At 36.6% G+C, this 115,343-nt stretch carries 102 protein-coding genes and 4 tRNA genes (2 of these 106 cut by a window edge); 52 read left to right on the top strand and 54 right to left on the bottom strand.

Annotation, left to right across the window (positions count from 1 at the left end; translation table 11 throughout):
- From N0B16_RS00800 to N0B16_RS00770, 7 genes are all read right to left on the bottom strand, one after another.
- Positions 1–9,070 carry the 5' portion of an RHS repeat-associated core domain-containing protein gene (locus tag N0B16_RS00800; protein WP_262988819.1) on the bottom strand. It extends 1,409 nt beyond the left edge of the window, so the window shows 9,070 of its 10,479 coding nt (coding positions 1–9,070); the start codon lies at positions 9,068–9,070; its stop codon lies beyond the left edge, outside the window.
- Positions 9,071–9,090: 20 nt separating this feature from the next.
- Entirely contained in the window at positions 9,091–10,953 is a 1,863-nt protein-coding gene (locus tag N0B16_RS00795) for a DUF8202 domain-containing protein (protein WP_262988818.1), read from the bottom strand.
- A gap of 761 nt (positions 10,954–11,714) precedes the next feature.
- Complete coding sequence (locus N0B16_RS00790; protein WP_262988817.1) at positions 11,715–12,410, bottom strand: hypothetical protein; 696 nt, start codon at positions 12,408–12,410, stop codon at positions 11,715–11,717.
- Positions 12,411–12,651: 241 nt separating this feature from the next.
- On the bottom strand, positions 12,652–14,094 hold the full coding sequence (locus tag N0B16_RS00785; protein ID WP_262988816.1) for a TolC family protein: 1,443 nt from the start codon (positions 14,092–14,094) through the stop codon (positions 12,652–12,654).
- The gene (locus N0B16_RS00780; RefSeq protein ID WP_262988815.1) at positions 14,081–17,272 is read right to left on the bottom strand and encodes an efflux RND transporter permease subunit; all 3,192 of its coding nucleotides are present in this window, start codon (positions 17,270–17,272) and stop codon (positions 14,081–14,083) included. Before N0B16_RS00780 ends, N0B16_RS00785 begins: the two co-directional genes overlap by 14 nt.
- Before the next feature lie 21 nt (positions 17,273–17,293).
- The gene (locus N0B16_RS00775) at positions 17,294–18,376 is read right to left on the bottom strand and encodes an efflux RND transporter periplasmic adaptor subunit (protein ID WP_262989951.1); all 1,083 of its coding nucleotides are present in this window, start codon (positions 18,374–18,376) and stop codon (positions 17,294–17,296) included.
- Between the two features lie 127 nt (positions 18,377–18,503).
- Positions 18,504–18,893 carry a hypothetical protein gene (locus tag N0B16_RS00770; RefSeq protein WP_262988814.1) on the bottom strand — a complete coding sequence of 130 codons (390 nt, stop codon included), beginning with the start codon at positions 18,891–18,893 and terminating at the stop codon, positions 18,504–18,506.
- Between the two features lie 269 nt (positions 18,894–19,162).
- Between N0B16_RS00770 and N0B16_RS00765 the strand changes: the two genes are divergently transcribed.
- Positions 19,163–19,537, top strand: a complete 375-nt coding sequence (locus tag N0B16_RS00765) for a hypothetical protein (protein ID WP_262988813.1) — start codon at positions 19,163–19,165, stop codon at positions 19,535–19,537.
- Between the two features lie 15 nt (positions 19,538–19,552).
- On the opposite strand, the gene N0B16_RS00760 is transcribed toward N0B16_RS00765, so the two are convergent.
- The 8 genes from N0B16_RS00760 to N0B16_RS00725 form a co-directional block, all read right to left on the bottom strand.
- Positions 19,553–20,605, bottom strand: a complete 1,053-nt coding sequence (locus tag N0B16_RS00760) for an NAD(P)/FAD-dependent oxidoreductase (protein ID WP_262988812.1) — start codon at positions 20,603–20,605, stop codon at positions 19,553–19,555.
- 123 nt (positions 20,606–20,728) lie between these two features.
- Complete coding sequence (gene porN / locus N0B16_RS00755) at positions 20,729–21,667, bottom strand: type IX secretion system ring subunit PorN/GldN (protein ID WP_262988811.1); 939 nt, start codon at positions 21,665–21,667, stop codon at positions 20,729–20,731.
- Positions 21,668–21,689: 22 nt separating this feature from the next.
- Positions 21,690–23,285 carry a type IX secretion system motor protein PorM/GldM gene (porM, locus tag N0B16_RS00750; RefSeq protein ID WP_262988810.1) on the bottom strand — a complete coding sequence of 532 codons (1,596 nt, stop codon included), beginning with the start codon at positions 23,283–23,285 and terminating at the stop codon, positions 21,690–21,692.
- A 52-nt stretch (positions 23,286–23,337) separates the two neighbouring features.
- Positions 23,338–24,027: a type IX secretion system motor protein PorL/GldL gene (gene porL, locus N0B16_RS00745; protein ID WP_262988809.1), complete on the bottom strand. Its 690-nt coding sequence runs from the start codon at positions 24,025–24,027 to the stop codon at positions 23,338–23,340.
- 57 nt (positions 24,028–24,084) lie between these two features.
- Positions 24,085–25,494 (bottom strand): T9SS ring complex lipoprotein PorK/GldK, encoded by a 1,410-nt coding sequence (gene porK / locus N0B16_RS00740; RefSeq protein ID WP_262988808.1) that lies wholly within the window; start codon positions 25,492–25,494, stop codon positions 24,085–24,087.
- Between the two features lie 107 nt (positions 25,495–25,601).
- A complete protein-coding gene (glmS, locus tag N0B16_RS00735; protein WP_262988807.1) occupies positions 25,602–27,455 on the bottom strand; it encodes a glutamine--fructose-6-phosphate transaminase (isomerizing) in 1,854 nt (617 codons plus the stop codon).
- 24 nt (positions 27,456–27,479) lie between these two features.
- Entirely contained in the window at positions 27,480–29,045 is a 1,566-nt protein-coding gene (locus N0B16_RS00730; protein ID WP_262988806.1) for a DUF4270 family protein, read from the bottom strand.
- A gap of 11 nt (positions 29,046–29,056) precedes the next feature.
- Positions 29,057–29,827, bottom strand: a complete 771-nt coding sequence (locus tag N0B16_RS00725) for a glycogen/starch synthase (RefSeq protein WP_262988805.1) — start codon at positions 29,825–29,827, stop codon at positions 29,057–29,059.
- Positions 29,828–29,996: 169 nt separating this feature from the next.
- Between N0B16_RS00725 and panC the strand changes: the two genes are divergently transcribed.
- Positions 29,997–30,845 (top strand): pantoate--beta-alanine ligase, encoded by an 849-nt coding sequence (gene panC, locus N0B16_RS00720; protein ID WP_262988804.1) that lies wholly within the window; start codon positions 29,997–29,999, stop codon positions 30,843–30,845.
- Between the two features lie 100 nt (positions 30,846–30,945).
- Here panC and N0B16_RS00715 read toward each other — a convergent pair.
- The 3 genes from N0B16_RS00715 to N0B16_RS00705 all read right to left on the bottom strand — a co-directional run bounded on the left by N0B16_RS00715 (position 30,946) and on the right by N0B16_RS00705 (position 31,286).
- A tRNA-Lys gene (locus N0B16_RS00715) sits at positions 30,946–31,018 on the bottom strand.
- Positions 31,019–31,098: 80 nt separating this feature from the next.
- Positions 31,099–31,181, bottom strand: a tRNA-Leu gene (locus N0B16_RS00710).
- Positions 31,182–31,213: 32 nt separating this feature from the next.
- Positions 31,214–31,286: transfer RNA gene (locus N0B16_RS00705), tRNA-Lys, on the bottom strand.
- A gap of 115 nt (positions 31,287–31,401) precedes the next feature.
- On the opposite strand from N0B16_RS00705, the gene N0B16_RS00700 reads away from it, so the two are divergent.
- A complete protein-coding gene (locus N0B16_RS00700; protein WP_262988803.1) occupies positions 31,402–31,917 on the top strand; it encodes a shikimate kinase in 516 nt (171 codons plus the stop codon).
- A gap of 1 nt (position 31,918) precedes the next feature.
- Here N0B16_RS00700 and N0B16_RS00695 read toward each other — a convergent pair whose 3' ends face one another.
- Positions 31,919–32,350: an RNA-binding S4 domain-containing protein gene (locus tag N0B16_RS00695; RefSeq protein WP_262988802.1), complete on the bottom strand. Its 432-nt coding sequence runs from the start codon at positions 32,348–32,350 to the stop codon at positions 31,919–31,921.
- Between the two features lie 55 nt (positions 32,351–32,405).
- On the opposite strand from N0B16_RS00695, the gene N0B16_RS00690 reads away from it, so the two are divergent.
- On the top strand, positions 32,406–33,149 hold the full coding sequence (locus tag N0B16_RS00690; protein ID WP_262988801.1) for a hypothetical protein: 744 nt from the start codon (positions 32,406–32,408) through the stop codon (positions 33,147–33,149).
- Positions 33,150–33,251: 102 nt separating this feature from the next.
- Here the strand turns inward: N0B16_RS00690 and mtaB are convergent, their stop codons facing one another.
- Complete coding sequence (gene mtaB, locus N0B16_RS00685) at positions 33,252–34,607, bottom strand: tRNA (N(6)-L-threonylcarbamoyladenosine(37)-C(2))-methylthiotransferase MtaB (RefSeq protein WP_262988800.1); 1,356 nt, start codon at positions 34,605–34,607, stop codon at positions 33,252–33,254.
- Between the two features lie 249 nt (positions 34,608–34,856).
- Here mtaB and N0B16_RS00680 point away from each other — a divergent pair, with 249 nt between their 5' ends.
- Positions 34,857–35,216 carry a nuclear transport factor 2 family protein gene (locus N0B16_RS00680; protein WP_262988799.1) on the top strand — a complete coding sequence of 120 codons (360 nt, stop codon included), beginning with the start codon at positions 34,857–34,859 and terminating at the stop codon, positions 35,214–35,216.
- A 1-nt stretch (position 35,217) separates the two neighbouring features.
- On the opposite strand, the gene N0B16_RS00675 is transcribed toward N0B16_RS00680, so the two are convergent.
- Complete coding sequence (locus tag N0B16_RS00675) at positions 35,218–36,015, bottom strand: hypothetical protein (protein WP_262988798.1); 798 nt, start codon at positions 36,013–36,015, stop codon at positions 35,218–35,220.
- 150 nt (positions 36,016–36,165) lie between these two features.
- Here N0B16_RS00675 and glgP point away from each other — a divergent pair, with 150 nt between their 5' ends.
- Positions 36,166–37,827, top strand: a complete 1,662-nt coding sequence (gene glgP, locus N0B16_RS00670; RefSeq protein ID WP_262988797.1) for an alpha-glucan family phosphorylase — start codon at positions 36,166–36,168, stop codon at positions 37,825–37,827.
- A gap of 40 nt (positions 37,828–37,867) precedes the next feature.
- On the opposite strand, the gene N0B16_RS00665 is transcribed toward glgP, so the two are convergent.
- Positions 37,868–38,059 carry a DUF6496 domain-containing protein gene (locus N0B16_RS00665; RefSeq protein WP_262988796.1) on the bottom strand — a complete coding sequence of 64 codons (192 nt, stop codon included), beginning with the start codon at positions 38,057–38,059 and terminating at the stop codon, positions 37,868–37,870.
- A gap of 11 nt (positions 38,060–38,070) precedes the next feature.
- The gene (locus tag N0B16_RS00660) at positions 38,071–38,544 is read right to left on the bottom strand and encodes a hypothetical protein (protein WP_262988795.1); all 474 of its coding nucleotides are present in this window, start codon (positions 38,542–38,544) and stop codon (positions 38,071–38,073) included.
- Positions 38,545–38,659: 115 nt separating this feature from the next.
- On the opposite strand from N0B16_RS00660, the gene N0B16_RS00655 reads away from it, so the two are divergent.
- The 6 genes from N0B16_RS00655 to recG all read left to right on the top strand — a co-directional run bounded on the left by N0B16_RS00655 (position 38,660) and on the right by recG (position 48,809).
- Positions 38,660–40,789, top strand: coding sequence for a S9 family peptidase (locus tag N0B16_RS00655; RefSeq protein ID WP_262988794.1), 2,130 nt, complete (start codon positions 38,660–38,662; stop codon positions 40,787–40,789).
- Positions 40,790–40,920: 131 nt separating this feature from the next.
- Positions 40,921–42,576: a peptide MFS transporter gene (locus tag N0B16_RS00650; protein ID WP_262988793.1), complete on the top strand. Its 1,656-nt coding sequence runs from the start codon at positions 40,921–40,923 to the stop codon at positions 42,574–42,576.
- 135 nt (positions 42,577–42,711) lie between these two features.
- Positions 42,712–44,430: a peptide MFS transporter gene (locus tag N0B16_RS00645; protein ID WP_262988792.1), complete on the top strand. Its 1,719-nt coding sequence runs from the start codon at positions 42,712–42,714 to the stop codon at positions 44,428–44,430.
- Between the two features lie 144 nt (positions 44,431–44,574).
- A complete protein-coding gene (locus N0B16_RS00640) occupies positions 44,575–46,086 on the top strand; it encodes a peptide MFS transporter (protein ID WP_262988791.1) in 1,512 nt (503 codons plus the stop codon).
- Positions 46,087–46,120: 34 nt separating this feature from the next.
- Positions 46,121–46,654: a thioredoxin family protein gene (locus N0B16_RS00635; protein WP_262988790.1), complete on the top strand. Its 534-nt coding sequence runs from the start codon at positions 46,121–46,123 to the stop codon at positions 46,652–46,654.
- Positions 46,655–46,724: 70 nt separating this feature from the next.
- Positions 46,725–48,809: an ATP-dependent DNA helicase RecG gene (recG, locus tag N0B16_RS00630; RefSeq protein ID WP_262988789.1), complete on the top strand. Its 2,085-nt coding sequence runs from the start codon at positions 46,725–46,727 to the stop codon at positions 48,807–48,809.
- 69 nt (positions 48,810–48,878) lie between these two features.
- Here the strand turns inward: recG and N0B16_RS00625 are convergent, their stop codons facing one another.
- Complete coding sequence (locus tag N0B16_RS00625) at positions 48,879–49,376, bottom strand: GNAT family N-acetyltransferase (RefSeq protein WP_262988788.1); 498 nt, start codon at positions 49,374–49,376, stop codon at positions 48,879–48,881.
- Positions 49,377–49,655: 279 nt separating this feature from the next.
- Positions 49,656–50,528, bottom strand: a complete 873-nt coding sequence (gene dapA, locus N0B16_RS00620) for a 4-hydroxy-tetrahydrodipicolinate synthase (protein ID WP_262988787.1) — start codon at positions 50,526–50,528, stop codon at positions 49,656–49,658.
- Positions 50,529–50,634: 106 nt separating this feature from the next.
- On the opposite strand from dapA, the gene N0B16_RS00615 reads away from it, so the two are divergent.
- The 4 genes from N0B16_RS00615 to recO are packed head-to-tail and all read left to right on the top strand — an operon-like array spanning position 50,635 to position 55,298.
- On the top strand, positions 50,635–51,390 hold the full coding sequence (locus N0B16_RS00615) for a 5'-nucleotidase C-terminal domain-containing protein (protein WP_262989950.1): 756 nt from the start codon (positions 50,635–50,637) through the stop codon (positions 51,388–51,390).
- Positions 51,390–52,340, top strand: a complete 951-nt coding sequence (locus tag N0B16_RS00610; protein WP_262989948.1) for a bifunctional metallophosphatase/5'-nucleotidase — start codon at positions 51,390–51,392, stop codon at positions 52,338–52,340. The genes N0B16_RS00615 and N0B16_RS00610 overlap by 1 nt, the downstream gene beginning before the upstream one ends.
- Before the next feature lies 1 nt (position 52,341).
- Positions 52,342–54,612 (top strand): type IX secretion system anionic LPS delivery protein PorZ, encoded by a 2,271-nt coding sequence (gene porZ, locus N0B16_RS00605; protein WP_262988786.1) that lies wholly within the window; start codon positions 52,342–52,344, stop codon positions 54,610–54,612.
- Positions 54,612–55,298 (top strand): DNA repair protein RecO, encoded by a 687-nt coding sequence (gene recO, locus N0B16_RS00600; RefSeq protein WP_262988785.1) that lies wholly within the window; start codon positions 54,612–54,614, stop codon positions 55,296–55,298. The genes porZ and recO overlap by 1 nt, the downstream gene beginning before the upstream one ends.
- Before the next feature lies 1 nt (position 55,299).
- Here the strand turns inward: recO and N0B16_RS00595 are convergent, their stop codons facing one another.
- From N0B16_RS00595 to N0B16_RS00565, 7 genes are all read right to left on the bottom strand, one after another.
- A complete protein-coding gene (locus N0B16_RS00595) occupies positions 55,300–57,960 on the bottom strand; it encodes an MGH1-like glycoside hydrolase domain-containing protein (protein ID WP_262988784.1) in 2,661 nt (886 codons plus the stop codon).
- A 146-nt stretch (positions 57,961–58,106) separates the two neighbouring features.
- Positions 58,107–58,916 (bottom strand): glucose 1-dehydrogenase, encoded by an 810-nt coding sequence (locus N0B16_RS00590; RefSeq protein ID WP_262988783.1) that lies wholly within the window; start codon positions 58,914–58,916, stop codon positions 58,107–58,109.
- 71 nt (positions 58,917–58,987) lie between these two features.
- Positions 58,988–59,470, bottom strand: a complete 483-nt coding sequence (locus N0B16_RS00585) for a GNAT family N-acetyltransferase (protein WP_262988782.1) — start codon at positions 59,468–59,470, stop codon at positions 58,988–58,990.
- 3 nt (positions 59,471–59,473) lie between these two features.
- Positions 59,474–60,100 carry a DUF1684 domain-containing protein gene (locus N0B16_RS00580; RefSeq protein WP_262988781.1) on the bottom strand — a complete coding sequence of 209 codons (627 nt, stop codon included), beginning with the start codon at positions 60,098–60,100 and terminating at the stop codon, positions 59,474–59,476.
- Positions 60,100–60,498, bottom strand: coding sequence for a hypothetical protein (locus N0B16_RS00575; protein ID WP_262988780.1), 399 nt, complete (start codon positions 60,496–60,498; stop codon positions 60,100–60,102). Before N0B16_RS00575 ends, N0B16_RS00580 begins: the two co-directional genes overlap by 1 nt.
- A 60-nt stretch (positions 60,499–60,558) precedes the next feature.
- Positions 60,559–62,064 carry a malate dehydrogenase (quinone) gene (mqo, locus tag N0B16_RS00570; RefSeq protein ID WP_262988779.1) on the bottom strand — a complete coding sequence of 502 codons (1,506 nt, stop codon included), beginning with the start codon at positions 62,062–62,064 and terminating at the stop codon, positions 60,559–60,561.
- A 221-nt stretch (positions 62,065–62,285) separates the two neighbouring features.
- A complete protein-coding gene (locus tag N0B16_RS00565) occupies positions 62,286–63,326 on the bottom strand; it encodes an NAD(P)H-dependent glycerol-3-phosphate dehydrogenase (RefSeq protein WP_262988778.1) in 1,041 nt (346 codons plus the stop codon).
- Between the two features lie 212 nt (positions 63,327–63,538).
- On the opposite strand from N0B16_RS00565, the gene N0B16_RS00560 reads away from it, so the two are divergent.
- Complete coding sequence (locus tag N0B16_RS00560) at positions 63,539–64,561, top strand: M23 family metallopeptidase (protein WP_262988777.1); 1,023 nt, start codon at positions 63,539–63,541, stop codon at positions 64,559–64,561.
- 64 nt (positions 64,562–64,625) lie between these two features.
- On the opposite strand, the gene N0B16_RS00555 is transcribed toward N0B16_RS00560, so the two are convergent.
- The 3 genes from N0B16_RS00555 to bamJ all read right to left on the bottom strand — a co-directional run bounded on the left by N0B16_RS00555 (position 64,626) and on the right by bamJ (position 66,283).
- On the bottom strand, positions 64,626–65,276 hold the full coding sequence (locus N0B16_RS00555) for an NAD(P)-dependent oxidoreductase (protein WP_262988776.1): 651 nt from the start codon (positions 65,274–65,276) through the stop codon (positions 64,626–64,628).
- Between the two features lie 58 nt (positions 65,277–65,334).
- Positions 65,335–65,745, bottom strand: a complete 411-nt coding sequence (locus N0B16_RS00550; RefSeq protein WP_262988775.1) for an Rrf2 family transcriptional regulator — start codon at positions 65,743–65,745, stop codon at positions 65,335–65,337.
- Between the two features lie 103 nt (positions 65,746–65,848).
- Positions 65,849–66,283, bottom strand: a complete 435-nt coding sequence (gene bamJ, locus N0B16_RS00545; RefSeq protein ID WP_303647411.1) for a BamJ family beta-barrel-assembly machinery protein — start codon at positions 66,281–66,283, stop codon at positions 65,849–65,851.
- Between the two features lie 145 nt (positions 66,284–66,428).
- Here bamJ and N0B16_RS00540 point away from each other — a divergent pair, with 145 nt between their 5' ends.
- Positions 66,429–67,430 (top strand): catalase family protein, encoded by a 1,002-nt coding sequence (locus N0B16_RS00540; protein ID WP_262988774.1) that lies wholly within the window; start codon positions 66,429–66,431, stop codon positions 67,428–67,430.
- A 68-nt stretch (positions 67,431–67,498) separates the two neighbouring features.
- Here the strand turns inward: N0B16_RS00540 and N0B16_RS00535 are convergent, their stop codons facing one another.
- From N0B16_RS00535 to N0B16_RS00500, 8 genes are all read right to left on the bottom strand, one after another.
- Positions 67,499–68,539 (bottom strand): TerC/Alx family metal homeostasis membrane protein, encoded by a 1,041-nt coding sequence (locus tag N0B16_RS00535; protein ID WP_262988773.1) that lies wholly within the window; start codon positions 68,537–68,539, stop codon positions 67,499–67,501.
- A 78-nt stretch (positions 68,540–68,617) separates the two neighbouring features.
- Entirely contained in the window at positions 68,618–69,229 is a 612-nt protein-coding gene (locus N0B16_RS00530; protein WP_262988772.1) for a TerD family protein, read from the bottom strand.
- Positions 69,230–69,251: 22 nt separating this feature from the next.
- Positions 69,252–70,172 (bottom strand): hypothetical protein, encoded by a 921-nt coding sequence (locus tag N0B16_RS00525; protein WP_262988771.1) that lies wholly within the window; start codon positions 70,170–70,172, stop codon positions 69,252–69,254.
- A 34-nt stretch (positions 70,173–70,206) separates the two neighbouring features.
- Complete coding sequence (locus N0B16_RS00520) at positions 70,207–71,367, bottom strand: toxic anion resistance protein (protein WP_262988770.1); 1,161 nt, start codon at positions 71,365–71,367, stop codon at positions 70,207–70,209.
- A 5-nt stretch (positions 71,368–71,372) separates the two neighbouring features.
- Positions 71,373–71,927: a TerD family protein gene (locus N0B16_RS00515; RefSeq protein WP_262988769.1), complete on the bottom strand. Its 555-nt coding sequence runs from the start codon at positions 71,925–71,927 to the stop codon at positions 71,373–71,375.
- The gene (locus N0B16_RS00510; protein WP_262988768.1) at positions 71,917–72,741 is read right to left on the bottom strand and encodes a phosphoribosyltransferase family protein; all 825 of its coding nucleotides are present in this window, start codon (positions 72,739–72,741) and stop codon (positions 71,917–71,919) included. The genes N0B16_RS00515 and N0B16_RS00510 overlap by 11 nt, the downstream gene beginning before the upstream one ends.
- Position 72,742: 1 nt before the next feature.
- Positions 72,743–73,417: an HAD family hydrolase gene (locus tag N0B16_RS00505; protein ID WP_262988767.1), complete on the bottom strand. Its 675-nt coding sequence runs from the start codon at positions 73,415–73,417 to the stop codon at positions 72,743–72,745.
- A 195-nt stretch (positions 73,418–73,612) separates the two neighbouring features.
- Entirely contained in the window at positions 73,613–75,157 is a 1,545-nt protein-coding gene (locus tag N0B16_RS00500) for a SulP family inorganic anion transporter (protein ID WP_262988766.1), read from the bottom strand.
- A gap of 336 nt (positions 75,158–75,493) precedes the next feature.
- Here N0B16_RS00500 and N0B16_RS00495 point away from each other — a divergent pair, with 336 nt between their 5' ends.
- From N0B16_RS00495 to deoD, 3 genes are all read left to right on the top strand, one after another.
- Positions 75,494–75,919, top strand: coding sequence for a transposase (locus tag N0B16_RS00495; protein WP_262988765.1), 426 nt, complete (start codon positions 75,494–75,496; stop codon positions 75,917–75,919).
- 11 nt (positions 75,920–75,930) lie between these two features.
- Entirely contained in the window at positions 75,931–76,257 is a 327-nt protein-coding gene (locus N0B16_RS00490) for a helix-turn-helix domain-containing protein (RefSeq protein WP_262988764.1), read from the top strand.
- A gap of 118 nt (positions 76,258–76,375) precedes the next feature.
- A complete protein-coding gene (deoD, locus tag N0B16_RS00485; protein WP_262988763.1) occupies positions 76,376–77,083 on the top strand; it encodes a purine-nucleoside phosphorylase in 708 nt (235 codons plus the stop codon).
- A 239-nt stretch (positions 77,084–77,322) separates the two neighbouring features.
- On the opposite strand, the gene N0B16_RS00480 is transcribed toward deoD, so the two are convergent.
- The gene (locus tag N0B16_RS00480) at positions 77,323–77,706 is read right to left on the bottom strand and encodes a winged helix-turn-helix transcriptional regulator (RefSeq protein WP_262988762.1); all 384 of its coding nucleotides are present in this window, start codon (positions 77,704–77,706) and stop codon (positions 77,323–77,325) included.
- Positions 77,707–77,834: 128 nt separating this feature from the next.
- On the opposite strand from N0B16_RS00480, the gene N0B16_RS00475 reads away from it, so the two are divergent.
- From N0B16_RS00475 to N0B16_RS14130, 4 genes are all read left to right on the top strand, one after another.
- Entirely contained in the window at positions 77,835–78,629 is a 795-nt protein-coding gene (locus tag N0B16_RS00475; RefSeq protein WP_262988761.1) for an SDR family oxidoreductase, read from the top strand.
- A gap of 17 nt (positions 78,630–78,646) precedes the next feature.
- The gene (locus N0B16_RS00470) at positions 78,647–78,970 is read left to right on the top strand and encodes a nuclear transport factor 2 family protein (protein WP_262988760.1); all 324 of its coding nucleotides are present in this window, start codon (positions 78,647–78,649) and stop codon (positions 78,968–78,970) included.
- Between the two features lie 581 nt (positions 78,971–79,551).
- Positions 79,552–79,866: a hypothetical protein gene (locus N0B16_RS00465; RefSeq protein ID WP_262988759.1), complete on the top strand. Its 315-nt coding sequence runs from the start codon at positions 79,552–79,554 to the stop codon at positions 79,864–79,866.
- 68 nt (positions 79,867–79,934) lie between these two features.
- The gene (locus N0B16_RS14130) at positions 79,935–80,420 is read left to right on the top strand and encodes an N-acetylmuramidase family protein (RefSeq protein ID WP_368407545.1); all 486 of its coding nucleotides are present in this window, start codon (positions 79,935–79,937) and stop codon (positions 80,418–80,420) included.
- A 12-nt stretch (positions 80,421–80,432) separates the two neighbouring features.
- Here the strand turns inward: N0B16_RS14130 and N0B16_RS00460 are convergent, their stop codons facing one another.
- On the bottom strand, positions 80,433–81,419 hold the full coding sequence (locus tag N0B16_RS00460) for a hypothetical protein (protein WP_262988758.1): 987 nt from the start codon (positions 81,417–81,419) through the stop codon (positions 80,433–80,435).
- 220 nt (positions 81,420–81,639) lie between these two features.
- On the opposite strand from N0B16_RS00460, the gene N0B16_RS00455 reads away from it, so the two are divergent.
- A complete protein-coding gene (locus N0B16_RS00455; protein ID WP_262988757.1) occupies positions 81,640–81,858 on the top strand; it encodes a hypothetical protein in 219 nt (72 codons plus the stop codon).
- Between the two features lie 621 nt (positions 81,859–82,479).
- Here N0B16_RS00455 and N0B16_RS00450 read toward each other — a convergent pair.
- Both N0B16_RS00450 and mce read right to left on the bottom strand, forming a co-directional pair.
- Positions 82,480–82,553: transfer RNA gene (locus N0B16_RS00450), tRNA-Ile, on the bottom strand.
- A 62-nt stretch (positions 82,554–82,615) separates the two neighbouring features.
- On the bottom strand, positions 82,616–83,014 hold the full coding sequence (mce, locus tag N0B16_RS00445; protein WP_262988756.1) for a methylmalonyl-CoA epimerase: 399 nt from the start codon (positions 83,012–83,014) through the stop codon (positions 82,616–82,618).
- An 88-nt stretch (positions 83,015–83,102) separates the two neighbouring features.
- Between mce and rbfA the strand changes: the two genes are divergently transcribed.
- From rbfA to N0B16_RS00410, 7 genes are all read left to right on the top strand, one after another.
- Positions 83,103–83,462, top strand: coding sequence for a 30S ribosome-binding factor RbfA (gene rbfA / locus N0B16_RS00440; RefSeq protein ID WP_262988755.1), 360 nt, complete (start codon positions 83,103–83,105; stop codon positions 83,460–83,462).
- A gap of 6 nt (positions 83,463–83,468) precedes the next feature.
- Positions 83,469–84,674, top strand: a complete 1,206-nt coding sequence (locus N0B16_RS00435) for an ABC transporter permease (protein WP_262988754.1) — start codon at positions 83,469–83,471, stop codon at positions 84,672–84,674.
- Between the two features lie 50 nt (positions 84,675–84,724).
- Positions 84,725–86,506 (top strand): endonuclease, encoded by a 1,782-nt coding sequence (locus N0B16_RS00430; protein WP_262988753.1) that lies wholly within the window; start codon positions 84,725–84,727, stop codon positions 86,504–86,506.
- A gap of 59 nt (positions 86,507–86,565) precedes the next feature.
- A complete protein-coding gene (locus N0B16_RS00425; RefSeq protein WP_262988752.1) occupies positions 86,566–87,303 on the top strand; it encodes a shikimate dehydrogenase family protein in 738 nt (245 codons plus the stop codon).
- 73 nt (positions 87,304–87,376) lie between these two features.
- On the top strand, positions 87,377–89,191 hold the full coding sequence (locus N0B16_RS00420; RefSeq protein ID WP_262988751.1) for a DUF349 domain-containing protein: 1,815 nt from the start codon (positions 87,377–87,379) through the stop codon (positions 89,189–89,191).
- Positions 89,192–89,248: 57 nt separating this feature from the next.
- The gene (gene ribD, locus N0B16_RS00415) at positions 89,249–90,274 is read left to right on the top strand and encodes a bifunctional diaminohydroxyphosphoribosylaminopyrimidine deaminase/5-amino-6-(5-phosphoribosylamino)uracil reductase RibD (RefSeq protein WP_262988750.1); all 1,026 of its coding nucleotides are present in this window, start codon (positions 89,249–89,251) and stop codon (positions 90,272–90,274) included.
- 11 nt (positions 90,275–90,285) lie between these two features.
- A complete protein-coding gene (locus N0B16_RS00410) occupies positions 90,286–90,888 on the top strand; it encodes an IMPACT family protein (RefSeq protein ID WP_262988749.1) in 603 nt (200 codons plus the stop codon).
- A gap of 2 nt (positions 90,889–90,890) precedes the next feature.
- Here the strand turns inward: N0B16_RS00410 and N0B16_RS00405 are convergent, their stop codons facing one another.
- Together N0B16_RS00405 and N0B16_RS00400 are read right to left on the bottom strand one after the other, a co-directional pair.
- Positions 90,891–91,958, bottom strand: coding sequence for a hypothetical protein (locus N0B16_RS00405; protein WP_262988748.1), 1,068 nt, complete (start codon positions 91,956–91,958; stop codon positions 90,891–90,893).
- A gap of 166 nt (positions 91,959–92,124) precedes the next feature.
- Entirely contained in the window at positions 92,125–92,832 is a 708-nt protein-coding gene (locus N0B16_RS00400) for a zinc metallopeptidase (protein WP_262989946.1), read from the bottom strand.
- Between the two features lie 107 nt (positions 92,833–92,939).
- On the opposite strand from N0B16_RS00400, the gene N0B16_RS00395 reads away from it, so the two are divergent.
- The 18 genes from N0B16_RS00395 (at position 92,940) to N0B16_RS00310 (ending at position 111,035) form a co-directional block, all read left to right on the top strand.
- Positions 92,940–94,064: a GTP cyclohydrolase gene (locus N0B16_RS00395; protein ID WP_262988747.1), complete on the top strand. Its 1,125-nt coding sequence runs from the start codon at positions 92,940–92,942 to the stop codon at positions 94,062–94,064.
- A 1-nt stretch (position 94,065) separates the two neighbouring features.
- On the top strand, positions 94,066–94,242 hold the full coding sequence (locus N0B16_RS00390) for a hypothetical protein (RefSeq protein ID WP_262988746.1): 177 nt from the start codon (positions 94,066–94,068) through the stop codon (positions 94,240–94,242).
- 121 nt (positions 94,243–94,363) lie between these two features.
- Positions 94,364–94,735: an NADH-quinone oxidoreductase subunit A gene (locus N0B16_RS00385; RefSeq protein ID WP_262988745.1), complete on the top strand. Its 372-nt coding sequence runs from the start codon at positions 94,364–94,366 to the stop codon at positions 94,733–94,735.
- A 103-nt stretch (positions 94,736–94,838) separates the two neighbouring features.
- Positions 94,839–95,399: an NADH-quinone oxidoreductase subunit B gene (locus N0B16_RS00380; RefSeq protein WP_262988744.1), complete on the top strand. Its 561-nt coding sequence runs from the start codon at positions 94,839–94,841 to the stop codon at positions 95,397–95,399.
- Between the two features lie 5 nt (positions 95,400–95,404).
- Positions 95,405–95,899, top strand: coding sequence for an NADH-quinone oxidoreductase subunit C (locus tag N0B16_RS00375; RefSeq protein ID WP_262988743.1), 495 nt, complete (start codon positions 95,405–95,407; stop codon positions 95,897–95,899).
- A gap of 60 nt (positions 95,900–95,959) precedes the next feature.
- Positions 95,960–97,183, top strand: coding sequence for an NADH dehydrogenase (quinone) subunit D (gene nuoD / locus N0B16_RS00370; RefSeq protein ID WP_262988742.1), 1,224 nt, complete (start codon positions 95,960–95,962; stop codon positions 97,181–97,183).
- Between the two features lie 104 nt (positions 97,184–97,287).
- On the top strand, positions 97,288–97,797 hold the full coding sequence (locus N0B16_RS00365) for an NADH-quinone oxidoreductase subunit NuoE family protein (RefSeq protein ID WP_262988741.1): 510 nt from the start codon (positions 97,288–97,290) through the stop codon (positions 97,795–97,797).
- A gap of 76 nt (positions 97,798–97,873) precedes the next feature.
- Positions 97,874–99,232, top strand: coding sequence for an NADH-quinone oxidoreductase subunit NuoF (nuoF, locus tag N0B16_RS00360; RefSeq protein ID WP_262988740.1), 1,359 nt, complete (start codon positions 97,874–97,876; stop codon positions 99,230–99,232).
- Position 99,233: 1 nt separating this feature from the next.
- Positions 99,234–100,112: a hypothetical protein gene (locus N0B16_RS00355; protein ID WP_262988739.1), complete on the top strand. Its 879-nt coding sequence runs from the start codon at positions 99,234–99,236 to the stop codon at positions 100,110–100,112.
- A 41-nt stretch (positions 100,113–100,153) separates the two neighbouring features.
- Positions 100,154–101,152, top strand: coding sequence for an NADH-quinone oxidoreductase subunit G (locus tag N0B16_RS00350; protein ID WP_262988738.1), 999 nt, complete (start codon positions 100,154–100,156; stop codon positions 101,150–101,152).
- Between the two features lie 88 nt (positions 101,153–101,240).
- On the top strand, positions 101,241–102,302 hold the full coding sequence (gene nuoH / locus N0B16_RS00345) for an NADH-quinone oxidoreductase subunit NuoH (RefSeq protein WP_262988737.1): 1,062 nt from the start codon (positions 101,241–101,243) through the stop codon (positions 102,300–102,302).
- Between the two features lie 63 nt (positions 102,303–102,365).
- A complete protein-coding gene (locus N0B16_RS00340) occupies positions 102,366–102,923 on the top strand; it encodes a NuoI/complex I 23 kDa subunit family protein (protein WP_144283610.1) in 558 nt (185 codons plus the stop codon).
- Entirely contained in the window at positions 102,923–103,420 is a 498-nt protein-coding gene (locus tag N0B16_RS00335; protein ID WP_262988736.1) for an NADH-quinone oxidoreductase subunit J family protein, read from the top strand. Before N0B16_RS00340 ends, N0B16_RS00335 begins: the two co-directional genes overlap by 1 nt.
- A 3-nt stretch (positions 103,421–103,423) precedes the next feature.
- Complete coding sequence (nuoK, locus tag N0B16_RS00330; protein ID WP_262988735.1) at positions 103,424–103,753, top strand: NADH-quinone oxidoreductase subunit NuoK; 330 nt, start codon at positions 103,424–103,426, stop codon at positions 103,751–103,753.
- A 3-nt stretch (positions 103,754–103,756) separates the two neighbouring features.
- The gene (gene nuoL / locus N0B16_RS00325) at positions 103,757–105,670 is read left to right on the top strand and encodes an NADH-quinone oxidoreductase subunit L (protein ID WP_262988734.1); all 1,914 of its coding nucleotides are present in this window, start codon (positions 103,757–103,759) and stop codon (positions 105,668–105,670) included.
- 8 nt (positions 105,671–105,678) lie between these two features.
- Positions 105,679–107,163, top strand: a complete 1,485-nt coding sequence (locus N0B16_RS00320; protein WP_438265263.1) for a complex I subunit 4 family protein — start codon at positions 105,679–105,681, stop codon at positions 107,161–107,163.
- A 106-nt stretch (positions 107,164–107,269) separates the two neighbouring features.
- The gene (locus N0B16_RS00315; protein ID WP_262988732.1) at positions 107,270–108,655 is read left to right on the top strand and encodes an NADH-quinone oxidoreductase subunit N; all 1,386 of its coding nucleotides are present in this window, start codon (positions 107,270–107,272) and stop codon (positions 108,653–108,655) included.
- A gap of 76 nt (positions 108,656–108,731) precedes the next feature.
- Positions 108,732–111,035 (top strand): GAF domain-containing protein, encoded by a 2,304-nt coding sequence (locus N0B16_RS00310; protein ID WP_262988731.1) that lies wholly within the window; start codon positions 108,732–108,734, stop codon positions 111,033–111,035.
- A gap of 60 nt (positions 111,036–111,095) precedes the next feature.
- On the opposite strand, the gene N0B16_RS00305 is transcribed toward N0B16_RS00310, so the two are convergent.
- From N0B16_RS00305 to N0B16_RS00290, 4 genes are all read right to left on the bottom strand, one after another.
- Positions 111,096–111,548, bottom strand: coding sequence for a hypothetical protein (locus tag N0B16_RS00305; protein WP_262988730.1), 453 nt, complete (start codon positions 111,546–111,548; stop codon positions 111,096–111,098).
- Between the two features lie 267 nt (positions 111,549–111,815).
- Positions 111,816–112,508 carry a hypothetical protein gene (locus N0B16_RS00300; protein ID WP_262988729.1) on the bottom strand — a complete coding sequence of 231 codons (693 nt, stop codon included), beginning with the start codon at positions 112,506–112,508 and terminating at the stop codon, positions 111,816–111,818.
- Positions 112,508–113,089 (bottom strand): DUF6705 family protein, encoded by a 582-nt coding sequence (locus tag N0B16_RS00295; RefSeq protein WP_262988728.1) that lies wholly within the window; start codon positions 113,087–113,089, stop codon positions 112,508–112,510. Before N0B16_RS00295 ends, N0B16_RS00300 begins: the two co-directional genes overlap by 1 nt.
- Before the next feature lie 10 nt (positions 113,090–113,099).
- Positions 113,100–114,632: a hypothetical protein gene (locus N0B16_RS00290; RefSeq protein WP_262988727.1), complete on the bottom strand. Its 1,533-nt coding sequence runs from the start codon at positions 114,630–114,632 to the stop codon at positions 113,100–113,102.
- A gap of 117 nt (positions 114,633–114,749) precedes the next feature.
- On the opposite strand from N0B16_RS00290, the gene N0B16_RS14125 reads away from it, so the two are divergent.
- Positions 114,750–115,076, top strand: coding sequence for a helix-turn-helix domain-containing protein (locus N0B16_RS14125; protein WP_368407536.1), 327 nt, complete (start codon positions 114,750–114,752; stop codon positions 115,074–115,076).
- On the opposite strand, the gene N0B16_RS00285 is transcribed toward N0B16_RS14125, so the two are convergent.
- Positions 114,975–115,343 carry the end of a Pycsar system effector family protein gene (locus N0B16_RS00285; RefSeq protein ID WP_262988726.1) on the bottom strand. It continues 807 nt past the right edge of the window, so the window shows 369 of its 1,176 coding nt (coding positions 808–1,176); its start codon lies beyond the right edge, outside the window; it ends in the stop codon at positions 114,975–114,977. The genes N0B16_RS14125 and N0B16_RS00285 overlap by 102 nt on opposite strands.

Below are 115,343 nucleotides of genomic sequence, written 5' to 3'. Positions count from 1 at the left end.
AATCTTCGTTCTGTACCCAGACTGCCGGAGGAAGGGCTGCTTCATCTATAATCTGCGTTATTTCGTCTCCCAATGAAGCGGCAAGGTCATCATATTCTCCATTAAGGTTTATTTTAAACCGATGGCTTGGCACGTTTGATACACGGGTTGCAATTTTCTGGCTTCCCATGTAATAATGCTTACTCATGGTTTTGTCATTCAGTACCAGATAGCCGTTGGGATAATAGATGAAAGATCCCATCTGGGTCGCTTCATTAGGGTCGTTCCCATTGACATACAGTTTTTTAGAAACTGCATCATTCTTCAGGATTCGTTCTCCTGCTGCATCATATACGTAATAATTCAGATTCTGCTTTTGGGTAACCACCGCTTTTAATCGGTTCTGATGGTCCCAGAAGAGGTCTCTGTATCCTATTAAGCTGTTATTGTCAACTTCCAGTATAGAGATCAGGTTTCCGTTGAGGTCATATTTAAATTGTTCACCAGCGGTAACTACCGGAACCGTTGGAGCCTGTCCGCAATCCAAAGGAGCACTGAAGTTTTCGAATTTCGTATAATTGATCGCGGTTACTGCATTGGGATGAACAGCACTGTTATATTCATATACGCCTACATCACCCTCATTTTCAGGATACTGACAGACGCCATTATTCATATATGTTTTGAGCTTAGCGTCCTTTACGCTCATATTTCCTACCGCATTATAATTCATATTCAAATTATAATACTTCGTCATTTTCTTACTCGTGGCAGTAATCTGGGCAGAACCCAGCCTTCCGAAAGGATCGTAGCTGAACTGTTTTTCGGTTTTTATGGCCAGATCCGATGACGGATAATTTCCCGTCATGGGTGTAGTTCCTTTTATGTGATTTACATTCCCGTTCCCATCAAAAGTGTACAGGTTTTTGTGAATGCTGTTATTTCCGTTGGTATATAACAAAGAAAGCTCATTGACTTTTCCCCAAGGATCATAATTGTATTGTGTTTTCGTATTGTTCCCTGCAAGATAAGAAGTCATCTGATCCCTACTGTTATAGGTCATTGCGTAGGCAATGTTATTTGGCTTGCTATTTCCCGGAAGTTTACTCATGATCTTATCCAGGAGACCACTCATATTATACTCATACGTGACTTCTTCTGTATCCGGATAAAATATTTTGTTGATCCTGCCATACACATCATGTATAAAAGAAGTTTTAAACATCTTCGGAACATTGTTCGGTGCCACTACGATACGCATATTTTCTCTTACATTTCCTAACAGGTCATATTTGAAAGTTTGTGTACCGGTTCGATCGGTCTGTTTGATCAGTCTTCCCCTCTCTTCAGGTATTCCTGCTTGCTGACCGTACTCAAAATTGACATGGTGATCAGGATATATTACTTCTTTCAACTGATCATAATTGTATAAATACTTGTCAACTTCTGTAATCGCTTTCAAATTTGCATTGTAGGAGGTGACCAGCTTACCGGACATATCATATTCAAAACCAGATTCTCCCGCATCCGGTTCTGTTTTCTTGATATTTCTTCCGAACTTATCATAAAAATACTGCGTCGTATTATTCCCGGCATCCTGCATGGCAGTAAGCTCATTAAGACGGTTATAGCGGTAGCTTACCCATATATTATCATTCCCGTTAATTTGCCTGCTTGATGTTATTCTTCCATATTCATCCGTATAGGTAATACCGGTATTCCCTAACGGGGTTACAGACCGTGTTGCAAACTGCGTAATTCCGTATCTGTCTTCTCCATATTCATAGAACATGTTTGTCGTAAGATTCTGCAGCCCATTGTTGGTACTGACATTATGTTGTGTAGTTGTCACCGGACGGTCTAACTCATCATACGTCGTGGTGGCATAAATCTGTGCTGCCTGATCTTCAGGCGTAGTATAGTCATCAAATATTTTGAGCGATGCCATGATATCACTTCCTGTAGTCACCTTATCTCTCAGAATTGTTTTTACTGGTCTTCCCAACCGGTCTTTAATCTGATAGATGTTATTGGAAAAATAATAGGTCTGATTTTCCTGTTTAAACAGCTTTTTCGACATCAACCCTTGTCCCCACGCATCGGAGAACAAGCTGCTGAAATAGTTGGGCAATACCGTGTTGTCATATTGAGTAGCTTTTCTTTCCGTAATCGCCACCGGAACGGTTTGTGAAGGATAATAATACATTTTGATTGTCCAATCCGTATCAGACGGCGCAAGATATTGGGTAACCCTTCCAAAAGAATCGTAGCTGTACTGAGCGGTTGTCCCATTAATATTCGTAATGGAAACAGGAACTCCGAACAGATAATCATTGTCATATTGCGTAGAGCTTGTAAAACCATACGAATCGGTAACCGATGTTAAATAGGTATGATAATCAAAGTCGTAAGTGTAATCATAAAACATGCGCTGTCCGTTAACGGATGCAGGCTGAGTGACTTTGGTCATGTTTCCGTACGTATCATACTCCATATCAAAATCCGCGGTTCCGGAAGATCCATTACTTCCAGTCCCAAGAATATCTTTTTTAATCTGTTTGATATTTTGGGCTGCATCCAGAATTGTGGTGCTTTTTCTTACCGTTTCATTGTTGAGAGCCGTTATCACAATCTGTTCTGAAGGGACGCCTACGATATTCCTAGCTCCCGGAGCATGATACGATAGTTGGGTTTTTACATCATCCGAAATGTCGGTTAATGAAGTCCCCCTGTCTGTAGAACGGGTAACATTTCCATATTTATCATAAGCGTCGATGGTGTTAATGGTCGTTTTGCTGTGGCTGTTTGGCCCGACAAATTCCGTAAAGGTTGATTCTGTTTTATATAAAAGCGGGATAATTCTGCTCATATCTTTATACTGCGGCTCAGATTGAGATTCTGTAAGCGAATATTCCGAAGAAGCAGGCTGGTCAAAGTATCGATAGGTATATTTTGTTTCGCTACGCTTTCTACCCTGGTTGTCGAGCATGTAAGAAGAACGCACCAGTCCTTTTTTATAAAAATACTGTCTTACCCGTGTGTCATTAAAATTTACAAAAAAGTTGTTTTCATTGCCGGTATAATCTGTCTCATACTGCGTCACATAGGTCTGATGCAAGGTCAGATCATCATAAACTTTGGTTTTAACAATTCCAAAGCCGAGAAATTCTCTTTCTCTTCTATCCTGTATGCCTTTTTCATACTCAAAATGAAAATTTTGGACAGGCTTTACTCTTTGAGGGTCAAGCACTCCATTCGTATAGGGAAGTGTGGTATCAATAGGCTTGAAGTTCCATACTGCAGTCCCTGTAAGCACGAGTTTAGAAAATGGCATTTGATAGGTTCCGCCTACAAGCGTTTCAAAATTAAGTTTTTCATTGACATTATCGTATTCCATCTGTATCAATCCCTGCAGAGGGTTTTCAATGCTTAAGAGTAAATTGGCACGTGGAAAATTATTACGATAATAAGCCAATTCGGTAGCATTCTCAGATATTAAAAGATCCGGGTAACCGTCTCCATCAAAATCCCTCAAGTCCACTTCCTGCTTCGTCACGGACTTATCTGTTCCACCACCCACTGACAAACACACTTTCACTCCGTAACATAGACATCCAGTGCCATATAAGTTGAACCCTGAAGAGTTCTGTTTATTATCTAGGCTAAAGTTTTTTGTGAAATTATCGGGACCTATGAAAGAAGTCCCATTATTGATCAGGAAATCATAGGCGTTTCCATTTTTGATGATTTTATCTGCAAGCCCATCTCCGTTGATATCAATAAGCCCTGTTTTTGCAGTAGATTTCGATTTTGAGAGACCTACACCTCCGGCCCAGCTTCCGTTGGCCCAGCTAAATCCTCCACCACCGGAAACCGCAAAAGAATCCCCTTTTGACACTTCAGAAACATCCCATCCATAGGGATCTGTGGTAAAACCATGACCCGTATTAATATTGGTAATGCCCTCTGAAATATAATCTGTAAGTCCGTCACCGTTAATATCAGCCCATACACCGTTACCCTGAGCCCATGCTTTTCCAATAGTAATGTTTAACCCAATTCCCAATGCGAAAGAGGAAGCCCCGGTGTGCGTATCTCTTTCACCGGCTTCCGCAAAGGATGTATTTGCAGTATTGCTAAATTTTGCCACAGAAGCGGAAGCTGACAATCCTGCTCCGAGTATAGTACCTCTATTTTTAATTTCTTTCGCCGTAATCGTAGAAACTGCGTCTAATTGTCCCAAAACATTTGTTTTCTGGTAATATCTTCCGGAGATAATATCCGGATAGTGATCTCCGTTAAAATCCTGGAAATAATCAGAGGTTTTTTCCATTGAAATCCCTGCATGTCCACTGATGCCAAGCCAAGGAAGTATTGATCCTGCCGCATACGCATGGAATGAGTCAGATTTAGAACGCAAAATAATTCCTCTAGGGTTGGGTACCGCAAAAACAGGTGTCGTCACGATCGTACTGCTACTGGAAGAAACGCCCAATATATAGGGTTTCAAATCGGTTCCGGATAACATCACCGGTTCTAAAGGAGAAATATAGGTATCTGTTTCTGCATCTAACTGCAAAGGAGTAAAATATCGGTTGTTATTCTGCTGCATGATAAAATTGGTCATGCAGGTGAAATAATCAGGGGCCGAAGGATTACAAGGAGACGCTCCACCAGGAAGCGGAACATTTGCGAACGGATTGGTTGTAAATTCATTTTCCCTTATCGGTTCATTAAGATACTTAGAACCATTATAACTAAAACCACCCCAACCCTGATATACCAATCCCGTATTCATATTATAATGGGTATTCGAAGATCGGAAGGCAAAATAATCAGCTTTAAGACCGGTATTAGCAAGAAGAGGATCTCCTATAAAAGCAGAATTAATAATATCCGGATTTACGGATGCCAGCTTTTTGGTTACGGTATAATCTGCCGAATTGATCTCGAAATAAAACGGAAGCATACAAAGCTCTTCATACGGAATAGGAATCGTCGCAAAAAAAGCGCATATGTCTATTTTAGGAATCGGCATGATATTATTAACGACGTCGACCGTATTTTTTGCCGTATATACCTTTCCATTGTTATCTTTTATTTTTAGAGAAAAAGTAACTTTTGTATTGTATTGTTGATTTAAATTAATGGTATAATCATTCAGAGTACTGTCACCATTAAAATCGGGAAAGACATAATAGTTATTTGCCAACCTGCAGCGTGGGCATTCTATTTTATCATCACAAAAATGATAGTCCCGGTATTTTTCAAAATCCTTCGGAAGCATATTAGTAAGCCTTTCGGAGTAAGGGTTATATTGTACCAAAGCTTTTATTGCGGTAGTATCCGTATCCGACATTACGGTAAGAGTAGGCTTCCACTTGATTTTCTCCCATGATACATTAGTATCCGCTGAAACATCAAACTGCAGCAATGTCATAACAGAATCTGAAGGATTCTGATTCAATAACAGATTGGAAATATCAGATCCAACAATCTCATTACTTGTAGCAGTAACAGAACTTAAATTACTGTCTTTAGGTAATTTAAGTTTATATATAAGAGTTGTAACCGGTGGTGGTATGGTTCCTGTACTATTCGATATTGACTGTATGGTTTTATAAATTTTAAATTCAACATCATCGGTAAAGATTTCATTATTAAGCTGATTCCAGGAAATGCTAACTTTACTTTTATCACCCACCACATTAGTTTTCTGGCTGGAAGGCAGATAATGGCTTCCTGCATTAAATTTAAAATAGTAATTATCGTTGGCATCTTTCTTATCTAAATCTGCCCCTCCGTAAACAGAATTGTATCTGATGTCTGTATTTACCTTAAGATGATCTCCGTCCTGATTAGCCTTTGAAGAAGCAATAATAAATATTCGTTGCCCTTTCTCAACATGTGTAGTTGCATTAAGTGCCTGGAATTGTCCCTGACTATTTAAAGTTACTACAGAAGAAATTGTCGATGAATTGGCAGGAGTATATCCTGAAATATCTTCGTTTATTTTGGTCATTTCTCCTTTCTCCATCCAGACATCTACTCCGTCCTGTGAGTTTTGTGGCAATGTTATTTCGTTACTTATATTGATATCACCTGAAACAGGAGCTTCCCACATCCTTACGATATGCGCTAAAGAAGAGGAAAACTGAGTAGTGGTGATGGTATCCTGAACAGCAGCATTTCCTGCCAGAATAGCATTTGGCGTTTCTTCTGTGACGTTGATGTTCCCAGTTACCGGCTGAGCAACAAACTGGGGTACCCCATTTCTGATCCTGTTAAAGAAAACGTCACCGTAATTAATCATATCCAACAATCCATCCCCGTTTACATCTGAAAAATAGATAGGAGAATTGCTGTTACCAAAAGAATAATTAGCCCCTACAACTCCTCTGGCAAACGAATATTCTAGACCGACAGTAGTATTATAACTATTATGCGTATAAATAGGATTTCCCCCCGGAAGACCGACTGAAGAATAAACATTGCTAAAGCCCGTTTTTGTATTCTTTCTAAATTTGATGGTACCGTCTGATGCATAGAAAGCTTTATCCAGCAATCCATCTCCATCCATATCTAAAAGTTGATTTTTCCCATATGCTTCATTATCGTCATAACTTCCAGTGATACCAAGGGTTCCTTTTTTATCGATTCCAAAAAATAAACAGAACCCTCCGCCAAAACTTACTGCTCCTCGGATATTTTTGTTTTTACTGTACGTCCCTGCAATAAAACTGGTATTTCCCCCTGAAAAGGATCCCACATTTGGGACATCCCGTGGAGTATTATATATTCTAACAGGCGTTTTGTCAAATATTTCGACATTTGGATCATATCCGAAAATATGCTTATTAAACAGTGTCCCGTTTCCATCCTTCTGAATGATTTCCTTTAAAAGTCTTTTTGCAAAAACTCCTACAGTACTATTAAGCAATTCATATTCACGAATTTTTACATTCGCCCTTTTTATGGTAATCTTACTTAATACTTTCGCATCTGTCAATTTAACCCCCAATTTATAATTGAAGGTCATATCTCCTCTTACTCCTGCTTCATTCTCAAATTCAATAACGGTATTATTACTATAAGAGATTCTTGCCAGATATTTGTTTTTCCCTCCTCCTTCAAATGAATCTGCATAGGTATACGTAATTATATTCCCGAAACGATCTGTTACTTTAGATAAATACCATTTTACTACATTTCCTGAAGTATTGCCGTAAGGCGCATCTGTTAATATATCCAGATATTCTTTTTTTGTACCGTTACCGTCTAATGTTTCCCAGGTATACCCTGAAGGGGAAGATCCTTTTCTGACAATGGTATAGCCTTCTTTGATTCCATTACGATAATAAAATTGTCTGTTGGCTATTCTTGTTTCAGAATAAGGGAGTTTATTGGGTAAATAGTCATCCTTAAAGACCAGCTGTTCACCGGCAATTAAGTAAATCTCACTTTCGTCACTAGAAAATGACGGAACACCCCATCTTGTATCAATATCAATCGTTTCTATCGGAATATCCCAGCCAGTTCCCGCCCATCCGAATTTATTATCACTGTTATAAATCAGAGCAACATTGGGTTGAAAACCTGCAACTCCTGCAGGGATCTCAATAGGATATTTTACGTTGGCCGTTCCTTGTTGATTGGGTGTCGGCGGAGCAATAAGGTTAATTTTTGATCCCGGATTAGCAACTGGTGCATCATTAAATGATGTTTGGGCATCCGCTCCCGTTTCCGGGCTTTCAGGTTGTTTGATTGTGCCTACCATAAAATCGGCACTCCTTAACGAAGAATGAAGCACCACATATTTTTTAACAGTATTTACGCTATCAATTTTAACTGGAGACCATTCTTTTTTTATAAAGTCAAAAGTAAATGCGGTAATATCGTTTTCCTGATATCCTTTCGGAATTTTATTTTTATCGTAAGGTAAATGGAATATTACATCTTTTGAAAAAGTATTATAAAGACGAAAGCCGGAATAGTTATCACTTGTATTAACTATTGAAAGGTCTACCGGAGGGATGTCGATTGTTCTTAATCCCAGGATGATTTGTGATGCATCCTGATAAACAATCTGATGCCCTTTATTTTCATAAGATGCTATTTCTGTAAAAGAAGAGTTTTTAATCGTTTTTTCGAGAATCATTTCCGGGATATCCCGCATACCCAAAAATTTAACACCAATGGAATTATTTCCTAAATTATCGTAGGAAACGTATTCAAATTCGTCTCCTATTAATTCTACTTTTTTACCTTGTATTTCAAGAGACTTGATTCCAGATTTAGAACTGACAAAACCACGTATGTACGCGATTTTATCATTATATGTTTTAGAGATTATAGTATATGGTGCAGAATTATTTTGCTGCTCGGTAATCCGCACATTTTTAACAGTATAATATTCTCCTGTATGTAAGGCATTGAATAGTATCTTATTATCTCCCTGTTTTAATAGTTTGGGATCAATGATTTCAGACACTGCAGTCCAACCTGCTTTTTTATGCTTGATGTATCCTCCCATTGCAAAACTTCCATTAACACTTCGTGTTACTGAATTGATATCTGAATAGCCATCAACTTCATAATTAAGAACATACGTCTTATCGGGATTTATCTTAGAAAGCTCAATACTAAATATATTATCAGAAGCATTTGCATCTCCCCTTTGGGGATCCTTATTTCCTATTTCTCCAATATATCCAGAGTTTACCAAACCTGAACTATAACCGGAAAGTGATGCAGTTGTATTTAATCTTGCATTATATAAATTCGTAAATGTTTCGCTATTCGAAATTAAGTGATGTGCTAAAGCAGAGTCTTCCAAATAACTTTTGGATTGAATCATTGGGACATCTACCGGTTCTTTATCAATATTTTTATCTTTTTTAAAAGGCTTTAGAAAGTCACAATTAATTTTAGAAGGATTAAAATACTGATGTGAATGATTTGCTGTTGGTATTACATCAAGATCTTTACGGATTACTTTGTATAAGGTCCAACTGCTTAAAGATAGAATAATAGGAACAAAAACAGGTAATAATTCGAAGTTTTTTCTGCTGAAAAATGAGCTGATTTTCATATATTGGGATTCGTGTTTTATTAGTTAATAAGGAAGTTTACTCCTTTTCCTTCTTCGGGAATAAATATTTTTATATTGTAATACCCTACAACAGCCGGGATACTCATTGGAATGGTAAAGTCAGTAGCCTGATTATACTGCCCCTGCTTAATAAGCACACCGAGATTGTTAAATATCTTTACAGTTAGTGGTTTGGCAGCCACCAACTCTACTTTTATTGTAAGATTTCCATCATGAGAAGGATTAGGAGATACGGTGATATTTTTAAATAAAGAGTTACTCTGGAGCGCATCATAGTCAGATTGGCTTAATACGGAAAGTGTTTTAGACACTTCACATCCCAGTTTATTTTTAATATTTAACTGATAGCTTCCTTGGCCAGTCAGCAGATAGGGACTAGCATGGGTAGATACACCAGAAGGAGAAATAAGCGTATATTGATAAGATGCGGTATTCAGATCCAGTTCTATCGGCGTACCATTCCATACATATTGCTGGTCAATATTCTGATTGATAATTCCTTCAAGGTCAAATGTTCTTATAATATCAGGCTGCCCTTGTTTATGGATACTAAGCTCATAATTATCAGGAGCCAGGTTGTTAAATAAAATAGGATTTGAACTTCCGGAAGTTGTATTTATCACCATTTGATTTGTGGTTATACTTTTTAAAGAATAAGTAAATGGGAAAATATTTTCCGGAACGGATATTTTAACAATGCCATTGCCCAATTCGGTACATGTGCTGGTTAGTTGTACAAAAATATTGCTTTGTGGATCTTGAAGATTGAAGGTGAAATAGTCAACTCCATCGTGATCAACATCCCATAAAGCATCCTTAAAAACATATAGTGAGTCATTCAGCTTTTCTCCTAAAATATCAGTAGAAACATCACTTTGGTAATTACTTTCATTACTGAATATTCGTAGCCTCATTTCATCACTTGATGCCAATCCGGTTATGATAAAATAAACATGAGTTTTGATGGGAAGAGATCCTGTATTTTTTACTTGTGCCTTCCACATTCTCTTCATATCTCTTTTAGGATGTGAAGAGATAAGATCTACATCCTTAAAGGTTAAGGCTTGATTATTATCTCCCCATAGGAGAAAACTTTCCTGACTAAGAGCGGCTAGGTTTTGATTGTTGGTTGGCTTTACCTGTCCTAAAGAAAATACAATATGATCATCTTCAGAATTTACTGACTGTTTTTGATATAATCCAAATGCATCGTCCCTACCTATTCCGGTAATTCGGAAGTTATAATTCTTATTTTTTTTAGAATCCCAAATAATATCGTTTCCTGACGAAATATAATTTTTTTCAGAAATATCATTAATGGTAATTCCATATTTAACGGAAAGATAAGTCTCCACTTTTTGTTTTTCAATTGTAGATAAATTGTTGTTAAAAATCAGAATTTCCGGAATTAATAAGGATAAATCAGTTCTTTTATTAAGAAAAACTATAGGATTAATCTTGTGATTGGTATCGTTCTTTGTGAATGCCAATATTTTGGAACTAGCCTGAGTTGTATTAATTTTTAAAGAATCATTAAAGTCATATATCCCAATACTGCTGATTATCGTACTGCCTATTTTACCATATATTTTCTTATCAGTACCTCCAAACTTATTGCTCACGATAAATAAAGAAGGTTGGTTTAAGCCTGTATCTAATTTTTTAAAAAAAGCACCTGGAACTGGATTATGAATTAAATGAAAATTCATGAGCTTATTGGTAAGAGTATCTGTAGGCAGAATAGTATCTTTTACATTATTTTTCCTGAAGACAAGACCCGGAATTCCACCGAAGATGGCGGTTTGAGAAAATAGGAATGTACAAGTGAAAAATATAAATATAATGGGATATAATTTTTTCATATTGTGTTAAATTATTGTGTTTTTCTTATGATAAATTTTTAATATTGATTCGTTAACAACTATTTCAATAGATGTTCATTATTTATTAAATCTTACAAAAATATAAATAAATTAATACAAACGGATAAATAAGTATTTAAATATATTTATTTTTTGATAATTCATTAAATTATTTTAATATTTATAAATATACATTGAGATTGATTTTTGCAAAAACTAACTGCTACCGCATTTTTACAACAGCTAACCTCTCTGCTCGCTCATTTGATCATTACATGACATCTTTATATTATATCAACGTAAAACTCTTTACAGACGAACAGAATAGATGTGTTTGAAATCTTATATTTGATTAGGTCAACTGAAAACTAAGGAATTAGCTATTTGAAAACGGAAGAATCTTATCCCAGTTCTGCGCCTTAAGAACAGAATAAATCGGGCACAACAAAAGTTTTGATTCATCAATGACCCAAAGCAGTTCACCTTTATTGACTATCACCAGCTTTTTACTGTGCAGATTAACTTCTAACCAGGTTTATTCCTCTTTGCATATTAAAACCGCCTGAAAATCAGGCGGTTTTGCATTGTCCGAATGAACCGAACGGAACTATAATAAAGTAAGTATGAAATAGCTGGTTATTGTCTATTTTGTAAAAATGTTTTCACTCTAGCCCCGATCGCAGCGGCATCCTTTTTCGGATTGGCATAAGCGCGGCGAAAAAGATAGAGCGGAGAGCGGGAAAAAGCTCCTCTAAAACTTTTCAATTACAAACTGTAAGAAAGCTGTGATCTTGCATATGAATTTTAACAAGGGCTTTAGATTTGAGCTCACTGTAAATACCCTGATCGAAAGCTTCGACAGATTTCAGTTTCTGATCAATAAAATCTGCAATCCGTACGACCGAAAAATGAAAATTTCTATACAACGTAATGTCTACTGTACTTCCTAAAAGAGGCAAATACGCTTTCAGAAAAGGTATAGTCTGCTGATGAAGGTCAAAATCAAGACAATATCCTGTTTTTTGGTTTGACATGATGACTTCATAATTATTAATATAATCTAAAATGCTTTCATTCTCCTTTAGGGTTGTATGATTCCTGTGAAAATGATCATTTATTTTGTCTAAAATATGCTGAGCATACTCCATCATGGTAATGGTTTTCCATTCCGAAACATTGCTCATTTTGGTTGTTGCGTTTTTGGAGCTTTCGTCAATATTAAAAGAAATTCCGAAATTTTCCACATAAGGAAAGAAGCAGTTTTTTACTTTTATAGCCGCATCGGCCTGAAGCTGATCTTCATTACAACTGTAGCTTAAATAAGGCTTATACATTTCTGCCATATTTTTTAAAAAATCAATCTCATTGGTATTGTTATATTTTTCAAACCATTTTTCAAGATTATTGTAATAGTTCTTTTCGAATTCTCTGAAGCTTATGTAAAACGGTAATTCCATATCCTTAATATTTTAGTACAACAAAGCTATTGCTGTAATGCGACAAAACTTGACGTGTTTTATGATGTTTTAAAAATTATTTTATCATAATTATCATTTTAGTAATCAAAATGAAAGCCATTTTTTTACAATTTCTTAATTTTTAACATTTTACAGGGTTTTTACCTATGTTTTATATACGAAGAGACCGGTTTAAAACCGGTCTCTTCGTATATAAAACGTTATTAATGCTTAGCATCTTTTATTTCCAGCCACCTCCTAAGCTTTTATAAATGTCTACAACCGTACTTAATTGTTTTTCTTTGGCTTCTACCAATTCCATTTTAGCATCCAACGCATCTCTTTGGTTTAATAAAACCTCCAGATAATCTGCTCTTGAATTTTTAAACAGTTGGTTGGCAATATCAATAGATTGATCTAAAGCATGCGTTTCCTGAGATTTTAACTGATAATACTGGTCTATATTTTTGACTTTTGACATCAGATTCGCAATATCCAGATAGGCGTTCAGAATCGTTTTGTCATATTCATACAAAGCCTGGATTTGTTTTGCATCCGCAGTCTGGAAATTAGCTTTAATCGCACTTTTATTAATAAGCGGCCCTGCTAATTCTCCTACCAGACTTGTCGCAATAGATTCAGGTAATTTCACCAAGTAAGATGGCTTAAATGCTTCCAGGCCTAACGTTGCTGAGATTTCCAATGAAGGATAAAATTCTTTTCTGGCCGCCTCCACATCCAGTTTTGCTGATTTTAATTCCAATTCAGCCTGTTTGATATCGGGACGGTTTGCCAGTAATTGTGAAGGAATCCCTGTATAAACAGTCTGCGGAATGGTGGTCATAAAACTTTCCTTGGTTCTTGTAATCGGCTGCGGATATCTTCCTAAAAGGGCATTGATCTGATTCTCCTTCTCCGTAATTTCCTGGCGGATGGTAAATTCTGAAGCCTTGGATTTTGCCAGTTCTGCCTCAAATTTTTTCACCGCCAGTTCTGTCGCCGCTGCAGCCTGCTTTTGAATTTTTGAAATTTCCAGCGCTCTTTCCTGCAGTTTGGTATACTGCTGAATGATATCCAGCTGATTATCTAATGCAAGCAATTCATAATAATTATCTGCTACTTCTTCAATCAAACTGGAAAGGACAAAGTTTTTTCCTTCAATGGTTGAAAGATAATGGGCAACGGAAGCATCTTTTTCGTTTCTGAGCTTTTTCCAGATATCAATTTCCCAGTTAGCCATTACTCCGCCTTCAAAATTTCCCAGCGGGTCCGGTATTTCTCTTCCTTCTTCAATCTCTGTCGTCGCATCACCCGCACCTTCACTTGTATAACGCCCGGCTTTGCTTACTCCCGCGCCGATTCCGGCAGAAACCGTGGGCGTCAATCTCCCTTTTTTAGCAATCACACCACTCTTTGCAATCTCGATTTCCTGCAAAGTGATCATGAGTTCCTGATTATTTTTTAAAGCCGTTTCAATTAAAACTACTAAATTCGGATCCGTAAAAAACTGTCTCCATGGCGTTGTTCCGCTGTTGTTCGTAGCATCCTGCTGCTCTTCCTGATTAAAATTCTGAGGAATATTTTCTTTTACCTCGTCTTTTATGACCGTTGCCATCGGTGCCCTGCAACTTGCTAAAACCAATAATAAAGCAATAGCGGCAATATATTTATTATAAATCTTCATGTTTCCCATCGTGTTTGTAAGGTTCTGTTTGTTCTGTTAAAGGATTTTCTTCTTCGTATTTTGACAATCTGGATTTCTCTGCGATCCGTCCGAAAATGTAATACAATCCCGGAATAATCATCAGTCCGAAAATAGTTCCGATCAGCATTCCTCCGGCGGCGGCTGTACCGATGGTACGGTTTCCAACAGCTCCCGGTCCTGAAGCCATCACCAAAGGAATTAATCCCGCAATGAACGCAAATGAAGTCATCAAAATAGGACGGAAACGAATAACGGCTCCTTCAATTGCCGCTTTGGTGAGCGGTACACCTTCTGCTTTCCGCTGTACTGCAAATTCAATAATCAACACCGCATTTTTTCCTAATAAACCGATGAGCATGACCATTGCAACCTGTGCATAAATGTTATTTTCCAGCCCCAAAAGCTTTAAGCATAAGAAGGCTCCAAAAATACCTGTCGGAAGCGATAAAATGACGGGTAAAGGAAGAATGAAGCTTTCATACTGTGCAGAAAGAATCAAATACACAAATCCCAGACAGACCAGAAATATATACACCGCTTCGTTTCCACGGCTTACTTCGTCTTTGGAAATCCCGGCCCAATCAATTCCGAAACCTCTTGGAAGTGTTTTATCGGCAACTTCCTGAATGGCTTTAAGGGTTTGTCCGCTACTGTATCCCGGAGCCGGAGTTCCGCTTACTTCCGCAGCATTGTACATATTATGCCGTGTGATTTCAGACAGTCCGTATACTTTTTCCAATTTCATGAAATCTGAATAAGGAACCATCTGATCTTTATCATTTTTTACATATAATTTTAATAAATCACTCGGCAACGCACGATATTGCGGACCTGCCTGAACAATCACCTTATACGGCCTGTCAAAACGGATGAAGCTGGTTTCATAATTAGAACCGATCAAAGTAGATAAATTATCCATCGCGTTTTCGATATTCACTCCTTTTTGCTCTGCAAGATCATTATCTATTCTTAGCATATATTGCGGGAAACTCGCCGAGTAAAAGGTGAAGGCAGATCCCAATTCCGGACGTTTCTGGAGTTCTTTTACAAAATCATTGCTCACTTTCTCCATTTTCTGATAGTCTCCGCTTCCTGCTTTATCCAATAAACGGAGTTCAAAACCTCCTGCAGCTCCGTAGCCCGGAATAGATGGCGGTTGGAAGAATTCTATATTGGCACCCGGAATATCTTTAGCTTTGGCTTCGAGCTGCTCTATGACTTCAGCGGCCGATTCTTTACGATCAGCCCAATCTTTCAGATTAATCAGACAGGTTCCTGAATTGGATCCCGTTCCTTCGGTCAGAATTTCATAGCCCGCAAGCGAAGAAACAGACTGCACCCCATCAATGTCTTCCGATGCTTTCTGCAGCTGCAAGGCAATTTTATTGGTTCTTTCTAACGTAGATCCTGGAGGAGTCTGGATAATGGCATAAATCATACCCTGATCTTCACTTGGGATAAATCCTGATGGAAGACTGTTGCTTATGAAAAAAGTTCCTAAACAGAATAACAGCAGCAACGGAAGGGTAATGAATTTCTTCGTTACCGTTTTATTCAGCATTTTCTCATATCTCCCGGCTCCTCTGGTAAACATATTATTAAACTGATCTAAAAATCTGTTGACCGGAGTTTTCTTTTTGGCTTTTCCGTGATTGTTTTTTAAAATCAAAGCACACAAAGCGGGAGTCAACGTTAATGCAACCACTCCTGAAAGGATAATGGAAGACACCATCGTGATTGAAAACTGACGGTAAAAAACACCAACCGGACCCGACATGAATGCAACCGGAATAAATACGGCTGCCATGACCAATGTAATCGCGATAATCGCACCGCTGATTTCGTGCATGGCTTCTTCCGTTGCCTTCAGTGGGGATAGATTTTTCTCTTCCATTTTGGCGTGAACGGCCTCGATGACGACAATAGCATCATCGACGACAATTCCGATTGCCATCACCAAAGCAAATAGCGAAATCATATTCAGGGTAATTCCGAAAGCAGACATGATGGCGAAAGTTCCTATCAAAGAAACCGGCACAGCCATAGTAGGGATTAGTGTAGAACGCCAATCCCCAAGGAACAGAAACACCACAATGGCAACCAATACAAAGGCTTCAAACAAGGTGTGAACCACCTTTTCTATCGATGCGTCCAAAAACCTGGAAACGTCATAACTAATGTCATAATGCATTCCTTTCGGTAAATTATTTTTTTCAAGATCAGACATCAAAGCTTTTACATTTTTGATTACGTCACTTGCGTTGGAACCATACGACTGTTTTATGGTAATTGCCGCAGAAGGTTTACCGTTCAATGTAGAATAGATATCGTACATGGAGCTTCCGAACTCGATATCTGCAACATCTTTCAAACGAACAAATTCGCCACCCGGTTTTGCTTTAAGAATGATATTTCCGTAATCTTTTTCATTGCTGTAGCGTCCCGGGTATTTTAAAATATATTCAAAAGACTGGGAACGTTTTCCGGAGCTCTCCCCTGTTTTTCCGGGAGAGGCTTCTAAGCTCTGCTGGTTAAGCGCTTCCATCACTTCGTCTGCCGAAATATTGTAAGATGTTAATCTATCAGGTTTCAGCCAGATTCTCATTGCATATTCACGGGTTCCCAGAATATCTGCTTCACCTACTCCTTTGATTCTTTTCAGCTCGGAAAGAATGTTAATATCTGCATAATTAAACAGGAATTTCTGATTGGCTTTTTTATCATCACTGTACAAATTAATGTACATTAACATATTGGGTTCTTCCCGGGTAATTTTCACCCCTTCCCGAACAACAATCGGCGGTAGTTTATTAACTGCTGAAGAAACGTGGTTCTGAACATTGACGGCTGCAACGTTGGGATCTGTGCCCAAATCAAAAACAACCTGAATAGAGGCTTCCCCATCGTTACCGGCATCAGAAGCCATATATTTCATCCCGGGAACACCGTTGAGTGATCTTTCCAGAGGGATGACAACAGATTTAATCAATAATTCGTTGTTGGCTCCGGGATATTCTGCCGTAATATTTACTTTAGGCGGAGAAATTGAAGGGAACTGTGTTACGGGAAGTTTTACCAGTGACAAGATCCCTAAAAATACGATAATCAATGAGATTACGATAGACAGAACAGGTCTGCGAATGAATTTCTTAAACATACTGTTTCGTTTTCGAGCAGACTACTCTGCTTTTATTTTTAAGGACTGTAGAACTTTTTTAGGATCCTGGAATTTCACTTTGACTTTCTGGTCGTCTTTCACTTTCTGGACTCCTTCCAAGAGGAAACGGTCTTTTTCTGAAAGTCCAGAAGCAATGACATACACATCCGGAAGTTCATACGCCACTTTGATGTTTTCGGATCGTACGACTCCATTTTTACCCACCACAAAAACATATTTCTGATCCTGGATTTCGTACGTTGCTTTCTGTGGAATAATAAGTGCGTTTTTGAGTGGAATTGTCATCCGTACTTTCCCTGTTTCTCCGTTTCGAAGCAATTTATCCGGATTTGGAAATTTAGCTCTGAAAGCAATGTTTCCCGTTTCATTGTCAAACTCCCCTTCAATGGTCTGGATTTCTCCGTTTTGAGGGAAAGACTCTCCGTTTGCCATTACCAGATTTACCTGCTGGTTTCCTCTGTCTGCCACATGAGTCTGATAGCTTAAATATTCCGGCTCGGAAACATTAAAATAGCTGTACATATTGGTATTGTCTGACAATGAAGTCAACAGATCGCCTTCATCAATTAAACTTCCTAACTTTAGAGGAATTCTATTGATCATTCCTGAAAAAGGTGCTTTAATATCTGTAAATGACAAATGGATCTGGGCGAGCTTCATTTCTGCATTCGCCGCATCCAGTTTGGCTTTTGCCATTGCCCTTTCATTAGAAGAAACGATATTATTGCTTGCCAAAGTACTTGCATTTCTCAGCTCTATAGATGCCTGTTCTACTTCTGCTTTCGCTTTCATCAATTCTGCCTGATACAGTTGTGGCATAATTCTGAATAAGGTTTGACCTGCATGAACGTACTGACCTTCGTCTACATAGATTTTTTCCAGAAAACCTTTTTCCTGAGCACGGATTTCTATATTTTTTACAGACTGAACCTGCGCAACGTAATCTTTATTGATAATAGTATCCATTTTTACCGGGGATGTAACCGGGTACGTTGCTTCTTCTTCTTTTTCCTCTTTTTTGCCGTTACAGCTTAAAAATAATAAGAGGGTGCATAACGTAATGCCTGAGACTACTCTTTTCATCATGATTTTAAGTGATGTATTAATTCGTTAAATGTTTAAATAGATAAGGTAGAGTGCAGCATTATCTCATAAGACAATGCAACAGCGATATTCCGGAAAGGAACATATAAACTTTAGAAAAAGAATTTTATATTCTGATAGAGCGGATAAGAATGAATTTCTTTACCGATAAGAAATATGATAAAATACCATGAAGCGTACACTTCAGTCTTTCTTTATATGAAAAAACAAAAATATAGATCAGCCCAAAGACACTTGCGAAAACCATCACTGCTTCGAAAGTATCCGAAAGCTGAAAATTATCCTCACTGAGTTCTAATGAGAAATTATCAATATCACTTGTGGTCTGCTGAACAGAGAACTTTGCAGATGACTGATCTGACGGGTTGGTTTTTTTTTGAATTTGGTGAGAAACTTGCGTCGAAAAATCAGTTGGTACTGTTTTAGCATTAAACCTGCTTTCTACTAAAAAGAGCAGAAATAAGGTGGTTAAAAAGTAAATAACAGAGTTTCTCATATTGCTGCAGCAAAGTTAAGCCTACATTTAATAAGTCGAAACAGCATTAACAAAATTTAACGCTTCTTTAATTAACCTGAAAGCCTGTATTAACAATCAAAATTGACTTTACTATAAATAATTTAAATTATAATAAATATAAATTTAATCATAAATTAGATCATCATTTTATTTAAATTATTAAAAATTAACAGATTTTAATAAAAAAAAGCGTACTTTTGCATTACCACCAACAAAATAATATGAATTTTTAAAAATCACTAATCACAATGAAATTAAAATTATTTGGATTAATCATAATCCTAATTCTCACAGGATGTAAACATGCATCTAAAGACCCAGATTTGGCGATGCTTACTGCGCCATCAGAAAAAGAAGATGTTGTAAAAGACGTTATCACAGACCGCCACGGCGAGCAAATGGAAGTTGTTACCAATACGACAAAAAATAGAATTACCATACATCTGAACGGGACAACTTACGAGCTGATAAAAAATAAAACGATGCCCGGCTTCTCTACGGCAGATAATGAATACCAATTTACCGAAGCCAACAATGAAGTCACGTTTCTGAAAAAAGATGCAGATATGGTTTTATTCCACAGTAAAAAGAATCAGTCATCTTCAAAAATGGCATCTCAATAATAAAAAAAGACGTTTCTAATAAACGTCTTTTTTTGTATCAAATCTGTCAATATTTATTTCTTCAGGCAACGGAATTTTTTTCTCTATAAGATTAAACAGATTTTTTGAAAAGAAACAGCCATTTAAAATTCCGCGGGCGCCCAAACCGTTAAAAACATATAAATTTTCGTGTTTAGAATGCCTTCCAACGATAGGTCTTCTGTCTTTTACGGTAGGTCTGAACCCAAAATTTGATTCTATAATTGCAAAATTTTTGGGATAAATTTCCTTTAAACCGTTTTCTAATTGTTCCACTGCCGAGGCATCAATTTGATAATCCAACTGATCTCTGTCATAGGTTCCGCCATAAAAATAGAGTCCGTTTTCTAAAGAAAATAGAAAGTGCTTCTTTTTAATTGTAATGTCATCTGCAATTTCTTGGGATAATTTTACTTTAATATGATGCCCTTTATTAGGTATGACCGGAATGTGTGAAAAATAAGGATTATTCTTTACGGCCATTCCTTCGCAGAAAATAATGTTTTTAAAAGATAAATCTTTATATATTGAATCGGAAACATTAAGCTCTTCGTACTGAAATTTCTCTCTAACCAAATGAGAATGCGTTTCAAAATATGTGAGTAAATCAGTAAAAAAATGATAAACATCCAATCGGGCAGACTGATTTACTTTTCCGGTCCCGAAATGGTTATTCACCTCCTGTAAATGATAAAATTCTTTATGTAAGAAGCCTGAAAGTTCTTCCGAATGAGCTTTTTTAAGCCATAACTTTTGTTCATTTTCATCATGAAAAATACGATGGATCGGCGCATTAATAAAATAGTTTCTTCCGGTATAGGATTCTATTTCAGCTAAAGTTAAAGTAAGAAAATCCAACTGTTTCTGGGCCATCCAAAAGGTGGTAAATTTTTTCAGCACGACAGGATTAATAATGCCCGCAGAAACCTGCGAAGCACTTTTATAGCCTTCTGAAAAGATGACAAATGATTTATTATGCTTTATCAACTGATGCGCAAAAAAAAGTGAGGCATACCCGTCACCTACAATAATATAATCTACATTTTTCATGAGTGTATTTCTATAATTTATAAATTACAGTCAGTACAAGTCTGGAGACTTTTAAAAATTTAATTTATAATAAAAAAACCTGAGTAAAAATACTCAGGTTTTTTATAAATATCAAGTTGGAAATTAATAATTCCACAAATCATTTTCCATTTGAAGAATCTGATCTTTGATTCTGTCGCTTTCTTCTAACTGCTCATCAGCATTTCTAGGAATATAGTCCTTAATAACTCCATCTCCTAAACCTGTTGAAGATTTATAGATAATAGAAGAGAATCTTCTTGCATTAATAATATCATCAAAAGATAAATCTGCAGCAGAATTTTTCTTATTGAAAACGTAATTGTTTGCCAAAATCTCTCTTGCTTTCGGATAATACACCCAGAATAAATCTACCGGATCATTCGCTCCTTCCATAGGTTTTCCTTCAGCATCTAATCTTCCGATTGAAGTTGGATCCGGGCCCATTGCAGCAATACCTAGAGGTCTGTATTTCATCTGACCATCTCTCTTATCTACAAACCACATCCCCATAATCTTCAAAAGCTTAACTTTCTCAGTGGTTGTTCTGATACGGTCTGTCAATCTTAACTTTTCTTCGTCAGTTAAAGCTCTTCCAGAGTTCAAAATCTCGATAGCTTCATCATCTAATCTTACACTTTCCAATTTCTTCTGAATACCTTCAGGAGTTAATTTGGTGGTAAAATTTTCATCGTCGTAAACTTCTTCAATTTTACTGCTCATGGCAGCATCTAAAAGTATCTGATATAAAGATCTTGTATTTTTAGAAAGCAAACCGTCTGCATTATCATAATAGAATGGCTGATTAATTTTATCATTCAGATCTATAATTTCCCATACAAACATGCTTTTCAGGATGTCTTTATCATCAACGAAACCGTATTCAAGCGGAGTTACCTTATTGCTTATAACAGTATCTCCCACTTTTCTCATGTTTTCAGATCTCATTTGTCTGAATTCTTCTGGAGAAGAAGCATTTAGAATAGTCTGCGAAAAAGCAAATCCGGAAACTAATACTAAAAGACTGCTAATATATTTTTTCATAATATGAATTTACAAATTAATCTTATTGAACGTTAATAGTTACAGGTGAAATTTCTTTCAGTCTTTGATTACCTAAACCAGTAGCTGTTGCCTGAATATCATAAATCTGTACAACATCTCCAGGTCTAAGGTTTCTAAGCAATCCTTCTGCTGCAGAAAGTGAGCTTCCTTGAATCATACTTCCCGCTCTTCCTGGTAATTTGAGTATAAAGCTGTTTACTGTAAATGATACAGGGAAATCAAAATCAGGTAACGTAGCGACAACAATCTGGTTAGGGATAGAAGTTGCAGGCATAAAGTTTACCGCTTTACCTCTAATTTGTCCTTGTGGTCTTGGAATACCTTTGATTCTATATTCAAATACCTGAGATACAGTTCTACCGCTTGGTTCTCTACCCGATAATGTTAGCTGAACAACATTTCCAGATTGAGGAATTACATTCCATTTTCCGGAACCTGTACTTTTTACAACAGCACCACCAGAAGCAGACAATGATAATTTTGCGTTATCTGCACCTAAGATAGATCCTGAAACAGGATTTTCTAATCCTCTATACATTACATTCATTTTATCAGCAGAAAGTAAAAGTCCTTTTTCTAACTTAACTTCTTGCGGACCAGCAATAACATTATACGTATGCGTGAACGGGAATGTCTGAGCTTTACCTGACGCGTCAGTTAAAGTAATAACACCACCAATTTTATGCTCACCAAGACCTCCAGTGTTTAATGGAAGATATCCTTTACCATTTTCCTGTCTGCTTACTCCGCTAATATTAATTTTGCTGCTGTTAGAATAGGTTCCTAACATTACAATTGCTTCTGCTTTTTTACCAGACTGAATATCTGTAGGAGCTGATACAATTGCTTCATAGCTATTAAATTTGATGCTTGCATCTACTTTTTCCTGAAGCAATAATGCCAATGCATCAGACTGTACGTTTCTTGCGTCATTCTGAATAATTTCCAGATTCGACATTGCAGCAATTAATGGCTGATGATAAAATTTATTCTGAAACCATGTTTTACCGTTTGGTGACTGACCTTGCGGATATTCAGCAATAATAGATTTATTAGCTCTTGCTACCAAATCCTGAAGCTGAGGGTTATTCCCAAAAGTAGCTACAATATATTTTCTTACATCATCCATTTTTGCTTTCAGGTCTAAAGCTCCTTTTGAAGGTGTATTTTCATCACCGTCTTTGAAGAAGTAATCCATTGTAGCTTCATTATTATTAAGCGCTGCAAAGTTTTCACTTACATCAAGATCTTTTCCTGTTTTAGCATCCTTATCATGAAAATCGGATTTTGTTTTCAAAGTAGTTTTAACATCCTGAGCCGACTTCACAAGAGCATCAACCTTAATCTTCAATACTTTGTACTGCTCCCAAGGTGTAGCATAAGTATCGGGTACCTGTTGTGCTTTCGCCTCCAGAGTTTTTTCGAAAATCTTTTCGTTTTTTCTTTCAGTTAAAGTTCTTGTTTCATTAAGAGCCTTTGTAGAATCATAATATGATCTGATGATTTCTGCATCAATATTTAGGGCCATCATCGCGATGAACACCAAATACATCAGGTTGATCATCTTCTGACGTGGAGTCTGTTTTCCTTTTGCCATTCTCTTTTTCTTTAGTTTTGATTAAATGATTAAATGTAAAATGGTTTAGGAATTATGATTTCATTGCGGTTAACATTCCACCATAAACTCTGTTTAAGCTGTTTAGGTTAGATGTTAAACCTTGTAATTCTTGGTTAAATTTCTCAGAATGTTCTGCAGATCTCTGCATATCTTCAACATATTTTTTTGCGAAATCTGACTGTCTCTGACCACTTTCCAACTGCATTGCATATAGAGCATTCATGCTTTCCATATGCTGCGCCGCTTTGTTTAACTGGTCATTATATTTGTGGGTAGAAGCAGAAACGTCAACAGTTTGGTTGATCTGATCTACTGAATTTGAAAATTTATCAATTCCTGTTCTCAATCTGTCAAATAACTGAACGTCTAGCTTCGCATCCTGAAGCATTTTATCAAGTTTAGTTGAAAGTGAGTTTTCTAATTCTGCAAACTGTGCATTTGCATTTTTAGAAATATTTGAATGTAATGGGTTAGGACTTGCATGCTTATCCAATAATTCCGGATAAACATTTTCCCAATGATAAGATTCTTCGGCTGCTGGAGGATCAAAAGCGAAAATGATGAAAATAATTGCTTCTGTAATAAGCCCAACCGTAAGAGCGATATTACCATTAATTGGCCCTAATGTAATGTGAGTAATTTTAAGCCAAGCTCCAAGAATTACAATTGCAGCACCGAATGAATAGAAGAAATTCATCCAAGCATCTTTAGTCTTAAACATATAAATGAGTTTTTTTTAGTTAAATAAAAATTGTTGTGAATAAATGATTCAGATAGATTATCTGCTGACTCTTTTCGCTTTTACAGCTGCTTCAGGAATATCTTGTACGGTTCTGAAACCGATATAACTTCTCGCCGAGTCTTTTCTTTCCCAATCTCTTGCACCTGTCATCAACATATATCCTACATCTTTCCAAGATCCGCCTCTAACTGATTTTTTAGTATCTGTTTTATCTTTAGTGGAAGGATTTAAAGTAGAAGAGAATTCATAAGAAGAATTATTATATCCGGAATCAGTCCACTCAGCAACATTTCCTGCCATGTCAAACAATCCGTATCCATTTTTCTTGAATTTTTTCACAGGAGCTGTATAAGTATAGGTACCTTTTACATCATCTTCCATATAATTCCCTCTTTTCGGTTTGAAGTTTGCCAAATAGCATCCTCTGTCATCCATTAAATAAGGACCTCCCCAAGGATAAGTAGCATTTTGCATTCCTCCTCTTGCAGCATATTCCCATTCCAATTCAGTTGGAAGACGGAATCTCAAAGGTCTTTGTTTTCTTCTTTTTAAGCTTTCGTTGTAATCCGTCTTTAATTTAGATCTGAAATTACAATATGCTCTTGCCTGATCCCAGGTAACTCCTACAACAGGATAATCTTTGTAAGCCTTGTGCCAGAAATATTGCTCGAACAATGGCTCGTTATAGGCATAATGGAAATCATTTACCCAAACTGTTGTATCCGGATAGATGGCAATACTTTCACTTTTAAGGTAATTGATCCCTCTTTCGTTATCAGCAATTGCAGCATCCATATCACCCCACTGATAGTTATATTTTAATTTACTAACGTCCAAGATTCTTTCATTACCAACTCTTGAAGAAGCCGGTAAATACATTGATTCAAGAACTTCAGCATATTCTACATCAGGATATTTTGATGTATTCCAGTTCAAAGGAATTTTCCAGTCTAATCTTTTATTTTCATCATAACCTTCTCTTCCTCCCTGACCTTCAAGATATTCCTGATACGGTGTTAAATTTTCCTCTTTTTTTGCAAGATATGCATAATCTCCTATACTCGCTCCCTTTCCACCGCCTTCACCGCCTTCACCGGCAGCTTCAGCAAGCATCGTTCTAGCGATAGAATCTCTTACATAATTGATAAATACTCTGTACTCTGCATTTGTAGTTTCTGCCTCATCCATAAAGAAAGAAGACACAGTAACTGTTTTCAGATTTGCTTTTTCAGGAGTATTGGTAGGATCGTAATCCGCCAAACCCGCTACAAAAGATCCTGCAGGAATGGCAACCATACCGTAAGGTCTTTCCGCAACAAATGATTTTGTTTTTTCTCTTGGTATCAATTCTCCTTTTGTTCCAGGCTTCCCTGCTGAAGATCCACCACCTGAACAAGATACCGACGCTACCGACGCAGACAATAATAAAAGAAATATCCTTTTCATGTTAATTTTTATAATTAAGCCGTAAATATATAATTTTTTTAAGAAACTTTTAAGATTTTTTTTAGAATAACGAAAAAAATCTAAATTTATTTTATTCGCAAGTATTTTTACTCTACCGTTACCGATTTCGCAAGGTTTCTGGGCTGATCTACATTTGCCCCTCTATACACTGCGATATAATATGCCAATAGCTGTAAAGGGACAGATGCTACAATAGGTGAGAAACATTCTGAGGTTTCAGGAATCTCAATTACATAGTCTGCCATTGCGCTTACCTGCTTATCGCCTTTATTCACCACCGCTATTACTTTTCCCTTTCTTGCTTTAATTTCCTGTACATTGCTCACGATTTTATCATAATGGCCTTTTTTAGGGGCAATAATCACGATAGGCATATTTTCATCAATTAATGCAATCGGCCCGTGCTTCATTTCTGCTGCAGGATATCCTTCAGCATGAATGTAAGAAATCTCCTTCAGTTTTAATGCTCCTTCTAAGGCTGCAGGATAATTATAACCCCTTCCTAAATATAAGAAATTGGTGGCGTTGATAAAATCTTTAGCAATATTTTGAGTAAGTTCATGAGTAGCTTCCAAAACTTCTTCAATTTTTTTGGGAATTGCATTTAATTCTGCGATCAGCCTCATGAAATCTGCATTCCCCAAATTCCCGTTGTGCTTGCCTAATTTTAAAGCAATTAAAGAAAGAATGGTAAGCTGTGCTGTAAACGCTTTCGTAGAAGCCACTCCGATTTCCGGACCTGCATGAGTGTAAGAACCTGCATCTGTGATCCTTGCAATCGAAGAATCTACTACATTACATATTCCGTAAATAAACGCGCCTTTTTCTTTAGCAAGCTTCAAAGCAGCCATCGTATCGGCCGTTTCTCCCGATTGCGAAATGGCGATAACAACATCTTTATCGGTAATAATAGGATTTCTGTATCTGAATTCCGAAGCATATTCTACTTCTACAGGTACTCTGGCAAATTCTTCAATAAGATATTCACCGATAAGACCTGCATGCCACGAAGTTCCGCAGGCAATGATAATAATTCTGTTGGCATTCTTGAATCTTTCTACATGATCCCAGATGCCTGCCATTTTTATAACCCCTTCATCTACAAGAAGTCTCCCTCTCATCGTATCGTGAATAGATTTTGGCTGTTCGAAGATTTCTTTTAACATGAAATGCTCATAACCTCCTTTTTCGATCTGCTCAAGACTTAGCTTCAACTGTTGAATTTCAGGTATAATCTTAGAGTTATCAGTAATGGTTCTGATGTCTACTCCATTTTCTAAAGATAGCGTTGCCATGTGACCTTCTTCAAGATAAATAGCTTCTTTTGTAAATTCTACAAACGGTGACGCATCAGATGCAATGAAATATTCTTTCTCTCCAATCCCGATGGCCAATGGCGAACCTAATCTTCCTACCACAAGCACTCCCGGATAGTCTTCATGCATCACTGTTACAGCATATGCACCATATACTTCGTTAAGGGCATATCGTACAGCAGTAGGAAAGTCTGTTTCAGAATTCAAATCCATAAAATACTGAATAAGATTGACCAGTATTTCAGTATCTGTCTCTGACTTGAATGTAAAACCTTTATCAGTAAGCATGATTTTAATGGTATCATAATTTTCTATAATACCGTTATGAACAATGGCTATTTTTCCGTCATTGGATAAATGCGGATGTGAATTTCTGTCACTGGGAACACCATGTGTCGCCCAACGCGTGTGACCCATCCCAATTTTTGCAGTACCTTTTAAACTGCTTGAAATGTTAACGAGATCATCGACTTTGCCTTTTGTTTTTTCAACTTCAAAAACATTGTTTTCGCTTTCCAAAACAATTCCGGCACTATCATAGCCTCTATATTCTAGACGTCTCAAACCATTTATTACAATGTCGTAAGCGTCCTGAAAACCTGTATAACCAACTATTCCGCACATAAACTTAATAAGTGTTTTTGTTTTTTATTTTGTACCGTAGGTAACTTTTAATTGAATTCTATTAGCATTGTTAGGATCAGACCCTACAAATACAGCCCTCGTTGTCGAAAATGGCCGGGATGTATACTGATAGCCCGCCAAAGCACCTGTTCCGGATCCGGATGGGATAAAGGATGCCATATCCAATTTGAAATATTTATTCTGATAATCCTTTCCGGATTCTACAATATCTTTTAAAGATTGTGTTACTGTAAAATCGTAATAGGCAGGATTCTTATCCAGATCATAAACCCTCATATAAGCAAATGTAGGAATTCCTCCTAATTTTAGAAGATCTTCTGTAAAATTGGTCGTTGCTTTACCATCTACGATATCTTTCTGCAAAATGGTAATGTCGTCTTTCTGAGGTTTTTTATACTTATTATTCCATGCAACAGGATCTGTATACATTCGGATTTTAGCACTGATGATGGCAGCTTTGTTATTCTGATACAATGTTTTAAGCTGATTGATGGTTGCTGCTGGGAATTTGATTCCTATTGAATTCCCTCCCATTCCCTGAGCAAAAAGTTTTAAATCTCCTGTTGCCGTATTTCCTATAGAAGCCGCCTGTAAAGCAGATCCCGCCCTGTCGTATTTGTAATAACTGATGTGGGCATTGCCGTTTCCGACAGAGAAAGCATATTTCTTTTGAGTGGCTGTTGTAGAACCGGTATCCACAGATTTATAATACATGACAAGTTCAACTGTAGATGGAGAAAATTGAAATAAATATCCGTCGTTTTCATTATCATCAACTGAAATTCTCAACCCTCTGAAATACCTGATAAAATTGGATACGTCTTTTAGTTCAAGCTGTCCTTTCTTATCAATAATTTTGGTTTTGAAAAAAGTGGAGGATAGTGGTATTCTTAAACCGACTGCAGAAGAGGTATAAAGAGAACTGTTATCAGAATCTTTCGTAATGGCAACAGAATTCACATATCCGTTAAATGCCTTAGAACCCAGTTCGGTTCCGATACTATAATTTTTATTAGAATAAGCGATATCGCTATATCCGTTTAAAAATTCTGTCACCTCATGTACTCTGATGGTATATGAAGGTAAAGCACCATTGATTTTATATTTACCATATTTAACAACAGGATAATTGCTGACAACTTTTTTAGCAGCAATATTTCCGTCAGGATAGACATAGTTTTCATCCGTAGTAGTGGTTAAAGTATCTGAAGCATAAGTAGGCTTAATCACTAACACTACTGAATCTACAGCAGCACTGGTCCCGAAATCCGGATCATAAGCGGGTAATCTAAGCTGCGTAAAATAAGAAGCTTTCTGCAAACCGAACTGGCCTTCGTTAAAGGCTCCCAGAGTAGCCGCTCCCAATTTGCTAGCATCGGTTCTGACACTGTCATTATTACTGATATTGTATGCTGTAAGGTCATAAGACACCTCGTTTCCGTTTGCTGCACCATCCAAAAACAACTGTTCTCCTAAAGAATCCGGTTCCGGCTCGCAATTATGAAATAATACACCTCCCAAAATTATCATCGATAAAATGGTGAAGGTTTTTTTAATAGTATAAATCATCAAAAATGTATTTAATATAGTTTATTAATAGAATCCAGGTCTAAATATTCTGATTTAGACGTTGTCGTATCGTTAAAAGCCTGGTCAAGATCACCATCCAAGAATTCATCTCCTTTTACCACTTCATCCACATATTTCATGCTTTCGATCACAAAACTCTGAAAACTAGGATTAGTTAACGCATCTAAATCTGAAATATTGTCAAATTTTAATTTTTCATTGATACTTTTATCCAGCGGTGCATTTTTTTCATTATATAATGAAAGAACAATTTTTGCATCTTTGAAATAAGTATCAGATTTGTAATACGTCTTAAGATATACCGGGATAAATGACGCCATCCAGCCATTCAGGTGAATCACATCAGGAACCCAGTTTAGTTTTTTTATTGTTTCTATAACGCCACGCGCGAAGAAAATTGCTCTCTCATCATTGTCTCCAAAAGCGTTTCCTTCATCATCAAAGTAGTATTGTTTTCTTTTGAAATATTCTTCGTTATCAATAAAGTAAACCTGAAGCCTTTCTCCCGGGAGCGAAGCGACCTTAATAATAAGAGGCTGATCAAGATCATTGATAATAATATTCATTCCGGATAGCCGGATCACCTCATGAAGCTGAAATTTTCTTTCACTAATCTGTCCAAATCTTGGCATAAAAACTCTTACATCATTGCCTTCATTGTGCATTTTAAGTGCCATTTTATTTACCACCGAAGCTAAGTTTGTATCTTCCTGATACGGGTACATCTCTGTGGTAATGTACAGGATTTTCTGATTGGGCATATAATTTTATATAAATTTTTGAAAAATGCTTTAAAGTGCAAAATTACAAAAAAACATCCAACATTAATCCAATTAACATTTTTTTACAATAATTACTCCTTTCAGAATAGCAAATCTGAAAAATTATTATGAGATAATTAGTATTTTTGAATTGTTATTAAAATACACTATGGAAGTTTTAAAAAATAGAAAAACCCTTCAGGATTTTATAGAAAGGCAAAAAGAAATGGGCAAAAAAATCGGCTTTGCTCCTACAATGGGGGCTTTACATGACGGCCACCTCTCTTTATACAAAGCTGCAAGGGAAGAAAATGACCTTGTGATTTCTTCCATTTTTGTAAACCCTACACAATTTAATAATCCGGAAGACCTTAGAAAATATCCAAGAGACCTCAACAGAGATATTTTGATATTGGAAGAATCCGGCTTGGTAGATGCTGTTTATATTCCTGAAGTTCAAGATATTTATCCTGAAAAAACAGAAAGTTCACATTACGACTATGATGGATTGGAAAATGAAATGGAAGGAAAATCCAGACCGGGACATTTTGACGGAGTAGGAACTGTTGTGGAAGAGCTTTTCAGACAGGTAAAACCCGATAATGCGTATTTCGGAGAAAAAGATTATCAGCAGCTGGCCATTATTAAAAAAATGACTGAAAAAAAACAGCTACATATACAAATAAAAGGGGTGCCTATTTACAGGGCCAAAAACGGTTTGGCTTTAAGTTCCAGAAATCAGAGACTCAGAGAAGAGCGGAGAGAAACTTCAAAAATTATTTATAAAACCTTAATGAAAGTCAATGACTGGTTCAGAGTGCTTACTGTTTCCGAGATCAAAAAAAGAGTTCAGGATGTATTTGATGATCAGCAAGGTATGCAGCTGGAATATTTTCTTATAGCTGATGAAAAAACGTTGAAAGAAACAGACTTTTTTTATAAAGACAGAGCATACAGAGCTTTTATTGTGGTAATGGTGGATGGAGTGAGATTAATTGACAACATGCATTTGGATTAGGCTTCAATGTCCTAAAAAATCAAAGGCCTCCTGAAGGAAGCCTTTGAACACCAAATCACAAAATATTAATATGAAAAAAATTTACTTTTCAGTAAATCTGTGACCCGGCTGGGATTCGAACCCAGGACCCATACATTAAAAGTGTATTGCTCTACCAGCTGAGCTACCGAGTCGGTCACGATTTCAAGCGATAAATATAAAATTAATTTTTAATTATCACTCGTATTTTTTTTAATTATTTTTTTTTTTGCAGTGCCTGCGACTGGACTCGAACCAGCACATCCTTAGGAAACCACCCCCTCAAGATGGCGTGTCTACCAATTTCACCACGCAGGCAAAAAACATAATCGCTTATGAAATCTTGCTTGTGACCCGGCTGGGATTCGAACCCAGGACCCATACATTAAAAGTGTATTGCTCTACCAGCTGAGCTACCGAGTCGGTCACTTGCTACCCCGATTAACATTAGCTTAATGTCTTTCGTTTTAAGTGGTGCAAAGATAGCGCTTTTTTTAATTTCTCAAAACTTTTTCGCAAATTTGTTCAAAATATTATCATGATAATTTCAATGATTGGATACATGGGAAGTGGCAAATCACACATTTCCAAAATTTTAAGCGAGAAATTACATTTCAGGCTCATCGATCTTGATAAGGAAATCTCTAAAAGAAATAAATTAACCATCCCCGAAATCTTTGAAAAAAAAGGTGAAATTTACTTTAGAAAAGCGGAAAGAGAGATTTTAGAGGAAATTCTCGCCACCCATAAAAATACCGTTCTGAGTTTGGGAGGAGGTACTCCCGCTTATTACAACAATATGGAAATTATCAATCATCACTCTAAAAGTGTTTTTCTACGTGCTTCCATCACAACACTTTCAGAAAGAATATTGAAACAGAAGGAAAAAAGGCCTCTGATTGCCAATATTTCTGATGAAAATCTCCCGGAATTCATCGCTAAACACCTTTTTGAAAGAAATGCGTTTTACAGTAAGGCTCAATTTAGCATTACTACCGACTCCAAAACCCCGGACGAAATCACTGATAAAATTATCGAGAAATTATATTTATAAATTAATCTTCCTTATTATCTTCACCTTCACCGAAAAAGTCATCCCAATCTGTAAAATCTGCATCAATGTCGTTTCCCGCATAATCGTCAATATCTCTCCTGTCTTTTTTAGTAGGTCTGCCTTCACCCCGGTCACGATAATAACTTTGAGACATTTTACGTAGCTTCAGAAGCTCGTACTGTTCCTTATCGGTCACATCTTTGATATGGAGAGAAACCAATTTGGCCCCAATCCTGCTTTTAGGAATTTGAATTACCTTAATTTTATAATCAATCTGATTTTTACGGACTTTAATGACATCCCCTTCTTTTACCTCTTTTGATGACTTGACAACAGATTCTCCTATGGCTACCCTGTTCTTTTTAATCTCATCGGCTGCAATACTTCTTGTCTTGTAAAAGCGAATACTCCATAAAAATTTATCTATTCTCATATTTTTTTATACTTTTGCCGTTATATTATTTGTAAAGTAATTAAAGTTTTTTGAAATGAAAAAAATATTTTTATATATCCTTGCCGGATCGCTATGTTTTTCTGCCTGCAAGAAAGATGATGAAGTGGAAACATATGTGGAACCGGAAGATGTATCAGTACAAAATACCTACGATGATCAGGCTATTCAAAAATTCATGACTGATCATTATCTGGATACACAGGGAAATATAAAAGCATTCAGCAGCACCATTACAACAGATGATAATGAAACTAAGCTGAGTGATTTAAATCCGCAAAAGCTTAATTCCGGGGTTATTTATATTGCAAGAAATAATGCTCAGCCTACTCCGGGAACGACCATTGGTGCTACAGACATCACAAGAATTTTGATGCGAGCAACTACCTATCTTGCAGGAAATAGCGATGGAAATGTTTCGTTCATCTCTTCTCAACAGATGGTCAATTACAGTCCGCTGGATGCTTCCGGCTCAGGAGCCCCTATTGTAGATCCTAAATTTTATTACATTTCTCCGACTGACCCCCTAATTACTGCTGCAACAACGGATGCTGCAAAGCAAAAAAGCTATTATGAAATAGAAGGATTCAGTGAAGCTTTGCAGAAATTTAAAGCTTTTAATATGGGAGACGGAGAAAATTATAATCTTCAGGGAGTGATCATTGTACCATCAAGAGCCGCCTTCGGAAGAGATGCGCATTACAATTACAGCGGATATTCTTTCAGAAACAGAACATTTATTTTCAATTTTCAGGTCTATAAATCAACACCGAGAAATTAATAAATTTTACCATAAAACAAAATGCCGTATTATATTTGATACGGTATTTTTGTGTAGACTGATGAAATCATATTTACAATTACAACGGTAAATCGGAAAATGTTATAATTTCTCTAAAAATTTTTCGAAAGAATATGAGGAATGATGTATAGAAACCGTACCGTCAGATTCTATTTTTTCTAATTTTAACAATTCAATCTGATTCACAGAAGAAGGATCGTAATCTTTCTGCACTCTCACATAATTTTCTGTGAAGCCAAACATTTTACCGTCTTTATTTTCGTGCTCCCAAAGAACAGGAAGGGTTTTTCCGATTTGGGTCTGATAAAATGCCATTTTCTTTTTTTCGGAAAGAATCCGCAGCATTTTATTTCGTTTTTTTCTTTCAGGAATCGGTACAATACCTTCCATTCCTGCAGCTTCCGTATTTTCCCGTTCAGAATAGGTAAAAACATGTAAGTAGCTGATCGGAAGATCATTCAGGAAATGATAGGTTTCCATGAATTTTTCTTCAGTTTCTCCCGGGAAACCTACGATAACATCTACACCAATCGCCGCATCGGGCATTACCTCACGGATTTTATGAACTCTGTCGTAGTATAATTTGGTTAAATAACGGCGTTTCATTTTTTTCAACAAATCGTTACTCCCCGACTGCAGCGGAATATGAAAATGGGGAACAAAATTTTTGCTTTTAGAAACCAGTTCGATGCTTTCGTCTTTTAACAGATTCGGCTCGATAGAAGAAATACGGATTCTTTCGATCCCTTCCACCTGATCAAGCTTTGAAATAAGGTCTAAAAAAGTATGCTCGTGTTTTTTATTTCCGAATTCCCCTTTTCCGTAATCACCGATGTTTACGCCTGTAAGAACAATTTCTTTAATATCTCTTCCGGCTATTTCTCTGGCATTTTTAATCACGTTTTCAATGGTATCAGAGCGGGAAATCCCTCTTGCCAAAGGTATGGTGCAATAGGTACATTTATAATCGCACCCGTCCTGAACTTTGAGAAAAGCCCGGGTTCTGTCCCCTATAGAGTAGCTTCCGATAAAGAAATCAGTCTCTTCGATTTCACAAGAATGGATAATACCTTCACGGTCAGACTTTTCCAGATCATCCAGATAACTCAATATATTGAATTTTTCTTTGGCGCCTAAAACCAAATCTACACCGGTAATCTGCGAAATTTCTTCGGGTTTCAGCTGTGCATAACATCCTACAATCACAACCAAACCTTCAGGATTGGCTTTCATGGCTCTTTTTACGTGAAGTTTACATTCGCGGTCGGCATTTTCTGTTACCGAACAGGTATTAATTACATAAATACTTGCCTTCTCGTCAAAACTTACTTTTTCATAACCTGCGTCTGCCAACTGCCTTGCAATGGTAGATGTTTCTGCAAAATTTAATTTGCAGCCAAGGGTATGAAATGCGGCAGTTCTTCGAAATTGAGACATTGATTATTCCTGAAATTATTTGGGTGCAAAGATAATAATTTTAATATGAATACTAATTGATTCAGTCTATCACAGATAATACTTTACGGTAACTCTATTAATTTCACTATCTTTCCCAAGACATAATTGTTTTCAACCATTTTTTTAAAGTGAAAATAATGCCCGTACAATTGAAGTTTTCTTTCCTGTTTAAGTTTTTCTAAAAATCCGGATAAGTCCTTTTTGCGTATATATATAATAAATCCGATAATGAATTGTAAGATTAGCCATTTTATGCAGGACTTGAATTCTCTTAATATTGAAAAGCTTGAAAAATGGTTTACCGATGAAAGTGTAATCTGGATCCCGCCTTCTAAGCAAATTTCCGGTAAAAATAGAATTTTAGCTTTATTCCGTGCTATTTTCAGACGGTATGAAAATATCGAATGGCAGATTGCCGAAATTTTCCCGTTAGGAAATAATAAATACTTTTACCAGACCTCTTCATCAGGAAATATGCCGGGAAAAGGAGTATATACCAACGACATCTGTACCATCGTACATTTTTCGGATAACGGAACGATTCTTTATCTTTCAGATTATTTTAAAGATACCAAAGTATTTAATTAAATCATTTGATATTGGTTAAACCGCCACACAGGTTTTCCAGATGAAATATTTTATGAAAAGGGCTTTTCACAGCGCTCAAGTGCTCTTTGTCCTGAATAAAAGTATATCTTGACGCCAGAGAATTCATATCTGACACGATAACCAGCCAACATTCGTCTACGGAACGGTCATAATACGGGAATTTTTCGTTCTTCTTTTCGATCAGCTCTACGATTTTTGCAGAACACAGCTCATCAAACAGGCTCATATTATACTCATGAGTAATAAAAACATTTCTTCGGTGATGAGATTTTCTGAGGCTTTTTACGCAACCTGAAGGTTTATTTTTGCGGATGCTTTTATAAATGCTGAGAATATTTTCCTGCTGCTCTTCCAGATTTTCAAAGTTAAAATGTGAATGAAATTCCACAAAATAAATTCCCCGGTATTTACCTTTATCTTCCTGTTCCAGCAATATTTCTGCCTGGCGGAAAATTTTGTTTAACGTACTTTCCGCTTTTTTCATTTCCAGATGATTGATCACTTCCGTAAGCTCAATGCCAATTTTCTTATTGTTGAATGTTGCAATAAAATCGGGGCTCTCACAGGTAAGATTTTCAAAAGTGATCTCCGGAAAATGATGCATAAAAGAATTGAGCAGTAAGATCTCTGATTTTTTTTTGTATTTATCCCGGTCATGAAGCATCGACGCATCTATTGTACGGTGATATTTCTCGATCGGCTTCTTTTTCAGATGCCGGTTAAGATAATACAAGCTCAGATTTTTGATTAAATCTTCATCAGAAAAAAGCTTTTTCATACGCAGAAGTTTTTGAATATCAAAAATTTACATTTAAAGGTACTTAAAAAAACTATTCGGCGGATGGTTTTAGTTCGTAATTATCATTTAATTAATGTTCAGTTTATTTTCATTATCAATATCTTTGTGTAATACTGTAACATTCAATGTATGGATTTTAAAAATTTTAAAATGCCTTTCGGCATCGACCCTCAATATTCTAAAAAAGTTGCTTATTTTTCGATGGAATTTGCTCTAGAGCAGGTTCTGAAAATATATTCCGGCGGACTCGGTTTTTTAGCAGGCTCTCATATGAGAAGCGCCTATAATCTGAAGCAGGATTTAATCGGAATCGGTATTCTCTGGAAGTTCGGGTATTATGATCAGGCGAGAAACCATGACCAAACCCTACAGCCGACCTGGACCAAGAAAATGTACAGTTTTCTTGAAGATACGGGCATAAAATTTCAGATCGAAATTCACAGCGCACCGGTTTGGGTAAAAGTATGGTACCTTGATCCTGAAATATTTAATACCGCACCGATGTTTTTCCTTTCAACAGATGTTCCGGAGAATGATCACGTTTCAAAAACAATTTCACATAAGCTCTATGATGCCAACGAAGCGACAAAAGTTGCCCAATATATTTTACTTGGAAAGGGCGGGGCAAAATTGTTGGATGAATTGAATATCGAACGGGATATCTACCATCTGAATGAGGCGCATGGTCTTCCTGCAGCATTTCATCTGCTGAAAAAATACAACGGAAATCTCCATAAAGTAAAAGAAAAACTGGTTTTTACCACTCATACTCCTGAAGAAGCAGGCAATGAAAAGCACAACCTGAAACTTTGTTATGATATGTCCTATTTTTCAGGATTAACCATGGAGGATGTCAAGAAAATAGAAGGTGCAGATGATGACAAATTCAATCATTCTCTCTGTGCTTTAAAAATGGCAAGAATTGCAAACGGAGTTTCAAAGCTTCACGGTGATGTATCCAGAACAATGTGGAGTAAATATAAAGGAGTTTGTGAAATAATTTCTATTACCAATGCACAGGAATTCAAATACTGGTCAGACAAGCCACTTTATAAAGCAAAAGAAGAAAATGACGAGGCGGCTTTTGATGAGCGTAAAAAAACGTTAAAGAAAAGACTTTTCGAGATCGTGGCAGACCAGACCGGGAATTTATTTGACCCGAATGTCTTCACGATGGTTTGGGCGAGAAGATTTGCGGGATATAAGCGCGCCGATCTTTTGCTTCATGATAAAGAAAGATTTAAAAAATTATTAAACAATCCGAAATATCCTGTACAGATGATCTGGGCAGGAAAACCATATCCTATGGATTATTCTTCGATTTCGACTTTTAACAGTCTTGTGGAAGAGAGTAAAAATTACAAGAATATGGCTGTTCTTACAGGCTATGAATTATCATTAAGCAAATCTTTAAAACAGGGCTCTGATGTATGGCTGAATAATCCCAGAGTTCCGAGAGAAGCATCAGGAACTTCAGGGATGACCGCGTCGATGAACGGTACGGTAAATCTTTCTACAGATGACGGATGGATTCCTGAATTTGCGAAACACGGCGAGAATTCTTTCGTGGTCCCGAAATGCGATTACGAAAATATGAGTATTTATGAAGAAGATAATTACGACCTGAATGCTTTATATGAAATTCTTGAAAATGAAATTCTTCCAGCCTATTATGATCATCCGGAAAAATGGCGTAAAATACAGCACAACGCAATGAATGATGTGAAAGACCAGTTCAACAGCGACCAAATGGCAGATGAATATTATCAGATTCTGTATAACAGATCATAAAATAGCCCGTGAATAAACATTCACGGGCTTTTTCTTTACATTAATCTTTTTTCGTTTTCTTTTTGGGTACTTTAAGCCCTTTTTCTTTGGCTTCAGATATTCCGATGGCAACTGCCTGCTTTTTATCTGTTACTTTCTTTCCTGCAGAAGATTTCAGTTTTCCTTCTTTGAATTCCTTCATCACCTTTCCTACTTTCTCCTGAGCTTTGTCTGAATATTTTTTCTCGCTCATGATACTATATTTTAAGATTTTGGTACAGAAACCGCTATTTCATATACATTGGCATTTTTAAGATATTTGGAACGCTCCCTTGAGGTAACCGATTCAAGCTCGCCGTTTTTAAGAACAATAATGGGATCTTCTGCGTTTTCCAGTTCAAAGTTGGCAAGATATCTTTCATCCGGTGCATCGCCTCTCAGCTTAGCTTTTATTTTCTGAAGCTCATCTGCATAGTCTCTGAATCCCGGATCAGATGAATGTATAAATTTATATTCTTCTCCAGCTTTTACGACATAATGCAGTTTTTTCTCAATCAAACCCGCTTCATCGGTAATAAAAGGATTATCGTTTCCATCCTTAAAAGCAACTTCCACCAAATTGCCGTTTTTGCTCTGCGCGCATTCTTCGGCATCTGTAAAACTCGAAAACCCGGTATAAATTACCTGATCTTCAAATTCATAGGTGTTGATTTTTTGATTTTCTGCATTTGTTTCCATAATGATTATATTTAATGTAAAGAATATATTCAATTTTTCTGCCAAATTACTCTTTTAAAGCTTTTTTATATCATTTGATAAATTTGTTATCTTTGGATTTCTTACTTTTTAAAAAATGAAAAAATTATTATTGACGCTTGCGCTGTTTGCTGTTACTCAAAGTATGACGGCACAGGAAATTACTTTAGACAAAATTTATTCAGGGTATTACCGCGGAAAAGGCATTGCCGGAATCACTTCTATGAAAAACGGTGAAAATTATCTGGTCATCGAACAGGGCGGTATCGCAAAATATTCATACAAAACTTCACAGAAGGACGGAAATTTAGTAGATGGCCAGTTCGAAAGCTATGATTTTTCGGATGATGAATCAAAAATAATACTGCTGAAAGAAAGTGAGCCTATTTACAGACATTCATTTTTAGGAAAATTTGATATTAAAGATTTAAAATCAGGGAAAGTAATCAGCCTAAACGACGGAAAACCTGTACAGGAACCCAGATTTTCTCCAGACGCTTCAAAAATTGCCTTTGTCTCTGAAAACAATCTGTTCTATCAGGATTTAACTACCGGAAAAATCACTCAAATTACCAAAAACGGTGCTAAAAACAATATTCTGAACGGTCTTGCAGATTGGGTGTACGAAGAAGAATTTGGTCACGCAAGATTATATGAATGGACCAAAAATTCAGATGCAATTGTATTTGTAAAACTGATAGAAACTGAAGTTCCGGAAATATACATCCCGATTTATGGAAAATCGCTGTATCCTACCGAATTACGTTATAAATACCCTAAAGCCGGAGAAAAAAATGCGGTGGCTTCTGCCCATATTTACCGTCTAGAAGGTGCTAAAACAATGGATATCAATTTGGATCATGTTAAAAATTATTATATCCCGAATGTAATTCAGACTTCCAGTGCAGATGAAATGGTACTGATTACTTCTCAAAGAACACAAAACGCGTCTGATATTCTTAAAATTAATACTAAAACCGGGGCTGCCCAAAAACTTTTTACAGAAACAGACCCACAATGGGTTGATACCGATAATGTAACTTTAGAATTTTTAGAAGACAACAGTTTTCTATGGGGTTCTGAAAGAGACGGAAACCGACATCTGTATTGGTATGACAAAGACGGTAAGCTGAAAAAGCAGGTGACCAAAGGAAACTGGGAAGTGACTGATTATTACGGATATAACCCAAAATCAAAAGAAATATACGTTCAGACTACCGAAAAAGGAAGCATTAATAAAGTGGTTTCTAAAATCAATATCGAAAACGGAAAATCTCAGTTGATATCGAATACCGAAGGAAGTAATTCTGCCAGTTTCAGTAAAAATTATAATTATTTCATCGAAACCTCTTCTACCGCTGCAAAACCTTATACGTTTGTTTTAAAAGACGGCAACGGGAAAACAGTAAAGGAACTACAGAACAACAACGATCAGCTTCAAAAATTAAAAGCCGATCAATTCGTTGAGAAAGAATTTATCACCATTTCCAACGAAGCCGGAGATCAGATGAACGCATGGGTCATGAAGCCTAAAAATTTCGATAAAAATAAAAAATATCCTGTTTTCATGTACCAATATTCCGGTCCAGGATCACAGCAGGTTTCCAATTCTTGGGATAACGGAAATGCGATTTGGTTTAATCACCTGGTTCAGAAAGGATATATCGTCGCTTGTGTTGACGGACGCGGAACAGGCTATAAAGGGGCAAAATTCAAAAAGATTACCTACATGAATTTAGGGAAATATGAAATTGAAGATCAGATTGCCGCCGCAAAATGGTTAGGAAACCAATCGTATGTCGATAAAACAAGAATCGGGATTTTCGGATGGAGTTTCGGAGGGTACATGACGAGTCTGGCCATGACCAAAGGAGCCGATGTTTTCAAAGCAGGAATTGCAGTGGCGCCCGTTACCAACTGGAGATATTACGATTCTGTGTATACGGAAAGATTTATGAGAACACCGCAGGAAAATGCTGACGGATATGATAAAAATTCACCAACCACCTATGCTAATTTGCTGAAAGGTAAATTTTTACTGATTCACGGAACGGCGGATGATAACGTACATTTCCAAAATTCTATGGAATTTTCGGAAGCTCTGATTCAAAATAAAAAACAGTTTGAATTTATGGCATATCCCGACAAAAACCACGGTATTTACGGCGGACAGACAAGACCGCAATTATATCAGAAAATGACCGATTTTATTCTGAAGAATTTATAAATTTCCTTTCATATGATTTAAACCTTTCAATTATTGAGAGGTTTTTTTATGAAGTACCTTCATGCTTTAGAAAATATTTCTTATAACAATTAAAATTAAAAACCTATTTTTGAGAAATTTGAAATTTGAATATGAAGACTAAACATCCTAAAGGGCTGCCTTTCCTGTTCTTTACTGAAATGTGGGAACGTTTCGGATACTATTTAATTCTCGGAATTTTCGTTCTTTATGTGATTGAACCTACCGGAATGAAAGGCGGTCTCGGACTTCCCGATAAAACCGCAGATGATATTTTCGGAACCTATATCGCATTGACCTATCTTACTCCATTCATCGGGGGATTTTTGGCAGACCGGGTTTTGGGATATATAAGATCTATTTATTTAGGCGGGTTTCTAATGGCTGCAGGCTACATCGGAATGGGCGTTTTTAAAGAATTACCTTTATTTTACGGATCTCTAGCCTTAATTATTATCGGAAACGGTTTTTTCAAGCCTACCATTTCTACTCTCTTGGGAAATTTATATTCAGAAGAACCTTACAAAGCTAACAAAGACTCAGGGTATAATATTTTCTACATGGGAATCAATATCGGAGCATTTATCTGCAATATTATTGCAGCTTTTATGCGGAATAAATTTGGCTGGGGTGAAGCGTTCATTACAGCAGGAGTAGGAATGCTGATCGGGATGGTTATTTTTACCATCGGTAGAAAACATTACATTCATGCAGCACAGATGAAACCCGTTCAGGAAGGAGATACAAAGCTTTCTGAAATTATGCTTAAAGTATTCTTACCTGCTATTGTTGCGGGGATTATCGGTTGGTTTATTCCCAATAATATTTTTGGAAGCGACAGTACCGATGCGTTTATTTTTGCCTGTATACCTGTGATTTATTTTTACGCTTCTCTTTATTTTAAAGCCAAGCCAGAGGAAAAACCTTCCATTGGAGCCTTACTTTCCGTTTTTCTGATCAGCATGTTTTTCTGGGCGGTTTTTAAGCAAAACGGAACAGCTTTAACAAGATGGGCCAATTATTATACCGACAGAAGTGTTCCCGCATCACTTGAAAAACCTTTGGAAGATATCTATATGGTTGACGGAAAAAGCTATAAAGACAAAGAAGTTCCTGTATATGACAATCAGTACCAATCTCAGAAAGACAAAGACGGAAAATCAATTAAAGAAACGGGAAAAGACATTTATTTTAAAAATATCCCTGCGGAACAAAGGGCAGATTTAGAAAAAAATCCTGAAAAGCAGGTCTTTTTATATAATACAGAACTGTTTCAATCCATCAATCCGTTTTGGGTAATTGCACTTACTCCGGTGGTCGTAGCATTTTGGGCTTTATTAAGAAGAAAAGGCAAAGAACCTTTAACACCTACAAAAATTGTTTTGGGATTGTTTATCTCCGCATTATCCTGTCTGGTGATGGTTTTAGCAGTTTGGGCGGGAGATAACGGAGCCGTAAAAGTTTCACCGTGGTGGCTCATTGCAGGTTATGGAGTGATTACCGTAGGAGAATTATGCCTTTCGCCAATGGGGTTATCCTTCGTTTCCAAACTTTCGCCGGCAAGAATTACGGCTTTAATGATGGGCGGCTTTTTCCTCGCCAATTCCGTAGGAAATAAACTTTCAGGAATTTTGGCAAGCACATGGTACAGCTACGAGAATAAAATGAATTACTTCCTGGTCAACTTTGCACTGTTGATTTTTGCTACTCTTTTAGGACTCACCATGCTGAAAAGATTAAATAGAATCATGAAAGAAAAAGGACATTAAACTTTATCTTCATTCATAAACAAAAGCTGTAGACTTAATCTGCAGTTTTTTTATTTGAAATGTAAAATTAAATATTGCAAAAAACTCAAAAAAAACTATATTTGCTAGTCTTAACAAAAATTTAACAATCAATATATGGATACAGCGGTTCAGCCAAAGACTAAACACCCTAAAGGATTATGGGTTCTATTCGGAACAGAAATGTGGGAGCGTTTCAACTTCTACGGAATGAGAGCATTGCTTACCTTATTTATGGTAAATTCACTTCTTATCAAAGAAGCTGATGCAGCAATTATTTACGGGGGATTTTTAGCATTGTGTTATTTAACACCGCTTTTAGGAGGTTTTATTGCAGATAAATACATCGGAAACCGGAATGCAATTTTAGTAGGCGGTACCTTGATGGCGATCGGACAATTGCTGTTGTTTTTCAGTGCTTCTACATTTTCTTCCAATTTGGGAGGTGCAAAAACATTGATGTGGCTCGCATTATTTATTATCATCTTCGGAAACGGTTTCTTCAAACCAAACATTTCTTCCATGGTGGGAAGTTTATATCCAAAACAGGAAAAATCAAAGCTGGATTCTGCGTTTACCATTTTTTATATGGGGATCAATATCGGTGCATTTTTAGGCCAGTTTATTTGCCCGTATCTGGGAGATGTTAAAACTGACGCAGGAGTTAGAGATATTTTTGCTTTCAAATGGGGATTCTTGGCTGCATCTATTGCCATGCTTGTAGGGACTGTAACATTCTTTATTCTTAAAAATAAATATGTAGTTACCCCGGAAGGAAGACCCATTGGTGGCTTACCAAAACATAATACAAGTGAAGATTTTGAAGAAGGTGAAACTCAGACAGCAAAATTTTCAGGAAAAAATATGGGAATCGCAGTAGGATTATTTGTTGCGCTTTTCTTTGTATTCAGATATATTTTAGTAGGAGAATTCGGATTCAACTCCGTAGGAATGGGACAATTGATTAAAGGCTTGATTTACCCTTTTATCTATGCTGCAGGAATTTCACTGGCATTTTTAATTATGAGTTCTGCTGAAAATAAAGTGGAGAGACAGAGAATCTGGGTGATCTATATTGTGTCATTCTTCATTATTTTCTTTTGGGCTGCATTTGAACAGGCGGGTTCATCATTAACTTTTATTGCTGATAATCAGACTGACAGAAATATCTTAGGCTGGAATATGCCTCCATCCATGGTGCAGATTTTTAACGGTCTTTTTGTGGTCGCTTTAGCTTTGCCTTTCAGTTTGCTTTGGGATAAATTGAGAGCAAAAGGAAAAGAGCCGGTTTCACCAATGAAACAGGCGATAGGTCTTGCGTTAATCGCTTTGTCATACTTTATCATTGCATATAATGTAAAAGATCTGGGAAACACAGGATTACTAGCGATCAAATGGTTAATGTTGCTGTATCTTATCCAGACCATGGGTGAGCTTTGCTTATCCCCTATCGGATTATCATTAGTAGGTAAACTGGCTCCTAAAAGATTTGCCTCTTTACTGTACGGTGTATTCTTTATTTCTAATGCTGCAGGATACGCTTTAGCGGGTTCTTTAGGGGCGATTATTCCTGCGACAGGAGATAAATTTGTTAAAGCAGAAAAATTAGGCATTAATCTTCAGGATGTCTTAGATAAAAAAGTAACATTGACTCCACAGCAGGTTGCCTTATTTGAAAAAGAGCAGTTGCCGGTTGCCAATACAACATTTGCTGGTGTAGAAATTCATAACTTATTTGAGTTCTTTATGGTATTTGTGGTACTGTGTGGTATTGCAGCCATCATTTTAGCTCTTTTGGCACCACGATTAAAGAAAATGATGAATGGTGTAGGATAAATAGCCATTCTAAAAATAATATTTTAAACCTCTGATTTGTCGGAGGTTTTTTCTATTTTCGTAAGATGTTTATTTTACATTCCACGTTATACATGGATTACAAAGTAAAATTTCAACATACTTTTAAAAATTAATGATGTACCTATGAATTTAACGCTCGCCGAAATACAAAACTTTAAAGGAAAATACCCAAAACAGATCTGGAGCCTCTTCTTTTCCGAAATGTGGGAGCGCTTCTGCTTTTACGGAATGCGCGGAATGCTGGTTTTCTTTATGATTTCACAGCTGAATTTCCATGAAAAAGAAGCCAACCTGCAATATGGTGCAACACAGGCATTTGTATATGCGTTTACTTTTATAGGCGGGCTTTTTGCAGATAAAATTTTAGGATTTAGAAAATCACTTTTCTGGGGTGGATTATTGATGATTGTCGGAAGTTTGATTTTAGCTGCAGATCCTCACAAATTTTTTTTCCTTGGAATTGCATTTACTGTGGTGGGAACCGGATTTTTCAAACCTAACATCTCTTCCATGGTTGGTCAGCTGTACAAGCCAAACGATTCCAGAGCAGATGCGGGGTTTTCTCTTTTTTATGCCGGTATCAATCTCGGAGCTTTATTGGGAGGATATTTATGTATCGCCATTGGTAAAGGAGAACTTTTAAGAAGCGTTATTTCAGAAAGTATGAGATGGAACGTTGCTTTTGGTTTAGCCGCAGTCGTTATGGTTATCAGTTTAGTTAATTTTATATTTACCCAAAGAAGCTTAGGAACGATAGGGCTTCAGCCAGGACATCCGTTACAGGAAGTAAAATCTGCTCCCATGCCGAAATGGAAAGAATATGGAGTGTATGTTTTATCCTTAATTTTCATTCCGATTATTATGAAAATGGTCTCAGTTCCGGAATATACCGATTATTTTATGTGGACTGTAGGACCTTTAACATTGATCTATCTATTTTATGAAATGTCTAAAGTAACCTCTGCCGAACGTAAAAAACTCTGGGCAGCATTGGTTTTTATTCTGTTTTCTATTCTATTTTGGGGAATTTATGAGCAAAGCGGCGGTTCACTAAGTATTTTTGCGGCTAAAAATTTAAATAAAGACCTTTTGGGGTTAGATCCGAATGGTATCAACAATTCCGGAGGCGCATTTTTTATTATTTTCCTGGCTCCCCTTATCGGATTATTGTGGATTTGGCTCAGCAAAAGAAAAATAGAACCCAATACAATTATTAAATTCGGATTAGGATTTATTTTTCTAGGATTAGGATATTATGTTCTTTTTGCCACCAGACTTTTCGCTAATATTCAGGGTATTACGTCATTAAACTTCTTTACGATTGCTTTATTAGTGATCACTTTAGGAGAACTTTGCCTCTCCCCGATCGGCTTATCGATCATGACCAAGCTGTCTACCAAAAACCTGCAGGGAATGATGATGGGAATGTGGTTTCTGGCGTCTGCTTACGGACAGTATGTTGCCGGAATTATAGGAGCAGGCTTAGTCTCTGCGAAAGAAAACGCATCCAATTATGATGCATTGATAACCTATACAGAAGGATACAAACAATTGGGGCTGTATGCGGTAATTGCAGGAGTGGTCCTGATTTTGATCTCTCCTTTTGTAAAAAAGTTAATGCAGGAAGTAAAATAAAATATTCTACGATCCTCTTATTTAAAATCAACATATGAAAAAAATAATCAGCATCTTATTTTTATTATGGATAAGCGTAAGCTTTGCACAGGTAAAATGGATGACCATCGAAGAAGCATTAAAAGCTCAAAAAGAAAATCCTAAAAAAATACTGATTGATTTTTATGCAGACTGGTGCGGCCCGTGCAAAATAATGGATAAAAAAACGTACGGGCATCCGATAATTGCTGATTTCCTGAATCAGAACTATTATCCCGTAAAATTTAATGCGGAAGAGCAAAAACAGGTTGAAATATTCGGAAGAACCTTCTCAAACGATAACACTTCAAAGAAAAAAGGAAGAAATTCACTCCACGAATTCACCCAGTTTATGAATGTGGGAGCAGTTCCAAGCACCGTATTTTTAGATGAAAGCGGTGGTCCCATTACCATTCTGCAGGGAGAATTATCCGCAAAAGAACTGGAACCTTATCTCTCGTTAATTTCCAATGATTTGTATAAAAAAATCAAAACCCGTGAAGAATGGGAAGAATACCAGAAAAAATTCAAATCGAATATAAAAGAGTAATCACAAGCTTTCAGATTTGAAAGCTTTTTTTATTTCCAAATTTTCCCGAAATTCGTGCCTTTCTTATTGATTGACTTTAGAAACTTCCATAGAATACGTCAAAGGAATCGGTCCTGAAAGAGCCAAACTCATTAAAAATGTGTTGGGGATTTCTACTGTGGAAGATCTTCTGCACTTCTACCCGATCCGGTATATTGATAAAAATAAGATATACAAAATAGGAAACCTTCAGGAGAGCAATATCGAAATTCAGCTAAGAGGCAAAATTACCCAGGTTCAGGAAATCCACAACGGAAAAATAAAAAGACTTACCGCCAAATTCAATGATGATACAGGAAGTATGGATCTGGTCTGGTTTCAGTATTCAAAATGGCTCAAAGAGCAGCTTCCGGTCAACCGGGAAGTGTTTATTTTCGGGAAAATCAATGTCTTCAACAACCAGTTTTCCATGCCTCACCCGGAAATTGAGATTGACGAAAATAGGGAAAAAGACAATCGTTTAAAACCGATCTATCCCGGTTCAGAGAAACTGACCAAAAGAGGTTTGAACCAAAAATTTTTTCAGGTTATCTTAAGGAACATCTGCAAAGAAATACCGACTCTCATTCACGAAAACCTGCCGGATTATCTGATACAATCAATGAAATTTTTATCCAGACAGGATACTTATTTAAACATTCATTTTCCGGAAAATAATGAATTTCTTACTAAAGCCAATCAGAGATTAAAATTTGAAGAATCATTCTTTTTCCAGTTGGGTTTTGGCTTAAAAAAAGCACATCATAAGACAAAATCACAGGGAAATCCATTTCCGATAGTAGGAGATTATTTTACCGATTTTTATGAAAAACATCTTCCTTTTGAACTGACCAATGCGCAAAAAAGAGTTTTAAAGGAAATCAGGCTCGATATGAAAAAACCGATTCAGATGAATCGCCTTTTGCAGGGAGACGTAGGTTCCGGAAAAACGATGGTCGCATTATTAACGATGCTGATTGCCTTAGACAATGGTTTCCAGAGCTGTATCATGGCTCCCACAGAGATTCTTGCACAGCAACATTACAACGGGATCAAGGATTTATTGAAAGAAACTTCTATTAAAGTTAGTTTACTGACCGGTTCCGTAAAAGCTTCGGCGAGAAAAATCATCCATGAAGAGCTTGAAAACGGTGAGCTTGCGATTCTGGTAGGAACTCATGCCGTTTTAGAAGATAAAGTAAGATTTAAAAACCTGGGATTAGCCATTATTGATGAACAGCATCGGTTTGGAGTGGCTCAAAGAGCCAAACTTTGGGCAAAAAATAAAATTCCGCCTCATATTTTAGTAATGACCGCAACGCCGATTCCCAGAACTTTGGCGATGAGCTTTTATTCTGACCTGGATGTTTCCGTGATCGATGAAATGCCGGTCGGAAGAAAGCCCATCATCACTGCGCACAGAAGAGAAAAAGACCGGACTTTTGTCTATAATTTCTGCCGTGACGAGATCAGAAAAGGGCGACAGATTTATTTTGTCTATCCGCTGATTGAAGAATCTGAAACGCTGGATTACAAAAATCTAATGGAAGGTTTAGAGTATGTGATGCAGTCTTTTTCAGAGTATAATGTTGCCATGCTTCACGGAAGAATGAAACCGGATGAAAAAGATACGGCCATGAATTATTTTGCTTCCGGAAAAGCAGAAATTATGGTTGCAACGACCGTTATTGAAGTGGGCGTTAATGTTCCCAATGCCTCGGTAATGGTCATTGAAAGTGCGGAAAGATTCGGATTGTCACAGCTTCATCAGTTGCGCGGCCGTGTCGGAAGAGGAGCCGAACAGAGCTACTGTATTCTGATGACTTCTGATAAACTGTCCACAGAAAGCAGAACCAGGATAAAAACCATGACGGAAACCAATGACGGCTTTAAAATTTCCGAAGTTGATATGCAGCTTCGCGGACCGGGAGATATTCTGGGAACGCAGCAAAGTGGTGTAGTCGACTTTAAAAAGCTGGATCTGGTAAACGATGCTGTTATTATTAAGAATACCAAAAAGATTGTTGAAAAAATTCTGGAGGCCGATCCTTTGCTCTCAAGACCGGATCATCAGATTATTAAAAATTACTACCTTCAATTTTATAAAGGGAAAAATAAATGGAGTAAGATTTCATAGATTAAATTTGGCTAAAGCCCATGGAATTTTATAAGTTTTTAAACGGGCTAAAGCCCGTTCCCATTAATTCTATAGAATTATTTTCATTAAATAATCATCCATTACATATCCGTTTCCGATATCAAAAACGCCTTCATCATAGATCTTATATCCCTGTGATTCGTAAAAGCTTCTTGCTGAATTGTATTTATTGACATTTAAAATAATTCTTTGATCACCGCTTTCTTTTACTTTTTCATTCAGAAATTCCAACGTTTTTTTACCTAAACCCTTGCCTTTGCTTTCCGGAACCAGATAAATCCGATGAAGTTTCGTGGTTTTTTCTTTATAATGATGTTCATAGCCGATAAATCCGTCAAAAATATTTAAAATCTCATCAAAAACAAGATAATAATGATAATGAGGATTTTTTAAATGTTCTGCAATTTCAGTATGAGAATACATGGTTTCAAGCATATACTTCATCTGTTCTTGTGAAAGTATTTCTGCATAGGCTTTTTCCCAGGATCTTTTTGCCAAGTCTTGAATTAAGGGAATATCTTTTTCTGTTGCTTTGATGAATCTCATATTATATTAAATATCGGAAATTTGAACACCTTAGAACATATAAGTTTTTAGTTTAAATAATTTAAAAGTATTCAGAACACATAGAAAAATCAAATTTTCAAATACCAATGGGTTCTTCTGCACAATCGAATCAATCACTTCATATAACTTATGTTTTAAATAAAATGCAGTTAATTTTTTAGTTTTAAAAAAGTGAAAAGCATAATGCCTTTCACTTTTATATTATTATTTATCAATTTAAAATCATCTTTACTTGCAAAGCAAAATTGACAATTGTACTTATATTCTCGCCATTTCGGTTTTTATTTTTTCGTAAAGCCCTTCTGAAGCAGGGACTAAAGGAAGCCTGAGATAATTTTTAATCAGTCCTTTTTCTGCTAAAACCACTTTTATTCCGCAAGGGTTTCCTTCCGCAAAAATCAATCTTGTAATTTCGACCAGTTTATTATGAATTTCATACGCTTCTTTTACTTTTCCGTCAAAAGCCAACTGCACCATCGTGGAAAATTCTTTAGGATATCCTTGCCCGATCACAGAAATTACCCCATCTCCACCTGCTAAAGTAACAGGAAGTGTAAATTCATCATCTCCTGAAACCAAAGAAAATCCTTCCGGTTTTTTTCTCAGGATATCAAAATACTGCAGGATATTGGACGAAGCTTCTTTAATTAAAAACAAATTCGGGAATTCTTTTGCGAGACGCAACGTAGTTTCTGCCTCCACATTCTGCCCTGTTCTGGAAGGAACATTGTAAATAATAATGTTTTTTCCGGTAGAAGCCAATGCTTTATAGTGCTGGTAAAGCCCTTCCTGATTCGGTTTATTGTAATACGGAGATACCGATAAAACTGCTTCAAAATCTGAAAGATCTGTTTCTTCGATCTGTTTTTTCACTTCAAGCGTATGGTTCCCGCCAATTCCTAAAACCAAAGGAAGACGTTTATTATTAATTTTAATGATGTGCTCAACGACCTGTTTTTTTTCGTCGGATGAAAGTGTGGCAGCTTCTGCCGTAGTCCCTAAAACCACTAAGTATCGGGTCCCGTTTTCAATATTGTATTCAATAAGTTTTGTAAGACCTTCAAAGTCTATCGATAAATCTTCATTAAATGGCGTTACCAAAGCTACACCTACTCCCTTTAAAATGCTCATCTGTTCGAATTATTTTTTCCAAATTTAATAATTTAGACTAAGAATTTATCATATTTAATAATGTTTTATTATACATATAATTATATTTGCATATACTAAAGATATGATGCGAAATAAATTCTTAATCATAGGAATTGCCCTGATTACACTTACTGCCTGTAAAACGACATCGTTACAGGTTGCAAAAGTGCAGACCCAGCAAAATATTTCTATTAATAAGGAACTGAAAAGTGATGAAGAATTTGTAAAAGTAATCGAGCCCTATAAGCAGAAACTGGACCAGGAGATGAATCAAAAAATCTCTCATACCAATACAGACCTTACAAAACAGGGTGACAACAGCAATCTGGGAAATCTTTTGGCAGATTACACTTTTGACGGAGCCAATGAATGGGCAAAAATCAATCTTAAAAAAAATGTTGACGCCGCTCTAATCAACATCGGTGGGATCCGTACTACGATCGGGAAAGGAGACATTCTTCTGAAAAGCATATTTGAAGTCATGCCGTTTGAGAACGAGATCGTCATTATCAAAATGAAAGGATCAGATTTACAGGGGCTTTTTGATTATTATGCTAAAAATCAAGTCAATAACCCTGTCTCTCATTTATATATAGAAACAGAAAACGGAAATATTTCTAAGGGTCTGATCAATGGAAAAGCGGTAAATCCGGAGCAGGATTATTATATTGCAACTTCAGATTATTTAGCTTTAGGCGGTGATAATATGCGTTTTTTCTCAAAAGGTGAATATATCGCGACAGGAATAAAAATGAGAGATCTTTTTATAGAATATTTCAAAAAAAATCCTGAAGTACAACCTAATAATGAAGTCCGTTTACAATTTATCGGGAAGAAATGATGAACAGAAAAAGCTTTTTAAAAACAATAACCGGCGGAACTTTAGCAATGACTTTAGCTCCGAATCTGATGATGGCGGAAGATTTACAAATTCTTGATATAAAATCTGACCGTAAACTGACAATTCTTCATACGAATGACCAGCACAGCAGAATAGAACCTTTTGACGAAAGCTACACCAAAAACCCGAATCAGGGTGGTTTTGCAAGAAGAGCAAGCTTAATACAGAAGATCAGAAGTGAAGAAAATAATGTTTTGCTTCTTGATTCAGGAGATATATTTCAGGGGACGCCTTATTTTAATTTTTTCGGAGGCGAAGTAGAATTCAAGCTGATGTCGATGATGAAGTACGATGCGTCCACAATGGGAAACCATGATTTTGATAATGGGCTGCAGGGTTTTCTCAACGCGTTACCCAATGCAAAATTTCCTTTTATCTGCTCAAATTATGATTTTAAAAATACCGTTCTGGACGGAAAAACGTCCCCTTATAAAATATTCATCAAAAACGGAATTAAAGTAGGGATTTTCGGAGTCGGTATTAAGCTTGATGGTTTGGTAGGAAAAAAACAATACCAGGAAACGGTATATTCTGATCCGATTGAGGTTGCACAACACTACTCCAACTTTCTGAAAACTGAAAAAAAATGTGATCTTGTGATCTGTCTTTCTCATATCGGATACGATTACAAAGAAGATCCGGAAAAAGTAAGCGATAAAATTTTAGCCGCCAAAACAGAAAATATCGACTTGATTTTAGGGGGCCACACCCACACTTTTTTGCCTGAACCTCAAAATTTTATAAACAGACAGGGCAAAAACGTTCTGGTCAACCAAGTGGGTTGGGCAGGCTTGCTTTTAGGAAGATTAGATTTCTTCTTTGATTCAAATAAAAATGTAAAACATATTTCCTGGAATAACCAGGTAATTGACAGCAGCATAACAGTATAATATGAAAAAATTCTTTATCATTTCTCTCGGTTTCCTGGCTTCCCTGCAATGGGCAAATGCGCAGACTATTTCGTCAAAAAAATGGGCAGATCTTTTTTCCTACAATAATGTTCTTGCGATGAAAGAAGATAACGGAAGAATTATAGCCGCAACAGAAAACGGAATTTTCTATTATACCATTTCGACAGGTGAGATTACAAAGCTTTCAAAAGCAAATGGTTTGCATGAAGTAAAAATCTCCGCATTTGATTATAATCCTCAAACCAAAACAGCACTTGTAGGATATCAGAATGGATCTCTGGATGTGATCACTCCCGAAGGAATTACCTATATCGTAGATATCCCTATTGCAACTGGATATAATGCCAGTAAGAAGATCAATCACGTTTCCATCACAGGAGAAAAAGCAGTAGTTTCTGTAGGATATGGGGTTTCTATATTTGATTTGAAAAAGAAAGAATTCGGTGATTCTGCGTTTTTTGTATCCGGAGGAATTTATCAGGCGAGCAATGAAGCTACCATCGTTAATAATAAAGTCTTTTCAGTGACCAATACAGGACTAAAAAGCCATGTTTTGAATACCACATTTCCCGTATTTTCTACATGGACTACAGAACTTCCCGGTACTTTTACCGATATAGATTCTGAATCTGTACTCGCTTTTTCTTCATCCACAACAACTTATCTTTACAACAATGGGGTGTCGACACCTTTATCACAGACATTTGGCAATGTGAGTGATGTGGTCATTAACGGTAGTGATTTGATTATCACCGATAACAGCAGAATATACACGTATAATATCAGCGGAACTTTCAGCGGAAGCATAACGGTAGGAGAATCATGCAATACAGCAATAAAAGCTGGATCAAAAATATATTGCGGTACCATATTATCCGGAATAAAGAATGAAGATAATATTGCCTTCAAACCAGACGGGCCTTATTTTAATTACTCTTATAAAATCAGGCTGTTTAATGACAATCAGCTGTTAGTTTCATCAGGAGGCCGGGAAGGCGGATTTAATACTAATCTTTCTAACCCGAAAAATCCGGGATTCTACTATTTTAACGGTTTAGAATGGATCTATTCTACCTATTTCGTAGGAAGTACGACTACTTTTAATGTTCTTGATGCCATTGCAGATCCTGTAAATCCCAACGAATTTTATTTTACCAATTACAACAATGCAGCGGGACACGGGATTTATAAAATGAAATATAATGCGGGAAGCAAAAATATTGATTTTGTTAAACGCTATGATCTGAATGCTGCTAACGAATTTTTACGAAGACCGGTAGGTTTTACCTATGATGATCAGAATAATTTATTTGCAACATTAGCATTTTCAGGTGATACCGGTACAACTGGGGCATTTGCCTCTTATGATAAAGCGACTGATCAGTTTTTGGTAAAAGATTTCGGAATCACAAGCAGCGCGGTGCAACAGCCTCTTTTTAACCAGGATTTATTCTGGATACCGCTTCCAAGATCAAATAATTTTTTAGTCTATGACTATAAAAAAACCCCTACTCTTTCTGATGATACGCAGATTTTATTAAGCAACTCAAACAATCTTCCCGGAAATTCCGGAGGTACACTTTCTGTCGCGATTGACAAATCAGGAGATGCTTGGATAGGAACCGACAGCGGGCTGAGAATACTTCCCAGTGCAGCAGCAGAAATTAAAAGCAATCCTCAGCTGGAATCAATCGTTATTGAGCAGAATGGTCTTCCGGAAGAACTTTTCAGAGATTCACAGATTCTTCAGATTGAAGTAGACGGCGGAAATCAGAAGTGGGTTTCTATCGACGGCGGCGGAGTGTACTATCTATCGGCAAACGGCGAACAAACGATTAAGCATTTTACCAAAGAAAACTCACCTCTTCCTAACAATAGCATTACCGATATTGAAGTAGATAAAAAAACCGGAAAAGTTTATTTTGTAACCTATGACGGAATTGTGACCTATCAAAGTGATGTTGCTGATGTAAACTCTAATTTTGGAAATGTACTGGTATACCCAAATCCTGTAGTGTATGCTCAATTTAAAGGAAACGTAACCATTAAAGGGCTCGCTGAAAAAACAAATATCAGAATTACAGATGCCGCAGGAAATATTGTGCATTCTGCAATTGCAAGAACAGGATATTACGAATGGGACCTCAATAATCAAAAAGGGAAAAGAGTGGCATCGGGAATTTATTTTGTCTTGATGACCAATGAAGACGGAAGTGATAAAGCGACTGCCAAAATAGCCGTGGTGAATTAATGAATTCCCAAAACGGATTTTTACTTTCATTTTTAAAATACGGAGAAAATGATGCGGTTCTGCATTGTTTTACAGAAGAAGATGGCTTTCAGTCTTATTTTTTAAAAGGTATTTATGCCAAGAAGAATAAGAAGAAAGCTTTTCTATTGCCTTTAAACCAGTTGGCTTTTGCCGTTCATTTCGGGAAAAGCAGTGGGATGCCTTCCGTATCCAGATTTGAAATGCTTAAAATCCGTGATCTCTACACCGATATTAAGGCCAATACGGTTGTTTTTTTTATAGCCGATTTTCTGAACCAGATTTTAAGGAATGAGAATAAAAACCCCAAAATTTTTACCAGCATTGAAGAATTTATGGATGAACTTGATGATCACAACTATCAGTCACATCTTATTTTTTTGATTAAAATTTTAAAAATCCAGGGGGTTGCACCGCTTTTGGGAGAAGGAAAGTATCTGGATCCTGAAACCGGGACTTTCACCGGGATGATGACCCATCATTTTTTTGATGAAGAATATTCTGCACTCTGGAAAACCGTGATATCATCACCTCAACCTTATCAGATAAAAATCACGCAGGAAAAAAGGAGAAACTTTCTGGACAGTATTCTGGTATATTATCATTACCATATTTCAGATTTTAAGACTCCTGCTTCCTTGGAAATTATTCAGCAGATTTTTGAATAGTTTATAAATCTGCATTCTTTGAAACTTCAGTTTCAGATTCTGCAATTTCTTTTTTGGTAAACCTCGGCTGAAGAATCTTTGCGATAAGACCTGTCCATCCGGTTTGGTGGGAAGCCCCCACTCCACGCCCGTTATCACCGTGGAAGTATTCGTAAAACAGAATATAATCTTTAAAATCCGGGTCAGTCTGAAATCTCGGATATTGCCCGTTGAAAGGGCGATTTCCGTTTTTATCTTTCAAAAATAATGCTGAAAGTCTTTTCCCTAATGAATCTGCAATCTCATCAAGGTTGGAAAAATTTCCGCTTCCTGTAGGATATTCCACGATAAAATCAGGGCTGTAATAAAAGAAAAACCGCTGCAGGCTTTCAATAATTAAAAAATTAATCGGAAACCAAACCGGGCCGCGCCAGTTGCTGTTGCCTCCGAAAATTCCGCTGTCACTTTCTGCGGGAGTATATTTTACCTGATAATCTACATTGTTGAAATGCAATTGATAGGGTTTTTTTTCATATTCTTTGGATAAAGCGCGAACGCCGTATTCACTTAAAAATTCATCCGGATTCAGCATTCTGTGCAGCAATCTTTTCAGACGGTGGCCGCGAAGCAGTGAAAGCAGGTGTTTAGAATCTTCCCCTTTTACTTCCCAATGAGAAACCAGAGCAGCCAGTTCAGGTTTATTTTCGAGTATCCATTTCATTCTGTTTTTAAAATTGGGCAGTTTTTCGATCATTTCATCATCAATTACTTCAACGGCAAACATCGGGATTAATCCCACAATGGTTCTGAGTTTTAAAAACATATTGTCTCCGTTGCCGGATGAGATGGCATCATAAAAGAACTCGTCTTGCTCATCCCATAAACTGAGCTGCTCTTCCCCCATATTATCTAGGGCATGCGCGATGTAGAGGAAATGTTCAAAAAACTTGGTGGCCATTTCTTCATAAATCCTGTTGTATTGTGCCAATTCTAAAGCAATTCTCATCATATTGAGGGCAAACATTGCCATCCAGCTGGTTCCGTCTGACTGTTCCAGCTGTTCACCATCCGGAAGTATTGTATTCCGGTCAAAAATCCCGATATTATCGAGTCCTAAAAATCCGCCTTCAAAAATATTGTTTCCGTTGCTGTCTTTTTTATTCACCCACCAGGTAAAATTCATGAGCAGCTTCTGAAAAGCGCTTTCAAGAAATTCTACATCCGGTTTTTTATTCAGGTATTCATCAATTTTAAAAACCCTGAAAACCGCCCATGCATGAACAGGAGGATTCACATCACTAAAATTCCATTCATAGGCAGGAAGCTGTCCGTTGGGATGCATATACCATTCAAATAAAAATAGTTTTAGCTGATGTTTTGCAAAACCCGGATCGATAAGCGAAAAGCTGATCGTATGAAAGGCCAAATCCCACGTCGCGTACCAAGGATATTCCCATTTATCGGGCATTGAGATGATATGCTCATTATTGAGCTGCTGCCAATCGTAGTTTCTTATTTTCTCGCGGGATTTTGCCGGCTTACATCCTGCAGGATCTCCTTTAAGCCATTTTTCTACATTATAATGATAAAACATTTTGTTCCAGAGCATGCCTGCGAAAGCCTGCCTTTGTACTAATTTTTCGTCCTTAGATTCTATCCCTTCCTGAATTTCCGCATAAAAATCTTCTGCATCTTTTTGCCTTACCTGGAATATCTGATCAAAATCTTTAAAAGGAGATTCCAAATTTTTATCTGAAAGCCTGAATTCGAAATTTCGGCTCTCTTTTGCGGCAAAGATTTCATCGATAAAAAATGAAGCTTTGGTTCCGAAACCTTGTGGGTTCACAGAAGATGAATCCTGGTTGATAATGAAATTATTAATCCCGTCTTTACAGTATTTTGAAGTATTGGGTGACTGATAAAGTTTTTCATTATTCGATTCATTATCACAGAATAAAGTTTTTTGTGAATGTTTCGCGTAGATATTTTTTACTTCAATCTCTTTATGGTCTATTGTGATATGCGTTAGTTCTTCCGAGCTTAATTGTGGTTGATAATTATCATATCCCCAATTCCAGGTATTTCTGAACCAAATGGTAGGAAGAATAATAAGCGAAGCCTCTTTTTCAGACTTGTTTACGATGGTAAGCTTTACCAAAATATCATTTTGGCTTTCTTTTGCATATTCTATAAAGATATCGAAGTATTCATTATGATCGAAAATCCCGGTATCGATGAGCTCATATTCCGGTTCTTCTTTGCTTCTTTCTGCATTGGTTTTAAGTAAATCTTCGTACGGAAAAGGATTTTGAGGATATTTGTACAGCATCTTCATGTAAGAATGTGTAGGTGTAGAATCGAGGTAGTAGAAATATTCCTTAACATCTTCCCCGTGATTACCTTCGCCGTTTGACAATCCGAAGAACCGCTCTTTCACCATCTTATCTTTTTTGTTCCAGAATCCTATGGAAAAAACGAGCTTCTGCATATCATCACAGATTCCGCAAATACCTTCTTCACCCCATCGGTACGTTTTGGCTTCAGCGGTATCATGATTGGTATAGTTCCATGCGTCTCCGTCTGCACTGTAATCTTCGCGCACCAAACCCCACTCTCTGTTGCTGACATACGGTCCCCATTTCTTCCATGAAATGTCTGATAATCTTTCTTTTTCGGAATTCATTTACCTTTAAATTTAATACTTATGACTGAATGCTGTCACTTAGTCGCGCCCCGGATTGAACGGCCTGTCTGAGCTCTTTTTGTAAGCTTCTGAAATGCGGTGGCACAAAAAAGCGAGTAGTGAAAGCCGGAAATGTGCGCCAAAATTTATCCGCCTGTAGAAAAACTCTCAAAAGTGGTCATTCCTCCATCGACGAAAATGCTTGCTCCGGAAATGTAATCGGCAAGATCGCTGGCTAAAAATGCCGCTAAGTTTCCGATGTCTTTCGGCTGCCCGATTCTGTTGTAAGGAATAAGCTGCAAAAGTGAATTTAATGCATCGGGAGTGCTCCAAGCGTCTTTATTGATCGGGGTCTGAATTGCGCCCGGACAAATGGAATTGACGCGTATTTTATCGGCTCCGTATTCCTGAGCCAAAGTTTGCATCAGCATTCTGATCGCCCCTTTACTGGCAGCATAATTGGCATGACCTGCCCAGGGAATTATTTCGTGGACGGAACTGATATGAATGATCTTTCCACACGCTACGGAACGTGAAGGATCGATCCCGCGGCGAAGAAATTCTTTGATGGCTTCTCTTGCGCAGAGAAACTGGCCGGTTAAATTGACTGCTATCACCGCGTTCCAGTCATCAAGGGTCATTTCTGTAAATTTTGCGTCTTTTTGAATTCCTGCATTATTAACAAGGATATCTACCGTTCCGAATTCCTGAATGACATCTTTGAACATTCTGACGACTTCCTCTTCTTTGGAAACATTGCATTGGTAGACTATTCCTTTTCCGCCGGCTTCGGTAATTTCTGTTAAAACGGCTTTGGCTTCATCGGCTGATCTTTCTGATGAATGGTTGACAATCACCGCAGCTCCCGCTTCTGCAAGAGATTTTGCAATACCAGTTCCGATGCCGCTTGATGCGCCTGTAACAATGGCCACCTGATTTTTTAAGGAAACTTCCATGATTTAATTTTTTTATATTGAATGTGCTGAAAGGATCACGCCAAACAAAAATTCCGAGCCTTAAAATTCCATTAAAGTTTTTTAGTCATCAAAAACTGGGGGCCGCTTCTTCCATCCCTCATCTTCCCTTCATACTGATATCCTGTATTAGAATAGATCTGAAAGGCTACGGTATTTTTTTCGTTCACCGCCAGAACAATTTCGTCACATTCTGAAAAATGTTCCCTGATAAAAAGATCGACTTCAATCATGGCCTGTTTCCCGATTCCTTTTCCCTGAAAATCTGGGTTTACAGATAATGAACGGAGTAAAACTGCATTTTTGTTTTCAGTAAGATCCAGTTTATCATCTCCAAAATCAAGGACAAAAAAACCAGCAGCTTTTTCGTTGTAAAAAATGGTAATAGGATAGGCAAAAAAATCGTCGTTCAGATTTCTTTCTTCAATTTTTTCCAATGCCTGTTTTGCCGTTGCGGTAAACTGGGATTGGATATCGTCTAAAGCATAATCAAGCTCAGGCAAATGATCGGGCTTATAAAATTTTAAATTAATCATATTTTAATGATGATAAATATTTTCGTACATCACTCCGGCACGGATTTCAACCGGTAATTTATTCTCATCAGGTACAATCGGGCAATTGTAATCATATGCATTGTACGCGCAATAAGGCTGATAAGAGGTATTAAAATCCAGAATGATTGTATGTCCTTTAGGAATTTTCAGATCCATATATTTTCCTCCGCCGTACGTCTCTTTATTATTAGTTTCGTCACGAAAAGGGAGGAAAAGGTAATCTTTATACTCTTCCGTTTTCATTAAATCTAAACTTTGGTAGATGTTTAAAGTATAAGATTTACCCTTTAAAGTAAAAGTTGCTTTGCCAAATTCCTGATAGGATTTTGTTTTGCCTGAAGAAGTTGGAAGATCAAAAGGCTTTGGGTTTTCAGTTTTAGTAAATTCTGCGGTAACTCTGTATTTTAAATCAATCGGAAAAAAAGGATGCTGTTTAAATGCCGCAAAATTATCCCCTCGTAAAGGTGTTTCTTTTGGGTCTGAATATTCTTTATTTAAATTTCTCTGAAATGTTATAATGTCTTGAATTTCTTTAGACTGCTGTTGATTTCCCTGAGAAAATAGCAACACAGGAAATAAGAAAAGTAAAAATAAGATATACTTTTTCATTATTCTTCTGAGATTTTAATTCTGTAAATATCTGAAGTATTTCTTTTTATTGATTTTACAAAAAACCCACCTTCTTCAGGAATCACCTCTTTAAAATCAAAGCTTTTGCAATCTTTCGGCAACCCGGAAAATACCAGCGTAAACCAATAGTCTTTCATAAACGGAATTACTGTCCAGTTGGGAAATACGGAGATATTTTCAGCGTGGATCAGTTTGCTTTGGTGACTCGAATTTTTATCAATCAGAACCGTCGAATTCCATATTCTGATTAGATTTCCCAACAGTGGTGACGCCGGAAAACAACAGTGGACAATCACTTGTTTCTCTTCTTCAATTTTGGTCTGAAGAGATTCTAAAAGCTCCTGGGTAATGATCGGTTTTACAATGGTTTCTGTCATAATAACAATGGTTGTAAGCAGAAGGCTACGTTTTATGATAGCTTTTGCTTATTTCCGTATTTAATATTTTAATCCTAATTTTTCTTTGCTGTAGGCTCTTACTTTTTCTGTAAGTTCGGGATGTTCAGATAGTTTTTGTCCGTATGATGGGATCATTTCTAACAGCTTATCTTTCCACTCGCCATTTAGTTTGTCGGGGAAACATTTTTCGATTACATTCAGCATTGCAAATACTGCTGTAGAAGCTCCCGGTGAAGCTCCTAATAATGACGCGATGGTTCCCTGTTTATTGACGACGACTTCAGTTCCAAATTCCAGTTTGCCGCCCTGTGCTTCATCTTTTTTAATAACCTGAACTCTTTGTCCTGCAATTTTCAGTTCCCAGTCTTCTTCTTTGGCATCTTTTACAAATTCTCTTAAATGCTGTATTCTCTGAGCTTTGGTCATGGCAACCTGCTGAATGAGATATTTGGTAAGCGGAATATTGTGCCACCAAGCTCCGAATAGGGATTTTATATTTTTGGTATTGACACTTTCCGGCAGATCAAGATAGCTGCCTTCTTTTAAAAACTTGGTAGAGAAACCTGCAAAAGGACCGAAAAGCAATGCTTTTTTGCCATCAATAATTCTCAGATCCAAATGCGGAACCGACATTGGCGGCGCATCTACTGTGGCTTGTGTATAGACTTTTGCCTGATGTTTTTCTACCAGTTCCTGATTATGGGTTACCAGCCATTCTCCTGAAACCGGGAAACCACCATACCCTTGACTTTCTTTAATTTCAGAGCTTTCGAGCAGCGGCAAAGCATAGCCTCCCGCGCCGATGAACACAAAATCTGCTACTACTTCCTGCTTATGGCTGTGAATTCTGTCTTTTACCTTCATTTCCCATTTTCCGTCTTCTCTGGGATCAATGTCTTTGACCTCGTGGTACAAGAAAACCTCAACATGCGAATCTTCCAGCAAGTGTCTTCCCATTTTTCTTGTTAAAGTCCCGAAGTTGACATCTGTTCCGAGATCCATCCTGGTCGCGGCCAAAACTTCAGATTCATTTCTTTTGCTCATCACCAGAGGAATCCATTCTCTGAGCTGATGATGATCTGTTGAAAATTCCATTTCAGAAAACAATGCAGATTTTTTCATTGTTTCGAACCGTTTCCTGAGGTATTCTGCATCTTTTTCGCCAAAAACCAGACTCATGTGCGGACAGGAATTAATAAACTCCTGCGGATTCTGGATATATTGCTTTTCAATAAGATAAGACCAGAACTGCTTTGAAATCTCAAACTGCTCTGCAATTTTTTCTGCTTTTGATATTTCTATCGTTCCGTCTGCATTTTCCGGAGTGTAATTTAATTCACAAAAAGCCGAGTGACCTGTTCCAGCATTGTTCCATGCCGCAGTACTTTCTTTGGCAAACCTTCCCAGTCTTTCAAAAATGGCAATTTCTAAAGTAGGATCAAACTCGTGAAGCAACGTCGCTAAAGTCGCGCTCATAATTCCGCCTCCGATCAGAACCATATCGTATTTTGGCTTTGGAGTTCTTCGTATCAATGAATTGGGCATGAAGTAAATTTTATTACGAATTTCGTGAAAAGTTTTAGATTACATGCCGTATTTAATGATTTTTAACGCTTATAAAAATCCGAAGATTTTTGCCGATTGCATTTTAAGACGGAATTAATTTTAAATCTGGAATCATCAATCATGTATATCCTATTTTCAGCGGATGATGAGCATAAAAAAACACCAGCCGTTGTGCTGATGTTTATGTTTTATGATATTGATTAATTTAATTTTGCAGTGAGCTTCTTAAACTGTTTTTCTGCGTTTTTACCTTCGTATAGAATTCCGTAAATCGTGTCTATGATAGGTAACTTAAGATTTTTCTGCTTAGATGTTTTATAAATAGAATCTGCTGCATAATATCCTTCCGCGATCATATTCATCGACTGGATGGCTGATTTTACGGTATATCCTTTTCCGATAAGGTTTCCAAGATTCCGGTTTCTTGAAAATAAAGAGTACGCTGTAACGAGCAAATCTCCTAAATAAGCACTCTCATTTACATCACGCGGCGCTTCGTAAATTGCTTCTAAAAAAGTTTCCATCTCGCGGATCGCATTGGAAACGAAGACTGCGGTAAAGTTATCCCCATATCCTAATCCGCTCGCAATACCGGCTCCGATGGCAAAAATATTTTTAAGAATAGCGCTGTACTCGTTTCCTAGGATATCTTTACTTGAATTGACTTTAATAAAATCTGAATTGAAAATCCCAACCAGTTTGTCTGAAGTTTCATCTTCCACAGTGGCAACCGTAAGATAGGAAAGACGTTCCATCGCAACCTCTTCTGCGTGACAAGGGCCTGCAATTACCGCCTGATTTCTGAAACCAATCTGAAATTCTTCTTTGAGATAATGGGCAACGACATCATTTACTTTGGGAATAATCCCTTTAATCGCAGAAACGAAAATTTTATCTTTATACTCACAATTCATTTTTTCCATCGTGTCTGAAAGATAAATTGATGGTGTTGCCAAAACTACGACGTCACAGGCAGAAACGAGCTCGTTGATATCGGTGGTAAGCTTTAAGTGTTTAAGATTAAAATTAACTGCGGTAAGATATGTCGGGTTATGGCCACGAAGCTCAATGGCCCCTTTCACAAATTCACTTCGTACACACCAATGTACGGTTTTACAATTTTCAACAAGCATTTTTACAATAGCAGTCGCAAAACTTCCGCTGCCTACAACCCCGACAGAAATATCATTCTTATTCTTTTTTGAGTCTGCAGATTCTGAAACTGATTTCTTTTTCGCCATAATTAAAATGTAAAGTGCAAATATATTAAAACAAAGAATGATCCGAAAAGTATACTTCCAATAAATTTGTTTTATAAAAAATTACCATCAACAGACAATTAAATGATAAAAACACCGTTATTATAAACTATTTATAGGTAATGTCATATCTCAAAATTTATTTTAATTAAATTTGCACCCTTAAAACCGGTTCTAAATTCTAAGAAAAAGAAATGAAGAAATTTTTAATAGCCAAAAAGAAAGTATCAATTCTGATTGGCGCACTTTCACTTGTAGTTTTTGCGCAAGGCATTTTTATCGCCAAACTTTTTTCTGAGAAAGACGATAAAAATTATGAAGTCAATCTGGTAAAAATCAATACAGAAAAAGACAGTGTAGATTATTTAAAGATGAAAACGGATCTAAGCCTGGTAGATCAAACCATAGGACAGCTGAATTCTTTTTTAAAATCAAAAAATATCCAGAATGAAAAACTAATGGTTCTGGACAACGACAGCATTTCAAATTCAATCTACTTGGCAAAGCAGTCAAACCGGTACAGCCAATATCTGATGGATCTTCAGAAAAAACTGATGCAGGTTCCTTTAGGAATGCCGACTGACGGGTATATTTCATCAAATTTCGGGGTAAGAAAAAACCCTATCCCTTTTAAAACTGTATTGGCATCTGTAAAAACTACCGCTGAGGTAAAACCAGCAACAGTTGCGGCCGCTCCTAAACCGGAGGTGAAAGCTGAACCCGTTGAAAAAATTATCGAGCTTACAGACAGTTACGGAAATAAAAGAGAAGTAAAAGTAATGGTAACGCCAAAAACAGCCAGCGCACCCGTTGCTTCTGCTTCAGCAAATTCTTCTGTAAAAAGTGTGGCTACCCCTTCTAAAACTCCTGTTGAAAAAAATAATCCGCCTGCGGAAGCTGATCAGATGCAGTTTCATAAAGGTCTTGATATTGCCGTTGCTTTTGGATCGAATGTGATCGCCACTGCTGCAGGAACCGTTATTTTTTCAGGGCAAAAAGGGGGATATGGAAACTGTGTGATTGTCTCTCACGGAAATGGATTGGCTACTCTTTATGGACATTTGTCTCAATTGATTGCCAAAACCAACGATAAAGTAAAAGTCGGCCAGGTTATTGCCAAATCAGGAAATTCCGGGCGTTCGACAGGGCCTCACCTTCATTATGAAGTGCACAAAAACAATACTCCGGTGAACCCAAAACTGTTTATGAATCTGTAAATAGTTTACAATAAATTTCGGCGGCACCTTTGGTGCCGCCGAAATTTCAAATAGATTCAAAAAATTAATACGCAGCCGTAAAACGCTCACGAATGTGGTTATTCTGTTCCAATTCGTCTACTAAAACTACGGCAACATCTTCTACAGAAAGAATACTTCTCCCGTTTTCATCGAAAACAGGATTTTCTAATGCAGTTCTGTACATTCCGGTCCTGATTCCGGCAGTTCCCTGATGCATTTCGATAGCGGGGCTGAAAAACGTCCAGTCCAAATTATCATTCTTCTTAATTTCATTCAGATAATCTCTTGCTGAAGTAGCACCCGGTTTTATTTCGGCAGGAAAATCTACACTGTCTACCAACTGCTGCCCGTCAATATAAAGACTTCCGGCTCCACCCACTGTAATAAATCTCTTTACACCCGATTTTTCGACTGCTTTTTCTATGTTGACAGAACCTTTTAAAAAATCTTCATAAAGATTAGGATTAGTCCATCCCGCATTGAAAGCACTGATCACGGCATCATTTCCTTTTAAGGCTTCTGCCAAATCATCGATGTTGTTTACATTAATGCTTTTTGCCTTTACTTTTTCATTCTCGTTTACTTTAGAAGCGTCTCTCACAATGGCTTCAACGGAGTACCCTCTATTTTCCAATTCTTTTACAACTTGTGTGCCCACAAAACCTGTGGCACCAATTACGGCTACTTTTTTCATAGTATTTTATTTAAATTTTATTTGTAATAAATATTATTACATTTATGATTAAAAATTTTTATCTGAACTGATTGGTAAATTCCTGAAGAGACTTATTTTTCAAGAAATTCAGAACCAATTGGGTGGTCTCGTCAAACAATTCATCAAGATGGATGTTGATTTCTTTTCCTACGCTGCAATTGGGATTAGGCTTCATATTTTTTTTTCCTAACAATTCATTATTTTGGATAACAGTATAAATTTCTGAAATCTGTATCAAGTCCGGGTTTTTCGAAAGCCGAATTCCGCCTTCTTTTCCGAGCCTGCTTTCTACTAAGCCTGCTTTTTTTAATCCTCCCAATTCTTTACGTATAATAACGGGATTGACATTGATGCTTCCCGCAATCCAGTCAGAAGTAAGCCATTCCGGATATGATTTTGACAACAACGTCATGATATGTACTGCCGTAGCAAATCTTGTATTGCTCATAATAATAGGACAAAGGTAATTAAATTTTTAAATGTAACAAAAATAATTACAATTAATTTTGTTTAAAAAAAAAGAACCTACCATTCGGCAAATTCCTTTAAGTTTATTTTATTCCCAATAATTCGACCTCGAAAATAAGTGTACTGTTGGGACCTATTTCTTTGCTGATCTGTTCTTCACCGTAGGCTAAATTCGGAGGAAGAAACAGTTTCCATTTGCTTCCGACAGGCATGAGCTGCAAAGCTTCCGTCCAGCCTTTTATAACGCGGTTCAGAGGAAAAGATGCCGGAGTTCCTCTTTTTACCGAGCTGTCAAATACTTTCCCATCGATTGTTGTACCGTGGTAATGGCATTTTACGGTGTCTTTGGATTTAGGTTTTGCACCGTCGCCTTCTTTGATAATTTCGTACTGCAATCCGCTTGGCAAAGTAATGACACCTTCTTTTAAGGCATTTTCTTCCATAAAGGCTCTCCCTGCATTCAGGTTTTTCTCTGCCTGTTCTTTTTTACGTTTAAATAACATGTCTGCTACTCCCATTCTCAAATGTTTTGACAAAGATAGTATTTTGATCACTGATTCATTAAAAGAAATTGCATGTTCCAGTGCATAAAACTTAACAAAGTATAATGTTCTCTTAACGCAGATTAAAAAACTTGGCGTTATAATTGGATTTTATTATTTTATGCAGGAACCTTTGTCTTATCATAAGAACTTTGAAAAGCTAACCTATGAAGAAAAGCAACTTCTGGAAGAAGCCAAAAAAAGTATTGCAGATTTTGTGGAAAAATCCTCTGCTATCAGTGATGTACCTTATTCTACAAGAAATGCGCATGCAAAAACCTATGCTGTTTTGAAAGGGGAATTTGTTATCGGTGCTGAATTGCCTTTTGAACTGAAAGCTATATTTAACAAAGAAAAATACAATATTACCGTACGGTTATCGAATGCCCATCTTAAAATCAATAATGGCGGAAAAGATATCCCTGCATATGGTTTTGCTATTAAAATAAAAGATGATGCAGATCGTACGATTGCCAATTATCCTTTGGTGAATTTCCCTCTATTTCCAATTAATTCTGTTACAAAATTTTTAAAACTGTTTACCGTGATCAACCGGTTTTTTGTTAAAAAAACAAACTATCTTTTTCCTTTATTAAAGCAACTTTATACATTGATTCCTAATCTCTTATATATGCCTTTTTTGAAGCATGTATTTCGATTCATTCGGAACAAAAATAATTTTATCCTGTCTTTTGATTATCATTCTGTAGGCGTTTACCGGATAGGAGATTATATGGTTAAAATAAAATTAAGCCCGAAAAATGCAGCTGAAAATTTTGGGAAGAATGTATCTGTAAAAAAGGGAATAGAAGATTTTTTCAGGGCTCATCATTTTGAATCTGATGTTTTTGTACAGTTTTGTTACAATCTGAAAGATCAGCCTGTTAATATTCTTAACCGGGATTGGAAGAATTCAACTTTTATTAAAATCGGGGAAATACGGCTGGATAAAGATGCTTTGCTCAATCCTAAAGACTGTGGCAATGAGTTGCTATCTTTCAATCCGTATGAGAGTGCGGAGATTTTGCAGCCTGTCGGTAAAATACAGAAGCTACGTGATGAAGCGTACAAAGTATCTTTGCAAACAAGAAAAAAAATCAATACTCTTTTAAAGTATAAATAACTTTTTAGCCTTTATTCATAAAAAAGGCCTTACCTGAAGTAAAGCCATTATTTATTGAATATTATTTCCTATTCGATTTCCGGTTTTTCATCCTCCTTTTTATCGGGGAACAGAAGTGATGCTATCACTGAAATCACCAAAACGCCACCTACAATACCTAAAGATACCGGTGAAGAAATATGAATCCACGGTGCAATAAGCATTTTTATCCCTATAAATGATAAGATAATCGCCAAACCGTATGACAGCTTGCTGAACATATGGATGAAATTGGCCAATAGGAAATACAGTGATCTTAAACCTAAAATGGCAAAGATGTTTGAAGTGTATAAAATAAAAGGATCATCAGAAATAGCGAAAATTGCCGGAATAGAATCTACCGCGAAAAGCACATCCGTAAACTCAATTACCGCAACTACCACCAAAAGCGGAGTTGCCATTTTAATGCCGTTCTGTACGGTAAAAAATTTATCTCCCACATAGTTATCAGAAACTTTCCAGAATCTTTTAATTAATCTTGCACCCGCGGTATTGCTGTAATCTTCATCATCGTCGCCATCGCCGTCACCCCAGGATTTGATTCCTGCATACACCAGAAACAAACCAAACAGGGCCATTACAATATTGATTTTTACCGGATGTCCAAAGACATTCATTTCCGGTAAATAAGTTAAATTGATTAATCCTACCCCGGCAAAAATAAATATGGCCCGGAATATCAACGCTCCGATAATTCCCCAGAATAAAACTTTATGATGCAGGTATTTCGGGACTTTAAAAAACCCGAAAACCAGGATAAAAACAAATAAATTATCTACCGAAAGTGCTTTTTCTATCCAGTATGCTGCTTGATACTGCGTAAATTTTTCTATAGCAACTGCATGGCTTCCTGCCGTTCCGTCTGTATTGAAAACCCAGTACACCACTCCTGAAAACACCATAGACAGTGAAATCCATACGATGGACCAGATGGTGGCTTCTTTAGAAGAAACCTCATGGCTTTTTTTATTAAAAACCCCTAAATCGAGGAGTAACATGATAACCACCGTTATCGCAAAACCCCAGACCAAGCCGGGATGAAGATCTATAATACTTTGATGCTGTTCCACTTATGATATCTTTTATATATGATAAAAGCAATAACTGTACAGAATACAATTATTGCCAGTTTATTTATGATTTATTTTTTACAAATACTTTTGCTGAACCGTTTGAATGGTTTGTTCCAGTTTTCTGTCTGCTGTAGGATCTCCGATGGCATTGAATTTCCACTCATTGTTTCTTCTGTAGAAAACACCCATCACCATGGCAACATGACCGTTGAAAGATTTGTCATTGGCAATATCATACTTGGCAAAAACTTCTCTTACAGAGGTTGGAGTACCTTCATAAATGCGGATAGATGCAAAAGGAATAGTCCCGAAATCCTGCCCTTTGTAGCTGTTCAGAACCAATGCTACATGTTCTACATTGGCATCTAAATTATTGAAATCTATGGTAATAACTTCATTATCAAGACCATCATCTCCATTAACATCCCCTGTAAGATCATCCCCGCTGTGTTTTACAGATCCGTTTTTGGATTTAAGATTTCCAAAATAGATAACTTCCGTAGCGTTTTTATTTGCATCATACAGAATGCAGCTTCCGTCTAAATCTACGGCCTCTTTTGAAACTCCGCCGAAGAAACTTTTTTTCTCTATCGCACCCCAGTTGATTCCTACACACGCCTGCGACAATGTCGTTCCGTTTTCTTTAGTCAGGTTTATTCTCTGACCTTTTTGTAAGTTAATAGCCATTGTTCTATTGAGTTTTAATTTATTAATTATTTAAGTTTAAATTGAGCATCGCCCGCAAAATATTGGTTTCTTCATTCACATCAAAAATTTTGCTCATGATATCCATGCTTTCGAGATTTCGAAGATAATCTTTCAATACCGATTCTACAGCATCGGGAAGGGATCTTTTTCTTTCATCAATGGTTTCTTCCAGCTCTTCATTCTTTTTTTTCAGCTGATTGATAACAGCCATCTGGTTAGATTCATTTTCTGAGATATTGAGGTCTGCCAATTCTTCATGAATCAGATACATTCTTCGTTCTTCAACATTAAAAACAAAATGCTCATCGCTCTGAAAAATTTTAAAAAGCTCGTATTCATTTTTTCCGATCCTGAAACCGCAGACAAAACGCACTTTAAATCCCTGAATATTAAGCTTTCCCAGCAATTTCCTTTCTATACGATATTCCTGATACTGATAAGAAGGCTGTTGCTGAATATTCAGCTTTGATTCATCTGCATTGATTCTGTAAAATTCTGTACCGTATCGTTTATGGAAATACAATACCTCATTCCAGTTCAGGGAAAACTGATTTTCGGTAAGATCCTTATATAGGTTTTTCAGATGATTTGAAAAAATCCCACTGTAAATTTTCCGGTCGGTCTCAAAATGATCTGTTTTTCTTTGTTCAAAATCTGAAATGTATTGAGTGTTGATATTGATTTCGTTAATCACCGCTAAAAGATCATTTTCTTTCTGCTTTTTGATCTTCGTCAGCAATTCTATCAGACTGTCGGTATACTGTAAGTGAAAAAGCTCCAGTTTATGGTAATCCAATGTCTTGTTATCATTGAACAACTGATGGATAATATCGGTTTTAATATAAATCGATATGATATCAAGATTTTCAAAGAAATTTGAAAGAAGTTTAAGCTTTGTTAACCTTCTTTTGCTTTGAGACATTATGATTTCAACCTCACCATCCACTTTTTTACAATTATCCTCTTATGTTTGCTTTTAATTCCGATTCTAAGGTCTGCAGATCCTGATCCAGCTTTCTTCTGTTTTCGGCACCTTGCTTCTGAATCTGTTTTACTTCATTCAAAGTATTGATCAGCATTGCGGTAGTTTCTTTCAGAGTTTCTGCAGAAACAATGGTCTGTTCGTTTGCTTTTGCCACGTTTCTTGAATTCTGACCGAGGCGTTCTGCATTTTTTCTCAAAATTTCTTCTGTAGTAGAAGATACTTTCTGCTGAATCTCGATATTCTGCTGCTGTCTGTGCATTGCAACCGCTAACGATAGTTGATTTTTCCAGACAGGCAAAGTTGTGGTAAGAATGGTCTGCGCTTTCTCGGCAATTGAAACGTTATTGTTCTGTACGAGTCTGATCTGCGGGAGCGACTGCATCATGATGAGACGCACTACTTTAAGATCAGCAAGCCTTCTGTCTAACCTGTTGATAAAATCTCTTTTGTCAGCAATCTGATAATCGGCATAGTTTTGCACATTGGCTTCCATCTCGGCAAGTTCTACCCCTGCTTTTTCCATTCTGATGTTTCCTGCGATGACAAGATCTTCAATGGCTTTGATGGAATTGACATTACTTTCAAAAATAGTCTGTAATACTGCATTATCTTTGGTAGAAGTGATGATTCCTGCATTTACTTTGTGTGAAATCTGATCAATATTACTGGTAATCTTATCGTATTTCGCGAATAAATTATCTACCTGGGTGATCATTTTTTTCATGAACGGAAGTTTGCTCAGGAAACTTTTCACTTTATTTCCTTCCAATTCATCTACATCTACATAATTTAATTCTACCAACAGATTATTGATAAGCTCTCCTACTTCACCGGAGTTTGAGCGTCTTACATTTCCTAAAAAGCTGTCACTCTGATTAGCCAGGGTTTTCTGCAGCTCTGATCCGAAATTAACAATAGAGGCCGGATTTGTTTCGTCAATCGCATTGGCAATCTGCTCAAACTTCTGACGTTCTTCTCCCTGAATCTGGTTCAGATTGACATTCCCGTCCCGGTCTACAAGAACTGCAGGCGCCGCATTCTGAACAGGCTGGCTTGGCTGCGCAGGCTCAAATGATTTAAGAGGCTCAATATCCTGAAGCGGATCAGTGGGTTGATTGGGTTGATTATCCATAATGATTATTGATAGATTGATACAAATTTCTCAAGGCCTTCTCTTTGTCCGGCTCCTACGGCTTCAAATTTCCATTCGCCGTTTCGGTTGTAGATTCTTCCGAATTCTACTGCCGTTTCGATGGAGAAATCTTCGTCCAGCTCATATTTTAAAAGCTCTTCATTGGTATCGGTATTGAAAATTCTGATGAACGAGTTTCTTACCTGTCCGAAATTCTGTTTTCTTGATTCAGCTTCATGAATGGTCACAACAACGGTAATCTCTTTTACGGCAGGATCAATTTTTGTTAAATCAATCTTGATCTGCTCATCATCTCCGTCTCCGTCTCCAGTTAAATTATCTCCCGAATGAATCACAGATTTGTCTGGAGATTCTGTATTGTTATAAAAAATAAAATGATTGTCTGAGACCAGTTTTTTGTTTTCTCCCAGTAAAAAAAGAGAAGCATCCAGGTCAAAACCTGTACCTGTAGATGTACTGTTGACATCCCATCCTAAACCAATGGTGAATTTGGGTGCGCTTATATTTTCTCTCTGTCCTTTTTGCAAATTAATAGCCATAGTGTAATTCAGTTTGTGTTAACGTATTGATATTGTTTTCGTATTCTTTTATTAAGTGATAATTGTTGCTTATTGCCAACTCGAGAAGATGATTCATCTGCTCTTTTTTTATTTTAGACGTAAGATACTCAAAATTACTTGATTCTAAGCCTAAAATATATTTTACAATTCTTGTATTAAACTGGAAACTGGGCTTCAGCATTACTTCGGCGACGTCTTGCACATTTTTCACCGCATAATAATTAAAATAGTTTTCAATTTTAGGATCAAGCTCAAAATTCATCAGTTCGGCATAATACATGAATAAAAAATCGGCCTGTACATCAAATTCGTTTAAGATTTTATTGACTGTAAATTCATGGCTTCCGGTAATTTTGATATCGTCTATAAAAATGCAGAGCTTTCCTCTTAAAAAGTCTTTATCAAGATAATACGTATCATTACCGATCAGGTTTTTACGGTCTTCAAAACTTAACGTGCCGTAATCGGTGGTGTAGGTATGATTTCTGTTTATTTTTGAAAGGATACTGGATTTTTTTCCTTTCTGAAAGAGATAAAAATCCAATTGTTTTTTAAAATAAAAACATAAAAAATTGGAAGCGGTGGGAATCGCCATATACGGGCTTGGCAATACGAGAATTTCTTTATCTGTATGTAAGATTTCTTCGTGCTGAGCAATAAACCCTTCAAATAATTCTCTGGCAAATTTTTCTGCGTATGACTTATCGCCGTACTTGAAATAGCTGTATTCTGCCGGAGAAAAGGTAAATTCTTCCGCAGAATGAATATGGTGTAAGCTGTATCTTTTATTCATATTAGATTGAGTGTTTTAACAAATGGGCATTAAAACCGAAATCTCTTGCCCCTTTATAATCTGCAATAGGATTGTCTCCGATGTGCAAAATCTGATCCAACAGCAGATCCTGGTTCTTAATTTTATTTTTAACTTCCTGGAAAACAAGAGGATTAGGTTTTGAGCAATTGACCTCATCAGAATAAATATGAAAATCAATGTACTGATCCAGGTTTTCTCCGATCAGAAATTTTCTCATCGTCGTTCCTTTGATAAAACCCGTGTTGCTCAGAATATTAATGGTTTTCCCCTGGCTTTTAATGCTGTCAAAAAACTGGTGAAGGTTTTCAAAAATAATAACCGGTTTGTATTCTAAAAAAAGCTTTTCGCTTGCAAGGTAAAATTCTTTGAGATTTTCTTTGGTCATCCCTTTAATGTCGACATTTAAAGCATTCAAAATCAATAAATAAATCTCATACGTATCTACATTTCTGCCGATGACTTCATTAATGGTATTACAAAGGTCATCATAATATTTTACTACTTTTGCAACTTTATCCACAGGCTGGCTGATGTCAAAAAATGAGGCAAACAGCTCCACTCTTTTCGTTTTGAATTCCGGGTGAGATTTTATTAAGGTGAGCCACAGATCAAAAGAAAAATGAGCGTGGTTATGAATGTCGATATCTACTTTCAAAACAGTATACGTTAAGGGTTGTACTTGGTTTTTCCTGAAAAAGATTTAAATATTTATTTTTCAATTTGTGTTGAGTTAATCAATTCTTTTCAAAGATAAAATTTTTATTATTACCTACGGATTTTTTAATACTTTTTAAGGTTTTTATGGTATAGCTTAAGACAGATTTAAGGTATATTTTACTTTACGTTCAAATTACTTTTCTGGCATCACTTTATAGGTAGGATCTTCCTGGATATTAACTTCAATTACGGCTTCTGCATTTTTCAGCATTGTACGGCAGTCTTCACTCAGGTGCTTTAAAAGGATTTTTTTGTTTTGCCGGGCATACCTTTTTGATAATTTATCCAATGCATCAATCGCGCTCATATCAACGATCCGGCTTTCTTTAAAATCTACAATAACCCGTTCAGGATCGTTTTTAGGGTCAAATTTATCAGTAAAAGCTGTCACGGAGCCGAAAAATAAAGGCCCGAAAATTTCGTAATATTTAATTCCGTTTTCATCGGTGTATTTTCTTGCCCGGATTCTTTTCGCATTATCCCATGCAAAAACCAACGCGGAAATTATGACTCCCACCAGAACCGCCAAAGCAAGATTATGTAAAACAATAGTAATTAAAGCAACCGTCATTCCGACAAAAATATCAGATTTCGGCATTTTATTGACGATTCTGATTGATACCCACTGAAATGTGCTGATCGCGACCATCATCATGACCCCCACCAAAGCTGCCATCGGGATTTTTTCAATAAAAGGAGCGCCCACCAAAATGATGATTAAAATAGTGACTGAAGCGATAATTCCCGAAAGTCTGGCTCTTGAACCCGCATTGAGATTGACCAATGTCTGCGCCACCATTGCACAGCCACCCATTCCGCCGAAAAAACCGTTGGTAATATTGGCAATTCCCTGTGCAGCAGCTTCTTTATTGGCATTTCCTTTTGAATCTGTAATTTCATCTACCATGGATAAGGTTAAAAGTGATTCGATTAAACCTACTCCCGCCATAATCAAAGCATAAGGAAAAATAATCTGTAACGTTTCCAGAGATACCGGAATGGCAGGAATATGAAAATCAGGTAAACTTCCGCTGATATGAGCGATGTCTGCAACCGTTTTTGTATGAATATCAAAGCCTAAAACAATGGCAAAAACAATAACAATCGCGATTAATGAAGCCGGAACCACTTTGGTCATTTTAGGAAAAAAATAAACAATGGCAATCGTAAAAGCCGTTAAGCCCAACATCACGTACAAAGCAGTACCCTGAAGCCAATTGACCATTCCGTTTGCATCAACAAATTTAAACTGCTCTACCTGCGCCATAAAAATAATAACCGCCAAACCATTCAGAAAGCCAAACATGACAGGCTGCGGAATTAATCTTACAAATTTCCCAAGCCTGAAGACGCCCACCAATACCTGAAAAATCCCTGCAAGAACTACCGTTGCAAAAAGATATTCTACACCGTGAGATCGTATTAAGGCAATCAAAACCACAATCGTTGCTCCTGCCCCACCAGAAACCATTCCGGGGCGGCCTCCTAAAATCGCGGTAACCAAACCCATCATAAACGCAGCATAAAGCCCCGTCAATGGAGATAGCCCAGCCAAAATTGCAAATGATAGCGATTCCGGAATCATCGTCATGGCAACCGTAAATCCGGCAAGCAATTCGTTTTTAAAATTTATTTTTTCGCGTATTTCGGTGGTGTAAAAATAACTTTTGATATCCATAGTGAAGCCTTTAAACAATCCCGGAATCAATTAGAATAATTACACTATAATTCACGAAAACGTTTTAAACATGCAAAGGTATGGACTATGGCCTATCTAAACAATCTTTACACCCGGTTCTTCTATCTGAAAAAGTAATATGTATAGATTCTATGTCTTCAAAAAACAATTGTTTAATTCTCAACATAATTTTGGTATTTTTATCTTTATTAAAATAAAAAGGACAGGTTTATTGTATGATTTTTTATAAATTTGACAGGTTAGAGAATGCATTCTCAACACATGAATGATCAAAAGATAAATGAAAAATATTTAAATATAAACTTTTATCAATAGATGCTTTACAAAGTAATACATATCGGGAAATACATTAAGAAGGTTGCAGATGAAAAGGAAATCCCTATGGAAAGAATATGCAATTTTCTGAATAAAGATGAAGAGTTTGTAAATGCCCTATTTGAAAGCAGTTCTGTAGACACCGATATTCTCCTGAGATGCAGCAAATTATTAGAATATGATTTTTTCAGGATTTATTCTTCACATCTTATTCTGTATGCTCCTCCTTCTGCGGTAAACAAGAATCAGCAGAAAACAGATACTACGCCGCAATTCCGGAAAAATATCTACACCCAGGAAATCAAGGATTTTATCATGAAAAAAATCACTTCCGGTGAGATGACCCAATCTGACGTGATCAGCGAATATTCCATTCCGAAAAGCACGCTTCACCGGTGGCTGCAGAAAAAAAATAACGAATTGTAAAAAGATCACATATGAAGCCTAATTACAGCAAAATATACCATGATCTTCTGAAGGAAGAATATCCTGAAAAATTAAAAGACGAAAAAATCCTGCAGCTGCTGCAGAATCTTGACACTTCAGAACAGGTCATCCGATTTAATGAAAAGGTTTTCAAACAAAGTAAGGAAAGCCAGGAAAACAACCAGAAGCTGAGAACTTATGACAAGGAAACCATGCTGAAAATCCTTCAGTACCAGAAAGACCACGGTTTCTCCAGCAACTATATTTCAAAAAAATACAAAATCAGCAGAACAACCATTGCAAAATGGAAGAAAATGTATGAAGAAGAGATTCAATAGGTCGAAAAGATTAAAACTAAAGCTTTTTTTTGCAATGGTGAATGGTAATGGCAATTGCACGTAATCTGCCTGTTCACTTTTAACATATTTATTATCTTTGCGCATTGAACATACAATTATGAGTATTCACATCAGTGCAAAAAAAGGAGAAATTGCTAAAGTGGTCTTGCAACCCGGAGATCCGCTTCGTGCAAAATACATTGCTGAAAATTTTCTTGAAAACGCAAAATTGGTCAGCCAGACCAGAGGAATTTTTTATTACACCGGTCTTTACAAAGGTAAAGAAATCTCTGTAGGAGCCAGCGGAATGGGTTTTCCGAGCATCGGGATTTACTCTTTTGAGCTGTATACGGAGTATGAAGTTGACACCATTATCAGAATCGGAACCTGCGGCGCTTATACGACTGATCTCAAAGTTTTTGACATTCTCAATGTAGAAAATGCAGTCAGCGAAAGTACATACGCAAAATATGCCTGGGAAATTGAAGAGGAAAGCATTGCGCATCAGGGAAAAATTTTTGACACCATCAATAATACAGCTAATGAATTATCATTAAAGACAAAATCTGTCAATATTCACAGCAGCGATATTTTTTACAGAAAAAATCCTGAAATTCCTGCCATTGCGACAAAATACAATTGCCCAGCTGTTGAAATGGAGGCTTTCGGATTATTTGCCAATGCAAAACATTTAGGTAAAAATGCAGCAACCATTCTTACTGTTTCAGATATTATTCCCACCCATGAAAATATCTCTGCCGATCAAAGAGAAAAAGCTTTAAAACCAATGATCGAACTGGCGTTGGAATCGGCTTTCAGATTTTAATAACGGCTTGTTTACGATCATCAAAACCACTGCAATTGCGGTGGTTTTGATGTTAAAGATCTTTTGACAAAATGTAAAAATTTAAAGGTACTTCAATAAAAACCGTTCATAAGAACGGTTTAATTATTAGCGGTTTATTGTTAATAAAGCTTCGTCGAAATGCAAATTGTAGCAGAATCTTTTAAATTATTGTGTTCACTTTTTATTTTAAATTCATTCTATCTTTTTTCGAGATAATTTTAGCTGAAATTTTCTATATCAGCTGACCCCTGAATTCTTTTTATAATTAACATTCTTAACCGATCCTCATGCAGATCCGCCCATTGCCCTAAAACACCTATCACAGGAATCAAACTTTTACCAAATTCTGTTAAACTATATTCTACTTTTGGAGGTACGACCGGATAAATTTTCTTTGTAACCAATTCGTGATCTTCCAATTCCTTTAACTGAATATTTAAAACCCTTCTTGTGGCATCCGGTATTTTACGTTGCAATTCACTTGGTCTTTTATGTCCTTGATCAATAAACCAAAGCAAACGTATCTTCCATTTCCCGTAAAGTACTTCACCGATCAGATCAAGTCCGCAATTCAGGTTCGGTATTATTTTTCTCTCATACATATTGCAAAATTAAACGTATGTTCCGATTTGTACAATAGGGGAATAATTTATCCCTATATGAATCGTAATTCCGTACTTGTGCAAACTGTTTTTATACCCCAATTTTGCCCTATAAATAATTTCTAAAAATGGAACAATTTAATTTCAACAATGAGTTATCGGGCAAAATTGCATTGGTAACAGGAGGTACAAAAGGAGCCGGAAGAGCTATAGCAGAAAGACTTTTGCAAGCCGGTGCAACGGTTATTATATCTGCAAGAAACGCTACGGAAACTGAAAACAGCAAATTACATTTCATAGCTGCCGATTTAAGTACGGCAGAAGGATCACAGAAAGTGGTAAGCGAAGTGCTTTCGACTTATGGAAAGTTGGATATTTTAGTGAATAACCTTGGCTCTTCAACAACTCCTGCTGGTGGTTTTAATGCACTAAGCGACGGAGATTGGGAATCAACACTACAGGCAAATTTGCTTGCTCCGGTTCGTCTGGACCGAGGATTTTTACCACAGATGATTGATCGAAAAGATGGTGTTATCATTCACATTGCTTCCATTCAAGGCAAGTTGCCGCTGTATGATTCTACTCTACCTTATGCAGCTTCAAAAGCAGCATTGCTTAACTATAGCAAAAGCTTATCAAATGAGGTTACACCAAAAGGCGTACGTGTACTCGCTGTTTCACCGGGATGGATAAATACCACAGCATCTGTAGATTGGCTGGGTGAAATTGCCAGAAACTCTAATATTTCTGTTGAGGAGGCTCAACAAAACGTGATGGATGCATTAGGAGGGATTCCGTTTGGAAGACCCGCAGAGCCTCTGGAAGTTGCGGAGTTAGTCGGTTTTTTGGTTTCTCCAAGAGCAAGCTACCTTACAGGAACAAATTATATAATCGACGGTGGAACTGTACCCACTATTTCATAATTTCAAAATATAAAAAGATGAACTTACCAAAAATAGTATCAGAATTAGTAAAAACACAAAACAATTTCGATAGTGTGGCTTACGCAAATTGTTTTTCCGAGAAGGCAGTTGTTTTTGATGAAGGAAAAACACACAATGGAAGAAAAGAAATAGAACATTGGATCGCAGATGCCAATGAGCGTTACCAATCTATTATGACGCCTGTCAGTTATGAACAAAATGGAACGGAAAGCATTTTAAAAGCAGATGTTTCGGGAACTTTTCCGGGAAGTCCAATTGTATTGAGCTACCATTTAAAAATTGATAATGAATTAATACAATCACTGAAAATTACTGGATAAAAAAACGGCTAAATCTTTAGCCGTTTTTTTTAGAATGTAAAACATTTTCAGAATCTGGTTGAGAAAATGGCGTTTGATAGGCTTTGTTTCTAAATTCCGAAAAGTTTTAGTAAATCAAAATATCACCTATCTCAAAAGGTAGAGATAAATTTTCTTTTGATTGGTCAGAACAACTGCTTAAATAATATATATCATTATATTTATTTAATTCATTTTAATGATTTCACTTAGAAATTCATACCAAGTATTTTTCATATTATGGGTTTCTAATTTCTATTTTTCTAATTGTTACTGATCTTGAATTCCCTTACACCATCATGCAAAATTGGTTTGTTATTGTCTCGAGTTGTGCAATTTGAGCAAGAATCAGCGCTGCAGAATTAACATGCGTCCCACAAGAGAGCTAATTAATCCTCCAATAACTCCGATACGGGATCGTCAACAAAAAAACAGAGGAAAAGCAAATTGAAAAAGTCGAACAAAAAAAGGAAGAAAAGAAGATTGATCTGGTTGATCAGAAAAAAGAAACTCAGACCGACATTGAAGTTAAGGGAAAGGCTGAAACTGATAAACCGATTGAAGTGTATAATATTGAGAACGGCGACACTTTACAAAGCATTAAAGTTACCGGGAATGCAGATGTATCGATCAGAACAAAAACAGCGAAATTGGATCAGGTAAAGAAGGAAGATTCAAAATCTGAAAGCAGCAATAAAATTGAAGATTTTGCGCGGGGATTGGTTAATGAATCAAATTTCAAGAAAGCCGGCAAAGAAATCAACACTTCAGCAAAAAAAGCTACCACCACTGGTACATTTTGGAGCTTTGGACTGCTTACTATTTTCGGGGTTGTTTCAATTGTAGTAATTGGATTAATAATTTATTTTAAAAGATAGAAATGAAAATATTAACAGAACAGGATTATGTAAATGCAGCTGCATAATTAAAATGTGAAGTTGCTGCGATCAAAGCTGTTGCTGAAGCTGAAAGTTTAGCCAGTGAATTTCAGGCAGATGGTAAACCTAAGATTTTATTTGAACGTCATAAGTTCCATGCTTTTACCGCAGGAAAATATTCTGCAGATCATCCGGATATTTCAAATGAGAGAGCTGATGGTTACACAAAAAATGAATATGCACGCTTAGAAAAGGCAGCAAAATTAGACCGAACAGCAGCTTTAAAATCCACAAACTGGGGAAAGTTCCAGATTATGGGGTTCAATTTCGCATTAGCTGGATTTTCAACATTACAGGACTTTATTACTGCAATGTACAGAAGTGAATCAGATCAGCTAAAGGCATTTGTGCATTTTATCAAATACAATAGGTTAGATGATGAACTACATGAAAAACGATGGGCAGACTTTTCGCGGATTTACAATGGGAAGAATTTTCATATTAATGAATATGATATTAAAATAGGTAATGTCTACAAAAAATATTCTAACTGATACAGCTAAAATTTATTTGCGGCTTCTCATATAAAATTCTAATCCTTGATTAATTTCTTCTTGCTTTGTAATTACTGTTGCTTGTCCTGTAGCTGTAGCACGTTCAATAAGTAAGTTATCCGTAGGAACACCTTTTGTCAGATTAAAATAATCAATATCCCCATTTTCATCAATATATTCTAATATTTTTTGTCCTTCAATTAGCAGAATTATATATTGTGGTTTGAAATATCTTTCCTTGATAATGTTTCTGCTTAATTCTTTTCCTAAAATTTCTAATTCAGTAACAAGATTATAATTTGCTGCCATTGATTCACTTTTTTCTCTCTTATAAGTATTATTAAGTGTATCATTTTCAATCCGTAACCTTGATATGGTTCCATTTAGAAGGTTCATTTCAGTTTTTAAATTATTCATTTCATTTTCTGCAGAGTCATAGCGTAATTGCAATCGATGGATTTCTTCTGATTTCTCATTAATTGTTGTTGTAAATTTTGATTTTTCGGACTCAAGATCTTTTATTTCACTGTCTTTAGAAAAAATCAATTCTTTTTGATCATCACGTGTTTTAGAATATTCTCGTACAATTTCTCGTTGCTCTTCATATTTCTTTGAATAATCGTTAAACTTAGCTTCCATTTCATTAAACTCCTCTTTGGAAATAATTCTTTTACGAAAAATTCTACTTGTAATCCACAACATTAATTTATCAAAAAGTGCTGAAATGGTTTTTGTGAGTGTAACTAATGTATACCCCAAAATGATTAATACAATTGTAAAAACAATATTTATTGGAGTTTCACAATAAATATTTTTTGAGTAAAAATAACATCTTATATATGTGATTCTTTCGTGCAAATCTGAATTTTTTTCAAAATTGAAAAATGTGTATACAAAATCCCAATTTCTTAATATCCAAACGAAAATGAACGTACCGAAAAACGTACTGGTAAGTTTATCTTTAATATTGGTGAAAAAATCTGTTATAGGAGCAATCATTGGTTTAGTTTTTACGAATATACAATTTTCAACATGATCCATAGATAGCAATATGTCGTATATAATAAAATACAGATTCTAAAAATTGTGTTTTAAAATCTTGATAGTTTTTCATAGAAAAGCTTTTTGGTTAATATCTCCGGCCGCTGTGTCGGAGATATTGTTTTTACGTCAAGTTTTGTCATATTAGCCATTCATTTTTGTTGTGGATAATGGGGACATGAAAGCCTGTAAATTATATCTGGAATGTATCGGCGCTTTAAAAAATACTTTACCTGCAAGCAATTTGAATAATAATACACTGATACAAAACCAAAATAATTACATCCAGATCGGGGGAACTATCTTAAATCAGGAAATAATAAAAAACCTCAACCCTGAACAGCTCAACACGATTGAGGGGATTTTAAAAACCATTGAGGTGAAAGAAGCTGAATAAATTATTTTCCTTAAAAATTAGGAACTAAAAAATATTGTTTTTGATCTATATTTGTACAATATCTATAACTGTTGAAATGGTTGAAAAACGGTTATTAATGATTTTTTCGAGATCATAAATTGCGTATAAAAATAAGACACTTACATTTTAGTCAAAGGATCGGTCTTTCTTACTCAAAAAAATAAACAATCCTGATCGTTTAGAATTTACAATCATGCTGAGCAAACAACATGAAAACAACATCATGCCGTCGTCAAACGACAGTAAAACGACGTTATTTGTTCCGATCAAACGGAACAAAAACCGAATAAATTAAATTATTAGTGAAATGAGATAGCCGACTTCAGAAAAACGGCATAAAACATAGTAGAAACAACGGAAGTTTAATTTTGTTATTCTCCTCTAATCCCAGAGAAAATGAAGTAAATAAAAATCATTTCAAAACTTTCCAATCTCGGTAAGGTTAGGGTAAGGTATTTTATTCAAACTAAAGTTCATAATTGAATACTATAATCTAAACAAAAATATTCTAATTTTAATAGCGGTTGGGAAAATGTTGGGAAATTGTTTAAAATAAAAACCGTAACACTTTATATAATAATGTATTACGGTTTTTCATTGTGGTCCCACCTGGGCTCGAACCAGGGACCACCTGATTATGAGTCAGGTGCTCTAACCAACTGAGCTATAGGACCTCAAAATTGGGTTAAATTTTGTGTTTGCAAAAATAGTAAAATTTATTGCACTACAAAATTTTTCATCGCTTTTCTTGACAAAGTTCTATCAAAACGCCATTGGTAGATTTGGGATGTAAGAACACAACTAATTTATTATCAGCACCTTCTTTAGGTTCTTCTGAAATAAATACAAAACCTTCTTTTTTCAGCCTGTCAATCTCATAGTTCAGGTCTTCAACACCAAATGCCAAATGATGAATTCCCTCCCCACGCTTTTCTATAAATTTGGATATGGGACTGTCAGAATTACTCGCTTCCAAAAGTTCAATTTTACTTTCTCCGGTGGCGTAAAATGATGTGACAACCCCTTCCCTTTCAACCGTTTCTTTTTTATAGGATTCTTTTCCTAAGAGCCTGGTAAAAAGCTCATCTGAAACTCCCAAAGACTGCACCGCAAGGCCAATGTGTTCTAATTTCATAAAAATGTATATATTAAAATCGTAATTTTGAGGTTATTGACTTTTTCAAATCAGCAATTCAAACAAAAGTAGTAAATTTGCATAAATTATGGAAAGTAACAGACAAAGAAAAGTAGCACAGATTATACAGGAAGATTTCGCAGAACTTTTCCGCAAACAGGCCGCAGAAAGCAAACAGAGTTTTCTGGTATCGGTTTCTGATGTGAAGGTAACTGCAGATTTGAGCATTGCAAAAATATATTTAAGCATTTTCCCACAGGAATTCCGCGCTTCAATTATGAAAGAAATTGAGGAAAACAAAACCCAATACAGAAACTTTATCGGCCAGAAAATGGGGAAACAGGTTCGTATCATTCCACAGCTTAGCTTTTATTTAGATACCGCCCTTGATGATGTTGAAAAACTCGAAAAAGAACTAAGAGGCGAAGGTGACAATCCTGTTTTGTAAAAAAGTTTGAAAAACATTGCATTTTATATCGCATCCAGATACCTTTTATCCAAAAAAGGAAGCACCGCTGTAACCTTTATTACCTGGTTATCAGTCGGTGCAATGAGTGTTGCCGTTACCGCAATGTTTGTGATCATTTCAGTTTTTTCAGGCCTTGAAGATCTTAATAAAGACCTGATTTCCAATCTTCATGCAGATCTTACCATAAAAAGCACTACAGGAAAAACGATTGATCATTTTACAAAGATCAGTTCCATTTTATCGAAAAACAAAGACATCAGCAGCTTTTCAAGAGTGATTGAAGAAAAAGTATATATCAAATATGGTGAAAAAGGGGATATTGCGTATTTAAGAGGCGTAGATTCTGCATACACAAAGGTAAACCCTATTGATAAAAGTATTTTTTTTGGAAAATATCCCAGCTTTCAGTATTCCAACGAAGTACTGATGGAAAACTCTCTGGACAACAGGCTGTCGATTCCGGTAGACACTGCAAATTACTATGCAACCGTCTTTATGCCAAAACCCGGAACGGGAATTATTACTAAAGAAGAAGATATTTACAATAAGAAAGATATTCTGGTGACCGGATTGTTTCCCGGAAATGAGCAGCTGAATAACTACATCATCGCACCGGTAGAACTCGCCGAAGAATTACTGGCACTGCCTAAGAAATCTGCCTATCAAATTGTGATCAAACTGAAAAACCCTGAGAATACAGAGGCTGTAAAGCAAAACCTGCTCTCATCATTGGGGAAAAACATAGAGATCAAAACCAAACAGGAAGAAAATGCAGCATTCTGGAAAATGATTAATACAGAAAAGCTCTTCATTTATCTCATTTTCGCACTGGTGATTTTTATAACGACTTTTAATCTTGCAGGCGCCATCATTATACTGCAGCTCGACAAAAAACAACAGGCAAAATCTTTAATTTCTTTAGGTTTTCCTCTCGGCCATTTAAGGGATGTTTATTTCTACACCGGGATTTTAATTGTCATTTTAGGAATTATTACCGGTTTGATTATAGGAACCATTCTCTGCTACTTCCAGCTTTATACAGGAATTTTCAGGGCCAATGCGACTTTACCTTTCCCTGTAAAATTAGTAGGAAAAAATTATCTGATCGTTGCAGCAACCGCGTGTGTATTCGGATTCGGAATTTCCTGGTTCTTTTCAAAAATCAGTAAAGAATATATTACTAAAAATTAATATTTTAGAGTTAATTTTTTTCGTAATTTTGGCTTCCAATTTTTTTTATAATGAAACGAATAGTATATTCATTTTTACTAAGCCTTACATTTTTACATGTTTTGGCGCAAGCTCCGCCAAACTATTACAACGGAACAGCAACTTTAACGGGAGCAGCTTTAAAAACCGCTCTTAAAACCATCATTACAAACGGTCATCAGGATCACGGTTATAATGGATTATGGACCGGTTATCAAACCACAGACCGCGATTATTTTTACGAAAATGACGGAACGGTTTTAGATATTTATTCCGAAAATGCAAGCGGTGCAGATCCATATAATTTCACCATTACTTCCGGACAGTGCGGATCGTATAACAGCGAGGGTGATTGCTACAACAGAGAACATATTGTTCCGCAAAGTTTATTCAATTCGGCTTCACCGATGGTTGCAGATATCCATTTTATAAGGCCAACTGACGGAAAAGTAAATGGCATGAGATCTAATTTTCCTTTCGGAAAAGTAGGATCCGCTTCATACACATCGCTAAACGGCTCAAAATTAGGAACTTCCATATCTGCAGGATATTCGGGAACGGTATTCGAGCCCGTTGATGCATTTAAAGGTGATGTGGCAAGAATGATTTTCTATTTTGTAACCCGATATGAAACACAACTTTCCGGTTTTACCAGCGGAAATATGCTGGGAAGCTCTTCTTTTCCCGGCTTACAAACCTGGGAACTGAATCAGCTATTAGCTTGGAATGCTTTAGACCCGGTTTCTCCTGCAGAAATCAGCAGAAACAATGCTTCTTACGCGTATCAGGGAAACAGAAATCCTTATATTGACAATCCCGCATTTGTGAATCAGGTTTGGGGAACACCGGTTGTAGACACTCAGGCTCCTACAGCAGCGACCAATGTGGCAGCGACCAATCCAACTTCCAATTCAGTGTCATTAAGCTGGACGGCAGGAACGGATAATATCGGAGTAAGCGGTTATGAAATCTATGTAAATGGTGTATTATATTCCACCGTTACAGGGACTACGGCAACAGTTTCAGGATTAAATCCTTCTTCCCCGTACACTTTCTATATCATTGTAAAAGATGCTGCAGGGAATTCTTCCCTACAAAGTAATACTGCGACCGCAACTACACTTGCAGGACCTGCAGGGGGAGGAAGCTGCGGAACAGAAAATTTCGAAAATACTCCGGCTGCCTCTTCAGGATATGCAACCCAAACATGGACCAATAATTCTATTACCTGGACAGCGACAGACTCCAGAACAGATCAGACAATCAACGGAAAAGCCATCACAGTAAGAAATGGAAATCTTACCAGTACTGCAGTTTCCGGAGGAATTCAGACTTTGACCGTAACCGCACAATTGAAATTTGCAGGTTCTGACGGAAGCCTGAATGTAGAAATTAACGGCGTGCAGGTAGGAACAATTCCTTATAATGCTACAACGCCAACAACCACGACGATCAGCAATATCAATGTAAGCGGAAACGTCATCATCAAACTGGTAAACCCTGTCACAGGAAACAGAGTGGCGATCGATGATCTTAGTTGGACATGTTTAACCTCTTTGGCGACCAGTGAAACAGCAAAAGATAAATCGGCATTCACCATTTACCCGAATCCTGTAAAAAATCACGAGCTGTTTGTAAAAGGTGAAAATCTGAGCAAAATTTCGAAAGCTGAAATCTATGACCTTTCCGGAAAACTGCTTCAGAATATATCCAACCCTTTCAAAAATTCTAATAAAATATCCCTTCAGGGAATTTCAAAAGGAGTGTACATTATTAAAACAGATATGACTTCTGCAAAGTTTATTGTAGAATAACATAATAAAATACCTAATGTAAAGACCGATACTTTCGGTCTTTTTTTTATTTTTGAAAAATGATTAGCAAAAAAAAATTAGGCTTGGTCGGCAGAAATATTTCATATTCTTTTTCAAAAATTTTTTTTGAAGATAAATTTCAAAAATTAAAATTGAATGATTATTCCTATGATATTTTTGATCTTGAAGAAATCGGCCACGTTGAAACTTTGTTTTCCGATCCACAGCTTTTAGGGTTTAACGTAACCATTCCTTACAAAGAAAAAATAATCAGCTATCTGGATGAGCTGAGTGAAGAAGCACAGAAAATAGGGGCTGTGAACTGTGTAGTCATTGAAAATGGAAAAAAGAAAGGATATAATACAGATGCTTTTGGGTTTGAAAAAACATTATTGATTCATATAAAAAAACATCATCATGCAGCTTTGATTCTAGGAAACGGAGGCGCCGCAAAAGCGGTAAGATATGTTTTTGACAAATACAATATCCCATCAGAAACAATTTCAAGAAAATCAGAAATTAATTTTGAAAATTTAGACCGTCAAACCGTTGAAAATCATCAGATTATTGTACAGTGCACTCCTGTAGGTACTTTTCCTGATGTTAATAATTGTATCAGGTTTCCCTTTGAAGGCCTTTCTGAAAAACATCTTGTCATTGACCTGATTTACAACCCCAGTTGTACCCAATTTATGATCAGAGCATCAGAAAAAGGGGCAAAAACCGTCAACGGGCTTTTCATGCTTGAACAACAGGCAGAAAAAGCCTGGGAAATTTGGTCTTTTAGAAAAAAATAACATAAATTAGTATTATATTTGGCTTTTTGCTATATTTAAACACAATAAGCGCCATTCACAAAAAAGATTTGCTATGACTACAGAAAACAATCTTTCTGAAAACGAAGAAAATAAAATTTCTACAGAAGAAATTCCCAATGAAACATCAAAGAGCCAGCCTTCTCAAGAAGAAGCAACTCCTAATGAAACTGAAACGGAACCGGAACACCATGAAGATCAGGCAGAAACAGATATTTCCTTAGCAGATGCGCTGCAAGAGATGGAAAAAATCATCAATTCCGGTAACGCAGGAGAAGATTTCAGAAAATTTACAATTCTGAAAGAAAAGGCAAGTCACGCGATTCATGACGAAATAGAAGATAAAAAACACGAGTTTGAAAATGCCGGAAATGCACCTGAAAATTTCAGTTTCGAACATCCTTCACAGTCAAAACTTTCTGCCTTAATCCATATTTACAAAGAGAAGCACGATGCTTTCCAGAAAGGTCAGGAAGAAGAGCAGAAAAAAAACCTTGAGCATCGTCAGAATATTATCGAAAGGCTTAAAAACTTGTACACCAATTCTGAGCCCGGTGTGAATCTGTTTAAATCGATCCGTGAGATCAAAGAAGAATGGTCGAATGCGGGACAGGTGGCAAAATCAGAATTTAAAATCCTCAATAATAATTATTTTCATCATCTGAACCAGTTTTATCAGATGCTGGATCTTAATAAAGAATTTCTTGAGCAGGAATACAGTCACAATCTTGAAAAAAGACAGCATATTATTGCCCGCGCTAAAGAACTTGAAAATGAGCCTTTAGTACAAAAAGCTCTGAATGAACTACAGTATTTGCATAAACTTTGGAAAGAAGAAGCCGAGCCGGTTTCTGAAGAATTCCGCGAAAAAACATGGGAAGAGTTTAAAGAAATTTCCAATAAGATCCATGAACGAAAATCTGAACTTTCTGCAGCCATAGAATCGGAGCAGAACGCTAACCTTGAGAAGAAAAATGAGATTATTGCGGAAATTAAAAAGCTTTCTGAACCTACCGATAATCCGAATCATAATTACTGGCAGAATTCTATCAAAAAGGTGGAAGAACTTCGTTCTGAATTTTTAAAAACAGGAAATGTTCCAAGAAAGTTATCCAACAACAACTGGAATGATTTTAAAACCACACTCAGAAATTTTAATACTGCAAAAAATAATTATTATAAATCATTAAAAGGCTCTCAACAAACGAATCTTGATGAAAAAATGGCCCTGATCCAGACTGCAAAAGATAATATGATGTCTGAAGACTGGGATATGGCTGTTGCACTTTTCAAAAAACTGCAGGATGACTGGAAAAAAATAGGCCATGTACCGAAAAGCATGACCAACAAAATCTGGGATGAATTCCGCGAAGCCTGTAATACATTTTTCAATAATTACCGGGAAAAAAGCAATGCTTCTACCGATAACTGGAAAGAAAATTATAAACAGAAAAAAGAAATTCTTGAAGAGTTAAAAACAATTTCTGACGAAGAAGGAAGCATTGAGAAAATTGAAAGCATAAAAACGGCCTGGAACAACATTGGGAAAGTGCCGCGAGATAAAATCGCCATCAATTCAGAATTTAATAAGACGTTAAGAGAAAAATTAAAGCTGAACAAAATCAATGAGCTCGAGCTGAAAGAGGAAGGTTTATCTGAAAACCAATTGACCGATAAAGCGAGAAAAATAAAGAGTCAGATCTCAGATCTTGAAGCGGAGATCGTGAAATTAGAAAATAATCTGGCATTTTTCAAGAATCCTTCGAAAGAGAATCCTATGCTGAGAGATACTTTCCAAACAATTGAAGATAAAAAAACTCACCTGGAAACGCTGAAGCAGAACCTTCACAGTATTATTTCAGGAGATTAAAATTAAAATAATTCTATAAGGCGAAGCAAAGCAATTTGTCTTCGCTTTTTTATTGATATGAAAGACGAATTTTACATACAGCGATGCATCGAATTGGCTCAGAAAGCATTAGGAAAAACATATCCCAATCCTCTAGTCGGAAGTGTGATCGTGCATGACGGCAAGATTATCGGAGAAGGATATCATCACAAAGCCGGTGAAAATCATGCTGAAATCAATGCCATTAATTCTGTAAAAGATAAAGACCTGATTCCAGAATCTACCATTTACGTTTCTCTCGAGCCTTGCGCTCATTACGGAAAAACACCGCCTTGCGCTTTGAAAATCAAAGAATTAGGCTTTAAAAAAGTAGTGATCGGAGCCATGGATTCTCATGATAAAGTGAACGGAAAAGGAAAAAAAATCATTCAGGAAGCAGGAATTGAGGTAGCTTCCGGAGTACTGGAAAAAGAATGTATGATTTTAAATAAAAGATTTTTTACGTTTCATGAAAAGAAAAGGCCTTTTATCATTCTTAAATGGGCGCAATCCGGAGACGGCTTTATGGATAAGAATTTTAAGCCGACGTCTATTTCCAATGATCTTGTCAATCAGTTTGTACACCAGTGGAGAAGCGATGAACATGCTATTTTAGTAGGAACACAGACTGCTTTGAATGATAATCCGAGTCTTACCGTACGAAATGTAGAAGGTGAAAACCCGGTAAGAATTTTAATCGATTTTGATTTAAAAGTTCCTGCAGATTTTACTATTTATAATCCTGAAGCGAAGACTTTAGTTTTTAATTTGAACAAGGAAGAAATTCAGGATCATATTCATTTTATTAAAATTAAGAAAGAAAACTTCTTAGCCCGTCTTATGGAAGCGTTATATCATGAACAGATACAGTCTGTGATTATTGAAGGCGGAAGGTACACTTTACAGAAATTCATTGAAGCAAATCTTTGGGATGAAGCAATTATCATAAAAAATGAAAATGCAAGGTTTGAAAACGGAACAAAAGCTCCCGATTTTAACCATATGTTAAAAGATACCAGAAAATACAGAGATAATAGTATCGAGTTTTATCAAAATACTTATTAGAGAACTGAAACATGCTGTACGAATATAAAACCATCGATCGACCTATCGAAAATATCATCATTAAAGAAAAAGGAAGTAAATTCATCGGATTTGCCTTTCCTGTACAGAATGAAAATGAGCTTAAAAAAGCTTTGGAAAAAGTACGAGCAGAACATCCGAAAGCGACCCATCACTGCTATGCGTTCAGAATGGGGTTAAATGGTGAAAATTACCGCGCGAATGACGATGGTGAACCTTCCGGAAGCGCAGGTCTACCGATTTACAACCAACTTTTGGCGCATGAAATTACCCATATTCTGGTCATTGTCGTCCGTTATTACGGCGGAACCAAACTGGGTGTTTCCGGGTTGGTAAAAGCGTACAAAGAGTCTGCAAAAAACACTCTCGAAGAAGCCACCCTTATCACAAAAGAACTCGAATCTGAAATAGAAATACAGTTTCCTTTCAGTATTCAGAATAGTATATTTACCCTTCTAGAAAAATATAATGCGAAGATTTTAAAGTTTGACTCTGAGCAAACGGCTGTTATTGTGGCTAAAATAAAAATGAAACAACAGGAAGAAATTTTTAAAAATCTTTCTGAAATGAATAATGTAACCTGTAAAATAAATTAAGATTATTGCTCCTCTATCTTGTCTGTAGTCGGATCGTAAAAAATAATTTTAATATTTTTATCCGCATATTTTTTCTTCATGTAAACTTCTATCTTTTTGTAAATTTCGGGCTCCGGAATGGGCGCAGATTTTATTTCTTCCAATGCCCAGTTCTGAAGATTGACAGACGGAATACCATCACACATCATACTTTCGGGTTCAGCATAACGCTCTAAATCTTTATTGTGAACGCAAAAATACATTTGGTAACCTTTTCCGGAATATAAGCTGAAAGAAAAATACTGATACCAGCTTCCAAAAAAAGTAAAAACAGGCATTACATACCAAAGTAAAATCCAGAAAATATTTAAGTACATGAATCTGTTATCTGGAACTTCTATCGGTTTTTCATATAGGATATATAGGATAAAAATCATAGCCAGATTCCAAATCCAGACTACAGAATTATAAGCCAGCCCGAAAGGTCCTATTATAATCAGGATCCCAACATGCATTCCGATTAATACATAACGTATGATCCGTTTGGATTTTGAGATCAGCAGCAAAATGGCGAGTACAATTTCGACGGCAGGAATTATGAATCCAACAAAAAAAAGTTTGTATTGCAATATGACATCCATTGAAAACCCGAAAAAACCTTTCAGGAACATATTTAGCCAAACTTCCGTAAGAAAACCTTCATTGCATTTGTGCAAACCGCTAAAAAAATACATCGAAATTAACAGCAAATGTATCATCAACATGCTGTTTTTTGGCTTTCTGAAATTAATGGCAATCACAAAAATAATGCATATATATACATATTCCCAAGGTTGCCATCTTACGGTATCTAAACTGCAACTCATTATTTCTGAGATCAGTAGCAAAATAAGAACTACTCTATTTGGTTTGAAAAATATGATGATCAATAAGCTCAAAAGAGAAAATCCGTACAGAAAAAGATGAATACCATTCGGAATGTTCTCTAAAAAATCTGCAGGCGGAATGACAGGATACAGTCTTTCTGCAAGCCATGTTTTATAACTCCAAAGTTTAGTGATCAGCCAAAAGAAACCAATGCCCTTGATCAAATAAGCTATCTGTTGATTTTCTTGATTAAATATTTTCTTTTTAAGCATTAAAATTTTCATCAATGTTTTATCAAAAATAAATAATTCTTTAATCAAATGCATGTTTTGCAAATAAAAACATCTCAGAAATGATCTGAGATGCAATATACTAATATGAATATAAAAATTAATTTCTTCTCCCGCCCAATAGTAAGGAAGCCCAATACAGCAATTGTACCAATGAGCCTATCGCAGCGACTACGTACGTTCTTGCAGCCCAGGTAAGACTGTCTTTAACCCCTACAAATTCTTCAGCAGTAACCGTTCCTGAATCTTTCAGCCATTTCATTGCTCTGTTGCTTGCATCGTATTCTACAGGTAGGGTGATAAAAGCAAAAAGAGTCGTTATTGCAAACATAATTACTCCGATTGCTAAAACTAGGGTATTTCCGTTAGGATCCTGCACGGTTCTGGTTGCTCCCATGATCACCAAACCCCCTATTAACACAAACTGCATGAGATTCGAACTGATCTGAACGGCAGGAACTAACTTTGATCTCAGCTGTAACATAGAATATCCTACAGCGTGCTGTACTGCGTGACCACATTCATGAGCTGCAACTGCAGCAGCAGCGGCGTTTCTTTGCATATAAACGCCTTCAGAAAGGTTGACTGTTTTATCAGCCGGATTATAATGATCGGTCAGTTGACCGGGAACAGAAATAACCTGTACATCGTGAATGCCGTTGTCTCTTAACATTTTTTCTGCTATTTCCTTACCAGACAGTCCGTTACGGAGGTAAACATTAGAATAATATTCAAACTTAGATTTTAATCTCGAGGAAACCAGCCAGCTCACCAACATCGATATTCCTATAATAAGATAATAACCCATCATTTCTTTAAAAATTTGATTGTAATAATTCTGTTAGGAGATGTAATAATTGTGCCAAAGTATTGGCTATATTATTTATATTTGTATTGAAATTATCCTAAAATACTATGTCAGCAGTTTCAATTCTTGAAGTAAAAACATCTAATGAATTAAAACAATTTGTAAAATTTCCGATGGAATTGTACAAAAATAATCCTTACTACGTACCATCATTTATCAAAGATGAAATTAAAGTATGGGATCCTAAAGAAAATCCGGCACTTCATTATTCTCAGGCCAAACAATTCCTGGCAAAAAAAGAAGGGAAAATAGTCGGTAGAATCGCGGTGATCATCAACCGTAAAGAAGAAAAAGAGCTTGGAATAAAAAAAGTACGGTTCGGATGGATCGATTTTATTGATGATCGTGAAGTTTCAGAAGCATTGATACAAACAGCAATAAACTACGCAAAAGAGCATCAGATCAACCTTATTGAAGGACCGATGGGATTTACCAACCTTGACAAAGCGGGAATGCTGACTTTCGGGTTTGAAAAAATCGCTACGATGATCGGTATTTATAATCATGAATATTATCCTCAGCATTTGGAAAGTCTAGGGCTCGTAAAAGAAAAGGAATGGGTAGAATTTGAGATGAATTTTCCCAAAATACTTCCCCCGAAAGTAGAAAAATTCAGCAAGCTTATTGCTGAAAAATACAACCTGAGAGTATTAAATTTCAAAAGTAAAGAAGAGATTTTACCATACATCAAACCGATGTTCAAATTGCTTGATGAAACCTATAAACACCTCTCAACCTACACTCCTATTTCTGAAGAACAGATTAAAACCTACCGTGATAAATTTTTTCCTCTGATTGCCAAAAACTACGTGATCTGTGTGGTAGATGAACATAATGAACTGGTTTCATTTGCCGTTACAATGCCTTCTTATTCAAAAGCATTGCAAAAAGCAAAAGGGAAGCTCTGGCCTTTCGGATGGTGGCATTTTTTGCAGGCAGAAAAGAAAAACGACCGCGCTAATTTTTACCTGATCGGAATTCATCCCGAATATCAAAGACGAGGCGTTACAGCGATTATTTTTAAAGAAATTTTTGTACGTTTCAACAGCATGGGAATTGATTTTGCCGAAACCAACCCGGAACTGGAAGAAAACAAAAGCGTACAGGTGTTATGGCAGGATTATAACCCGGTCAATCACAAAAGGAGAAGAACCTATGCATTAAAATTCTGACATGAAGCCACATCTGATTTTTTTTGCCATTCTTATTGCAGGATTTATTGCCTATAATCTGTTTTTTCAGATCAATGATGATAAAACCAATACGGTCATTAATATTATTTATGCCAGTATTCTCTTTGGTTATATCTCTTTCATGGCCTTTACGCTGCTTAAAAAAATGAAGAAATAATCGCTATTTTTATTGATTCTAAATTATCGGTTTATCTAAATTTCATCCTACTTTTAAGTTGATTAATTTCATGCTTTATGGTTTATTACCTAAATTTGCAACTTGAGATAATAATGTAAAAATGAATTTACCTGAAAGTTATATTCCGATACTCATCCAAGCCGGCGTTGCCATTGGTTTTGTTGCCATTTCTTTGCTTGGAGCTCATTTTTTGGGTCCGCAGCAGAAAAAAGGGAATTCGGTAAAGAACCAAAGCTGGGAATGTGGTATTCCTGTAGAAGGAAATGCCAGAACTCCTTTTTCGATTAAATATTTTTTAACAGCCGTATTATTTGTATTATTTGATATTGAGATTGTTTTCTTTTATCCGTATGCAGTCAATTTCAGGGAATTCGGACTGGAAGGTTTTTTTGCAGTTCTCACATTCGTTGCTATATTCTTCCTTGCATTTTTTTATGTCTGGAAACGCGGCGCTCTAGATTGGGACAAATAATCTCAATCATATTTTTAAATAAGAAATTTAGATAAACACAATTAAATGAAGGTTAACAAAAGCCCAAATTTACGATCTAAATTAAAATCTTAAATTAATCAAAATGTCAGATCAAAAACCAGTTATAAGAACAGATGCACCCGCTCCCGAAGGATTTGAAGGAGAAGGGTTTTTCGCAACAAAGCTCAGCAGTGTGATCGGGATGGCAAGAAAGTTTTCACTTTGGCCGCTTCCTTTTGCCACATCTTGCTGCGGTATAGAATTCATGGCAACATTAAATCCTACATACGACGCATCACGATTTGGAATGGAAAGAAATTCTTTCTCCCCAAGACAGGCAGATATGTTGATGGTTTGCGGAACAATTGCTAAAAAGCTGGGTCCCGTATTAAAAGAGGTTTATACTCAGATGGCAGAGCCAAAATGGGTGGTTGCAGTGGGCGCATGCGCATGCAGCGGAGGTATTTTTGACACCTATTCTGTTTTACAGGGTATTGATAAAATTATTCCCGTTGACGTATACGTTCCCGGATGTCCTCCAAGACCGGAACAGATTATCGAAGGCGTAATGCAGGTACAGGCATTGGCAGAAAGCGAAAGCATCAGAAGAAGAGACCTACCTGAATATCAGAAATTATTAGATTCTTACAACATAAGCAACTAACGAGGATGACAAATGAATTTGTATTAGAAGCGCTGACAAGAGAATTTCCGGACTCTGTTGTTTCCCATTCAGAACCTTACGGAATGCTGACTGTTGAAATTCAAAAAGACGATATCAAAAAAGTAATTCATTATCTTAAAGATTCATCACTGGAAATTAATTTTTTAACTGATGTCTGCGGAATTCATTATCCCGAATTCCCGGATAAAGAAATTGGCGTTATTTACCACTTGCAGAATATGGTGGCTAATTTTAGAATTCGCCTTAAAATTTTCATGCCAAGAGAAAATATTGAAGTAGATTCTCTTACAGATCTTTATGCAGGAGCCAATTGGATGGAGAGAGAAACCTACGATTTTTTCGGAATTAAATTTAAAGGCCATCCGGATCTCAGACCTATTTTGAATATGGAAGATCTCGGATATCATCCTATGTTAAAAGAGTATCGCCTCGAAGACGGAACAAGGACCGATAAAGACGATGCCATGTTCGGAAGATAAATAATGCAATAAGCAATAAGCTTAACGCCTAATGCCCAAAGCCTAAAGCATTTAAATTATATGAAAGATAACTCATTATCGAATATACTTAACCAGCACGAAAGTAAAGAACAGATTGACGGGCAATTGTATACCCTCAATTTAGGACCTACTCACCCTGCAACCCACGGCATTTTCCAAAATGTATTAACGATGGATGGAGAGAGAATTCTTCATGCCGAACAAACCGTTGGTTACATCCACCGAGCTTTTGAGAAAATTTCCGAAAGAAGAAACTTCTCTCAGATCACCACGCTTACAGACCGTATGAATTACTGCTCTGCTCCTATTAATAATTTAGGATGGCACATGACGGTTGAAAAATTATTAGGCATAAAAGTTCCGAAACGTGTAGATTATATGCGTGTAATTTTAATGGAACTCGCCAGAATTGGAGATCACCTCATTTGTAACGGGGTAACCGGAATGGATGCAGGAGCAATTACCGGTCTTACCTATATGTTCATCGAGAGAGAACGTATTTATGATATGTATGAGCAAATCTGTGGAGCAAGGATGACCACCAATATGGGAAGAATCGGAGGTTTTGAAAGAGATTTCACTCCAAAATTCCACGAATTGTTACAAGATTTCCTGAAAACTTTCCCGGCTAGATTTAAAGAATTTGGGCAATTATTGGAAAGAAACAGGATTTTCATGGACAGAACCATCGGTGCAGGAGCCATTTCTGCAGAAAGAGCTTTGAGCTATGGTTTTACAGGCCCCAACTTACGAGCATCCGGAGTAGATTATGATGTAAGAGTTGCCGAACCGTATTCTTCTTACGAAGATTTCGATTTTATCATTCCTGTAGGAACTGCAGGAGATACTTACGATCGATTTATGGTTCGCCAGCAGGAAATCTGGGAATCCTTAAAAATAATAGAACAGGCATACAACAATCTTCCGGAAGGAGATTTTCATGCTGATGTTCCTGATTTCTATCTTCCTGAAAAAGCAGATGTTTATCAGAAGATGGAGGCTTTAATCTACCACTTTAAAATTGTCATGGGGGAAACAGATGTTCCGAAAGGCGAAGTGTACCATGCAGTAGAAGGAGGAAACGGTGAATTAGGGTTTTACCTGGTAAGCGATGGAGGCAGAACGCCTTACAGATTACATTTCAGAAGGCCGTGTTTCATTTATTATCAGGCGTATCCTGAGATGATTACAGGTGCTGTAATTTCAGACGCAATCGTTACCATGTGCAGTATGAACATTATTGCAGGAGAATTAGACGCATAGTAAAAAATTATAAATTTTGGATTATTAAGGTACATATTCCAAACTAAATAAATTGATTTTTAGAATTTAAAATCTAGAATTCAAAAATTTAAAATTTAAGAAAAGTGAGTGATACAATAGCTTTTAAGCCGGAAAGTTTACAGCAGGTCCATAAGATTATGGCAAGATATCCTGAAGGAAGACAAAAATCTGCCCTTCTTCCTGTACTTCACATAGCACAGAAAGAATTTGGAGGTTGGCTAGATGTTCCTGTCATGGATTATGTAGCGGAATTATTGAGCATACAACCTATCGAAGTATATGAAGTTGCCACTTTTTATACCATGTTTAATATGAAACCGGTCGGCAAATATGTTTTGGAAGTGTGCAGAACAGGACCTTGCATGGTGTGTGGAAGTGAAAAAATATTAGACCACATCAGAACCAAACTTAATATCAAAGACGGTGAAACAACTCAAGACGGGATGTTTACCTTAAAACCAGCTGAATGTTTAGGCGCATGCGGATATGCCCCAATGTTGCAGTTAGGAAAATTTTATCACGAAAATTTAACCATAGAAAAAGTAGATGAAATCCTTGATCTTTGCAGAGAAGGACAGGTTGATTTGGGCTAAATAAATTTTAAATTAATTAAAAAAGCGCAAAGCCAATAGCCAAAAGCTAGAAGCTGTTTGCTAAAAGCATATTAAAATGAGTAAAAAACTTTTACTTAAAGACGCACATATTGAAGGCATTCGCTATCTGGAAACCTACCGCAAACAGGGAGGATACACAGCGGCAGAAAAAGCTTTGAAAATGACTCCTGACGAAATTTTGGAAGAAGTAAAGGCTTCCGGGCTTCGTGGACGTGGAGGCGCAGGTTTCCCTACAGGAATGAAATGGAGTTTTCTCGCAAAGCCGGAAGGTGTTCCGAGACACCTGGTTGTAAACGCAGATGAATCTGAACCGGGAACTTTTAAAGACCGATACCTAATGGAATTTCTTCCTCATTTACTGATCGAAGGAATGCTGATTTCATCTTACTGTCTAGGCTCAAATGTTTCTTACATCTACATTCGTGGAGAATATTCTTGGATTCCTGATATTTTGGAAGAAGCCATTGAAGAAGCTAAAGCAGCCGGATATTTAGGAAAAAACATACTGGGAACAGGATTCGATTGTGAAATTTATGTCCAGAGAGGTGGCGGCGCATATATTTGTGGTGAAGAAACCGCGTTGCTTGAATCCCTTGAAGGAAAAAGAGGAAATCCCAGATTAAAACCACCGTTCCCTGCTGTAAAAGGACTTTGGGAAAGGCCAACCGTTGTTAACAACGTTGAATCTATTGCAGCAATCGTTCCCATCATTGATATTACCGGAGCCGAATATGCTAAAATCGGAGTTGGAAAATCTACCGGTACCAAATTAATTTCAGCCTGCGGAAACATCAATAAACCTGGGGTTTACGAAATCGATATGACCATCACCGTTGAAGAGTTTATCTATTCTGATGAATATTGCGGTGGGATTCCAAATGGGAAAAAGCTGAAAGCATGTATTCCGGGAGGAAGCTCTGTTCCGATTGTTCCCGCAAATTTATTATTAAAAACCGTAAACGGGGAACCTCGATATATGAATTATGAATCTCTTGCCGATGGTGGTTTTGCAACCGGAACCATGATGGGTTCAGGAGGTTTTATTGTTCTGGATGAAGATCAGTGTATCGTAGAACATACCATGACTCTAGCCAGATTTTATCACCATGAAAGTTGTGGGCAGTGTACTCCATGCCGTGAAGGAACAGGATGGATGCACAAAATTTTAAAGAAAATAGAAAAAGGGGAAGGCAAAATGGAAGACATCGATCTGCTTTGGGATATCCAAAGAAAAATCGAAGGAAACACCATTTGTCCGTTGGGTGATGCAGCAGCATGGCCGGTTGCAGCAGCCATTCGTCATTTCAGAGATGAGTTTGAATGGCATGTGAAAAACCCGGAGCTGTGTCAGACACAAAATTACGGATTGGCACATTATGCAGATCCTATACCTACCCTTGAGAGCAATGCTTAGAATGAAAAAATTATTGGTAATCGGCTTAATGATGTCGAATTTTGTGTTTGCACAAACCTTAAGCAGAGATACTGCAGATATTGAAGTTATTCATGAAAATGCACATGAAAGAATTAAAGTAAAACCAGATCCGTTACTGAAAAAAGGTCAGATATTTGTTTTTTTTGGCTGGAACAGAGGCGCATTCGGAAATTCTGATATTCATTTTACAGGAAACGGATACGATTTTCAGTTAAATAATGTATCTGCAAGAGATAAACCGACAAAATTAGGAATTGTATATATTGATCCGAGCTGGTTTACCGTAACGCAGTATAATTTCAGGTTGGGCTATTTTATAAAGGATAATCTTGCACTTGTATTGGGAATAGATCATATGAAATATGTGATGAAGCAAAACCAGACGGTAGATTTTTCAGGAACAATTTCAGATCCTAAGTATGCAGCAATGGTACAGAACGGACAGGTAAATTTATCAGATGAGCAGTTTCTTACTTTTGAACATACCGATGGGCTTAACTATGAAAATCTGGGTCTTGAGAAATATAAAAATCTGATCAACCGTAAAAATATAGATTTGGTTTGGTCTTACGGCGTTGGAATCGGCGTCATGTTTCCGAAAAGTAATATCAAACTATTTGGAAACGAAAGAAGCGACCGCTTTCATGTGGCAGGAATGGGAACTGACCTCAGAACCAGTCTTAATTTGGTTTTCTGGAACCATTGGATGGCAAGACTGGAAGGTAAGGTTGGATATATCAATATGTGGGACATCAAAACCACCTTAAATAATAAACCTGACAAGGCACAGCAGGATTTTGTTTTCGGACAGGTACTTGCGGGAGTCGGGTATACTTTTAATACAAAAAGAAATAAATAACAAAGCCTATTGCTTAATGCAGAAAGCTTAAAGCATATGATATGAGCGAAGAAGTTAAAAAATTTAAAATAACTATAGACGGACAAACTGCAGAAGTTTTGCCCGGAACTTCTATCTTGGAAGCTGCAAGACAAATCGGCGGAAAATCGGTTCCTCCGGCAATGTGCTATTACAGTAAACTGGAAGCCAGCGGAGGAAGATGCAGAACATGTCTGGTAGAAGTTTCCAAAGGTTCGGAAGCAGATCCGCGTCCGATGCCGAAACTTGTAGCTAGCTGCAGAACCAATGTAATGGATGGAATGGAAGTGAAAAACCTTTCTTCCGAAAAAGCGCAGGAAGGAAGAAAAGCAGTTACGGAATTTTTATTGCTAAACCATCCTTTAGACTGCCCTGTTTGTGATCAGGCAGGAGAATGTCATCTTCAGGATTTAGGATATGAATATGGCGATCCGGATACAAGAACAGATTTTGAAAGAAATACACACGATGCAGACGATTTAGGCCCGAATATCAAACTAAATATGAACCGTTGCATTCTCTGCGCGCGATGTGTGTTGACCGCAAACCAGCTTACAGACACCAGAGAACACGGAATCCTTTTCAGAGGAGATCATGCGGAAATTTCAACCTATTTGAATAAAGCCTTAGATAACGATTTTATTGGAAACATTATTGACGTTTGTCCGGTAGGCGCATTAACCGACAGGACTGCTCGTTTTGCAAGCAGAGTATGGTTTACAAAACCTATGAATGCATCTTGCTCTTGTAATAAATGTTCCGGAAAAGCCACCGTTTACATGAAAGGTGATGAGATTGTGAGAGTGACGGCAAGAAAAGACCAATGGGGTGAGGTGGAAGAATTTATCTGCGATACCTGTCGTTTTGAAAGAAAAAATGTATCAGACTGGAATATTGAAGGGCCGAGACATATCGACAGACATTCCGTCATCTCATTAAACCATTATGAAAAGCCTAAAGACGAATTGAGGATGCTGGATAATCCTTTGGCAAAAGAAATCAGCGAAAAAGACGAAAAATAAATTAATAAGATATAAGATTTCAGATATTAGATAACAGACTTTTGTAATTCTAATTTCTAAATTCTATTATCTAACATCTATAAATAAAATGGATTTACTTACATTTAAATTAATACTTGTACTCGCACTTTTCCTGTTATCATTAACGATAGCAGCCTACTCTACCTGGGCGGAAAGAAAAGTAGCGGCCATTATGCAGGACAGAATTGGACCCAACAGATCCGGGCCGTTTGGTTTATTGCAGCCTCTTGCAGATGGTGGGAAATTTTTCTTTAAAGAAGACTTTACCCCACAAAATGCAGAAAAATTCCTTTTTGTATTGGGACCGGCATTGGTGATGTTTATTTCATTGATTACCGGAGCGGTGATTCCTTGGGGGAAAACATTAAGCTTTGGGGGCGTTTCTTATGACCTTCAGGTTGCCAATATTGATGTAGGGGTATTATTTATCATCGGGATGGCCTCCATTGGGGTATACGGAATTATGATCGGAGGTTGGGCTTCCAACAATAAATATTCATTGCTTGGAGCAATCCGTGCTTCTTCGCAGATGATTTCTTACGAATTGGCAATGGGATTGGCTTTACTTTCTATCATTATGATGACAGGAAGTTTAGATTTAAAAGTAATTACGGAAACGCAGACTTCAGGAAAAATCTGGGGGCTTTTTGAGATAGACGGTTTAAACTGGAATATCCTGTATCAGCCTTTGGCTTTTCTTATTTTCTTTGTTGCGGCTTTAGCAGAAACCAATCGCCACCCTTTTGATTTACCGGAATGTGAATCTGAATTGGTAACAGGATATTCTACTGAATATTCTTCTATGAAATTAGGATTGTACATGTTTGGAGAATATGTGAATATGTTCATATCCAATGCATTTATGGTGGTGCTTTTCTTCGGAGGATACAATTATCCCGGAATTGAATGGGTAACGCAGAATTGGGGAGAAAATGCAGCTGGAATCTTAAGCATTGTAGCATTTTTAACAAAAACGATAATGGGAATCCTGATCTTTATGTGGATCAGATGGACACTTCCAAGATTCAGATATGATCAGCTGATGCATTTAGGATGGAAAACGTTAATTCCGTTGGCTTTGGTTAATCTGATGATTACAGGTGCGGTAATTTTAGCGTTTGGAAATTAATTGAAAGAATTAAGAATATATTTTTAATGCTGGATGAAAAGTTCAGCCTAAAAAACAAAATAAATGAAACTTACGAACAGATCAAAAGTTGTTTCTAATAAAGAAATGACCTTTTCTGAAAAAATCTACCTTCCGGCGATTTTTAAAGGAATGGGAATTACTTTTAAACATGCTGTAAGAACCGTTGTGAAAGGGGCACCCGCAGTGTACTCTTATCCGGAAGTTCAAAAACCGAGAACTGAAATCTGGAGAGGTCAGCATGTTTTGAAAAGAGATGAAGAAGGAAGAGAACGGTGTACAGCTTGCGGTCTATGCGCAGTGGCTTGTCCTGCGGAAGCAATTACCATGACTGCTGCTGAAAGAACAAAAGAAGAAAAACATCTTTACAGAGAAGAAAAATACGCATCCGTATACGAAATCAATATGCTGAGATGTATTTTCTGCGGAATGTGTGAAGAAGCTTGCCCTAAATCTGCTATTTATCTTACAGACCGATTGGTAGATGTAGAAACCAACAGAGGTTCTTTCATTTATGGAAAAGATAAACTGGTGGAAAAAATAAACGAAAGGATTGATATCACAGAAAGACAATCCGAGAAACAAAAAAATGCGGTAAAATAATGGATCAGTTTTTATTTTTCTTGGTGGCGTTTTTAGCAGTATCCAGTGCGGTATATTTCGTATTTGCGAGAAACCCTCTCTACGCTATTTTGTCATTAATTGTGACTATGTTTTCGATTGCGGGAATGTACATTCTTCTGAATGCCCAGTTTTTGGCGATCATCCAGATCATTGTATATGCAGGCGCAATTATGGTTTTATTTCTATACATTCTAATGATGCTTAATCTTAATAAGGAAGACGAAAGTAAGAAGAACAATACTTTAAAATTTGTAGGAGTTTTTACAGCCGGACTTTTATTAATTGGGGTTTTGGGCGTTTTCAGAGGAGTGCAGAATAAACATGTCGTGGTAGAAAATGTAGATAAAGGAGTGGGTCTTACCAAAAACCTGGGAAGACTTTTATTCAACGAATATGTTTTGCCGTTTGAGCTTGCTTCCATCCTGATTTTGGCAGGTATTGTAGGTGCGGTATTAATCGGTAAAAAAGATTTATAAATTATGGGAGAAGTAAATACATTTATGCAAAGCATCCCTCTGGAATACTTTATCATACTTTCAACAGTATTATTCTGTCTGGGAGTATTGGGCGTATTGCTGAGAAAGAATGCGATTGTCATTTTAGGTTGTGTGGAGCTTATGCTGAATTCTGTAAATCTGTTATTAGCTGCATTTTCAGCCTATAACGGGAACAGCGACGGTCAACTTTTAGTATTCTTCATTATGGTGGTAGCCGCTGCAGAAGTAGCAGTGGGATTGGCAATTATTGCGATGCTTTATCGGAATACCCGTTCTGTAGATGTGAGTATATTTAATAAATTAAGAGGATAAAGAATGGAGAATTTAGTCTATGCAATAATACTTTTACCCCTTTTAGGATTTCTTATTAATGGTTTATTCGGGAAAAGCCTTCCAAAAATGGTTACCGGAAGCCTGGCTACAGCAATGGTTTTTATACCTTTCTGTATTGCGGTACGCTTATTTATGAATTTCGATTCTGAAAGCCAGCCGGTTATCGTAAAAGCTTTTGAATGGTTCAGGGTGAACGGGATTCAGATTAATTTCGGTTTCCAGATCGATCAGCTTTCATTAATGATGGTAATGATCATTACAGGAATAGGATCTCTGATTCACCTCTACTCTATCGGATACATGAGCCACGACAAAGGTTTTTATAAGTTTTTTACCTATTTAAATTTATTTATTTTCTCCATGTTACTGTTGGTGATGGGAAGCAACTACCTTATTCTGTTCATCGGATGGGAAGGCGTAGGTTTGTGTTCTTATTTACTCATCGGTTTCTGGTATACCAACGAAGAGTATGGGAAAGCAGCACGAAAAGCGTTCATCATGAACAGAATTGGTGACCTTGCCCTTTTGATTGGTATTTTCATGATCGCTTCGCAGACTAACGCAATCGATTATCTTTCGGTAAAACAAAACGCAGGAAAATTTGAATTAGACGGAACCATTATCATATTTATCACAGCCAGTTTATTTATCGGTGCTACCGGAAAATCTGCGCAGGTTCCTTTATATACATGGTTACCCGACGCGATGGCCGGTCCGACTCCGGTTTCTGCTTTGATTCACGCAGCGACGATGGTAACGGCGGGGATTTATTTAGTAGTAAGATCAAATTTCTTATTCACTTTAGCACCCACTGTTCAGGACGGTATTTTATTAATCGGATTTTTAACCGCGGCTTTGGCAGGTTTTTATGCCCTTCGCCAGAATGATATTAAAAAAGTCTTGGCTTATTCTACCGTTTCACAACTTGGGTTTATGTTTATTGCTTTAGGTTTAGGTGCGTATACAACGGCAATGTTCCACGTAATGACACACGCTTTCTTCAAAGCTTTATTATTCCTGGGAGCAGGTTCTGTCATTCACGCGATGAGCAATGAGCAGGATATGCGCTTTATGGGAGGTTTGAAAAAATACATTCCCATTACACACGCAACTTTCCTGATCGGGACTTTGGCCATTTCAGGTTTCCCATTATTATCGGGAATGATTTCAAAAGACGAAATTTTAGTAGCGGCTTATGCTAAAAACCCGATATATTGGGTGATGCTATTCATTTTAGCGGCGGCTACGGCGACCTATATGTTCAGACTGTATTACCTGACTTTCCACGGAGAATTCAGGGGTACTGAAGATCAGAAACATCATTTACACGAAAGTCCGCTGAATATGACTTTGCCGTTGATTGTTTTGGCGATCCTTTCAGTAGTCGGAGGTTTTATCAATCTTCCTCACTTTATCGGTCACGGCCATTACGCTAAATTGATGGATTGGCTGAAGCCTGTTCTCACAGAAGAAAGCTTTAAACAAATGGAAATGACGCTTTCCGGAGTAGATTTTAATACCGAAATGATGCTTTTAGGCGCAACGGTATTGATGTTTTTCTCTGTATGGTTTATCGTTAAAAACACATATGTCACTAAAAAGAAAAGAGCTATTGCCGAAGAAGATTATACGGGATGGGAAAAGCTATCTGCAAGAAAACTATACGTAGACGAACTTTACAATGCATTAATTGTAAAAACTGTTGAAGGATTGGGACGTGGAGGAAAAATGTTTGATAAAGGCGTTTTAGACCGTGTTGTGGATTATGTGGGCGAAGGCGCTGAAGACAGCGGAAGATCCATGAAACGTATACAGAACGGAAATGTAGAAAACTACATTCTGATCATGTCTTTAGCGGTGGGAATTATACTGATTGTTAACTTTATACTACAATAATGTCTTATATATTATTAACATTATTACTTTTACCTCTTGTAGGTTCGGGATTGGTTTTTGCCTGGAAGAATACATCCAGCAAATACTTGGCATTGGGAATTGCATTGATACAGATGCTGCTTACTTTTTACGCACTTTCGGATTTTGATTTTACGCCGACCGTAGACAGTTCGCTGCAGTATGAAATTACATATCCTTGGTCACAATTTATAAAAAGTACGCTTCATTTCGGCATTGATGGAATGAGTATGCTGCTTTTACTACTGACTAATATTTTGATGCCGATTATTATTTTGTCATCATTTAATGAAAATGTAAACTATAAAAACTCTTTCTACGGACTGATTTTGCTGATGCAGTTTGGTCTTGTAGGTGTTTTCACTGCTTTAGACGGATTGTTATTTTATATTTTCTGGGAAATTACTTTGATTCCGATCTGGTTTATTGCCGCACTTTGGGGACAGGAAAACAAAAGGCTCGAGTTCACCACAAAATTCTTTGTATATACATTTGTTGGGTCCCTGTTTATGTTGGCGGGTTTAATTTATGTTTACAATCATTCAGCTTCATTTGCCTTGACCGATTTATACAATGCAAATTTGGGTGAAACGCAGCAAATTGTAGTGTTTTGGTTTATCTTTTTTGCATTTGCGGTAAAACTCCCGGTATTTCCGTTCCACACTTGGCAACCGGATACGTATACGTACTCTCCTACTCAAGGATCGATGCTATTATCGGGGATTATGCTTAAAATGGCAATCTACGGCGTACTCCGTTATTTGATTCCCATTACACCGACCGCAATTTTCGGAATTTCCGGACAAATTGTAATTATTTTAGCCATCATAGGAATTGTGCATGGGGCTTTAATTGCTATCGTTCAGACCGATATGAAGAGAATCATCGCGTATTCTTCCTTCTCTCACGTAGGATTGATGGTTGCAGGTATTTTCTCATCAGCCGTTTTAACGTTACGGGGGACTTTTACCATTGAAGGTGCTGAAGGAGCTTTAGTGCAGACATTTGCGCACGGGATCAACGTTGCGGGACTGTTTTTCTGTGCCGATATTTTATATAAAAGATTCAAATCAAGAGATATCAGACAAATGGGGGGCTTGGCGAAAGTTGCTCCTAAATTTGCCGTTTTATTTTTGATTATTATATTGGGATCAATGGGTGTTCCGTTGACGAATGGATTTGTCGGAGAATTTATTTTGCTGAAATCAGTCTATGATTTTAACGGTTTGGCCGCAATTATTGCAGGTCTTACAATTATTCTTGCGGCAGTGTATCTGTTAAGATTTTACGGAAAAGCAATGTTCGGAGAGGGTGATGATGCCGTATTGAGCACAGCAAAAGATTTATCGGCGGTAGAATTTTCAGTTTTGGCAAGTATTGCGGTATTTGTCATCGTTTTAGGAATTTTTCCTCAGCCGGTGATTGATATGGTGAGCGGTTCATTGAAGTTTATTTATACCTCAATGGTCAATTAAGTTTAAAAATTAAAGAATAAAAGAATTCAGAGATAAGAAGAAGAATGCAAGAAAGTTAATCCTTTTTTAATAGTACACTTCAAACCTCAAATTTCAAATATAAACTATGAGTGTTTTAATTATTGTTTTCCTAACTGCAGTTGCTGCTTTGTTTTCAGGAGTTTTTGAACAGGGGAAATTCGCAAGATACATTGGGATTTTCGGATTAATCATTGCATTGTACATCAGCTTTCTGCCTGAGTTTTCATTTTTTGAAAAATACAGAGAGATGTATGAGTATACTGCCAATACTGCTCTGTTTACCAAAATCTCTCTGGTTACAACATTATTGCTGTTTTTTCTGGGAGGTTTCGCATTCAGCAACCACAGAAGCCATCAGTCAGAATTATATGCATTAATGCTGTTTGCGCTTTGTGGTGGGATAATCCTTTTCGGATTTCAGAACTTGGTAACTTTATTCTTAGGAATCGAGATTCTTTCCATACCGTTATATGTGATGGCAGGAGCCAATAAGACCGATTTAAGATCTAATGAAGCTTCTATCAAATATTTCTTAATGGGAGCGTTTGCAACAGGTTTTTTATTGTTTGGAATTGCTTTTATCTACGGAAGTACCGGAAGTTTTGATCTTTACAAAATTCAGGAATTTACCGTAAACAATCCTAAAAATATAATGCTCATTATCGGGGTTATCATGATGTTGTGCGCTATGTCTTTCAAAGTAGCTTTGGCACCGTTTCATATGTGGAGTCCGGATGTATATTCAGGGTCTCCTTCTTTGATCACAGCTTTTATGGCCAGTGTCGTAAAAATTTCAGGATTTTTTGCCCTGTTCAGATTAATGACTATCGGGTTTTCCGGAGTTACCGCAGAATGGATCAACATTTTAGGCGTATTCATCATCATCACGCTATTCTTAGCCAATGCGATGGGTCTTGCACAGACTAATGCCAAAAGAATGTTGGCGTATTCGTCAATTTCCCATGCAGGATATATCGGGTTGGTATTTTTCGGCATGAACACCCTTTCTACCTATACATTGGCATTTTATTTATTTGCCTATTCGCTTTCAACAGTGGGCGTTTTTATGTGTCTGATCTGGGTAGAAAAAATCAAGAAAGAAACCTCATTTGGTGCGTTTAAAGGTTTGGCAAAAACGGAGCCTTTACTGGCCGTCGTTGCTACAATATCTTTACTTTCAATGGCAGGAATTCCTTTAACAGCGGGTTTTATGGGTAAATTTTCTTTGTTTGCGCAGGCATTGACCAAAGATAACAATACATTTTTAGTGATTATTGCAGTTTTAGGTTCAGCGATATCTATTGCATATTATTTAAGACTCATTATAGCCATGTTCTTTTTCAAAGAATCCACTTTTAAAACTTCTGAAAAAGTAACCATGACGTACAATATTGTTGCGGTAGTCATTATCGTTTCTATTGTGGTTTTAGGAGTGTACCCCGATTTATTTGCAAAACAATTTGGGTTATAAAAATCATTAAAATACAGGATATAGGCACAACTAAAAGTTGTGCTTTTTTTATACCTTTACCATTCAATATTCAGTTTTGTCGAATCTTTACAAAAAAGACAGTCCATTTCAGGTTCTTATCTCATTCAAAAAATATTTGGATGTACTGGAGCATATCCGTTACAATGACCGATTAGAATATCGGGCAAACTATGCAGAATCTCTGATTGAAAAAACTAAAAATTTTCACGAGCTCAGAGACGGATTTCAGGATCTTTCACTGCTTGAGAAGCACAAAGACCTTATCAGGCTTTTGCTGGCAGATCTTTTTCCGGCAGGACTTACCAAAAACGAGATCAAAGCGGCCAGTATTCCGCTGTCTAATATTACTTTTAATTATACCGAAAGATTTCAGAACATTCTTAAAGATGCAGGTGCCGATTTTGAGATTGACTTCAGAAATATTACCGACGATGAATATTATGTTTTCTGTTGCTGCATCATCCTGCAAACCTATTTCAGCCAGGATATAAAAACGACGCTCCCGCTCTATTATGACATTCCCAATAAACAGGGAATCATGAAGCATTACAAAATCACCGTGAATTCAGATTTCAGTGATGTTTTCCCAACCGATCAGGCGAAAATACCCTCTGATGAAATTGTAGAACTGCTGCTGGAAAATCTGGATGATATCCAGCTCTGGAAAAAATATTTCCCCTCCAATTCATGGATTCTTAAAGGATTTACAATTGTCTCATTAATTGACTGTACGGAAGAAGTAGCATTATCAGATTTGAAATCAACCCTGATTCAGGTTGATCCGCAGAATTTATTTCCTGATGAAAACCTGAAAGAAATTTTTAAATCTTATTTTGATGTCGCCGAACTCAATTTCGGGCTCATGCTGTTTAACCATAAAAATCAGCGGCTCGAAAAGCTACCGATCTATGAAAATGTATTCACCAATCATCTTCTGGATTTCTGGATCAATACGTTTGATGATGAAGCCAAAAAAACGGCTTTTGAAAACATACGGTACAACTCCAGACCTGTCGTTGTTTCCAATGTAGATCAGTTGGATGACGATATCAAAAAACACGCTTCCTTCAGCATTCTGAAAGAGCATAACATCAATAGTTTTATGATCATTCCTATCATGAAAGACAGTGAACTGTTGGCCATTATGGAATTTACCTCGCCGAAAAGCAACAGCTTAAATGGTCTAAAGCTTAAAAAACTGGAATTTGTAGCAGATATGATCATATTCTCTCTGAACCGTTTTACGTATGAAAGAAACAATCAGATTGAGGCGATCATCCAACGTGAATATACCACAATCCACAACAGTGTGATCTGGAAATTCAGAAATGAAGCCGAAAAATATTTTAACGCGTACCTATCAAAGAAAATATATACCTTAAAGCAGATTTCGTTTAAAAATCTTACTCCATTATTTGGTTTTTCAGACATTCGCGCTTCTTCTGAAAAGCGCTATAATCTGATGCTTGAAGATCTGAATCAGCAGATTGACACCCTTTGTGATATTTTTATCAATCTCGATCCTGCAGAATCTGAAAAATTCATTTTAGCATTGGATATTTTTGAAAATGAACTGAATAATGAAATTAAAGCAGACACCGAACAGCGTTTTCAGAGATTGCTTAGAGAAGAAATTCATCCTTTTTTACAGGGAAAACTTGAAATCAATTCTCAGGAAACTTTAAAGGAAAAAATTAAAAATTATTTTACACAAGTTTTTGCCCAGAATAATCTATTTTACAGCAACCGAAAAAGCCTTGACGATTCTATTACACTGGTTAACAGGAAACTGGCAGATATTTTAGATGAAAACCAGGTAAAAGCGCAGGAAATTTACCCACATTATTACGAAAGGTTCAAATCTGACGGAGTAGAGCATAATCTTTTCATAGGGCAGAATATTTCTCCCGAACTTCCCTATTCCTCAAAAATCGTTCAGGAACTGCGTTTCTGGCAACTGAAAACCATCTGCAAAATGGAACATGAGTTTCATAATTTTAAAGAAAACCTGCCCATCTCTTTAGATATTGCTTCTCTTATTTTTGTATACAACGAAAAAATAGACATTCGTTTCCGGATGGATGAAAAACGTTTCGATGTAGACGGAGCCTACAATTCTTACTACGAAATCATTAAAAAAAGGCTGGATAAAGCGCATGTCAAAAACTCTTCGGAACGCATTACCTGTCCCGGAAAAATCACCATCGTCTACTTTGGGATGGAAAACCAGAAAGAATATCTACAATATATCAACAAGCTTCAAAAAGAAAACGTTTTAAAAGCTGATGTAGAGTTTCTAAAAGTAGAAGATCTTCAGGGAATTACAGGTTTGCTGGCGTTGAGGGTTTCTTTGGCTTAAATAAAAATCGCAGATATTCTGCTATTTCATAATGTACATTTAGGAATGATGATGCGTCATTTATTGTTTAGTAAAAATTAAATCTTTCATCACAGGAAGATAAACAGTCTTATCTGTACTTTGTGGACAAGTAGCACTATCAATCAATGAATCATCAGGACGATATTCCCAAGATATTTGTGTAGCATTAAGTTTCTTTAAATATATGTCTCCCCATCCTATACCGCAGTTAGTACCATCATAATAAAGAGCCACAGAACCTCTACTTGGAAGTGTTCCCATACTTACAATATTAAAATAGGACTGATCGCCTAAATTCATACTTTGTGTGTCTTGTAAGATTGTTCCTGTAGAATTTTTCACAATATATTTTACAATTAAAGCATCCATATAATATGTTTCCCCTGTACTTTTCTCTAATTTATTTTCTTGCTTAGTAATAAACAAAGTAATTTCATTGCCTTGATAACTTGTTCTATAAGTTCCAATATAAGGCGTTAGTTCATTATTCAAATCTTTAACATATGTCCTTGCGGAATATTTTCTAACGATGTATTTAAAGGATATTCTTGTGCCTTACAAGAAAACACAAGAAGTATCCCTAAATATTTTATTAAACTTTTCACTAATGTTTTGTAAAAATTAAGTCCTTTGTCTCTGGAAGATAGATGGTTGTATCGGTTCCTGATGGACATTTACTATTGTCAATACTTTATAATTTCCTTAAAATATAGTTGGAGTTTATTCTTTAAACAATCAATATTTAATACAAGTTATCGATCATTCTTTTTCTCTATAAAATTTAACTGTATTTTTTACAAGATTTAATTTAGCAATTCCACCTCGCATGCCAATAAAAATATTTTCCTCATCGAATACAACTACAGAATTGGGATATAGGCTTCGCCAAAACTGTTCTCGAAAAATAGTTATCGCTTTTTGATTCACTACTTTATAAAAACTCTGGTGAGAAACAATATAGATAATGTCATTAAATATGGTTAATGCTTTTAATGCATCTCCAAAGGATTCGATTTTTTTATATGTAAAAACTGAATCTCTTTTTAATTCATATAGGCTTCCCCAAATATCTGAACCTTCAATGAAATAAATTTTGTTCTGGAATTTGAATATATCGACAACATTTCCAAATTTTATTTCTATAGTTTTTTCTTTGTTTCTTTTTGGTTGAAAATATAATGCTCCTCCCCATTCTCCTTTATCTTCACCAATCAGTTTGCCATCTTCGATTTCTAATTCGGAATTCTCTTCATGATAAATAGTTTTTTCCACTATCAATCTGTTACTATCTTTTTTCACAACATAACAATCATTAGAATGATTCAGAGCAAACCATTCTTTAGATTCTACTTTTGGAATAGAATCCTCAATAAAATTATTTGGAATTTTTATTTCCTGCGCTTTAAAAGAAGATGCTAGAAATATTCCTAAAATTGTTATTAAACCTCTCACTATTGCTTAGTAAAAATTAAATCCTTCGTTACAGGCAAATAAACGGTCTTATCTGTACTTGGCGGACAAGTAGCACTGTCAATCAATGAATTATCAGGACGATATTCCCAAGATATTTGTGTAGCATTAATTTTCTTTAAATATATATCTCCCCATCCTATACCGCAATTGGTACCTCCGTAATAAAAAATTACAGAATTATTATAAGATTTTATTCTATAGCTATATATAGTATGAATAATTTGATTAGCAGGGATTAACATATTATGAGTATCTTGTAAAACTTGATTATTATTTCTCACTATATATCTCACAGAAAGGACATCCTGATAATATTTTTTATTTGTGCTTTCTTCCAACTTATGCTCAATACTTGTTATGTACAAACTAATTTCATTACCTTGAAATGTCGCCTTATAAGTTCCTATATATGGAATTAATTCATTATTTAAATCTTTCAAATAAGAATAGTTTGGTACATTATCATAATCAGTATTTAGTGGATAGGTCTGTTGAGCTTTACACGAAACAATAATTGTTAAAACGAATATTGTTATAATTTTAGAATATAATGTTTTCATATTTTTTATTTTAATTTGGACATGGTGTTGCTGTTGTTGTATTATCATCGCTGTTTAAAGTTACAGTTTTTACTGTTCCGTTATTTTCTATTCTTTGAAGATTAATTTTTCCATCCAATCCCATATTTTTTAAAGTATCAAAAAATAGTTTCTCTAATCCTTGACTGTTTAATTCATCACCTAAATTGTCAACATATAATGGATTATCTGCTAATATTCCATCTCTCTTTTTAAAATCTTTTTTCAATTGTTCTAAATTCCAAGTATTATTATAAACATATTGAGTTAGTTCAGACATATTTCCGCTAAAATTAATGATATAATGGTAATATTTATAACCTCCCGGACAACTTGAGCAAACTTCAGAACCTATCACTCCCAAATAGCCGTCTTCAATATTTCCATTGGTTTGTGCTAAAGAAAAATCTAAAAGTTTAATAATATCCGCAGGAGAAAGCATGTTTGTACCCAACACTGTATGGTTATGATAAGCTCCTGAATATCCAGCAGTATCACCCAAATCAACATCATGCTTTCCACCAGGTATTTTTGGCGTAGGTACTCCATTCGCATCAAATTTATATCCGGTCTCTCCATAGTTGGGATCAGAATAAGCTAATTTTGATTGATCCTTCATCTCATCAATTTTTGCCTTTACTACCGGATTTGTTATCATGCTTTTTGTTTTCTCGCAAGGCGTTTCCGGATCTGTAATAATCACTCCCGCCCCTTCTCCGTTACAATCCGGCGACAAGTTAGGGATCTCTCCTGTTGTCGTTGTTTTGTGAACATTGGGATTGGGATAATAGTTATTGTTACAGTGGTCATACCAACCTTGTGTATTGCCGTGGCTGTCCAGGATAATGTCAGTACAGTCTCCGGGAACATTACTGAAAGGGACGGTGTTATTGTTACTTCCGCCTTCTTCCCAGTTATACCATCCTCCGTTTGGTGGAGGAAGATCAATAGGATTAATTCCGCCTCCTTCTGAAGTATTGTTCCCACCGGGAACTCCTGTTGCAGGAGAACAATTTCCTAAACCGTCATTATAATTCACCGTAGAAATTGCTTTTCCGTCTAAACCGTATGAACTGATGCTTCCCGTAAAATGCTGGAAATCTACGGTAGTTCCGTCCTGTGGATCGTATTCAATAATTTCCGCTGTTACCGGGATTCCGTCCGCTTGCTTTACTTCCAGATTGTACACCGCGTCTCCGGAATTCAGGTTCTCTATTTTGAAGACGTAATATGTTTCACCTTCATTCACTGTTTCTACAATAGTGGAAATCTCTATAACACCTACGGTAAGATCTTTCCCGGTAAGGGAAGCTTCACTCAGAGGCACCTGAAGATCTGCTCTTTCGGATTGCTGATGGATGAATTGTTCAATATTCGGGATATCTTTCAGCTTGACCATCCTGAATCTGGAAGCGTTGGGATTTTGCAGGGTGTTATTTTCAGGAAGAAGGTCGTTCCTGCAGGAACAAAGCGACAGCATCACTGCCAACATCAGACAAAGCCTGGGTATTAATTTTTTTTTCATTTGTGTTGTTTAAAAAGTTAAAGATATAAATTTTTTACAAACGTAAGGATAAAAGTTAAAATAAAAGTGGGCAAATCTGCTTACTTTTAATCAATTACAAAATCCAAATTTTACTCTGTGAGAGATTTGGATTTTATAAGATTGCAAAATATTGGAAATAGACTCCTAGAATTATGTCTGCAGAAAAATCTTACACAAAAAGAATTGGCATTTTTAGTAGATGTAGAAATATCTCAAATTACCCGCATAGAGAGAGGTATTATTAATACATCTATTCTCAGCCTTATGAGAACAACAGATGCTTTAGAAATATCAATAAGTGATTTTTTAAAGATTTTAATACTACAGACTAAGAAAAGCATACGCAAAAGACAGCACAGAAATAATAATTCCTGCCATGAAAATCTGGTAGGTAATCGACAAAAGCCTGTACTTTCTGTCTAAAACCTTTCCGAGAAAATACAGATCTTTAATCATCGAATCATAAATATAATCCCTGTCTTTCAGCAGGTCTTTCATCGAATCATTAAAATCATTAAACAGCATCTGATTAAAATTACCGAAAAATAAGAGGTTCACCTTTCGGTCGGTGATATCTTGTTGGGTAAATTTCGTTTTGGTCACATTCGGTTTCGTAGACAGAATGGCAAAAATGATGGTCAAAACACTTGAAACCAACAGAAAAAAAGTAGGAATGATTAAATGTGCATT

Origin of the sequence: Chryseobacterium gilvum (assembly GCF_025628965.1) — a bacterium.
GTDB classification, from domain to species: Bacteria; Bacteroidota; Bacteroidia; order Flavobacteriales; family Weeksellaceae; genus Chryseobacterium; species Chryseobacterium gilvum.
Note: the sequence above shows the minus strand (reverse complement) of the source record. Positions and strands in the feature narration are given on the sequence as shown.

Coding starts and splice junctions, on each gene's coding strand:
- glgP (WP_262988797.1), top strand. CDS start 36,166: ATGGATTTTAAAAATTTTAAAATGCCTTTCGGCATCGACCCTCAATAT.
- N0B16_RS00490 (WP_262988764.1), top strand. CDS start 75,931: ATGAAGCCTAATTACAGCAAAATATACCATGATCTTCTGAAGGAAGAA.
- ribD (WP_262988750.1), top strand. CDS start 89,249: ATGAAAGACGAATTTTACATACAGCGATGCATCGAATTGGCTCAGAAA.
- N0B16_RS00625 (WP_262988788.1), bottom strand. CDS start 49,376: ATGAGATTCATCAAAGCAACAGAAAAAGATATTCCCTTAATTCAAGAC.
- N0B16_RS00590 (WP_262988783.1), bottom strand. CDS start 58,916: ATGGAAGTTTCCTTAAAAAATCAGGTGGCCATTGTTACAGGCGCATCA.
- N0B16_RS00795 (WP_262988818.1), bottom strand. CDS start 10,953: ATGAAAAAATTATATCCCATTATATTTATATTTTTCACTTGTACATTC.
- N0B16_RS00525 (WP_262988771.1), bottom strand. CDS start 70,172: ATGTCTCAAAGCAAAAGAAGGTTAACAAAGCTTAAACTTCTTTCAAAT.
- N0B16_RS00725 (WP_262988805.1), bottom strand. CDS start 29,827: ATGCCCAATCAGAAAATCCTGTACATTACCACAGAGATGTACCCGTAT.
- N0B16_RS00780 (WP_262988815.1), bottom strand. CDS start 17,272: ATGTTTAAGAAATTCATTCGCAGACCTGTTCTGTCTATCGTAATCTCA.
- N0B16_RS00420 (WP_262988751.1), top strand. CDS start 87,377: ATGACTACAGAAAACAATCTTTCTGAAAACGAAGAAAATAAAATTTCT.
- porK (WP_262988808.1), bottom strand. CDS start 25,494: ATGAAAAGGATATTTCTTTTATTATTGTCTGCGTCGGTAGCGTCGGTA.
- N0B16_RS00580 (WP_262988781.1), bottom strand. CDS start 60,100: ATGAAAAAGTATATCTTATTTTTACTTTTCTTATTTCCTGTGTTGCTA.
- nuoH (WP_262988737.1), top strand. CDS start 101,241: ATGGATTTACTTACATTTAAATTAATACTTGTACTCGCACTTTTCCTG.
- N0B16_RS00430 (WP_262988753.1), top strand. CDS start 84,725: ATGAAACGAATAGTATATTCATTTTTACTAAGCCTTACATTTTTACAT.
- N0B16_RS00350 (WP_262988738.1), top strand. CDS start 100,154: ATGAGCGAAGAAGTTAAAAAATTTAAAATAACTATAGACGGACAAACT.
- N0B16_RS00400 (WP_262989946.1), bottom strand. CDS start 92,832: ATGGGTTATTATCTTATTATAGGAATATCGATGTTGGTGAGCTGGCTG.
- N0B16_RS00550 (WP_262988775.1), bottom strand. CDS start 65,745: ATGAGCAATACAAGATTTGCTACGGCAGTACATATCATGACGTTGTTG.
- panC (WP_262988804.1), top strand. CDS start 29,997: ATGGAAGTTTTAAAAAATAGAAAAACCCTTCAGGATTTTATAGAAAGG.
- N0B16_RS00290 (WP_262988727.1), bottom strand. CDS start 114,632: ATGAAAAAAAAATTAATACCCAGGCTTTGTCTGATGTTGGCAGTGATG.
- N0B16_RS00460 (WP_262988758.1), bottom strand. CDS start 81,419: ATGATTGCTCCTATAACAGATTTTTTCACCAATATTAAAGATAAACTT.
- glmS (WP_262988807.1), bottom strand. CDS start 27,455: ATGTGCGGAATAGTTGGTTATACAGGTTTTCAGGACGCTTACGACATT.
- N0B16_RS00470 (WP_262988760.1), top strand. CDS start 78,647: ATGAACTTACCAAAAATAGTATCAGAATTAGTAAAAACACAAAACAAT.
- porN (WP_262988811.1), bottom strand. CDS start 21,667: ATGAAAAAATATATTAGCAGTCTTTTAGTATTAGTTTCCGGATTTGCT.
- bamJ (WP_303647411.1), bottom strand. CDS start 66,283: ATGGGAGTAGCAGACATGTTATTTAAACGTAAAAAAGAACAGGCAGAG.
- N0B16_RS00475 (WP_262988761.1), top strand. CDS start 77,835: ATGGAACAATTTAATTTCAACAATGAGTTATCGGGCAAAATTGCATTG.
- porM (WP_262988810.1), bottom strand. CDS start 23,285: ATGGCAAAAGGAAAACAGACTCCACGTCAGAAGATGATCAACCTGATG.
- N0B16_RS00295 (WP_262988728.1), bottom strand. CDS start 113,089: ATGAAAACATTATATTCTAAAATTATAACAATATTCGTTTTAACAATT.
- N0B16_RS00595 (WP_262988784.1), bottom strand. CDS start 57,960: ATGAATTCCGAAAAAGAAAGATTATCAGACATTTCATGGAAGAAATGG.
- N0B16_RS00515 (WP_262988769.1), bottom strand. CDS start 71,927: ATGGCTATTAATTTGCAAAAAGGACAGAGAGAAAATATAAGCGCACCC.
- N0B16_RS00455 (WP_262988757.1), top strand. CDS start 81,640: ATGAAAGCCTGTAAATTATATCTGGAATGTATCGGCGCTTTAAAAAAT.
- N0B16_RS00565 (WP_262988778.1), bottom strand. CDS start 63,326: ATGGCGAAAAAGAAATCAGTTTCAGAATCTGCAGACTCAAAAAAGAAT.
- mce (WP_262988756.1), bottom strand. CDS start 83,014: ATGAAATTAGAACACATTGGCCTTGCGGTGCAGTCTTTGGGAGTTTCA.
- N0B16_RS00680 (WP_262988799.1), top strand. CDS start 34,857: ATGAATTGTAAGATTAGCCATTTTATGCAGGACTTGAATTCTCTTAAT.
- rbfA (WP_262988755.1), top strand. CDS start 83,103: ATGGAAAGTAACAGACAAAGAAAAGTAGCACAGATTATACAGGAAGAT.
- dapA (WP_262988787.1), bottom strand. CDS start 50,528: ATGAGCATTTTAAAGGGAGTAGGTGTAGCTTTGGTAACGCCATTTAAT.
- N0B16_RS00585 (WP_262988782.1), bottom strand. CDS start 59,470: ATGATTAATTTAAAATTTTATAAGCCCGATCATTTGCCTGAGCTTGAT.
- N0B16_RS00665 (WP_262988796.1), bottom strand. CDS start 38,059: ATGAGCGAGAAAAAATATTCAGACAAAGCTCAGGAGAAAGTAGGAAAG.
- N0B16_RS00790 (WP_262988817.1), bottom strand. CDS start 12,410: ATGGAATTACCGTTTTACATAAGCTTCAGAGAATTCGAAAAGAACTAT.
- N0B16_RS00410 (WP_262988749.1), top strand. CDS start 90,286: ATGCTGTACGAATATAAAACCATCGATCGACCTATCGAAAATATCATC.
- N0B16_RS00380 (WP_262988744.1), top strand. CDS start 94,839: ATGTCAGATCAAAAACCAGTTATAAGAACAGATGCACCCGCTCCCGAA.
- N0B16_RS00340 (WP_144283610.1), top strand. CDS start 102,366: ATGAAACTTACGAACAGATCAAAAGTTGTTTCTAATAAAGAAATGACC.
- N0B16_RS00530 (WP_262988772.1), bottom strand. CDS start 69,229: ATGGCTATTAACTTACAAAAAGGTCAGAGAATAAACCTGACTAAAGAA.
- mtaB (WP_262988800.1), bottom strand. CDS start 34,607: ATGTCTCAATTTCGAAGAACTGCCGCATTTCATACCCTTGGCTGCAAA.
- N0B16_RS00610 (WP_262989948.1), top strand. CDS start 51,390: ATGAACAGAAAAAGCTTTTTAAAAACAATAACCGGCGGAACTTTAGCA.
- N0B16_RS00700 (WP_262988803.1), top strand. CDS start 31,402: ATGATAATTTCAATGATTGGATACATGGGAAGTGGCAAATCACACATT.
- N0B16_RS00785 (WP_262988816.1), bottom strand. CDS start 14,094: ATGAAGATTTATAATAAATATATTGCCGCTATTGCTTTATTATTGGTT.
- nuoL (WP_262988734.1), top strand. CDS start 103,757: ATGGAGAATTTAGTCTATGCAATAATACTTTTACCCCTTTTAGGATTT.
- N0B16_RS00425 (WP_262988752.1), top strand. CDS start 86,566: ATGATTAGCAAAAAAAAATTAGGCTTGGTCGGCAGAAATATTTCATAT.
- N0B16_RS00480 (WP_262988762.1), bottom strand. CDS start 77,706: ATGTATGAGAGAAAAATAATACCGAACCTGAATTGCGGACTTGATCTG.
- nuoD (WP_262988742.1), top strand. CDS start 95,960: ATGAAAGATAACTCATTATCGAATATACTTAACCAGCACGAAAGTAAA.
- N0B16_RS00335 (WP_262988736.1), top strand. CDS start 102,923: ATGGATCAGTTTTTATTTTTCTTGGTGGCGTTTTTAGCAGTATCCAGT.
- recO (WP_262988785.1), top strand. CDS start 54,612: ATGAATTCCCAAAACGGATTTTTACTTTCATTTTTAAAATACGGAGAA.
- N0B16_RS00390 (WP_262988746.1), top strand. CDS start 94,066: ATGAAGCCACATCTGATTTTTTTTGCCATTCTTATTGCAGGATTTATT.
- N0B16_RS00655 (WP_262988794.1), top strand. CDS start 38,660: ATGAAAAAATTATTATTGACGCTTGCGCTGTTTGCTGTTACTCAAAGT.
- N0B16_RS00760 (WP_262988812.1), bottom strand. CDS start 20,605: ATGAAAAATGTAGATTATATTATTGTAGGTGACGGGTATGCCTCACTT.
- deoD (WP_262988763.1), top strand. CDS start 76,376: ATGAGTATTCACATCAGTGCAAAAAAAGGAGAAATTGCTAAAGTGGTC.
- N0B16_RS00495 (WP_262988765.1), top strand. CDS start 75,494: ATGCTTTACAAAGTAATACATATCGGGAAATACATTAAGAAGGTTGCA.
- N0B16_RS00375 (WP_262988743.1), top strand. CDS start 95,405: ATGACAAATGAATTTGTATTAGAAGCGCTGACAAGAGAATTTCCGGAC.
- N0B16_RS00560 (WP_262988777.1), top strand. CDS start 63,539: ATGAAGAAATTTTTAATAGCCAAAAAGAAAGTATCAATTCTGATTGGC.
- N0B16_RS00640 (WP_262988791.1), top strand. CDS start 44,575: ATGAATTTAACGCTCGCCGAAATACAAAACTTTAAAGGAAAATACCCA.
- N0B16_RS00520 (WP_262988770.1), bottom strand. CDS start 71,367: ATGGATAATCAACCCAATCAACCCACTGATCCGCTTCAGGATATTGAG.
- N0B16_RS00395 (WP_262988747.1), top strand. CDS start 92,940: ATGTCAGCAGTTTCAATTCTTGAAGTAAAAACATCTAATGAATTAAAA.
- N0B16_RS00730 (WP_262988806.1), bottom strand. CDS start 29,045: ATGATTTATACTATTAAAAAAACCTTCACCATTTTATCGATGATAATT.
- nuoK (WP_262988735.1), top strand. CDS start 103,424: ATGGGAGAAGTAAATACATTTATGCAAAGCATCCCTCTGGAATACTTT.
- N0B16_RS00575 (WP_262988780.1), bottom strand. CDS start 60,498: ATGACAGAAACCATTGTAAAACCGATCATTACCCAGGAGCTTTTAGAA.
- N0B16_RS00645 (WP_262988792.1), top strand. CDS start 42,712: ATGGATACAGCGGTTCAGCCAAAGACTAAACACCCTAAAGGATTATGG.
- N0B16_RS00315 (WP_262988732.1), top strand. CDS start 107,270: ATGAGTGTTTTAATTATTGTTTTCCTAACTGCAGTTGCTGCTTTGTTT.
- N0B16_RS00615 (WP_262989950.1), top strand. CDS start 50,635: ATGCGAAATAAATTCTTAATCATAGGAATTGCCCTGATTACACTTACT.
- porL (WP_262988809.1), bottom strand. CDS start 24,027: ATGTTTAAGACTAAAGATGCTTGGATGAATTTCTTCTATTCATTCGGT.
- N0B16_RS00660 (WP_262988795.1), bottom strand. CDS start 38,544: ATGGAAACAAATGCAGAAAATCAAAAAATCAACACCTATGAATTTGAA.
- N0B16_RS00690 (WP_262988801.1), top strand. CDS start 32,406: ATGAAAAAAATATTTTTATATATCCTTGCCGGATCGCTATGTTTTTCT.
- N0B16_RS00695 (WP_262988802.1), bottom strand. CDS start 32,350: ATGAGAATAGATAAATTTTTATGGAGTATTCGCTTTTACAAGACAAGA.
- N0B16_RS00770 (WP_262988814.1), bottom strand. CDS start 18,893: ATGAGAAACTCTGTTATTTACTTTTTAACCACCTTATTTCTGCTCTTT.
- N0B16_RS00510 (WP_262988768.1), bottom strand. CDS start 72,741: ATGAATAAAAGATACAGCTTACACCATATTCATTCTGCGGAAGAATTT.
- N0B16_RS00650 (WP_262988793.1), top strand. CDS start 40,921: ATGAAGACTAAACATCCTAAAGGGCTGCCTTTCCTGTTCTTTACTGAA.
- N0B16_RS00775 (WP_262989951.1), bottom strand. CDS start 18,376: ATGAAAAGAGTAGTCTCAGGCATTACGTTATGCACCCTCTTATTATTT.
- nuoF (WP_262988740.1), top strand. CDS start 97,874: ATGAGTAAAAAACTTTTACTTAAAGACGCACATATTGAAGGCATTCGC.
- N0B16_RS00385 (WP_262988745.1), top strand. CDS start 94,364: ATGAATTTACCTGAAAGTTATATTCCGATACTCATCCAAGCCGGCGTT.
- N0B16_RS00675 (WP_262988798.1), bottom strand. CDS start 36,015: ATGAAAAAGCTTTTTTCTGATGAAGATTTAATCAAAAATCTGAGCTTG.
- mqo (WP_262988779.1), bottom strand. CDS start 62,064: ATGCCCAATTCATTGATACGAAGAACTCCAAAGCCAAAATACGATATG.
- N0B16_RS00500 (WP_262988766.1), bottom strand. CDS start 75,157: ATGGATATCAAAAGTTATTTTTACACCACCGAAATACGCGAAAAAATA.
- N0B16_RS00540 (WP_262988774.1), top strand. CDS start 66,429: ATGCAGGAACCTTTGTCTTATCATAAGAACTTTGAAAAGCTAACCTAT.
- N0B16_RS00635 (WP_262988790.1), top strand. CDS start 46,121: ATGAAAAAAATAATCAGCATCTTATTTTTATTATGGATAAGCGTAAGC.
- N0B16_RS00765 (WP_262988813.1), top strand. CDS start 19,163: ATGAAATTAAAATTATTTGGATTAATCATAATCCTAATTCTCACAGGA.
- N0B16_RS00555 (WP_262988776.1), bottom strand. CDS start 65,276: ATGAAAAAAGTAGCCGTAATTGGTGCCACAGGTTTTGTGGGCACACAA.
- porZ (WP_262988786.1), top strand. CDS start 52,342: ATGAAAAAATTCTTTATCATTTCTCTCGGTTTCCTGGCTTCCCTGCAA.
- N0B16_RS00355 (WP_262988739.1), top strand. CDS start 99,234: ATGAAAAAATTATTGGTAATCGGCTTAATGATGTCGAATTTTGTGTTT.